This window comes from Hyunsoonleella aquatilis (assembly GCF_014270105.1).
In the GTDB taxonomy this organism is placed as follows: Bacteria; Bacteroidota; Bacteroidia; order Flavobacteriales; family Flavobacteriaceae; genus Jejuia; species Jejuia aquatilis.
The window spans coordinates 1-115343 of record NZ_JACNMF010000006.1 but is presented as its reverse complement, the minus strand read 5'-3'; the positions used below and the strand labels follow the sequence as shown (position 1 = coordinate 115343).

Annotated in this window: 104 protein-coding genes and 1 tRNA gene (1 of these 105 running past the window's edge); 49 read left to right on the top strand and 56 right to left on the bottom strand. The window is 37.7% G+C overall.

Annotation, left to right across the window (positions count from 1 at the left end; all coding sequences use genetic code 11):
* From H7U19_RS15815 to H7U19_RS15760, 13 genes are all read right to left on the bottom strand, one after another.
* Window positions 1–267: the 5' portion of a lipocalin-like domain-containing protein gene (locus H7U19_RS15815; protein ID WP_186563846.1), read on the bottom strand. Its footprint begins 147 nt before the window's first position; the window shows 267 of its 414 coding nt (coding positions 1–267); the start codon lies at window positions 265–267; the stop codon falls past the left edge of the window.
* Window positions 268–604: 337 nt separating this feature from the next.
* On the bottom strand, window positions 605–754 hold the full coding sequence (locus H7U19_RS15810; RefSeq protein ID WP_186563845.1) for a hypothetical protein: 150 nt from the start codon (window positions 752–754) through the stop codon (window positions 605–607).
* A gap of 134 nt (window positions 755–888) precedes the next feature.
* Window positions 889–3291, bottom strand: coding sequence for a glycoside hydrolase family 31 protein (locus H7U19_RS15805; protein ID WP_186563844.1), 2403 nt, complete (start codon window positions 3289–3291; stop codon window positions 889–891).
* A 154-nt stretch (window positions 3292–3445) separates the two neighbouring features.
* The gene (locus H7U19_RS17010; protein ID WP_281386212.1) at window positions 3446–3580 is read right to left on the bottom strand and encodes a hypothetical protein; all 135 of its coding nucleotides are present in this window, start codon (window positions 3578–3580) and stop codon (window positions 3446–3448) included.
* 33 nt (window positions 3581–3613) lie between these two features.
* Window positions 3614–5524, bottom strand: coding sequence for a 1,4-alpha-glucan branching protein GlgB (gene glgB, locus H7U19_RS15800; RefSeq protein ID WP_186563843.1), 1911 nt, complete (start codon window positions 5522–5524; stop codon window positions 3614–3616).
* Window positions 5525–5530: 6 nt separating this feature from the next.
* Window positions 5531–7156, bottom strand: a complete 1626-nt coding sequence (locus tag H7U19_RS15795; protein ID WP_186563842.1) for a trehalose synthase — start codon at window positions 7154–7156, stop codon at window positions 5531–5533.
* Window positions 7157–7159: 3 nt separating this feature from the next.
* The gene (locus tag H7U19_RS15790) at window positions 7160–9100 is read right to left on the bottom strand and encodes an alpha-1,4-glucan--maltose-1-phosphate maltosyltransferase (protein ID WP_186563841.1); all 1941 of its coding nucleotides are present in this window, start codon (window positions 9098–9100) and stop codon (window positions 7160–7162) included.
* 40 nt (window positions 9101–9140) lie between these two features.
* On the bottom strand, window positions 9141–10409 hold the full coding sequence (locus H7U19_RS15785; RefSeq protein WP_186563840.1) for a glucose-1-phosphate adenylyltransferase: 1269 nt from the start codon (window positions 10407–10409) through the stop codon (window positions 9141–9143).
* Window positions 10410–10443: 34 nt separating this feature from the next.
* On the bottom strand, window positions 10444–11646 hold the full coding sequence (gene glgA, locus H7U19_RS15780) for a glycogen synthase (protein WP_186563839.1): 1203 nt from the start codon (window positions 11644–11646) through the stop codon (window positions 10444–10446).
* A gap of 542 nt (window positions 11647–12188) precedes the next feature.
* The gene (locus H7U19_RS15775; RefSeq protein WP_186563838.1) at window positions 12189–12956 is read right to left on the bottom strand and encodes a hypothetical protein; all 768 of its coding nucleotides are present in this window, start codon (window positions 12954–12956) and stop codon (window positions 12189–12191) included.
* Window positions 12957–13301: 345 nt separating this feature from the next.
* On the bottom strand, window positions 13302–15755 hold the full coding sequence (locus H7U19_RS15770; RefSeq protein ID WP_186563837.1) for a T9SS type A sorting domain-containing protein: 2454 nt from the start codon (window positions 15753–15755) through the stop codon (window positions 13302–13304).
* Window positions 15756–15839: 84 nt separating this feature from the next.
* On the bottom strand, window positions 15840–17579 hold the full coding sequence (locus tag H7U19_RS15765) for a sensor histidine kinase (RefSeq protein WP_186563836.1): 1740 nt from the start codon (window positions 17577–17579) through the stop codon (window positions 15840–15842).
* 58 nt (window positions 17580–17637) lie between these two features.
* Window positions 17638–18288: a response regulator gene (locus tag H7U19_RS15760; protein WP_186563835.1), complete on the bottom strand. Its 651-nt coding sequence runs from the start codon at window positions 18286–18288 to the stop codon at window positions 17638–17640.
* Between the two features lie 213 nt (window positions 18289–18501).
* Here H7U19_RS15760 and H7U19_RS15750 point away from each other — a divergent pair, with 213 nt between their 5' ends.
* The 3 genes from H7U19_RS15750 to H7U19_RS15740 are packed head-to-tail and all read left to right on the top strand — an operon-like array spanning window position 18502 to window position 22693.
* Complete coding sequence (locus tag H7U19_RS15750) at window positions 18502–20898, top strand: TonB-dependent receptor (RefSeq protein WP_186563834.1); 2397 nt, start codon at window positions 18502–18504, stop codon at window positions 20896–20898.
* A gap of 16 nt (window positions 20899–20914) precedes the next feature.
* On the top strand, window positions 20915–21919 hold the full coding sequence (locus H7U19_RS15745) for a sensor histidine kinase (RefSeq protein ID WP_186563833.1): 1005 nt from the start codon (window positions 20915–20917) through the stop codon (window positions 21917–21919).
* Window positions 21920–21928: 9 nt separating this feature from the next.
* The gene (locus H7U19_RS15740; RefSeq protein ID WP_186563832.1) at window positions 21929–22693 is read left to right on the top strand and encodes a LytR/AlgR family response regulator transcription factor; all 765 of its coding nucleotides are present in this window, start codon (window positions 21929–21931) and stop codon (window positions 22691–22693) included.
* A 192-nt stretch (window positions 22694–22885) separates the two neighbouring features.
* On the opposite strand, the gene lepA is transcribed toward H7U19_RS15740, so the two are convergent.
* The 6 genes from lepA to H7U19_RS15710 all read right to left on the bottom strand — a co-directional run bounded on the left by lepA (window position 22886) and on the right by H7U19_RS15710 (window position 28813).
* A complete protein-coding gene (gene lepA, locus H7U19_RS15735) occupies window positions 22886–24682 on the bottom strand; it encodes a translation elongation factor 4 (protein WP_186563831.1) in 1797 nt (598 codons plus the stop codon).
* Window positions 24683–24863: 181 nt separating this feature from the next.
* Window positions 24864–25070, bottom strand: coding sequence for a hypothetical protein (locus tag H7U19_RS15730; protein ID WP_186563830.1), 207 nt, complete (start codon window positions 25068–25070; stop codon window positions 24864–24866).
* Window positions 25067–26461, bottom strand: a complete 1395-nt coding sequence (locus tag H7U19_RS15725) for a radical SAM protein (protein ID WP_186563829.1) — start codon at window positions 26459–26461, stop codon at window positions 25067–25069. Before H7U19_RS15725 ends, H7U19_RS15730 begins: the two co-directional genes overlap by 4 nt.
* A 221-nt stretch (window positions 26462–26682) precedes the next feature.
* Complete coding sequence (locus tag H7U19_RS15720) at window positions 26683–27312, bottom strand: hypothetical protein (protein WP_186563828.1); 630 nt, start codon at window positions 27310–27312, stop codon at window positions 26683–26685.
* Window positions 27313–27421: 109 nt separating this feature from the next.
* The gene (locus H7U19_RS15715; protein WP_186563827.1) at window positions 27422–28063 is read right to left on the bottom strand and encodes a DUF2441 domain-containing protein; all 642 of its coding nucleotides are present in this window, start codon (window positions 28061–28063) and stop codon (window positions 27422–27424) included.
* 3 nt (window positions 28064–28066) lie between these two features.
* Entirely contained in the window at window positions 28067–28813 is a 747-nt protein-coding gene (locus tag H7U19_RS15710; RefSeq protein ID WP_186563826.1) for a prolipoprotein diacylglyceryl transferase, read from the bottom strand.
* Between the two features lie 59 nt (window positions 28814–28872).
* Between H7U19_RS15710 and H7U19_RS15705 the strand changes: the two genes are divergently transcribed.
* The 4 genes from H7U19_RS15705 (at window position 28873) to H7U19_RS15690 (ending at window position 32660) form a co-directional block, all read left to right on the top strand.
* The gene (locus tag H7U19_RS15705; protein WP_186563825.1) at window positions 28873–30000 is read left to right on the top strand and encodes a T9SS type A sorting domain-containing protein; all 1128 of its coding nucleotides are present in this window, start codon (window positions 28873–28875) and stop codon (window positions 29998–30000) included.
* A 32-nt stretch (window positions 30001–30032) separates the two neighbouring features.
* Window positions 30033–31028 carry a tRNA dihydrouridine synthase DusB gene (dusB, locus tag H7U19_RS15700; RefSeq protein ID WP_186563824.1) on the top strand — a complete coding sequence of 332 codons (996 nt, stop codon included), beginning with the start codon at window positions 30033–30035 and terminating at the stop codon, window positions 31026–31028.
* Window positions 31029–31177: 149 nt separating this feature from the next.
* On the top strand, window positions 31178–31456 hold the full coding sequence (locus tag H7U19_RS15695) for an Rdx family protein (protein WP_186563823.1): 279 nt from the start codon (window positions 31178–31180) through the stop codon (window positions 31454–31456).
* Between the two features lie 76 nt (window positions 31457–31532).
* Window positions 31533–32660: a C1 family peptidase gene (locus tag H7U19_RS15690; RefSeq protein WP_186563822.1), complete on the top strand. Its 1128-nt coding sequence runs from the start codon at window positions 31533–31535 to the stop codon at window positions 32658–32660.
* A gap of 161 nt (window positions 32661–32821) precedes the next feature.
* On the opposite strand, the gene H7U19_RS15685 is transcribed toward H7U19_RS15690, so the two are convergent.
* The gene (locus H7U19_RS15685; RefSeq protein ID WP_186563821.1) at window positions 32822–34027 is read right to left on the bottom strand and encodes an ABC transporter permease; all 1206 of its coding nucleotides are present in this window, start codon (window positions 34025–34027) and stop codon (window positions 32822–32824) included.
* Window positions 34028–34094: 67 nt separating this feature from the next.
* Window positions 34095–34490: a 30S ribosome-binding factor RbfA gene (rbfA, locus tag H7U19_RS15680; protein ID WP_186563820.1), complete on the bottom strand. Its 396-nt coding sequence runs from the start codon at window positions 34488–34490 to the stop codon at window positions 34095–34097.
* A gap of 69 nt (window positions 34491–34559) precedes the next feature.
* Between rbfA and mce the strand changes: the two genes are divergently transcribed.
* Window positions 34560–34964 carry a methylmalonyl-CoA epimerase gene (gene mce, locus H7U19_RS15675; protein ID WP_186563819.1) on the top strand — a complete coding sequence of 135 codons (405 nt, stop codon included), beginning with the start codon at window positions 34560–34562 and terminating at the stop codon, window positions 34962–34964.
* Between the two features lie 77 nt (window positions 34965–35041).
* A tRNA-Ile gene (locus tag H7U19_RS15670) sits at window positions 35042–35115 on the top strand.
* A gap of 124 nt (window positions 35116–35239) precedes the next feature.
* Here H7U19_RS15670 and H7U19_RS15665 read toward each other — a convergent pair.
* The gene (locus H7U19_RS15665) at window positions 35240–37825 is read right to left on the bottom strand and encodes a GmrSD restriction endonuclease domain-containing protein (RefSeq protein WP_186563898.1); all 2586 of its coding nucleotides are present in this window, start codon (window positions 37823–37825) and stop codon (window positions 35240–35242) included.
* Window positions 37826–38156: 331 nt separating this feature from the next.
* On the opposite strand from H7U19_RS15665, the gene H7U19_RS15660 reads away from it, so the two are divergent.
* Window positions 38157–39185, top strand: coding sequence for a DNA cytosine methyltransferase (locus tag H7U19_RS15660; RefSeq protein WP_186563818.1), 1029 nt, complete (start codon window positions 38157–38159; stop codon window positions 39183–39185).
* 3 nt (window positions 39186–39188) lie between these two features.
* Window positions 39189–39944, top strand: a complete 756-nt coding sequence (locus tag H7U19_RS15655) for a hypothetical protein (protein ID WP_186563817.1) — start codon at window positions 39189–39191, stop codon at window positions 39942–39944.
* Window positions 39945–40442: 498 nt separating this feature from the next.
* Here H7U19_RS15655 and H7U19_RS15650 read toward each other — a convergent pair whose 3' ends face one another.
* Window positions 40443–41030 (bottom strand): riboflavin synthase, encoded by a 588-nt coding sequence (locus tag H7U19_RS15650; RefSeq protein WP_186563816.1) that lies wholly within the window; start codon window positions 41028–41030, stop codon window positions 40443–40445.
* Window positions 41031–41094: 64 nt separating this feature from the next.
* Here H7U19_RS15650 and pdxA point away from each other — a divergent pair, with 64 nt between their 5' ends.
* From pdxA to H7U19_RS15610, 8 genes are all read left to right on the top strand, one after another.
* Entirely contained in the window at window positions 41095–42153 is a 1059-nt protein-coding gene (gene pdxA / locus H7U19_RS15645) for a 4-hydroxythreonine-4-phosphate dehydrogenase PdxA (protein WP_186563897.1), read from the top strand.
* A 60-nt stretch (window positions 42154–42213) separates the two neighbouring features.
* Window positions 42214–42753, top strand: coding sequence for a YceD family protein (locus H7U19_RS15640; protein ID WP_186563815.1), 540 nt, complete (start codon window positions 42214–42216; stop codon window positions 42751–42753).
* A gap of 8 nt (window positions 42754–42761) precedes the next feature.
* On the top strand, window positions 42762–42962 hold the full coding sequence (rpmF, locus tag H7U19_RS15635; protein WP_186563814.1) for a 50S ribosomal protein L32: 201 nt from the start codon (window positions 42762–42764) through the stop codon (window positions 42960–42962).
* Between the two features lie 176 nt (window positions 42963–43138).
* Complete coding sequence (locus H7U19_RS15630; protein WP_186563813.1) at window positions 43139–44134, top strand: beta-ketoacyl-ACP synthase III; 996 nt, start codon at window positions 43139–43141, stop codon at window positions 44132–44134.
* A 30-nt stretch (window positions 44135–44164) separates the two neighbouring features.
* Window positions 44165–44653, top strand: coding sequence for an acetyl-CoA carboxylase biotin carboxyl carrier protein (accB, locus tag H7U19_RS15625; RefSeq protein ID WP_186563812.1), 489 nt, complete (start codon window positions 44165–44167; stop codon window positions 44651–44653).
* A gap of 85 nt (window positions 44654–44738) precedes the next feature.
* The gene (accC, locus tag H7U19_RS15620; protein ID WP_186563811.1) at window positions 44739–46091 is read left to right on the top strand and encodes an acetyl-CoA carboxylase biotin carboxylase subunit; all 1353 of its coding nucleotides are present in this window, start codon (window positions 44739–44741) and stop codon (window positions 46089–46091) included.
* A gap of 97 nt (window positions 46092–46188) precedes the next feature.
* Window positions 46189–47301, top strand: coding sequence for an NAD(P)/FAD-dependent oxidoreductase (locus H7U19_RS15615; protein ID WP_186563810.1), 1113 nt, complete (start codon window positions 46189–46191; stop codon window positions 47299–47301).
* Window positions 47302–47313: 12 nt separating this feature from the next.
* Entirely contained in the window at window positions 47314–47763 is a 450-nt protein-coding gene (locus H7U19_RS15610; RefSeq protein ID WP_186563809.1) for a 3-oxoacyl-ACP synthase, read from the top strand.
* Here H7U19_RS15610 and H7U19_RS15605 read toward each other — a convergent pair.
* The 7 genes from H7U19_RS15605 to H7U19_RS15575 form a co-directional block, all read right to left on the bottom strand.
* Window positions 47758–48678, bottom strand: coding sequence for an ABC transporter ATP-binding protein (locus tag H7U19_RS15605; protein WP_186563808.1), 921 nt, complete (start codon window positions 48676–48678; stop codon window positions 47758–47760). The genes H7U19_RS15610 and H7U19_RS15605 overlap by 6 nt on opposite strands.
* A gap of 22 nt (window positions 48679–48700) precedes the next feature.
* Window positions 48701–50785 carry an HAD family hydrolase gene (locus H7U19_RS15600; protein WP_186563807.1) on the bottom strand — a complete coding sequence of 695 codons (2085 nt, stop codon included), beginning with the start codon at window positions 50783–50785 and terminating at the stop codon, window positions 48701–48703.
* Between the two features lie 139 nt (window positions 50786–50924).
* Complete coding sequence (locus H7U19_RS15595; protein WP_186563806.1) at window positions 50925–51740, bottom strand: glycosyltransferase family 32 protein; 816 nt, start codon at window positions 51738–51740, stop codon at window positions 50925–50927.
* 170 nt (window positions 51741–51910) lie between these two features.
* Window positions 51911–52900: an aspartate-semialdehyde dehydrogenase gene (locus tag H7U19_RS15590; protein WP_186563805.1), complete on the bottom strand. Its 990-nt coding sequence runs from the start codon at window positions 52898–52900 to the stop codon at window positions 51911–51913.
* A gap of 143 nt (window positions 52901–53043) precedes the next feature.
* On the bottom strand, window positions 53044–53445 hold the full coding sequence (gene mscL / locus H7U19_RS15585; RefSeq protein WP_186563804.1) for a large-conductance mechanosensitive channel protein MscL: 402 nt from the start codon (window positions 53443–53445) through the stop codon (window positions 53044–53046).
* Between the two features lie 302 nt (window positions 53446–53747).
* Window positions 53748–54881 (bottom strand): ATP-binding protein, encoded by a 1134-nt coding sequence (locus tag H7U19_RS15580; RefSeq protein ID WP_186563896.1) that lies wholly within the window; start codon window positions 54879–54881, stop codon window positions 53748–53750.
* Between the two features lie 37 nt (window positions 54882–54918).
* On the bottom strand, window positions 54919–55671 hold the full coding sequence (locus H7U19_RS15575) for an SDR family NAD(P)-dependent oxidoreductase (protein ID WP_186563803.1): 753 nt from the start codon (window positions 55669–55671) through the stop codon (window positions 54919–54921).
* A 249-nt stretch (window positions 55672–55920) separates the two neighbouring features.
* Here H7U19_RS15575 and H7U19_RS15570 point away from each other — a divergent pair, with 249 nt between their 5' ends.
* The 11 genes from H7U19_RS15570 to H7U19_RS15520 all read left to right on the top strand — a co-directional run bounded on the left by H7U19_RS15570 (window position 55921) and on the right by H7U19_RS15520 (window position 68324).
* Complete coding sequence (locus H7U19_RS15570; protein WP_186563895.1) at window positions 55921–56922, top strand: AAA family ATPase; 1002 nt, start codon at window positions 55921–55923, stop codon at window positions 56920–56922.
* A gap of 111 nt (window positions 56923–57033) precedes the next feature.
* Window positions 57034–57900, top strand: coding sequence for a DUF58 domain-containing protein (locus tag H7U19_RS15565; protein ID WP_186563802.1), 867 nt, complete (start codon window positions 57034–57036; stop codon window positions 57898–57900).
* Between the two features lie 35 nt (window positions 57901–57935).
* Window positions 57936–59570, top strand: a complete 1635-nt coding sequence (locus H7U19_RS15560; protein ID WP_246454831.1) for a BatD family protein — start codon at window positions 57936–57938, stop codon at window positions 59568–59570.
* Window positions 59571–60578 carry a vWA domain-containing protein gene (locus H7U19_RS15555; protein WP_186563800.1) on the top strand — a complete coding sequence of 336 codons (1008 nt, stop codon included), beginning with the start codon at window positions 59571–59573 and terminating at the stop codon, window positions 60576–60578.
* A gap of 55 nt (window positions 60579–60633) precedes the next feature.
* The gene (locus tag H7U19_RS15550) at window positions 60634–61677 is read left to right on the top strand and encodes a vWA domain-containing protein (protein WP_186563799.1); all 1044 of its coding nucleotides are present in this window, start codon (window positions 60634–60636) and stop codon (window positions 61675–61677) included.
* Between the two features lie 272 nt (window positions 61678–61949).
* Window positions 61950–62900 (top strand): tetratricopeptide repeat protein, encoded by a 951-nt coding sequence (locus H7U19_RS15545; RefSeq protein WP_186563798.1) that lies wholly within the window; start codon window positions 61950–61952, stop codon window positions 62898–62900.
* 62 nt (window positions 62901–62962) lie between these two features.
* Window positions 62963–64735: a BatD family protein gene (locus tag H7U19_RS15540; RefSeq protein WP_186563797.1), complete on the top strand. Its 1773-nt coding sequence runs from the start codon at window positions 62963–62965 to the stop codon at window positions 64733–64735.
* Between the two features lie 2 nt (window positions 64736–64737).
* Window positions 64738–65499 (top strand): tetratricopeptide repeat protein, encoded by a 762-nt coding sequence (locus H7U19_RS15535; protein WP_186563796.1) that lies wholly within the window; start codon window positions 64738–64740, stop codon window positions 65497–65499.
* Window positions 65500–65550: 51 nt separating this feature from the next.
* Window positions 65551–65856, top strand: a complete 306-nt coding sequence (locus H7U19_RS15530) for a hypothetical protein (RefSeq protein ID WP_186563795.1) — start codon at window positions 65551–65553, stop codon at window positions 65854–65856.
* A gap of 96 nt (window positions 65857–65952) precedes the next feature.
* Complete coding sequence (locus H7U19_RS15525; RefSeq protein WP_186563794.1) at window positions 65953–67533, top strand: SulP family inorganic anion transporter; 1581 nt, start codon at window positions 65953–65955, stop codon at window positions 67531–67533.
* Window positions 67534–67694: 161 nt separating this feature from the next.
* The gene (locus tag H7U19_RS15520) at window positions 67695–68324 is read left to right on the top strand and encodes a carbonic anhydrase family protein (protein ID WP_186563793.1); all 630 of its coding nucleotides are present in this window, start codon (window positions 67695–67697) and stop codon (window positions 68322–68324) included.
* A 31-nt stretch (window positions 68325–68355) separates the two neighbouring features.
* On the opposite strand, the gene H7U19_RS15515 is transcribed toward H7U19_RS15520, so the two are convergent.
* Window positions 68356–68874: a CvpA family protein gene (locus H7U19_RS15515; RefSeq protein WP_186563792.1), complete on the bottom strand. Its 519-nt coding sequence runs from the start codon at window positions 68872–68874 to the stop codon at window positions 68356–68358.
* 101 nt (window positions 68875–68975) lie between these two features.
* On the opposite strand from H7U19_RS15515, the gene H7U19_RS15510 reads away from it, so the two are divergent.
* From H7U19_RS15510 to pheS, 3 genes are all read left to right on the top strand, one after another.
* Window positions 68976–69332: a hypothetical protein gene (locus H7U19_RS15510; RefSeq protein WP_186563791.1), complete on the top strand. Its 357-nt coding sequence runs from the start codon at window positions 68976–68978 to the stop codon at window positions 69330–69332.
* Between the two features lie 93 nt (window positions 69333–69425).
* A complete protein-coding gene (locus tag H7U19_RS15505; RefSeq protein WP_186563790.1) occupies window positions 69426–69863 on the top strand; it encodes a lipocalin-like domain-containing protein in 438 nt (145 codons plus the stop codon).
* A gap of 88 nt (window positions 69864–69951) precedes the next feature.
* Window positions 69952–70971, top strand: coding sequence for a phenylalanine--tRNA ligase subunit alpha (gene pheS / locus H7U19_RS15500; protein WP_186563789.1), 1020 nt, complete (start codon window positions 69952–69954; stop codon window positions 70969–70971).
* Window positions 70972–70989: 18 nt separating this feature from the next.
* Here the strand turns inward: pheS and H7U19_RS15495 are convergent, their stop codons facing one another.
* From H7U19_RS15495 to H7U19_RS15485, 3 genes are read right to left on the bottom strand one after another with little or no spacing between them, the layout of a single operon-like run.
* A complete protein-coding gene (locus tag H7U19_RS15495; RefSeq protein WP_186563788.1) occupies window positions 70990–71538 on the bottom strand; it encodes a hypothetical protein in 549 nt (182 codons plus the stop codon).
* Between the two features lie 12 nt (window positions 71539–71550).
* Window positions 71551–71994: a pyridoxamine 5'-phosphate oxidase family protein gene (locus tag H7U19_RS15490; protein WP_186563787.1), complete on the bottom strand. Its 444-nt coding sequence runs from the start codon at window positions 71992–71994 to the stop codon at window positions 71551–71553.
* On the bottom strand, window positions 71987–72703 hold the full coding sequence (locus H7U19_RS15485) for a hypothetical protein (protein ID WP_186563786.1): 717 nt from the start codon (window positions 72701–72703) through the stop codon (window positions 71987–71989). The genes H7U19_RS15490 and H7U19_RS15485 overlap by 8 nt, the downstream gene beginning before the upstream one ends.
* A gap of 79 nt (window positions 72704–72782) precedes the next feature.
* On the opposite strand from H7U19_RS15485, the gene H7U19_RS15480 reads away from it, so the two are divergent.
* Entirely contained in the window at window positions 72783–73178 is a 396-nt protein-coding gene (locus H7U19_RS15480) for a hypothetical protein (RefSeq protein WP_186563894.1), read from the top strand.
* A gap of 239 nt (window positions 73179–73417) precedes the next feature.
* On the opposite strand, the gene H7U19_RS15475 is transcribed toward H7U19_RS15480, so the two are convergent.
* Complete coding sequence (locus H7U19_RS15475) at window positions 73418–73780, bottom strand: endonuclease domain-containing protein (protein ID WP_186563785.1); 363 nt, start codon at window positions 73778–73780, stop codon at window positions 73418–73420.
* A gap of 184 nt (window positions 73781–73964) precedes the next feature.
* Window positions 73965–74966 (bottom strand): NAD(P)H-dependent glycerol-3-phosphate dehydrogenase, encoded by a 1002-nt coding sequence (locus H7U19_RS15470; RefSeq protein ID WP_186563784.1) that lies wholly within the window; start codon window positions 74964–74966, stop codon window positions 73965–73967.
* 128 nt (window positions 74967–75094) lie between these two features.
* Between H7U19_RS15470 and H7U19_RS15465 the strand changes: the two genes are divergently transcribed.
* Window positions 75095–76048, top strand: a complete 954-nt coding sequence (locus tag H7U19_RS15465; protein WP_186563783.1) for a nicotinic acid mononucleotide adenyltransferase — start codon at window positions 75095–75097, stop codon at window positions 76046–76048.
* 275 nt (window positions 76049–76323) lie between these two features.
* The gene (lysM, locus tag H7U19_RS15460; RefSeq protein ID WP_186563782.1) at window positions 76324–76809 is read left to right on the top strand and encodes a peptidoglycan-binding protein LysM; all 486 of its coding nucleotides are present in this window, start codon (window positions 76324–76326) and stop codon (window positions 76807–76809) included.
* 138 nt (window positions 76810–76947) lie between these two features.
* Here the strand turns inward: lysM and H7U19_RS15455 are convergent, their stop codons facing one another.
* The 4 genes from H7U19_RS15455 to H7U19_RS15440 form a co-directional block, all read right to left on the bottom strand.
* Entirely contained in the window at window positions 76948–77781 is an 834-nt protein-coding gene (locus tag H7U19_RS15455; RefSeq protein WP_246454830.1) for a 3'(2'),5'-bisphosphate nucleotidase CysQ family protein, read from the bottom strand.
* Complete coding sequence (locus H7U19_RS15450) at window positions 77778–78764, bottom strand: ecdysteroid 22-kinase family protein (protein ID WP_246454829.1); 987 nt, start codon at window positions 78762–78764, stop codon at window positions 77778–77780. The genes H7U19_RS15455 and H7U19_RS15450 overlap by 4 nt, the downstream gene beginning before the upstream one ends.
* Window positions 78765–78797: 33 nt before the next feature.
* The gene (locus H7U19_RS15445) at window positions 78798–79379 is read right to left on the bottom strand and encodes a tetratricopeptide repeat protein (RefSeq protein WP_186563780.1); all 582 of its coding nucleotides are present in this window, start codon (window positions 79377–79379) and stop codon (window positions 78798–78800) included.
* A gap of 642 nt (window positions 79380–80021) precedes the next feature.
* Complete coding sequence (locus H7U19_RS15440; RefSeq protein ID WP_186563779.1) at window positions 80022–80453, bottom strand: tellurite resistance TerB family protein; 432 nt, start codon at window positions 80451–80453, stop codon at window positions 80022–80024.
* 595 nt (window positions 80454–81048) lie between these two features.
* On the opposite strand from H7U19_RS15440, the gene H7U19_RS15435 reads away from it, so the two are divergent.
* Window positions 81049–82086 carry a hypothetical protein gene (locus tag H7U19_RS15435; protein ID WP_186563778.1) on the top strand — a complete coding sequence of 346 codons (1038 nt, stop codon included), beginning with the start codon at window positions 81049–81051 and terminating at the stop codon, window positions 82084–82086.
* A 180-nt stretch (window positions 82087–82266) separates the two neighbouring features.
* Here H7U19_RS15435 and H7U19_RS15430 read toward each other — a convergent pair whose 3' ends face one another.
* The 3 genes from H7U19_RS15430 to H7U19_RS15420 all read right to left on the bottom strand — a co-directional run bounded on the left by H7U19_RS15430 (window position 82267) and on the right by H7U19_RS15420 (window position 89370).
* Window positions 82267–83028, bottom strand: coding sequence for an ankyrin repeat domain-containing protein (locus H7U19_RS15430; RefSeq protein WP_222597454.1), 762 nt, complete (start codon window positions 83026–83028; stop codon window positions 82267–82269).
* Entirely contained in the window at window positions 83018–83683 is a 666-nt protein-coding gene (locus tag H7U19_RS15425; protein ID WP_186563777.1) for a hypothetical protein, read from the bottom strand. Before H7U19_RS15425 ends, H7U19_RS15430 begins: the two co-directional genes overlap by 11 nt.
* Before the next feature lie 116 nt (window positions 83684–83799).
* On the bottom strand, window positions 83800–89370 hold the full coding sequence (locus H7U19_RS15420) for an Ig-like domain-containing alpha-2-macroglobulin family protein (RefSeq protein ID WP_186563776.1): 5571 nt from the start codon (window positions 89368–89370) through the stop codon (window positions 83800–83802).
* A gap of 247 nt (window positions 89371–89617) precedes the next feature.
* Here H7U19_RS15420 and H7U19_RS15415 point away from each other — a divergent pair, with 247 nt between their 5' ends.
* The gene (locus tag H7U19_RS15415; protein ID WP_186563775.1) at window positions 89618–90121 is read left to right on the top strand and encodes a CAP domain-containing protein; all 504 of its coding nucleotides are present in this window, start codon (window positions 89618–89620) and stop codon (window positions 90119–90121) included.
* A 27-nt stretch (window positions 90122–90148) separates the two neighbouring features.
* Here H7U19_RS15415 and H7U19_RS15410 read toward each other — a convergent pair whose 3' ends face one another.
* From H7U19_RS15410 to H7U19_RS15385, 6 genes are all read right to left on the bottom strand, one after another.
* A complete protein-coding gene (locus H7U19_RS15410) occupies window positions 90149–90874 on the bottom strand; it encodes a DUF6090 family protein (RefSeq protein WP_186563774.1) in 726 nt (241 codons plus the stop codon).
* The gene (locus tag H7U19_RS15405; protein WP_186563773.1) at window positions 90871–91638 is read right to left on the bottom strand and encodes a DUF6090 family protein; all 768 of its coding nucleotides are present in this window, start codon (window positions 91636–91638) and stop codon (window positions 90871–90873) included. The genes H7U19_RS15410 and H7U19_RS15405 overlap by 4 nt, the downstream gene beginning before the upstream one ends.
* 9 nt (window positions 91639–91647) lie before the next feature.
* The gene (locus tag H7U19_RS15400) at window positions 91648–92409 is read right to left on the bottom strand and encodes a DUF6090 family protein (RefSeq protein WP_186563772.1); all 762 of its coding nucleotides are present in this window, start codon (window positions 92407–92409) and stop codon (window positions 91648–91650) included.
* A gap of 4 nt (window positions 92410–92413) precedes the next feature.
* The gene (locus H7U19_RS15395; RefSeq protein ID WP_186563771.1) at window positions 92414–93724 is read right to left on the bottom strand and encodes a DUF6090 family protein; all 1311 of its coding nucleotides are present in this window, start codon (window positions 93722–93724) and stop codon (window positions 92414–92416) included.
* A 12-nt stretch (window positions 93725–93736) separates the two neighbouring features.
* Window positions 93737–94459 (bottom strand): DUF6090 family protein, encoded by a 723-nt coding sequence (locus tag H7U19_RS15390; RefSeq protein ID WP_186563770.1) that lies wholly within the window; start codon window positions 94457–94459, stop codon window positions 93737–93739.
* A gap of 83 nt (window positions 94460–94542) precedes the next feature.
* A complete protein-coding gene (locus H7U19_RS15385; protein WP_186563769.1) occupies window positions 94543–95592 on the bottom strand; it encodes an isoaspartyl peptidase/L-asparaginase family protein in 1050 nt (349 codons plus the stop codon).
* A 122-nt stretch (window positions 95593–95714) separates the two neighbouring features.
* Between H7U19_RS15385 and amaB the strand changes: the two genes are divergently transcribed.
* The 3 genes from amaB (at window position 95715) to H7U19_RS15370 (ending at window position 99996) form a co-directional block, all read left to right on the top strand.
* Window positions 95715–97268 carry an L-piperidine-6-carboxylate dehydrogenase gene (gene amaB / locus H7U19_RS15380; RefSeq protein WP_186563768.1) on the top strand — a complete coding sequence of 518 codons (1554 nt, stop codon included), beginning with the start codon at window positions 95715–95717 and terminating at the stop codon, window positions 97266–97268.
* Between the two features lie 463 nt (window positions 97269–97731).
* Entirely contained in the window at window positions 97732–99189 is a 1458-nt protein-coding gene (locus H7U19_RS15375) for a sensor histidine kinase (RefSeq protein WP_186563767.1), read from the top strand.
* 24 nt (window positions 99190–99213) lie between these two features.
* Window positions 99214–99996 (top strand): enoyl-CoA hydratase/isomerase family protein, encoded by a 783-nt coding sequence (locus tag H7U19_RS15370; protein ID WP_186563766.1) that lies wholly within the window; start codon window positions 99214–99216, stop codon window positions 99994–99996.
* A gap of 12 nt (window positions 99997–100008) precedes the next feature.
* On the opposite strand, the gene H7U19_RS15365 is transcribed toward H7U19_RS15370, so the two are convergent.
* Window positions 100009–101502: a YfcC family protein gene (locus H7U19_RS15365; protein ID WP_186563765.1), complete on the bottom strand. Its 1494-nt coding sequence runs from the start codon at window positions 101500–101502 to the stop codon at window positions 100009–100011.
* A 197-nt stretch (window positions 101503–101699) separates the two neighbouring features.
* On the opposite strand from H7U19_RS15365, the gene H7U19_RS15360 reads away from it, so the two are divergent.
* Window positions 101700–102773, top strand: a complete 1074-nt coding sequence (locus tag H7U19_RS15360) for a PA0069 family radical SAM protein (RefSeq protein WP_186563891.1) — start codon at window positions 101700–101702, stop codon at window positions 102771–102773.
* 59 nt (window positions 102774–102832) lie between these two features.
* Here H7U19_RS15360 and H7U19_RS15355 read toward each other — a convergent pair whose 3' ends face one another.
* Together H7U19_RS15355 and H7U19_RS15350 are read right to left on the bottom strand one after the other, a co-directional pair.
* On the bottom strand, window positions 102833–103441 hold the full coding sequence (locus tag H7U19_RS15355) for a hypothetical protein (RefSeq protein ID WP_186563764.1): 609 nt from the start codon (window positions 103439–103441) through the stop codon (window positions 102833–102835).
* Window positions 103442–104074: 633 nt separating this feature from the next.
* Window positions 104075–104482, bottom strand: coding sequence for a hypothetical protein (locus H7U19_RS15350; protein ID WP_186563763.1), 408 nt, complete (start codon window positions 104480–104482; stop codon window positions 104075–104077).
* A 64-nt stretch (window positions 104483–104546) separates the two neighbouring features.
* Between H7U19_RS15350 and H7U19_RS15345 the strand changes: the two genes are divergently transcribed.
* Both H7U19_RS15345 and H7U19_RS15340 read left to right on the top strand, forming a co-directional pair.
* On the top strand, window positions 104547–105422 hold the full coding sequence (locus tag H7U19_RS15345; protein WP_186563762.1) for an AraC family transcriptional regulator: 876 nt from the start codon (window positions 104547–104549) through the stop codon (window positions 105420–105422).
* Window positions 105423–105438: 16 nt separating this feature from the next.
* On the top strand, window positions 105439–105609 hold the full coding sequence (locus H7U19_RS15340) for a hypothetical protein (protein ID WP_186563761.1): 171 nt from the start codon (window positions 105439–105441) through the stop codon (window positions 105607–105609).
* A 544-nt stretch (window positions 105610–106153) separates the two neighbouring features.
* Here H7U19_RS15340 and H7U19_RS15335 read toward each other — a convergent pair.
* The 4 genes from H7U19_RS15335 to purN all read right to left on the bottom strand — a co-directional run bounded on the left by H7U19_RS15335 (window position 106154) and on the right by purN (window position 110388).
* Window positions 106154–108052 carry an amidophosphoribosyltransferase gene (locus H7U19_RS15335; protein WP_186563760.1) on the bottom strand — a complete coding sequence of 633 codons (1899 nt, stop codon included), beginning with the start codon at window positions 108050–108052 and terminating at the stop codon, window positions 106154–106156.
* A 48-nt stretch (window positions 108053–108100) separates the two neighbouring features.
* A complete protein-coding gene (locus H7U19_RS15330) occupies window positions 108101–109027 on the bottom strand; it encodes a PfkB family carbohydrate kinase (RefSeq protein ID WP_186563759.1) in 927 nt (308 codons plus the stop codon).
* Window positions 109028–109117: 90 nt separating this feature from the next.
* The gene (locus tag H7U19_RS15325) at window positions 109118–109759 is read right to left on the bottom strand and encodes a ribonuclease H1 domain-containing protein (protein WP_186563758.1); all 642 of its coding nucleotides are present in this window, start codon (window positions 109757–109759) and stop codon (window positions 109118–109120) included.
* A gap of 41 nt (window positions 109760–109800) precedes the next feature.
* Window positions 109801–110388: a phosphoribosylglycinamide formyltransferase gene (gene purN, locus H7U19_RS15320; RefSeq protein ID WP_186563757.1), complete on the bottom strand. Its 588-nt coding sequence runs from the start codon at window positions 110386–110388 to the stop codon at window positions 109801–109803.
* Between the two features lie 346 nt (window positions 110389–110734).
* Here purN and H7U19_RS15315 point away from each other — a divergent pair, with 346 nt between their 5' ends.
* From H7U19_RS15315 to pyk, 5 genes are all read left to right on the top strand, one after another.
* Window positions 110735–110968 carry an acyl carrier protein gene (locus H7U19_RS15315; RefSeq protein WP_009778413.1) on the top strand — a complete coding sequence of 78 codons (234 nt, stop codon included), beginning with the start codon at window positions 110735–110737 and terminating at the stop codon, window positions 110966–110968.
* Window positions 110969–110980: 12 nt separating this feature from the next.
* Window positions 110981–112231, top strand: a complete 1251-nt coding sequence (fabF, locus tag H7U19_RS15310; RefSeq protein WP_186563756.1) for a beta-ketoacyl-ACP synthase II — start codon at window positions 110981–110983, stop codon at window positions 112229–112231.
* 94 nt (window positions 112232–112325) lie between these two features.
* On the top strand, window positions 112326–113066 hold the full coding sequence (rnc, locus tag H7U19_RS15305) for a ribonuclease III (RefSeq protein ID WP_186563755.1): 741 nt from the start codon (window positions 112326–112328) through the stop codon (window positions 113064–113066).
* Window positions 113067–113178: 112 nt separating this feature from the next.
* Window positions 113179–113664 (top strand): IPExxxVDY family protein, encoded by a 486-nt coding sequence (locus H7U19_RS15300; RefSeq protein ID WP_186563754.1) that lies wholly within the window; start codon window positions 113179–113181, stop codon window positions 113662–113664.
* Entirely contained in the window at window positions 113664–115106 is a 1443-nt protein-coding gene (pyk, locus tag H7U19_RS15295; protein ID WP_186563753.1) for a pyruvate kinase, read from the top strand. Before H7U19_RS15300 ends, pyk begins: the two co-directional genes overlap by 1 nt.
* Window positions 115107–115343: the final 237 nt, after the last annotated feature.

The following is a 115343-nucleotide window of genomic DNA, read 5'->3' as shown; positions in this document are numbered from 1 at the left end:
CCATATACCTAATTTTTCAATATCTAATTCACAAGGTCCATCTCTCTCAGTAAAATATATTGATTCTGTATAATTTCCATCTGATTTAAATATGAAATTACTTCGTTTGATACAATCATCTATATTGCGTTCATTCCCATCTAATAGGCTTTTGGAGAGTGTCCATGACCCTATTATAAAAGAATCATCTGTTTGAACCGCAGAATCATCATCACTTCTACATGATGTTAATGCTATTATTGTTAAAGATAAAAGTAATCTCTTCATTTTGATAATATAATCATAGATTCATGAATATAAAGATAATTATTATTTAAGATGATCCTTGAATTAGTCATACTATTAAGTTGTTCAGCTATAGATGAAAGCAGGTAATTTCAATATTTTAGGCTTGATATGAATAGATTTTAATCGAAATTTTCTACAAACTCAATCCAAAACATAAACAATTTTACCATTTTTCATTGTTAACAACCTCCTTCTAAATAGTCAAAAAACAATTCCCTAATAACTAATTTAATTTTGAAAATTTGCCTGCGCTTATAAGTGTAACATGACAACCAATACTAAGTGCATTTTCGTAACCGGCGGGGTTACATCTTCACTAGGAAAAGGGATAATCGTCTTTCAACATTGCAATCCCTGCCTCTGTTCCAATATGAGTAAATCCGACGGCTTTCGTTTTTAGGACATATTCTTTTAGTGTGCCATCAATCGGAACGCCCTTAAATTTCATATGTTTGGTTGTTTCCATTTTATGTTGAGCAAAGCCTGTCAGCACAATTAATGAAAGAACAAGTGTGTTTTTAAATACATTTTGCTAATGAAAGGTAATAAAAAACCCCACTTTTTGTAAAGCGGGGTCTGTATATAAAGCGTAAATTAATACTATCCTACGATATGTAACTCCGTAAATTCCTTGGTTAAGGTCAAGGTGTTATCGCCGTTGATTTTCAAATCTTTTAATAGGATATCCACGTTGTCTACCTGTACCTTTTTGATCTTAAATGGTAACCCATGTAAGTTTAATTTGAAGGTCTTATAAGTGGTTACAAACTTACCAGTTTTGTGTTGCTGTATAATCAATTCTTTCTTCTTTCCAAGTAATTTAAAGCTTCTGTGGCTGTATCGGCCTTTGATGTAATCATAGCCATCGGTAGCATCCTCATACACTTCTGAAGTTTCCTTGCCTAATTTGTAATATACGTCCAATAACAGTTCGTCAATCACCTTTTCACCAACATATTGCTGAATTGGGTATTTAGGGATGATAGAACCTTCTTTTACGAAAATTGGCATACTGTCCAAATCGGCATCTACCCATTGCTCAGAACCACCTTCAACAATCTCGTCATTCCAGAAATTGTACCAATTACCTCTTGGGATATACATACGCCTTCCCTTTTGGTTTGGTGCATTGATAGGGCAGGCCAAAATCTTTTCACCAAAGATAAACTCATCATTTCTGTAATGTGTTTGCGGGTCGTCTTGATCGTAAAGCACCAAAGATTTTAAGATTGGAATACCTTCTTCCACATACCTCCAAAACGCGGTATATAAGTAAGGTAATAATTGATATCTAATCTCGATAAACTTTCGAACTACATCCGTAATGGTATCACCGAATGCCCAAGGTTCTTGGTCTCCATGGTCACCAGAGGAGTGCGTTCTACAGAATGGGTGGAAAATACCCAATTGGATCCAACGGGCATACAATTCGCCGTTAGGTTGCTCTGCAAATCCACCAATATCGGACCCCACAAACGAGAATCCTGACATACACATACGCTGTGCCTGAAGGTTTGCAATATTCAAGTGGTCCCAGGTGGCAATGTTATCACCGGTCCAACTTGAGGTATAACGTTGTGTACCAGAATAGGCGGCACGAGTAATTACAAACGGACGTTTTGGATATGAAAACTTCTTTAAGCCCTGATAAGTAGCGCGTGCCATTTGCATCCCATAAACGTTGTGCGCCTTTCTGTGGCTACAAGGGTTGCCGTCGTAATCATGTCGAACATCATTTGGGAAGGTTTTTCCGGGAACATCCATAACTGCTGGCTCGTTCATATCGTTCCAAACACCTTTTACCCCGATATCTTCAATCAATTCCTTGAACAAGTCAGACCACCACTCCCTAACTTCCGGTCTTGTAAAATCTGGGAAGTAACATTCCCCAGGCCACACTTTACCTTTCATGTAAGGACCATCAGCTCGCTTACAGAAGTAGTCGTTTTCAAGGCCTTCCTTAAATACCGAATAATCCATATCTATTTTGATACCAGGATCTATGATAACAATGGTCTTGAAGCCATCATCGGCCAATTCCTTAACCATGCGTTTTGGGTCGGGGAAATATTCTTTACTCCAGGTAAAACACCTAAAGCCCTCCATGTAATCGATGTCCAAATAGATTGCATCACATGGAATTTCCAATTCCCTAAACTTTGCGGTGATTTCCTTTACGTTGGATTCTGGATAGTAACTCCATTTACATTGATGGTACCCCAGCGCCCAAAGTGCGGGCATTTCATGAGGTTTGCCGGTTAAATCGGTGTAGTTCGCAACGACTTCGGACATATCTGGTCCGTAAATGAAATAATAGTTCATCTCACCACCATGCGCCCAAAAACTCGTAATATTTCTGCGCTCGTTACAGAAATCAAAAAACGAACGGAAGGTGTTATCAAAGAAAATACCGTAGGCTTTTTTGTGATGAAGCCCAGTATAAAAAGGAATCGCTTTATAAATCGGGTCGGTTTCCCTGCCATAGGCATAAGAATCCGTCACCCAGTTTTCAAAACGCTTACCTTTCAGGTTATTATCTACTGGTTTATCACCTAATCCGTAATAGCTTTCCCCCGGTTGAGCCGTTTTAGACATTTTTACAACATCCCCACCAAATTCGTAGCTTTCTTCCCAGTGGAAACCAAGCTCATCTTCACAGATTAAAGTTTTATCTTTTGCATCGTAGATGGAAGCTCTTAGGTCAGTTTTTGAGATATTGCAAATTAATTTTGCAGTGGTGATGACATAATAATCCTCATCTTCGGTAACTTCAAGGTGGTTGTAACCTCTACTGGCGTATTTGGTAATGGCGTAAGAAAAGTCATTTTCAAAAATCCCCGTGGTGGTAAATCTAAAGCGAAGGATACTGTCCCTGCGGACTGTCACCTGAAGCACAACACCGTTTTCAGCGGTGAATGAGAGCACGTTAAGATTCTTTTCGTACTTAACTATTTTAGAAGGAAATAAGTTCCCTTTATATTCTAATTCTGTATTTAATATCATGTAAAATGGTATTAATATTAATCCACGAAAGTACTAAATTTTAAATGCTTGTATTGTTTCTTTTTATCAAAAAAACAGTTAATTAGTTGGATAAAATACAATTTAAAGGGGGTATAATTAATGATTTTTAAAGAAAGGACGAAACAACGGGAATTCAATAACTTTGAGCGGAAGCCAAAAACGACAAAACGCCCAAATATTTGTCAAAAGGTTTGGCATTAAACGAGTTAAGACTACCGAAGGATACAATTCCAAATGAAAACTCAAAAATCCCCCTAATTATGTTCATTTGGGAAATTTTTGAGCTTATTTTTTACTTGTTTTACGACTTAAACTCAAACACGGTTATCGCCAGAGGTGGCAAGGTAATTTCAGCAGAATAGTCCTTTCCATTCCAGGCATCTTTTTTAATAGTGATTTGCCTTGAATTTGAAATACCGCTACCACCAAATTCTTTGGCATCACTGTTAAAAACTTCCTTCAGCTTTCCTTTGGAAGGCACCCCAATCTTGTAGTTTTTCCTAACTGCTGGGGTTAAATTACAAACCACAACCACGTTTTCCTCTTCTTTATAGCCTTTTCGGATATATGAAATCACACAGTTCTCATAGTCGTCATAACTGATCCATTCAAACCCTTCATGGCTAAATCCTTTTTCATAGAGCGCTGGTGTGGATTTGTATAGCTTGTTCAAGTTCTTAAAATAATTTTGAACATCTTGATGCGGTTTGAAATCCAACAGGTTCCAATCTAAACTTTCTTGGAAATCCCATTCGTTGTATTGACCGAATTCGCCTCCCATGAACAATAATTTGGTGCCGGGGTGCGTGAACATGTAGCCATAAAGCAATCTTAGGTTGGCAAAACGTTGCCACTCGTCGCCTGGCATTCTGCCTAAAATAGAGTTTTTGCCATACACCACCTCATCGTGCGATAATGGCAACATAAAATTCTCGGTGAATGCATAGGCCAAACTGAAAGTGATTTCATTATGATGGTACTTTCTGTACACTGGATCTTTTGCGAAATATTCCAAAGTGTCGTGCATCCATCCCATCATCCATTTCATGCCAAATCCAAGTCCTCCTAAAAATGTGGGTTTAGAAACCATTGGGAAAGCTGTGGATTCTTCCGCAATTGTCTGTACATCGGGGAAAGAGGCATATACTTCTTCATTCAATTGCTTTAGGAAGTCGATCACTGCAAGATTTTCGCGTCCGCCGTAAATATTGGGTTCCCATTCGCCATCTTCTCTGGAGTAATCCAAAAACAACATCGATGCAACGGCATCAACTCTTAAACCGTCGGCATGGTACTGATCCAGCCAGAAAATAGCATTACTAATAAGGAAAGAACGCACTTCATTACGCTCGTAATTAAAAATTAAACTCTTCCAATCTTGATGGTAGCCTTTGCGTTTATCCGGATGTTCGTATAAATGAGATCCATCGAAGAAACCTAGCCCATGCGCGTCTTCAGGGAAATGTGATGGCACCCAATCCAAAATAATTCCAATACCAGCCTGATGTAATTTGTCCACCAAATATTTGAATTCTTCCGGATAACCAAAACGCGAGGTTGGAGCAAAATATCCTGTTAATTGGTATCCCCATGAAGGGTCATAAGGATATTCCATAATTGGCATTAATTCTACATGGGTAAAATTCATGTCCTGAACATATTTTACCAAATCATCTGCAAGCTCGAAATAGGACATAAAACGATCTTCTTCAATGTTTCTTTTCCAAGAACCCAAATGCACCTCGTAAACAGAATAGGGCGCATCAATTGCATTATTCTTTTTACGGGTTTTCATCCAGTTTTTGTCCTTCCACTTATAATCATCATCCCATACTATCGATGCAGTTCTGGGAGGGTGCTCATATCGTCTAGCGTAAGGGTCTGCTTTTTCCGTTTTAATGTCATTGTTATGACTTTGGATTTTATATTTATAAGTAGCTCCTTTTCCAATAAGAGGAATAAAACCTTCCCAGATACCACTGGAGTCCCAGCGAACGTTCAATTGGTGCTCGCCTTCCATCCAATAATTAAAATCGCCAATTACAGATACTTGTTTTGCGCTTGGTGCCCAAACCGCAAAATAAACGCCATCAATACCGTCAACGGTAACGAGGTGGGAACCAAATTTTTCATAGAGCCTAAAATGCTTCCCGGCCTTAAACAGGTTAATATCAAATTCTGTAAATAAACTGTACGGTTTAACGTGTGCCATGGTTTGTTAGTTATTTATAATATTAGAAATTCCCTTAAGGGGAATAATTGCCCACTGCGGGCGCGAATTAAGTTCATAACCCAATTCGTAAACGGCCTTTTCCAGCAAGGCATATTTCAATAAAAAAATACGTTCCTGACTGTAGCCTATATTTAAGTTAGCATCTCTTATATCTGTAATGTAGGTGCCCAAAAATAATCCAATTATATAGTCGTACAAGGTTTCGCCAGCGGAAAAAATTGCTTCGTTGTTCTTTTGGTTATTTAAGTGGTTGAAAATAGTGGTATAAATAGCATAATGAAAACTTCGGAATAGGCCTGCTACGTCCTTTAACGGGGGTTGTTTTACCTTTCTGTCCCTGATTGTGCTTTCGGGTTCACCTTCAAAATCTAAAATGTAAAAATCATTGTCTTTAACTAAAATTTGACCAAGGTGGTAATCTCCATGAATACGAATGCGCTGACCTTTCAATTGTGTCCAATCAAAATTCACAAAACGTTTTCTAATAAGGTTCTTCTTGTCAAGAAACTCTCGTGCCATGTCTCTAGCTAAACCTTCAAGTTTATCCAGGTTATTTTCAACAGTATTCAATCGGTTTTGAAATTGATACAACAGGCGATTTTTCAGCCAAACTTCATAATCTCCGTTATAATGCGTTGGCGTAAAAGCAGTTTCTTCAAACTCTGAGCCGAGTGCGATGTGCATTTCGGCAGTACGCTTGGCCAAGGTTTGCACCTTTTTTAAAACATCCAAGCCTACCCAATCTATCAATACTGCAGGGAGATCTTCTATCCCTAGCTTCAAAAACGGCTTTGTTTTAGGAATGGCCGAGGCATTAATACCTTTATCATCGAACGCCTTAAAAATTCTTTTGAATTCTTTTAACATGTAATCCCATGCATCCCCTTCATTAGGAATCATTTCCTGCATGAGTCCAATGGTAATTAGTTCTTTCTCGGAATCTAAAATATTGATGCTTCCCAAATAAGGTGGCGTGTTTTTAAACTCCCTTTTTTCCGAAAGGTATCGGCTCATTTCGTAATCAGGATTCTTATCAGCATAAATCCTTCTGAAGAACTTTAACACACAGGTATCATTATAGATAATTGAGGTGTTGCTTTGCTCTAGGCCCATAAACCGTGAGGTTTTATAGGCTGTATCCTGAAAACGTGCACTTTTATGGTACTGTACTTTGGTACGGTCGATTGGTTCGGCAGTCATAATGCGTTCAAAAACCAATTTTCTAAAGGCTTCAAGATTAATGGCATCAATGATATGCCCATCCTTACCGCCGATAGAAATAGGCAGTATCCTGTCTTTTTCAGCAAAGGAATCGTCCGTTACAAAAGCAATTGGCAGGAAGTAGTGCTGGTAAAAGGCTTCAACAAAATTCACCTCTAGAATTAACCCATAATAGACTTCTTCGTTCTGCTGAATCCTAAAATATTCAGAAAGTTCGATGTATTTAAGCATACTGGCCTTGCCCCCGTACCAGCGTTGTTGTTGGATATACCCTTCTAAAACATCTGATAAAAACACCGATATGAAATTTGTGTCGTCCAGAAGTTGTTCCCAGACCACATCAAAAACCAAAGGAGGTTTTAGTTTTGCTTTCGAAGAGGTTTCAAGCATATACTACTTGTTTATTTGAAATATATGGAATGGCAATGTAGGGTGAAGCTCTACAAAATTCCATTCGTTGTGCCAGTTGTATCGGCTATCGGTTATTAAATCGTGCATTTCGATATTATGACCAGCCTGCACACCAAGTTCTTGAAGAGGCAATTGCACTGTGCCCTGCTGAGAATTGTGGGCATCTAGGCTAATAATCACAAAAATGTGGTTGGTTTTGGCATCGTTCCACTTGTAGTAGGCCATTAAATTATCGTTATCTACATAGCAGAATTTAATATTATTGGTCTGTTGCAACGCTTCATTTAAGTGCCTGATGTAGTTGATTTTGGCAATTACCGTGGTCAATTTATTTTGAATGTTCCAATCGTAATGGGCTATTTGGAATTTTTCGGAATTTAAATATTCCTCTTTTCCCAAAAGGGAATCAGATAGCATATACTCAAAAACAGGTCCATAAATACCAATAGAAGAACTTAAGGTCCCGGCCAACGCATAGCGCTGCATATGTTTGGATTCACCTGTACTTTGCAAATGGAACGGGTTGATATCTGGAGTATTTGGCCAAAAATTGGGTTGCATATACTCACGCAATTCCGTTTTGGTCAATTCCTCAATATATTCGGTCAATTCGTGTTTAGTGTTTCTCCAAGTGAAATAAGTATAAGATTGCGTATAGCCTTGTTTTGCCAATTGCTGCATCACTTTTGGAGCCGTAAATGCTTCGGCCAAAAAGATAACGTTGGGATGTTTCAATTTCACTTGGGTAATGATCCAATTCCAAAAGTGAAACGGCTTGGTATGCGGGTTATCCACCCTGAAAATTTCAATACCGCAATCAATCCAATGTAGCAAAATGTCCAAACACTCGTGCCATAGGTTTTGATAATCTTCTGTTTCCCAATAAATCGGTAATATATCCTGATATTTTTTAGGCGGGTTTTCCGCATACTGAACGGTCCCATCAGGTCGCCATTTAAACCATGAAGGATGTTCTTTCACCCATGGATGATCGGGTGCTGCTTGCAGGGCATAGTCCATGGCTATTTCCAGATTGTTGTCCTTTGCTCTTTGGACCAGGGATTTGAAATCCTCTAAAGATCCCAGTTTTGGATGGATATCCTTGTGTCCACCATATTTAGAACCCACACCCCAAGTGGAGCCGACATCATCTGGTTTTGCATCGGTTGTATTGTTTTTACCTTTTCGGTTAACTTCTCCGATGGGGTGAATTGGCGGCAGATATACCACATCAAACCCCATGTTCTTAATACGGGGCAATAGGCGTTCGCAGTCTTTAAAAGTACCGTGAACCCCTTCCTTTTCGGAGGCCGAACGCGGAAAGAATTCGTACCATGTACTAAAACGTGCTTTTTTCCTGTCTACATATGCATCATACCCCTTTGAGGTGGCTTCTAAAAGTTTTACAGGGTTATCATAAAATAATTTATATAATCTTTCGGAAGTTGCTTCATTCAACGCTTCACCGTATTTGTCTTCATTGGTGAAAATGGCCCGTAATTCCTTTAGATATGCTTTATCTTCAGCAGAAGCTACTTTGTCGATGATGTCTTTTACATAATCGGCACCTTCCAATAATTCGGAACGTACATATTGTCCGTCATCAATTTTTCTGATGATCCCATGCCTCCAATTTAAAGCGTAGTCTACCCAAGCTTCAACTTTATAGCTGTAAAACCCCTGTTTTTTGACAGTAAAAGCCCCCTGCCATTCATTGTTGAAATCGAGGGTCATTCTAGTTTCGCGCCACTTTTTCTCGTTTTCGTGCTTATAATAAATGGTCGCCCCTAAAACATCGTGGCCGTCAGCTAGGATATGTGCTCTAACATTTACAATTTCGTTTACAACTCTTTTGATGTAAAACTCACCACAGTTTACACTTGGTGATATATGGTCAATTACAACACGTCTTTGGTCTTGCATAGTTTTGGTCAATAGTGATATAAAAGTTATTTGAAAATTTTTATTCTATGATTGTATTTTTTGGAATTGTTGCATCTTTTTTAACAACTACAACACCGTCCTTAATACAGTAGGTATCTGTTTCAATGTCCTCAAGATGCTTGCCACCGATAATCCTAACGTCATCCCCAATGCGGCAGTTTTTATCTAAGATAGCATTTTTAATAACGCAGCGTTCACCGATACCCATTAGAATTTCTATGTTATTAGCCTCCATTTCTTCAAGGGTTTCGTAAAAGTCGTTACCCATCATATAAGTATTAGTGACTGTGGTTTCTTTTCCTATCCTTGACCGAATGCCAATAACCGATTTTTCAATTTTCGAAGCGGCTATAATACAACCTTCAGAGATAACAGCGGCATCCAAAACGGTTCCGGCAATCTTTGTGGTGGGCAGCATTCTGGCATGCGTGTAAATCCTTCTGTTATTGTCGTAAAGATCAAATTTAGGGATTGCATCGGTTAGCCCTAAATTAGCTTCAAAAAAAGATTCTACGGTTCCTATGTCAGTCCAGTAGCCTTCATATTGATAGCTTAAGGTTTTGTGCGAATCAATAGACTGCGGAATGATTTCTTTGCCAAAGTCCATCGTGTCCTTGTTTTCCATTAACTTAACCAATAAATCTTTATTGAAGATATAAATACCCATTGAAGCCAAATAATGGCGCTCTTGAGCCTTCATGTCGGCACTTACTTCTGATGTCCATTCTGGCAATAAACTGGCGTCAGGCTTTTCAATAAAGGAGGTAATAGTATTTTCGTTGTCTGCCTTTAGGATCCCAAAACCGGTGGCGTCCTTAGCATTAACGGGAATTGTTGCAATGGAAATTTCTGCGCCAGCCTCCTCATGGGCTTCAATCATTTTATCATAATCCATTTGATACAATTGGTCACCAGACAAAATTAGGGCGTATTCAAAATCATTACCTAAAAAATGTGGCATACATTGTCTTACCGCATCGGCAGTTCCTTGAAACCATGTTTTGTTTTCCGGTGTTTGCTCAGCGGCCAAAACATCTACAAATGCACTGCTAAAAAAACTAAACTGATACGTGTTTTTAACATGCTTATTTAAACCTGCGGAGTTAAATTGAGTTAAAACAAAAATGCGTTTAATATCAGCATTTATGCAATTTGAGATAGGGATGTCCACCAACCTGTATTTTCCTGCAATCGGAACTGCCGGTTTAGAACGTTTTTCGGTTAACGGATACAATCTGGAGCCCTGACCGCCACCTAATATAATGGCTAAAACTTTATTGTTAATCATATTTTAGTTGTTTTTATTTAGTTGAATGTTTAGTTTAAATCAATGATTTATATAGTTCTGCTGTTTGTTTGGCAATCGCTATCCAATCAAAGTAATCTTCCACGCGTTTCCTGCCTTTTTTGGCCATCGATGCTTTTAAGGCCTCGTCATTGATGACTTTATTAACCCCATCAGCCAAGTCCCGTGCAAATTTGTCCGGATCGATAGGTTCAAAAGGCGCAACTTTTTGCTGTTCTAACGGAATCAACAGACCTGTTTCACCATGAACGACTACTTCTTTTATGCCACCTACAGCACTGGCTACAACAGCCGTATTACAGGCCATGGCTTCAATGTTGATAATGCCAAAAGGCTCATAAATGGATGGGCAACAAAATACATCGGCATGGGAATACAATTGGATAATTTCATCTTTGGTGACCATTTTATCGATCCAAATAACGTTATCCCTCGTTTTTTTCACCACATTTACCGCATCTTCCATTTCTTGCCCAATTTCCTTAGTGTCTGGAGCGCCGGCACAAAGTACGATTTGCGTGTCTGGGTCAATATATTTTATCGCATTTACTAAATGAATAATCCCTTTTTGACGTGTAATTCTCCCCACGAAAAGCACATAAGGCTTGTTTTTATCAACACCGTAGGCATCTAAAGTCGAGGTCTCAGAAGTTTGAACGTACTGTTGCAAGTTGATCCCGTTGTAAATGACTTTGACTTTACTTTCATCCACATCAAAATGCTTAATCACATCTTCTTTGGTTTCTTCTGAAACTGCAATTAGGGCATCCGCCATTTCAATCGCTGTTTTTTCTACCCAGGCAGAGGCATCGTAACCTCGGCCCAATTGCTCCCGTTTCCATGGGCGCAATGGTTCTAATGAATGTGTTGTGATAACCAATGGGGTCCCATAGCAAAGTTTGGAAATGATGCCGGCAAAATGCGAGTACCATGTGTGGCAATGCACAACATCGGCATCTACGGCATCGGCATTCATATGCAGCGCCGTGCTTAAGGTTTTAAATACCGATTTTAGTTTGTCGTCACTATCCGCAAAAACCCCGTCTTCAAAGGGAAAGCCTTTTACACTCAAACTACCATTTTTTGTGTCCTGATCGCCGAAGCATCTTACGTCCAGATCCATTAATTTGGAAAGCTCATCGGCCAGATATTCAACATGTACCCCTGCTCCCCCATAAACATATGGCGGAAATTCCCTAGTGTAAAAAAGTGCTTTCATAAAGTTTAGTGTCAGTTTTTAGTCTAATTCTCATCAAAAGAAAGGAATTTAAGCAACGCGACATCCTTTTCTCGATGCTACTTTTAATAATTATGAATATGATTTTAGAACGTTGTAATTGTTTGACATATAATAGAATACAGTCTAAACAAATGTTAAATTGTTAATAACAATTTTTAATTTTAAGACTATTGCCTACCTACAAAAAATAGTTGAAACTTATAGTGTTTTTGGGGTTTTGACAAAAATGAGACTTTCATGTAAAAGTCTCAGTTCTAAATTTACAAAATTAATTATTAACAATTTTGGAGCTACGAAATTTTTATGGAAAAAAAGGTGTTTTGAAAAGAAAAGGAAATTTTCAATAAAAAAAAATGCCAATCCGATGGAGTTGTTAAAGAATTTTGACGATTTCTTGGAAATGCATAAATAAAATGGAAAAGCGGGCTTGTTTGTCATAAAAGTAGATATCGAAACAAAAAGCCCTCGCAAATCAAGAAGCTCGGGCTTTTATTTCCTTTTCTATATATCCACTTGTTACCTTATAAATTTATAAGCAGGGCAAATAATAAGAGATTGTTTTGCATAATAGTACCCCAAGTTCTATTGATTTCTGATTTGGCACCACCGCCATCAGGCTCTTGAGTCTGTCTTGTATGTGAAACAAGATGCGTTTGAATTTTCAAAGTTAAAGTAGAGCTCAAAATAATAGCAAAACCAACCACTAATGCTGCGGTGAGCAATGTAATATCATACTTGAACCCGTTGTCAAAGTCTTCCGTGCCAAAGGCATATGCGAACATGAGGCCGTAAAAGAGATAAACCTGACTAAACATGGTAAGTGGCGAAAACATCAGTACTCTCAACGAAGGCTCCAAAAGTGTCCGTGTAAGGTTGTCTGTACTTGTGCCTAATAAGGCTAGACCTACGGCTCCGTAAAGGAATGATTTACCCATTGTGGCGAGTCGAATAAAATACGCGGCATGAAGGCAATAGAGGAATTGGTTTACGCCAAATTGGTTATCTCCAAATCCAATTCCTGCTCCGATGGCAATCATAGTCGCAGCAAGTACATAGGCTCCGTCGGGGTCATGGGGCTCCAAGGCATAGGATTCCCTGAAATCATCTGAAATGCCCATTAATGCCTCAGGAGCATCTTCGGCAATCTCTAAGGCAGTTGGAACAATTTCAAATGTATGCTCTGTGGCATCGGCAATCAATTTAAACATGTTGTTCTCCTGGGAAAACATGCTGTTGGAAAGAAGAAAGAGCAGTAAAATGCAAACGAAGTTAAGGTGTCTTGTTTTCATAATATATAGTTTGAATTGGTTACGGTTTCTAACTTAAGAAGATTGAAAAAAGCAGAAAGTTGAGGTATGGACAGTTTAAATATACAATAAAAAATCGAATAATATATTGGTTTATAGTGTCTTATGGTAAAATTAAGTTGAAATGTTGTCATAATATTTTATCTTGAATTGACGGCACAGAGTTTTGTAAAGCAAGCGTTCCATATACTAAAGTTGAGATAATCTAAGGTAAAGGAGGCTCCATCTTCAGTTGAAACCTCCTTTTTCAAGATACCTGTTAAATCAATTTAAAACATACATCTTGATTTGGTTGGTTACCCCAAAAGGGCTGATTAATAGCATTGTTTATATTTTTATTAATTTTCGAGAAATTGTCTTATTATCTTGGGTAGCACCTTTGGCTACATATAATCCATTTGGTAATGATTTTACTGAGATGGTGTATCCATTTGTGCTGAGTAATTTTCTTCCATTTAGATCAAATATTTCGGTTTTTAAAATACTTTTATTCGAAAAACTTACGGTGTCCAATGCAGGATTTGGGAAAAGCACAATAGGATTAATGTTCGATTGGTATTGCTTGACATCTAATAGTAAGTTTGAAATATCGATTGCGGTTTTAATAAGCATCCCATAGTTGGTAAACAAAACCATAAATGCTTCCGTACTACTGTACTGCTTTATTTCGGCTTTCCTAATTGAAAAGTCTTCAGGGAGGTTGCTGGTGTCCCAAGATGTGTCGGTCAAATCACGTTCTTCCGAATTAAGTCTTTTGGTTATGGGATCGATATTTTTCAAATACAAATATTTTGTCGCAAAATGATTAAACCTGGGATCACTATTAAATTGCTCGAGCCCTATAATAATAGCTGCAATAAATTTGGTGGCTTCATCATCCGTTAAAACCAGTTCTGTAACTGTTTCAATATCTTCATTATTGCCATTATTGTTGCTGTCAAAGGTTTTAGTTTCAGTAAATGCACCTCCATCACTATCATCCTCTTTAATATCTAGATCGGTTTCTTGTGCTGGTGCAAATAACGATGCAATTGTTACCAAATCATCTAATACAAAAGAAAATACAACGGGGTCAAAACGAGGAAAAACATCATGTATCCTATCCCAATTATTTACGGCGGGTTGGTTCGGTTCCCAGCTTTCTTGGGTTCGTTTTAAATTTCCAGAATTATCGGTTTTGAGGGCAACAGCATGTGTTTTGTTTGTACTGGAGTTTTCAGAAGAACCAAAAATTATGTTCTTAGAAAGGTCCCTATCATTCGTAAATATTTCCTCGGGTGCGGTACAAGTTCCTGTTGCAGTATTACAACGGGTTTTATAAACGCGATAATTAAAGGAAGCATCAAAACCTTTGTGTATCAAATTAATGAAACCGTCGTTCGAATCAGCGACGGTTGATTTTTTAGTCACTATCGCCAGGTAATCAGATATGCCATGAGCATAGGGCACCAAGGTATTATTTTCATCAATAAACACCCAACCTGCATTGTTTTCAACTATAAAGTAGTTATTATCGCCAATTATGCTGTAGGTAAAGTTACCAGCAGAAGGCGTTAATGTTGAGGGTGCCGAAAATGTTCCATTAAAGGTAGTAGGATTAATTTCAGAAATATGAACATCATTTGTTCTGGTAAATCCAATATCAAAGTTCCCTGAGGGTTTTTTACGTATTGAAAAATCCGCAACCGTATTAGAACCGGTGGCCACTGGAGCATTTAAATAATTAATGTTTAAAGTAGAACAATTTTCAGGTGAAGGGGTAAACTCAACCAACTTACCTATATCGGGGATACTTGAAAAAATTTGTGGCGCAACATAGATTTTTCCAGTCGCATCAAAAGTTGTTGCGGTAAAAACATTTTCATTAAGGCAGTTGGCATCGTTGTCTCTGTAATTTGTCCATGTAGACGTGCTTAAATTGGCCAAAGTTATTCCAAAATAATATGAGTTTGCTAGAGAGGTTTGTAAAAGCAGTTCGCCTGATGTTTCGTTTAATGAAATATCGAAAATATTATAGGGAAAGGCATTTACGGGATCATTTTCCTGATATGTGTTCCACACTCCGGAATCGCTAAGTGTATTCAAACCGGAATATCCGCCAATATATAGCAAATCGGTGGTACTCATAAATAGCGAAGTGAGGTTGTTTGAAACTACGTCGGAGTTTGATGGCGTAAAATTTGTCCAAGTATCTGTGCCTTTATCCAGTTCCCAAAGGCCTTTACTGCTTGTGGCAAAAAATGCTTTGGTGCCGGCACTGTTTTCAACAACATCTTGAGGTCTAAACGTAGTTGTGTTTTCATTTTGAAAAACACTATTATCAAAAATTTGATAGCCAAAAGCATCTTCCTTAAAAATGTAAAGAGTACCATCTTTGGCATAAGCCACTTTTAAATAACGAAACTGCGAAGTGCTTTCGCCAATGGTTAAATCGGAGGTGTCGTATGTATAAACAGACAATGTGCTCCCATTATAAATGGCGATTCCATTTTTGATAGTCATGGCTATATCGTTGCTAGTTGGATCCAGGGCAATATCTTTTACATTGGTTATTGCAGGAACTTGACTGGTCAAATTCAACATATCGGTGACCATATTGCTACTGGTGTTGTATTTTATATAACCTATGTCGGTAGCTATATGCAACTCGTTGGCGTTAATGTCGTCTGGTATAATTTTGCTGATCTCGCTTGGCTTTGTAAATAGGTGCCAGCCGTCGGTTTGGGCGTTTAGTTTGAAAAGGCAAACTAACACCATCAGAATTACTAATTGTGTTTTCATTAGGGTATGCTTTAAATTGATTAGTGTAAAACTAGGCTAAAACCACCATCAGACGCAATACCAGAGTTCAGGTAGATTTTTAAATTATTTAGATATTGAAATAAGAATTGATGCGCCTTTTTGTGGAGAAGTATCGATAGAAATTGAACCTCCTATTTGTTGAATTCTAGATTGCATATTTTTTAAGCCCAAACCATTTTTAGTATTCGCTAAATCAAAACCATTGCCATCGTCTTCTATAGATATGGTAGAGCTATCATCATGCCCCATAAGTTGTACATCCACTTGTTTTGCGTTGGCATGCTTTAAAATATTATTAAATGCTTCTTGAATAACTCTATATAATTGAATCGAGGTTTCTTCGTCTAAAGTTTCTGGAAATTGAAAGCTGTTAAAATTAACTTGTAGCGATGTTTGATCTGTAAGTGTTTTTGAAAGGTCTTCCACCGCATTTTTAAACCCCACGATTTTTAAATCCGATGGCGAAATTTCATGGGATAAATTTCTAACATCATTACAAATGGCATCAATGGTTTCGGTAACTTTTTCATCATTAAACTTATCGGAAACAAAACGTTTCAAAACACTAAGCTTGCTTCCTATGTTATCGTGCAATTCCTTGCCTATGCGCTTTCTTTCTTCGTCCTCGCCTTTTATAAACGCAGTTAAGTTTTTACGTTCCTCAATAACTATTTTTTCAGAAAGCACATTACGTTCGTCATATATGTCCTTCACCATAAATACCACTGTAAGTGTTAGGAATAGTATTTCTAAAAACGAAGTGTAAAAAAGCACTGGTAAATCGTAAAAATAGGTGTCGATTAAACCATAGCTGTGGTATAGAATGCTGGCAAATGTTCCAAAAATCATAAAAATATAGGCGAGCGCAAAAAGGGATGTGCGCTTATTGTTCTTTCTGTAATACACCGTTATTTGCACAATTATGATACTGATGAGAATGATAAAAAACCCATACCAGATTTTCATAAATACGGCAACTGCATTTTCAAAAATATGTGTAAAAATAAAGTGTATCGATAGCCTTAATGCTATTACGATACCTAAAAAAAACTCAATACCTTTTTTTAATTTGGGTGTATAAGTTTTGGTCTCCAATATTTTTTGCGAAAACAATGCAAAAAGGATTAAGGAAACTTCGCTAAATACTACATAATTGGCATATTTATTTACGGTACTGTTTTCATCTAAAAACACCTGTGAAAATACTCCAATGTAGGCACTGATAAACAGGCCCAAAGAAACTATATAGGCAGCATAAATGACATAAATACTATTCCTTAGAAAGAAAAAGATAAACAGACTGAAAACGAAGGACAAGAGGCTCACCCCAAAATAGCCCCCAATCAGTAACTGCTGCTTAAAATTTTGTTTTGCAAAGGTGTTTTCACTTTTTAAGCACACCGAAGTGGCCAATGGTTTACCTTCCTCTTTTTTCAATTTTAGTTGGTAAGCCCCTATTTCTTTTGGGTTGAGCCGAATGGGGAACGTAAACAACCTATGCGAAACTGCCTTACTGGAAATAGGGTGCTCAATGCCGGTCGTAGAAAGCGGGATTAAACCACCTTTTTCATTTTTGCTCAAAACTATTTCTTTAATGTACACATAACTCAACTGTAACATGACGGTTCTATCCGCGTCAGTCTCATTTTTTAGTACGAAATCAATAGTGTTGAAGGTGTTGTTGAAACTGAAATAAAAGTAGTTCCTAGTGTCTGGTTTCTGATGACTTTCGTCTTGATTAATTACCGAAAACTGCTTTAGGTTGATGGTCTTGAAGTTTGAGTCTAACACAAGGGTATCCATCTGCGCTTGCGTGCTGAGACAAGAGCCTAAACAAGCTATGAGGAAAAAAAGAATACTGTTATGAAAGCAACTTTTTTTCATTTACAAGTTTTACAAGGTCAATGGAATTATGGATATTTAATTTCTTGAAGATATTTTTTTTGTGGGTTTCTACAGTATAGGCACTAATAAATAACTTTTCTGCTATTTCGGGAACATTTAGGCCTTCAATAAGTTCTGCAATAATTTCCTTTTCCCTTCGGGTGATATTTATTTTTTGAATGAAGCCATCGGTTTCGTCGATTGTCTTTTTTACCCCTTTCCCAAGGTAAAATTTGCCATTTTCAAAAACCGAATCAAAGGCATTTAAAAGGTCATTAGAAGTACAATTTTTCAGCAAAAATCCATCCGCTTTTAGCTGTTGCACTTTTTTTACGATACTTTCCTTATTGTACATGGTGAGTATAATCACCTTTAACTTTGGAAACAAAATCTTGAGCTCCCTTAAAATATCAATACCGTTTTTATTGGGAAGATTTAGGTCTAATAAAATAGCATCGGGATTATGCTTTTTTACTTCAGGAATGACTTTATTTCCGTCTGAAATATAGCCCTTAACCTGATAATCAGGCTGGTTTTCAAAAATAGAAAGCAGGCCATCAACAACAATTTGATGGTCTTCGCAAATAAGGATGTGTTTTGGTCGGCCCTCCATGCAAGCAATATACATAAAGAAAGATACAAAAAAGATTAATCGTTCAACTTCAAAACGGCCATAAACGCTTGTTGCGGAATTTCAACATTACCTACTTGGCGCATTAGTTTTTAAACTCATCAACAAAAAAACAGTCTTTAACCTGTTTTAACCCCGATTCGTCAGAAACTGTTTCCAAAACCAAGCTTATGCGCATAAATTTATTCCATCAATCAATAACGAGCAGTTATGAATGTATTAATCAAAATTATCATAGTATTCCTATTAGGCTTAATTTCATTGCGCGCTCAAAACCAGGTTTCAGGAACAATAATAGATGAAAACAAACAACCTTTAGAGTTCGCTGAAATAACGTTACTTACTAATCAATCTTCGATTGTTACGGGTGTTATAACGGACAAAAAGGGCATGTTTAAATTCAATGCCAATCGAGGAAATTACACCTTGCAAGTTACCTATGTTGGGCAAATACTTTATTCCAAGCAGATTACTGTAGCAGAGGAACCTATTAACTTGGGTGTTATAGGTGTTGAAAGTTCTCGGGAATTGGGTGAAGTTGTTGTTGAAGCAAAAAAGAAGCTAATTCAACAAAAAATAGACCGCCTAGTTTTTAATGTTGAAAATTCATCAAAAGCTTCTCAGGGGGATGCTTTAGAAGTTTTAAAGGTTACTCCGGCGATACATGTACAAAACAATAGAATTACTATGATAGGGAAAAGTAGTCTTCAGGTAATGGTTAACGATAAAATCGTACAATTATCAGACGAAGATCTTTCCGAATTTTTAAAATCAATAGCATCAGAGGACATAAAAAGAATAGAAGTTATTACAACGCCCCCGGCAAAATATGAAGCATTGGGCAATAGCGGGTTGGTTAATATTATTTTAAAACAAGCCAAGAAGGATTCGTGGAATGCCCAGTTAAAATCTGCTTACAGACAGCAGCGCTATTCTACGGGATCTTTGGGAGGGAATTTTAATTTTAACAAAAATAAGTTTAGTGTAGCAACGTCATTTAATTATAACAACGGAACTTATTATCAAGAACAAGACGATTACGCCTATTTTCCGGATGGACTTTGGTACACGTCTTCTCCTTTTAAAGCAGATATTAAGAGGCTCAATGGAAGAATAGATATAAATTACCAAATCACCTCTAAATGGGCAATGGGCGGCCAGTATTTATACAATAACACAAATTTTGGTGTAACAGATGCTCCTTTTACTCCTGTTTTTGATTACAATACCAATGAAACTTTAAGATCACTCCAATCTGACGGAACAATGGATTTAAGACCAGAAATTCATTCCTTAAACTATAACAATGAGGTTGCCATAGATACTTTAGGGCGAAAAATAATTTTTAATTTAGATTACTTCGCATATAAAAACCTAGACACCAAAACCTATGATGGGGTTTCAATTATAAAAAACCCATTTTCAGAACAATTTTATAGAGGCACAAACACAAATAAACAAGATGTAACAAATGTATCTGTTAAATTAGATATAGAATATCCTTTAGACAGGATAGATTTAAGTTTTGGAGGGAAAATATCAAACACAAACTCATTAAATGATATTTTGTTTTTTAACAGTGGATTGGTTAACGCTCCAGTTACAAATTTGCCCTTATCTGAAAATGATTTTCAGTATAAAGAAAACATTCAAGCATTGTATATTTCTGCTAATAAAAATCTAAGTGATAAGTGGAGTGTGAAATTTGGGTTAAGAATGGAAGCGACTCAAACAAATTCTAAATCCATTAATTTAAATCCATCAGTTAAAAATAATTACACAAAGTTGTTTCCAACGTTTTATTTGTCATATAACGCAACAGAAAACTCAATGTTTTCATTTAATTATAGCAAGCGTATTGATAGACCAGGTTTTTTTGAGTTGAATCCAAATTTATATTTTGTTAACCCGTTTCAAACCATCGAAGGAAATGCTTTTTTACAACCAGCCTTCATAGATAATTTTGAATTAATAAATACTCATAAAAACTTCATAACAAAACTATACTATAGCTACGAAGATAATTTGTTTTCACAAGTGCCATTAGCAGATACTTCTACAAATATTATTCGTTTTACCAATGAAAATTTTATAAATACAAATCGAATTGGCTTTTCAGAAAACTACACATTCAATAAAATTAAATGGTGGAGCAGTAATAATAGTTTCGATGTAAATTATTCCAAATCAGAATTTAATTTAGAAGAGCAACAAGAGGATCAAAAAGGAGTAAATGCAACCATTTCAACCTATAATGATTTTAATGTGAATACTGATAAAACGTTACTATTAGGAGTCTATTTTTGGTATAGCTTTCCTGGTGTAAATGGTGTTTTTAACACGAAATCAGCCAGTTCGTTATCTTTATCCCTGCAATATTTAATGTTGAAAAAGGATTTAAATATATCCTTGAGAGGAAATGATATTTTTAAAAGTTCTGTAGAAAGAAATGAAAGTAGAGTTAATGGCGTATTTCAAACAGCAAGATATTATTATGACAGCAGATGGTTTCAACTATCTGTGAGCTACAAATTTGGCAATAAAAACATTAATGCTAAAAGACATCAAACTGGAAACACAGAAGAGAAAGGGCGCACGGGAAACTAGAGGTAAACACTAACTAATGGTAACTAAATTTAATACATCAGATAGAATCTTATTGGTAATTTACTATTCGGTATTCGTCCTTTTAATGACAGTTACATACCATTCTAAAAATGACTTGTACAGCGTTTTTATAGCTGATACTTTTTCATCTATATTCATTTCGTTAATTATTATTGTTGTTTTCTTTAATGTGCTGATTCCAAAGTATTTATTTAAGAAAAGATACTTTTATTTTATTGTCTTTGGAGTTTTAATATTGTCCTTTTTTGGGGCCTTACTTGAAACTATCGTTTTTTTTGCACAAGGTTACAGTTGGAGCGAACTCCCAAAATGGCACAAGCTTGCTATTCTAGGAATTTCGACAGCTTCAGACAATACAGGGTTTCTTTTCGGATTACTTTTAACCAAAAAATTCTATGAAAACCAAACATTGTTATTAACTGTTGAAAAACAACAAAAAGAAAACGAGCTAAAATCACTACGTTCTCAAATAGACCCGCATTTTTTGTTTAATAACCTAAATACCTTAGACTGTTTAATTGATGGTAACCCAGATAAAGCAAAAGAATACACTAACAGATTATCTTTAATTTACCGTTATTTAATTAAAACAAAAGATGCCGAGGTTATGGAACTAGCTGAGGAAATTGAATTAGCAGAAAACTACATTTTTTTAATCAAAACGCGCTTTGAAAATGATTACGATTTTAAGGTTGATGTTAATACTACTATTGAAGACAAATTTATTCCCACAGGAGCCATACAAACCCTTTTAGAAAATGTGGTAAAACATAATAAACCTCGAAATAACGAAGCAATTAAAGCTACTATTTTAGTAGAAGACAATGCGCTAAAAGTTATAAATACAAAATCGAGTATCCCTTCTAAAAACGAATCTTTTGGAACAGGATTAGATAATTTAAAAGCAAGGTATCAATTACTATCGGACAAAAAAATTGTTATTATAAACACAGATAAAAAATATACTATTTCCATTCCAATTATTAAACTTATTGAATAATTTTCAGGCATGAAAATTTTAATTTTAGAAGACGAAATACCTGCATACAAGAAATTAGTTTCTTTTGTAAATGATTATTTTGAAGAAGAAGTTTCTCACGACTGGGCGCGATCAAATAATGAAGGTATGGAATTACTTCTCAAAAATAAATACGATTTTATTTTATCAGACATTCAATTGTTAGATGGTTTGTCATTCGATTTGTACAATGAAATTTTCATAGAATCTCCCATTATATTCTGTTCTGCACACGACGAGTATTTATTTCAAGCCTTTAACACCAATGGTATCGCCTATATCTTAAAACCCTATACACAATCCGATTTTAAAAAAGCCATTGAGAAATACCAATCGTTATTTCAAAAAGGAAATTATAACAAGTTAAATCAGCAAACCATTGCCGAACTCAAATCGGCTTTAAGAGCAGAGCACAACAATTACAAAAAACGTTTTGTCATCAAAAAAGCAAAAGGTATTCAGTTGTTAAATGTGTCAGACATCAATCTTATTGAGGCTTCGGGAGATTTTTGTATTGCTACAGATAACAAAGGAAAACGTCATAGTATATCGCAAAATCTAGGTGCCATTCATCAACAATTGCACCCCACAAAGTTCTTTAAAATTAACCGTAGCGAGATTATAAATATCGATTATATCGAAAACATAGAAAGCCATTTTAAGAACAGGTTGCTTATCCAAATGACGCATGTAAGAGAAAAAGTAATGACGAGCTCCTCCACCACATCAGATTTCAGAAAGTGGTTAGAACAATAAGTTTTTGAGCGTTACCACAAGGGTCGAGCTTTCTATTAGGCTGGCCTTCTTGTAGTTTTTTTAAGGCGTCATTGCGAGGAGCAAAGCAACTTGGCAATCTTATAAATGATTTTTATTATCAAATTTAGCTTTTCAAAAGCCTTAAAACGTATGCCACTACAATCCCTAGTAACAATGCGCTAAAGTCTGTGCTTAATCATTCAACTTCAGAACCGCCATAAATGCTTGTTGCGGAATTTCAACATTACCTACTTGGCGCATGCGTTTTTTACCTTTTTTCTGCTTTTCTAAAAGTTTACGTTTACGCGAAATATCGCCACCGTAACATTTTGCAGTTACGTCTTTTCGGAGGGCTTTTACAGTTTCCCTCGAAATAATTTTGGCACCAATAGCCGCTTGAATTGGAATGTCAAACTGCTGACGCGGAATCAGTTCTTTTAATTTCTCACACATCTTTTTACCAATGGTTTGGGCGTTTTCTGCATGTATCAAGGCCGAAAGTGCATCAACTGGTTGCGCATTCAGTAAGATATCCAATCGTACTAATTTTGAAGGCTTCATACCAATGGGGTGGTAGTCAAAAGACGCATAGCCTTTTGATACTGTTTTGAGCCTATCATAAAAATCAAAAACAATTTCTGCCAAAGGCATTTCAAATGTCAGTTCAACCCGCTCGGTGGTCAAATACGTTTGATTGGTGATAATACCGCGCTTTTCGATACACAGTGACATCACGTTGCCCACAAAATCAGCTTTTGTAATAATGGTAGCCTTGATATAAGGTTCTTCCACACGGTTTAAAGTAGAAGGATCGGGCAAATCAGACGGGTTGTTTACAATAATTATCTCGTCGGGTTCTTTATTTGTAAATGCATGATAGGACACGTTGGGCACTGTGGTAATTACCGTCATATCAAATTCGCGTTCCAAGCGTTCCTGGATAATTTCCATGTGGAGCATCCCTAGAAACCCACATCGGAAACCAAAACCTAATGCTGCTGAACTTTCAGGTTGAAACACCAAAGAGGCATCATTCAGTTGCAGTTTTTCCATGGATGCACGAAGTTCTTCATAATCCTCGGTGTCCACGGGATATATCCCGGCAAATACCATAGGTTTCACATCTTCAAACCCTTCAACAATGTTTTGAGTTGGTTTAGCAAAATCTGTAATGGTATCCCCAACTTTTACTTCCTTGGCCGTTTTTATACCTGTAATCAAATAGCCAACATCACCAGCTTTTATGCTTTGTTTGGCGACTTGATTCAGCTTTAAAGTACCCACTTCATCGGCGTAATAATCTTTGCCTGTGGCGACAAATTTAATATGTTGCCCTTTCTTGATTTCACCATTAAATACCCTAAAATAGGTTTCAATCCCGCGGAAGGTGTTGTAAACAGAATCAAAAATCAAGGCTTGCAATGGTGCATTTGGGTCACCCTTTGGTGCTGGAATGCGCTCAATAATAGCGGACAGAACGTTGTCCACACCAAAGCCGGTTTTACCGCTGGCATGAATCACTTCTTTAGGGTCACAACCCAATAAATCCACAATATCATCTGTCACTTCTTCTGGGTTGGCGCTTGGCAAATCCACTTTATTTAAAACTGGAATAATTTCCAAATCGTTTTCCAAAGCCAGATATAAATTGGAAATGGTTTGTGCTTGAATGCTTTGCGCCGCATCTACAATCAACAAAGCACCTTCGCAAGCGGCAATAGATCGGGACACTTCATAAGAGAAATCCACATGACCAGGGGTATCGATGAGGTTTAAAATATATTTTTCGCCTTGATACTCGTAGTCCATTTGAATGGCGTGCGATTTGATGGTAATCCCACGTTCGCGCTCCAAATCCATATTGTCCAATAACTGGTCCTGCTTTTCACGTGCCGTTACCGAACCTGTATAATCCAACAAACGGTCGGCCAACGTACTTTTCCCATGATCAATATGCGCGATAATGCAAAAGTTCCTAATGTGCTTCATAAATCAATTCACCTAAAAAAAGATGTTGCAAATATAGTTGTTTTTTGGTCAGATGTCGTGCCAGACCTCACAGGTTTTCGAAACCTGTGAGGTCTTTTAGAAACAAGAAAATTTCAAGTATTTTTTATTTCCCTGAATTGTTTTGAATGCCAAAATACGGGAATGGCTTTCGGATTAAATTTTAAAACCCAACAGCCAAAGCACCACAAATCCCCAAACTGATTATACAGTAAACGGCGGCAATAATAAAAAGTACCTTGGCCGCCTTTTTGTTGGTCTTTCGAACCAGCAGGCCAATGATGGTCAATATTATTGCTGGGCCAAACATGATGGCCAAGACTAAATATAACAGGGCATCGTAGTTTGCTTCCATTAATAATGAGTTCATAAAATATTCGATCTAAGTGTGTCCAGTTGTTTTTTCTTGTCATCCCGATACAACAAATTCATCGTTTCAAACGGAATGATTTTATTGTCTTTATCCACAATATGCACGCAGGATTTTTTGATGGCGCGCACGTCAAAGTTGTAAGCGTCAATAAATTGCATGATAATAATACGAAATAAATTGTCATATCCCAGATTTGGTGCATCAATATTTGGCAAGCAACACATGATACTTTTTAGGTTTTCTTCGGCCACTTCCACCGAATTTCCCGTACTGAACAGTTCAATCATTTTGCCGTGCAACTGCTCATCCTGCTCATAAATAATGGTGTTCTTACTGTTGTCCAGCAAATCGTTGGGGTTGACGTAGCGTGTCAAGGGAAACACTTCATCATCCAATTTCAGGGCATAGCCCATCACTAGGGCATCGGGATTGCATGGCACGGGCAATAAATCGTCCGAAGTAAAAATATCGGTCTGCTCCATAATATTTCGGCGCACTTCCGTTAGGGTCATTCGGTCTGTTTCGGGATTAAAATTATCCAATCGTCCCGCAATTTGCGTGGGTTGAAACGTCACCCCGCGCACACATTTTTGTTGCAGTGCAAAATCAATAATTTTCCCAATTTCATCATCATTCAAACCCTTTTGAAGCGTTACCACCAAAGTCGTCGATAAATTCAAAACATTCAAATGTTCCAAAGCCTGCTGGCGAATATCCCATAAATCCGCTCCACGCAATTCTTGAAGCACTTCATTTTCAAACGAATCAAACTGCAAATAAATTTCAAAATCAGGGGCATAGGTTTTTAGCCGTTCCGCAAAAGCGAAATCCTTGGCAATTTTTATCCCATTGGTATTCAGCATCAAATGCCGAATCGGCAAAGATTTTGCATAATCCAAAATGGCCCAAAACTGCGGATGAATCGTAGGTTCCCCACCCGAAATCTGGACCACATCGGGTTCCTTTTCGTTTCGGACTACAGCATCCAACATGGCTTTCACTTCCTCCAAATTTCGGTGCCGACCGTATGTGGGCGACGACCCCGCATAACAGGTGGGGCAGGTCAAATTACAACGATCCGTCACCTCCACCACCGTGAGGCACGAATGCTGTTCGTGGTCTGGGCACAACCCACAATCGTACGGGCACCCATAATGCGTTTTCGTGTTAAAGGTATATGGCGTCTCACTCGGCTTATTGTAATTCCTAATGTTTTTGTAGTAGTCTATGTCGTCGGCAATCAACACCTTCGAATTCCCATGCTCAGTGCATCGCTTAAGCATATACACCTTCCCGTTTTCAAACACAATTTTCGCATCCACACGCTGTAAACACTCAGGGCACAAGCTCAGGGTAAAATCGTAATACGTATATTTTCTCGTTGGCATTTTTAAATATTTTTGGGCGTTACCCTCGATGTCACATTCGTCCGAAACATATAAAATCCATCCTCGGGGCGGGCTTTCCGCTATATCTTTTTAATGCGTCATTGCGAGGCGTTTACGCCGTGGCAATCTTTTAAATAATCAGCCTAAAATCAAAATTAGGTTTTTTAATAGCCTTAAAAAGGATGCCGCTGCAATCCCTAACGCGGGTGAGTTTGCTGGCTTCATAGCTTCTCCATCTGTTTTAACACTTTATCAAGTCGTTTTACTTGTGATTCTTTTTCACATTCCACTTTGCGTTCAGTGATGATCCTTTGGTAAATCTCTTTATTATGTTTGCTTATCGAAACAGCCGCCTTCTCCATATACTGAGGCAATTGTTTTATGGGGCAGTTCCATAACAGGTCAGTCAACAAGTTTTCAACTTTATCTTGATACTCCGGATAGGTGTTGAGTTTTGCAAATATCTGAACGCCAGCATCCACCGTTATCACCGAACCTTTATTTACCGTATCAGAAATCAAATCTATAGATTCAAATAATTCCTTGGGTTTTAAATCAGCGATTGTGGATAGCGCAATCATACCTCCCCAAACCAATCTATTGTTTTTGCTACCCAACAACCCCAAAAACTCCGAATAATAATCCGCAATCAAGGCAGGTTTTATATAAGCGGTTTCATAAAGTGTTTTTATGCAATCCGCCTGTATTTTTTTGCCCTTGTTTTCCAGATTCTCAACCAGCTCTCTAATGGCATCGTTATTTTCGGTTGTTGCAATGTCTTTGGCTAGGGCGATATTGGTGTCATTCCCTTTTTGGCCTTGTGATGAGGAAAGTTGATTTATAACATTCATAATTTTTTACTTTTAATAGGTCGATACTTTTTAAAGTTTTCTTTAAAAGGCAAAGGAACGCAGGTGTGTTTGCTAGCTTTGTTCAGCGATTACCTTTTGTAAGTATAGTTTATTTAAAATCTAAGATTGTTTTTTCTGCTACGACATTTACAAAACCTTCAAATAGACACTCATCTTCAACTTTATTAATTCCTGTTTTAGCTGTCCAATACTTAAAGGCTTGCTCTCTGATAAAATCGAATGAATTTGTAGATAAGTTTAAATATTGTTGACTTGCTTGATGGACTTTACCTGAAACATTGATTTCAAATATTTTTCCTTTTTGTCCTAAAGCATTCCACCAATAATCTACAGCAGTTTGATCATCAGGAATAATCCATAAGCACTTAATTCGTGAAGGATAATTCGGAAAAAACTCCTGTCTAACTTCTTCAAACAATTGTTCTCTTGAGAACTTAATGTAATGACTTAAGGTATTTGTTAAATGTCTAATAGCTTCGTCCCTGTCATATGAAAAATGCTTTTCTAAATAAGGGTTTTTAAGATTGGTCATTGTAAATTCAGTCATTTTGTCTGATAAAAAATAGGAATTAACCATTTCTCCAGTTATTGGAGATTTATAGTTGTGCCCAAATTTGTCAAAATAACCGTTAAAACCATTTTTTTCTTTTCCGATGAAGACCGTTTTACCTATTTCCAATAAATGACCTCGATGTATGTGATAATATTTTTTATTTTCTACAATTTCCAATTTCTATATTCTAAAGCTTTTAATTGAAATTATTATCGTCCTCCAATAATACCCCCAACAAACTACACATAAAATTTGAATCGTACTTAATCCAAAAACAAAAAACACATTTGGTTTTAAAAATTCAATACAAAATCGAAATCCGAAGTAGAGAATCATAAACCACTTAAAGAGATCGCCGTTTTTTAAAGTTGCTTTGTTTTGTAATTGTTTCAAACCAAAAAACAAGAGCACCAAAAACACCAATTCGTAAAGCGACGTTGGGTGGCGCAACAGGCCATCTCCCAAATCCATACCGGTGAAAAATGAAGTTTCCTTGCCATAAGTAAACTCATTGGTACCTGACAAAAAACAACCAATGCGCCCAATAAAAATCCCCAAAATAATAGGGAACGTAAACAAATCCCCCGAGGATTGGGTTTCCCCTATATATTTCTTCATCAGTTCCACACCCAAAAGCCCACCAAACAAACCGCCCATGATGGTTTTGGTATTCAACAATTGAATCAAATTTTCCTGTGAAACCGGAAAAACGGGATTCTCTAAAAACCCCACAACCCGCGACCCGATTAAAGCCCCCAAAGCGGCCCCAAGGATGATGGACAAGCGGTTATTTGAAGAAATACGGTCGCTACTTTTTCGCCTTAAAACTACATAGTAGCGAAAGGCCACAAAAAAGGCCAGATATTCCAGTATCAAATGTACATTAATGGTGTAGCCAAAAAGTTGGGGCTCAAAGGGGATGTCCAAATCGTAAAATTTTCTAAATATACCTGTTTTGTCCTACTTTTGTTAAATATCCATAAGGTATGAGGCATTTTGTATTGGTTGTTATTGTTGTTTACGGACTGAATCCCATATTCGGGCAGACCATAGAGGTGTCTCAGAAATTCAAATTGCCCAATACTTTGAGTGAGTCTTCGGGAGCCATCTTTTTTAATGATAAATTGATTACCATTACCGATTCGGGTGGGGAAAACAAGCTGTATGAGCTAGACACCATTTCAGGAACTATTACCAGAACGGTTACGGTCGTCAATGCCACGAATACCGATTGGGAAGCTTTGACGCAGGACGACACATCAATTTTCATTGGCGATATTGGTAACAATAGTGGTGACCGAACCGACTTAAAGGTTCATAAAATCAGTAAAGTAGATTATCTCAATTCTACCGATATTATCGCTGAAACGATTGACTTCAGTTACGCCGACCAATCCGATTTTACGGCAAATTTAAATAATACCGAATGGGATGCGGAGGCTTTAGTATCTAACAGTGATACGCATTTAATACTGTTCACAAAAGATTGGGTTAATAACATTACAAAAGGCTATCTCATTCCAAAAACGCCGGGGACATTTGCCGTAAATCCGTTAAATTCCACTTTGGAAAGTGATGGCCTTATTACAGGAGGGTTTTTTAATGATACCTCGGGGAAATTGTATTTAGTGGGCTATTCCAATCTTTTGGTGCCCTTTATTTGGACAAGCGAGAGTTTTAACGGGAACGATGTGTTTTCAGGAACTAATACAAAATCAGCATTGGATGTTGGGCAGGAACAAATTGAGGGTATTGCCTTCGTTAGCGCCAATCGGTATTTAATGACTTCGGAATCTTTTTCCGTCACTCGTTTGGGAATTACCTTTTCTGATGATGCCAAGCTAATGGCGTTTTCAATAGACGAGGGCGCGCTTAGTAATTCCAATTTTGAAAACAACGAAAGCATCAAACTTTTTCCAAATCCGGTAGTTGAGGTTTTGTATGTAAATGGAGAAGGCATAGTCTCTGTGGAACTTTTCGATACAAAGTCGGTATTGCTGTCTAAAGGCAACCAAGCACAAATAGATATGAGCAATATGGCTTCGGGCGTTTATTTGGTGAAGATCAATTTTATGAACCAAAGCTCCATTGTGAAACGAGTTGTAAAACGATAAAATTCACTTATTTTTGCGCAAAATTTATACACGTGGTCAAAATAGACAACATAGAACTCTCTGATTTTCCGTTGCTTTTAGCGCCAATGGAAGATGTGAGCGACCCACCGTTCCGAGCCTTGTGCAAGGAGCAGGGGGCCGATGTGGTCTATACCGAATTTGTGTCCAGTGAAGGGTTGATACGAAATGCGGCCAAAAGTGTGATGAAACTGGACATTTATGAAAAGGAGCGTCCTGTGGGTATTCAGGTTTTTGGGGCGAATTTAGACAGTATGCTCCAAACGATTGATATCGTTGAAAAATCCAACCCGGATATTATTGATATCAACTTTGGTTGTCCGGTGAAAAAGGTGGTTAGCAAAGGTGCTGGAGCCGGTATTTTAAAGGACATCTGTTTGATGGAAAAACTGACGGCCGAAATGGTGAAGCGTACCCATTTGCCCATTACGGTAAAAACCCGTTTGGGATGGGACCACGATTCCATAAAAATTGTTGAGGTGGCCGAACGCTTGCAGGATGTGGGTTGCAAAGCCATTGCCATCCATGGCCGTACTCGCGCTCAAATGTATAAAGGTAATGCAGATTGGAAACCGATTGCGGCGGTAAAAAATAATCCGCGAATGCATATTCCTGTATTTGGAAACGGGGACGTGGATACCCCCGAGCGTGCGATAGAAATGCGTGATAGTTACGGTTTGGACGGTGCGATGATCGGTCGTGCTAGTATAGGAAACCCTTGGTTTTTTAAACAGGTAAAACATTATTTTGAAACAGGTGAACATTTGCCTCCAATTTCTTTAGAAGAACGTGTGGAAGCAGCACGACGCCACTTACAAATGTCTATTGATTGGAAAGGCGAAAAACTTGGGGTATTTGAAACCCGTCGTCATTATACCAACTACTTTAAAGGCATTCCGCATTTTAAGGACTATCGCATGAAAATGGTGACGAGTGACCACTCCGAGGATGTTTTTGCTACGTTTGATGAGGTTTTGGAGCGATTTGCGGGATATGAGTTTACGAGCTAAGAACCACCTGAAAAACGTTCTGTCATTCCTGCGAAGGCAGTAATCCACCTCTCTTAGTAACGATTTTAGATTCCTGCCTTCGCAGGAATGACAACACCGTGTAATTTTTTTTGTTCCTTTAGCATAGCTTTTAAAACCCAGATTGATTAATGGAAAATAGAATCAAAATTATCTACTGCACCCAATGCCGATGGATGTTACGCGCCACTTGGATGTCCCAAGAACTGTTAACTACTTTTGCTGATGAAATCGATGAATTGACATTGGTTCCTTGCTCTGGAGGCATTTTTGAGGTTTATGCCAATGATGAAAAAATCTGGTCGCGGAAAGACATGAATGGTTTTCCTGAAATTACCGAACTGAAACGACAAGTTAGGGATGTGATTGCGCCAGATAAGGATTTAGGCCATATTGATCGAAAAAAATAATCAATATTGGTCGTTGTTTTAAGCAGAATCATTTCTATACCTTAGCCATACTATTTATCTAAAAGTATCACTCGCTATGTTTAAATTCATTTTTTCACTACTCACAGTTTCACTTTCATTTACATGTCTTAAAGCGCAAGAGCCCTATCAGTTTACCGAAGTTATTGATTTAGAAGCAACGCCTGTCATTAGTCAAGGTCGCACTGGGACATGTTGGAGCTTTTCAAGCACGTCGTTTTTAGAATCTGAAATTATTAGACTTACAGGACAGCAAATTGACTTATCTGAAATGTACACGGTACGCAATACTTATCCCAAAAAGGCAGATAATTTTGTGATGCGCCAAGGGAAAGCGCAATTTAGTGAAGGTGGTTTAGCACACGATGTACTTAATTCTGTAGCAGAATACGGCTTGGTGCCGAATACTGCATTTAGTGGTTTATTTGGAGGCGAAACCTATCATAATCATGCTGAATTAGTCGCAGTTTTAAGAGGAATGGTAGAAACCTATGTAGATAATCCAGGAAAAAAGTTAAGCAAAAAATGGAAACCAGCCATAGATGCTGTGCTTTCGACATATATTGGCGAAAACCCAAAGACATTTAAGTATGATGGCAAAACCTATACACCGCAGTCGTTTTTAGAAATGACAAAAATTAATCCGTCAGATTATGTAAGTATCACATCGTTTACACATGCGCCATTTTATTCAAAATTTATTTTAAACGTTCCAGATAATTGGAGCTATGGCAGTTTTTATAATGTGAATTTGGATGAGATGATGCAAACTATAGACAATGCTCTGGAAAATGGATTTACAGTAGAGTTAGACTGCGATGTGAGTGAACGAACATTTTCCTCCGAAAGCGGTGTGGCAATAATTCCAGAATCAACAGAAAACAACGAAAAAGCCTTAGAGGCCATTTATCCTGAAAAACAAATTACGCAACAATACCGTCAGGACGAATTTGAAAACTTCACCACTACCGACGATCATTTAATGCACATTACGGGCATATTAAAAGACCAAAATGGGACTAAATATTACAAGGTAAAAAACAGTTGGGGAACAGATGTCAATAGAAATGCCAATGGTGGTTATGTATATTTTAGCGGAAGCTACATGCGTTTGAAAGCTATCAGTATTACCGTGCATAAAGATGCTATTACCAACGTATTGGCAAATAAACTAGGCGTTGATTAAGAAAAAACCAATGTAAATATTACCCGCGAGAGGGATTGAGGCATGCTTAGACTGCGTTCAGCGGGGGGTCTGTTGAATTCCCTCTTCCGATAGCTATCGGGAGAAAGCGATTGCCGAAAGCCGGTTGCCATTTTTTTGGAAATGGCAACTCGCCCAAGACATCAATACCCAGTAACCAACTTCTCCGTAATTTTCGTAGCACTTATTTTAGAAGATAAAATGCCCAACACCGAAATGGTAAGGAACACGATGACAAAGTTTTCCAGTTTTATACTGACAGGATAGGCCAAGGTTGGCGTGATGGGAACAAGTCCGAAAGTTTGTTGAAGCAACACCACCAAAAACCCTAAAAGCAGACCAACTACACAACCTATAAGCGTAATTGCCGAGCCCTGTATAAAAAAAATCTTTCGCATATTTTTTATGGGTACGCCCAAATTGAAAAGTGTGTTGAGCGACGGTTTTTTTTCGAGAATCATCATGATGATGGAACCAACAACGTTAAATATCAATAAAGCCGAAACGAGGGTAAGCAAAAGATAAATCAACAGATTTTCACTGTTTAGCATTTTATATAGGGCATCATTGAGTTGGACACGGTTTTTTAGTGCTACGTTATTCCCAAAAATAGTTTGGATTTGTGTTTTTACTGCAGTTTCGTCCGCCCCTTCTTTAAGTTTGAATTCAATGGCCGAAATTTGATTCGGTTGATAACTTAACAACCGTCTTGCCAAACTAATGGACGCATACACATAGTTATCGTTTAATTTTTCATTGATATCGAAGATGCCCACATTGATGGCGCGAACCGTATTAAAGGCACTTTTAATGGATTCGATTTGGCCCGTTCCTGGCTTTGGCACATAGAGATTTACGGCCTTTCCATAGTCAAGTACCCCGAAAGACAGGTTTTGGGATACGCCCCACCCGGCTACAATCTGATTGGTTTTTTGCTCTAACCAACTGCCATAGGAAATTACGGAATCGATAGGGTTTACCTTGTTATAATTAGCGTCTACGCCCCTGATACTGGCCAGATAGTTTTTACCGTCTGCGAGCACGACAACCCGTTCTTCAATCACCTCGGAATATAGGGAAATATCTTCAAGCGCATCGAGCTGTTTCCGTTGGGTGGAGCTCAATACGAAAGACTTCCCGATTGTTGTTTCGGCTTTTAAATCGGGATCAACAATAGTGGAAAATTGCAAGGTAAAATCCTTTAATCCTGCAAACCCAGACAGCACCACAAACAAGGATGCCGCGCCTAAAACCACGCCAATAAGGGCGATAATGGTGATAAAATTAATAGCATTATTACTGCTCTTGGAGCGCAGGTAACGTTTAGCTATATAAAACGGAACATTCAATACTATTGTCTAATAAAAAAGATAATTAAAAACTATAACGTAATTATTGAAGGTTTTTTTAAACCGACTAAGACTTTTTTCTTTTATCCAGTAAATCGGGATTATCAAGAGGGTTGTCCTTTCCTTTTAAGGATTGTTCGATACGGTCAATATATTCCAAAGAATCGTCAATGAAGAATTCCAATTGGGGCATGCGCCTTAACTGGTTCTTGGTGCGTTGCGCCAATTCATGCCGAATAAGCGGGGTATTGCTTCTAATGCCTTCAACAAGTTCCTTCCCTTTATCGTTCGGAAAAATACTCAGGTATATTTTGGCCACCGACAAATCTACGGTCACCTTTACTTTTGAAACCGAAATAATCACCCCGTGCATGCCACCATCCGTTGCCGAGCGTTGTAAAATATCGGCCAAATCACGTTGCAATACCGAACCTATTTTTTTCTGTCTTTGCGTTTCTTCCATAGAAATATTGATACACCTTTGATGCAAAAATAGTGCATATTTTGTATCTTTCTTTAAAAGTAACAGGGAATGAACAAAATAGAACATATTGGGATAGCGGTAAAGAGCTTAAAAGACTCAAACGCCTTATTTAAAAAGCTTTTTGGCAAACCACATTATAAAGTGGAGGAAGTACAAAGTGAGGGCGTATGCACCTCTTTTTTTAAGGTTGGCGAGAACAAAATAGAATTGCTGGAAGCCACAAAAGAAGATAGCCCTATTGCCAAGTTTATTGAAAAAAAAGGAGAGGGCATCCATCATATTGCATTTGATGTGGACGATATTGAAGCAGAGATAAAACGATTGACCGAAGAAGGATTTAAAGTATTGAATGAAACCCCCAAAAAAGGGGCGGATAACAAGTTGGTGGCGTTCCTACACCCCAAGTCTTCCAATGGCGTGTTGATTGAGTTGTGCCAAGAGATAAAGCGGTAAATTCTCTTGTAGGATTTTAAAATATATAGTAATATTGCACACTCTTTATTTAAGAGAATTGCAATTAATTTGCAATGGGTCCTATAACTCAGTTGGTTAGAGTATCTGACTCATAATCAGAAAGTCCCTGGTTCGAGCCCAGGTGGGACCACTAACCAACCCTTTGGTTTCCAAGGGGTTGGTCTCTTAAAACGCTTTTAGTATATTTTATTGAGTATCAATTCAGTTTTTAAGCTTTTTTGAAGCTTAACTCTTATTTGCTCTTACTTTTTTCATTAAAGCTTACTGCCTTTTTCTCTATTTTCAATCTTATGTGCAATACCTAAATTTTCGATTTCATCTTTTCCTTGAAGTGATATAGGGACTTTATGGTCGACTTCGATCTCGTCCCATATATACATTGTGGCTCCGCTAATAGAAGATTTACCACCTTGTTCATCCAACAATGATTTTTTTTCATCCATTGTAAGTTTTCTTTTTCTAGTTGAAATAGGACTGTAGTTTTTAATGAAGAACTTAGAGTCCTCAGCAAACTTGTCTACCAAATTATAATCGAGATCTTTGGAAAAATTCAAATGACTTTTATTGTAAAACTTAATCATTTTAACAAGATCTTTTTTCATGTCGTTTCTTTTAAATTTAACTAATTGAAAATTTGATTTTGAAATTAAGATCCAGATTAAATAGAAGTTTTTTAGTTTTCTAGAATTGCCATCAACAACAATCTTATCCAATTCAGTTTTTAAAAAATCGGCTAAAGATTCATTTTCTTGTGGATTCCGGTCAATTAAGATAGTTTTTAAATTTTTGATTTTAGACTTGACATTTTTTATAGAACCCAAAAATTCCTTTTTCACCTTTTCGTCTTTTGAGGTTTCAAGTAAAAGTTTGTTTATTCTACTTTTTGTTTTAATTCTAGCATTAATTTTAGATGTAATTGTCTTCTCAAGATCAATGTTATCACGTTGATATACATCAATAACATCACCAAGATTACCTTTAGCCATTTCCACATAACAAAAGGAAGTAATTAGTTCTTCGTTTTCCATCCTATCTCTATCACTTTTTTTTGTGATTGTTTTTATGTGAAACCACGGATATAATTCGTTTTTTAATGTTTTTATATTTGAAATGATTTCCTTGTCAACCCAAGAATTCCACATTTCAAAAGAATTTTGTTTTATAGGATATGGTTTATCGTTTAGTCTTATGAATAAATCAATTGGATCAAAAGAAGGATTTTTATAAGAGTCAATTTCAACAATATAAAGTTGAAAATCATATAATTTATCTTGCATTTTATCAGTAAGATTTTCAAAGCTCAATCCATTCAATTCAGACAATATCCTGAGGTCTTTTAATTTGAATTTGTTGTCCTTTGAGTAAATTTTCTTATCGTTTTGATCTGTATACGATTCCCCAATAAAACTCAATAAAGTTAGCAGTCTTTGTTGACCGTCAACTACCTCATAAACATCATCTAAACGTTTAAAAATAAAGATAGGGGGTAGCTTTATGTTAAGTAAAATACTCTCAATTATTGATGATTTTTTCTGTTGATTAATGACTTCAATCCTCTGGTATGAAGGTCTTACTAGAAACTTTCTTCTATTCATTTTTCTAACCACATCTTCAATCGACATATTAGAGGGTTCAGGTTTAGATAAACCGAGATTATTCAACTCTTCAAGTTTAGTCTTAGGAGTTCTATGCGAAAGCCCTTTTTTTACTTTGTCAAACTTTGAATTAGTTGAAATATATGATGATAAGTCAACATCAAAAATATTTTCTAAAAAGGTTTGCACTATTAAATATCGGTTAAAAATATTCTCTCTTCTTGTACTATATTCTGTTGAAAAATAATTAATATTCTCATCAATAAATAAAGAGGACTTTTCTATCAAATCATTTTTAAACTTAACATTAACCCCCTCTATTTCTAGAATACCAATTCCCCACAACAATGTCCTTAATCCAAGGTGATTAACTTTCCGTTCATTTTTTTTAGATTTTTTGATGACTTTGGATAAAAACTCCAGTTTATCTCTAAACCCAATAAAAACCTTTTCATCAGATTTGTCTTTATTTGTTATATAAAACTCATAAAGTTTCTCTACGATCTTTGAGACACCACCTTTTGAAAATTGTTCAATTGGATATTTCGGTAAAACCAACTCTACCCTAACTTGATTCATAATTTTCGCCACGGTGTGTTTTTTATAAATAACGTCTGAACCAGTAAATAGGGTACTTTGGAATAACTGGTGGGTATTTTGATTATTAAGCTTCTTTTTGAAAAAATTAGTTAGCTCATCTTTGTCATACCTAGCATCATCAACCTCTTCTCTTTTCAGAGGCGTGATTCCAGAGTTGTATCTAAGAAAAATCTCTTTTTTTATTCTGTCTTGAAGATCAATTTTAAGGGGAGGATGATTTACAATTTGAAAGTTAATGATTCTAATTTTACACTCTAAAAACCGTTCTAGAAGATCGTTTGACTTCTTACCAAGGGAGTTATACTTCAGATTTTTTAGTTGTGTGAGTACCGTTAATCCATTAAGCTTTAAAGAAAACTCATTTTCCATGAACCTAAAGATTGTTTCGTACCGTTGTCTTCCATCAATTATTTCAATACCGTCTTCATTTTCGAAAAAGATTAGAGGAGGAAGTTCTGTTCCTAAAAAAATACTTTCTATAAAATGAGTAGCCTTACTCTCATCCCAAACATAATTTCTTTGATAATATGGGCTATAGTCAGTTTTATTCTTCATCCTAGGAGTAAACAAACCGTCAATACTTTTTTGTGATGTCTCTATTTTAATATGCTCCTTAAAAATCTTTTCAAAAATTCCTTGTTCCATTGGATAAATTATTTAACCCCAAATTTAAAAAAATAGTAATAAAAGGTACAAAATCTTACTTGTTTAGAAAAAATATAGTACCCTTAAGCTTACATATAGTCAATACCCTTGATTATCAGCAAACTTCGTTATTAAATGGTAAAGAAATATTGAATCAGTTGTTCCGAACCGTGGTGGCCCAACTTAGAAGCCCAAGATATTTTTTAGTTTGGAATTTTTTTATGACATCCATTGCACCCTGTTTAAAAAAAGTGTAAAACCATCTAGTATAAATCGAATATTTTCTTAAAGACTCCCTATCTTGTCCGAGTAAATTTTGGCAATAAACAGCATGCAATTAGTAGAAAATCTGAAAGAGATTAAAACCGAATCTTTTAAAATTAACGTCCCTTTCCCATCATCGGAATCCACAACATTTGAGTTCATCGACCTTTTTGCCGGTATAGGTGGCTTTCGATTGGCCTTGCAAAATGTAGGGGGTAAATGTGTATTTACAAGTGAATGGAACAAAGAGGCCAAGGTTACCTATGCTGACAATTTTGGCGATGTCCCTTTTGGCGATATTACTGATGAATCCATAAAGCAGTTTATTCCTGAAAAATTTGATGTGCTTTGCGCCGGTTTCCCTTGTCAGGCTTTCTCGATTGCGGGCTACAGAAAGGGCTTTTCTGATACTCGAGGCACTTTGTTTTTTGATGTGGAACAGATTATAGAAACCCACAGACCAAAAGCGTTGTTTTTGGAAAACGTTAAAAATCTGGTGTCGCATGACAAAGGGAAAACCTTCAAAGTCATTTTAGAGATTTTGGAGAAAAAACTTGGGTATAAGGTGTATTATGAGGTGCTAAATTCTATGACCCATGCCAATATCCCCCAGAACAGGGAGCGAATATTTGTCGTGGCTTTTGACCCGAAACAAGTTACAAATTATAGAGACTTTGATTTTCCAGGCAAAGTGCCATTGACCAAAACCATTCACGACCTTTTGGAAAGCGACAAAAAGGACGAGAAATATTACTATTCGCCTGATCACAAATATTACCCGGAATTGGTGAAAACCATGACTAATCCGAATACGATGTATCAATGGCGAAGGGTATATGTGCGCGAAAACAAAAGCAATGTGTGCCCAACCTTAACGGCCAATATGGGTACTGGTGGGCACAATGTGCCTTTAATTAAAGACGATTTCGGTATCCGAAAGCTTACTCCTAAAGAGTGCTTTGCGTTTCAAGGGTATCCAATGGACAGATACATTTTGCCAAACATTGCGAATAGCAAACTGTATATGCAAGCGGGTAATTCGGTCACTATGCCTTTGGTGGAAAGGATTGCAAATCAAATAGTAAAAGTGCTTTAAATCGTGAGGCCATTATCATTCAACGCCCCCAACGGGTATTTCATTAATTCTAAACGGCCATTTAGCGGAAACCCCTTAAATGAAATCGACATAAAAAAGGCCTTTGATTTTGCTTATGAAATGTGTTTCGGAAGCGGGTTTCATCGAGGCCACAGGTCTGGCGGTCAGTCCAACAGGCGCAATGGCGAGAAATTTTCAAATACTTTTCAGGGAAAATTGGCTGAGATAGCTTTGTTTCAGTTTTTCACGTCAAGTGGCTTGGAATGCTCCCCAGTAGATTTTAGGATTATGGGACAAAATCTTTGGGACGATTCTGATTTTGTGGTGAATGGAAAGCATATCAATGTAAAATCGGCCGCTTTTTTTTCCAACTTGTTGTTGCTTGAAGAAAAAGATTGGAATCACAAAGGGCATTACCTTCCCAACTTAGAAAGCGGTAATACCTATCGATATGATTTTTTCGTATTTATCAGAATAAAGCCGGACATCAAAAATATCCTTAGGAAAAACAGGCTGTTCTATTCGGATAAAGTTGGAAAAGATGAATTATTTGGATTGATTACCGCTGAAGATTGGTTTTATGACATCCCTGGATTTATAACCCATGCGATATTTCTTCAAGAAATTATTTCCAAAAAACAGATACTTCCTCAAAGCGCACTTCTAAACGGAAAAACTAAAATGGATGCTTCTAACTATTATATCCAGACTGGGGATTTAAATGGAATAAGTGAAATTATTTCTTCAAATTTGGCATAAATAAGCCTACATATAGCGCTTGTTTTCGCCCTAAAGAAAGTCTTCCAAATTATTAACTTTACATTTGTTAATAATTTATTGGCATTAACCCGCGTGTAGTCTAAACTTTTTTATATTTGTGCTGTAATCATGTTAAAATAAAGGGATTAATTTAGCCAGGATTATACTTTTAAATGGTTTTTAACGTTTGCTAGAATAGCAATTGCAATCAAGAAACGTGCATTTCATCGATAATATTTAACGCTTTATGGATGTTTTTTTGGTATATTTCTTTTGCTAAGACCCTTTTTTTGTTACATTTGCGTCCCAATGATGATACAAAATAAAAGAATATTTGCCTCAATCTTATTTGTATTAATAAGCATTGTATGCGTAGCCCAAGGGCCTCCGCCACCTGCACCGCCCCCGCCACCCGGTTTCCCAATCGATGGTGGTGTTCTTGTTGGGATATTCGTTGCTTTGTTTTATGGTGGTAAAAAAATGTTGAAAAAGTAGACGCTATCGTGTTGCCATTAGTTTGGTCACATATTTCCCCAAAACATCAAATTCTAAATTAACCATAGTGCCTATTTCGAAGGTATTGAAGTTGGTATGCTCATAAGTATAGGGAATTATGGCCACGCTAAAGCTGTTTCTTCCTGAATTCACAACGGTCAAACTCGTACCGTTAACAGTAATTGAGCCTTTTTCTATGGTAACATTGTTTAGTGAAGGGTCATATTCAAATGTAAAAACCCAACTGCCATCGGCGTTTTCTACATTGGTACATGTTGCCGTTTGGTCAACGTGTCCTTGAACGATATGGCCATCAAGCCTATCGCCTAATTTCATCGCGCGTTCAAGGTTTACCCTATCCCCTGATTTTAAACTCCCCAGATTGGACTTGTCCAAGGTTTCTTTAATCGCTGTAACCGTGTAGATGTCTTTATTTATATCTACTACTGTAAGGCATACCCCATTGTGCGCCACACTTTGGTCGATTTTCAATTCATCGGTAATATTACTTTTGATATAGATATGTAGATTGTCCAGTTCCTTTTTTATATCAGTAACAGTACCTAAAGCCTCAATAATTCCAGTAAACATTTTAATCTGTGTTTAATTGGTTAAATTTGCACATCAAAATTACGAACAAAAGCTAGGATTCTTAATAATGAAAGAAGAAAAAATTGTTGTAGGTATTTCTGTTGGTGATCTGAACGGAATTGGAGGAGAAATCATTCTAAAAACTTTTGAGGATTCCAGGATTTTTGAGTTCTGTACGCCCGTAGTTTTTGCTTCCATTAAGGTGATGGATTTCTTGAAGAAACACTTTGATTCCGCAGTGAACTTCAATAGCATTCATAAGATGGAGCAGGCAGTTGATGACAAATTAAACGTTTTTAACTGTTGGAAGGAAGGGGTATCCATTGAGTTTGGAAAAGAGGATGAAAAAATAGGTGAATTTGCCTTCAAATCATTAGAAGCAGCCACAAAAGCCCTGAAAAACGAAACCATTGATATTTTATTGACTGCACCGATTAACAAGAAAAATATTCAATCCCAAGCATTTACCTTTCCCGGTCATACGGACTATTTGGCACAAGAGTTGGGCGGACAAAGTCTAATGTTTATGGTGACCGATACATTGAAAGTCGGTTTGTTGACGGACCATGTTCCGGTGAAGGATGTATCTACGCACATATCGCCAGAATTGATTATCCAGAAAATTAATACAGTTTACGATACTCTTCAAAAGGATTTTGGTATCGGAAAGCCTAAAATTGCTGTCCTTGGCATCAATCCGCACACAGGAGACAATGGTGTGATTGGCAACGAGGACGACGACGTAATGCGACCAACCCTGAAAAAAATAAAGGAAGACGGCAAATTGGTGTTTGGCCCTTATGCGGCGGATAGTTTTTTTGGCTCCGACAATTATAAAAACTTTGATGCGATTATCGCTTCCTATCACGATCAAGGGCTCATACCGTTTAAAACCTTGTCCTTTGGTCAGGGCGTAAATTACACGGCCGGACTCAAACAGATAAGAACTTCTCCAGACCATGGAACCGCTTACGAAATTGCTGGAAAGGGCTTGGCAGACGCTGGGTCTTTTAAAGAAGCGCTGTTTATGGGGATACATATTTTTAGAAACAGACTTGATTTTGAGAAACTTACAGCCAACATATTAAAAAAAGCACCAAGAAAAGTAGGGGCAAAAAAATAAAAATAACTGTCTGGGCTATAATAAAAATTTTTATATTTGCAGGCTCAAAAAGTTGTGGTAATGAAGCCGATTAAAGCGTATTCGATTCCTTTTAAGGGATTAAAGATTGGAAAACACGACTTTGAGTACGGAATAGACAAGACGTTCTTTGATTATTTTGAGTATGATGATTTTAATGATGTAACTGTTAAAGTCAATGTTGAATTGGATAAGAAAACAACATTGCTAGAGTTACATTTTAAGATTTCGGGTTTTGTAAATGTGAATTGCGATTTAACCAATGAGCCTTATAATCAAGATATTGAAAATGAATTTGATTTGGTGGTGAAGTTTGGCCAGGATTTCAATGATGAAAATATTGATATCCTCATTATTCCACATGGTGAACACGAAGTGAATATTCAGCAATACATTTACGAGTTGATTATTTTGGCCGTACCCTTAAAACGGATTCATCCAGGAATTGAGGACGGCACTTTAAAATCGGACATACTGAACAAATTAGAGGAACTAAGTCCTGGCGAAAAAAATGAAAAAACAGTTGACGAAACTGACCCAAGATGGGATACTTTGAAAAAATTATTAACGGACAATAAATAACATATAAAATGGCACATCCTAAAAGAAAAATCTCTAAAACGAGAAGGGATAAAAGAAGAACGCACTATAAAGCAACTGCGCCAACTATTGCAACTTGCCCAACTACGGGAGAGGCTCATTTATACCACAGAGCGCACTGGCATGAAGGTAAATTATACTACAGAGGGCAGGTGCTTATCGACAATTCAGAAGAAGAAAATTTAGCATAGTTAATATGCATGCATCATAATTAAACGCTCACTTGTGGGCGTTTTTTTTGTTTTGCGCTTTTCTGGGTTAAAAATCGATCGAATTTGAATATATTTATCCAAAATTTCATATTTTACATCAAATTTGGATGATTTCTGTTCATTTTAGGCGTTTTTTATTCAATTAACTACACGGTATGAGTAAAATCTCAGCAGCGATAACTGCCGTCGGGGGCTATGTTCCTGACTATGTATTGACCAATCAAATGCTTGAAAACATGGTTGATACCAATGACGAATGGATTACGACAAGAACTGGAATCAAGGAACGTCGGATTCTAAAAGACGAAGGCAAAGGAACTTCTTACTTGGCTATAAAGGCCGCAAAAGACCTCATTAATAAAAAGGGGTTGGACCCAAAGGATATAGAATTGGTGATTGTAGCTACTGCAACACCAGATATGAAGGCGGCCTCAACGGCCTCTTTCACTGCCGCGGGAATCGGCGCGGTTAATGCCTTTTCGTTTGACATGGACGCGGCATGTTCTAGTTTTTTATATGGCATGTCTGTGGCGGCTTCCTACATAGAGTCTGGACGTTACAAAAACGTGCTTTTAATTGGAGCCGATAAAATGTCTTCCATCATTAATTACAAAGACAGAGCTACGTGCATTATTTTCGGTGATGGAGCTGGAGCCGTGCTTTTTGAGCCGAATACAGAAAATCTTGGTCTTCAGGATGAATATTTGAGAAGTGATGGTACTGGAAGGGAGTTTTTACAGGCTACCTATGGAGGGTCATCATATCCCTTGACCCCTGAAGCTATGGAAAAAGGAGGCCAGTATGCTTTCCAAGAGGGGCGAACGGTTTTTAAAAATGCTGTGTTTAATATGGCAGATTCTACTGTAAAAATTTTAGAGCGCAATAACCTCACACGGGATACCGTAAATTGGCTCGCGGCCCATCAGGCCAATAAGCGCATAATTGATGCCACAGCACAGCGGATAGATTTAGAGGAAGAAAAGGTGATGGTAAATATCCACAAATACGGAAATACAACATCAGCCACCTTACCTTTGCTTTTGTATGACTATGAATCGCAATTAAAAAAAGGCGATAATATGATCTTTGCCGCCTTTGGGGGCGGATTTAATTGGGGTGCCATCTATTTAAAATGGGCCTATAATTCTTAAAGACTAACCATTAAAACTAATAGCTAAATTATGGATTTAAAAGAGATTCAAAACTTAATCAGGTTTGTTGCCAAATCGGGAGCAAGCGAGGTTAAATTGGAAATGGAAGACGTAAAAATCACCATTAAAACAAGTTCGGATCAAGATGCGCCAGCAGTGCAATATGCTCCTGTTGCGGCACCACAAATCCCTCAGGCAGTTGCTCCGCCAGCTGAAGCGGCTCAAGCAAAACCCGCAGCAGAGGCGCCTGCAGCCGAGGCTAAAGATGACGACTCTAAGTACATCACTATAAAATCCCCAATGATAGGTACATTCTATAGAAAGCCATCCCCGGACAAACCACTTTTTGTTGAGGTAGGACAGACCATTGCCGAGGGTGATGTGTTGTGTATCATTGAGGCCATGAAACTTTTCAATGAAATAGAATCCGAAGTTTCAGGAAAGGTTGTTAAGATATTAGTGGACGATTCTTCTCCTGTTGAATTTGACCAACCGCTATTTTTAGTAGATCCATCATAACCATTGAAAATTCCAATCCACAAATCCCAAAACCCAATTCTTGGAATTTGGAGCTTGGAAATTGAAATTTTTAATTAGAAAAGTTATGTTTAAAAAAATATTGATTGCCAATAGAGGTGAAATAGCCTTGCGCGTTATTAGAACCTGTAAAGAAATGGGGATAAAGACCGTTGCGGTCTATTCCACGGCTGATGCGGAAAGTTTACACGTAAAATTTGCCGATGAGGCTGTGTGTATTGGCCCTCCACCAAGCGCGGATTCTTATTTAAAAATGGCTAATGTCATTTCTGCTGCTGAAATTACCAATGCCGATGCCATACATCCGGGTTACGGATTCCTTTCTGAAAATGCGAAATTTTCCAAAATATGTGAAGAGCACGGTATCAAATTTATTGGAGCCTCTGCGGAAATGATCGACAGAATGGGGGATAAAGCCAATGCCAAAGCCACGATGAAAGCGGCGGGGGTACCTTGCGTTCCTGGAAGTGATGGTGTTATTGAGAGTTTTGAGGAGTGTAAAAAATTGGCCAAAGAAACAGGTTATCCCGTAATGCTGAAGGCCAGTGCCGGAGGAGGAGGAAAAGGGATGCGTGGCGTTTGGTCCGAAGACAAGTTGAAAGATGCTTGGGATTCTGCAAGGCAGGAAAGTAAAGCTGCTTTTGGGAATGACGATATGTACATGGAAAAACTGATTGAAGAACCAAGACATATTGAAATCCAAGTAGTTGGTGATTCCCGTGGTAAAGCTTGCCACCTATCCGAAAGAGATTGTTCCGTACAACGACGCCACCAAAAATTGACCGAGGAAACGCCGTCTCCATTTATGACCGATGCCCTCCGTAAAAAAATGGGTGAAGCTGCCGTTAAAGCCGCCGAATATATTAAATATGAAGGTGCTGGAACCGTTGAGTTTTTGGTGGACAAACACCGAAATTTCTACTTTATGGAAATGAATACCCGTATTCAAGTGGAGCATCCTATAACGGAGCAGGTGATTGATTTTGATTTGATAAGAGAACAAATTTTAGTAGCCGCCGGTGTGCCAATATCGGGTAAAAACTACACACCAAATTTACATTCGATAGAGTGTAGAATTAATGCCGAGGATCCGTTTAATAATTTTAGGCCATCCCCAGGAATGATTACCACATTACACGCCCCGGGAGGGCACGGTATTCGTCTGGACACTCACGTGTATGCCGGATATTCAATTCCGCCAAACTACGACTCCATGATTGCAAAATTGATTACTACGGCACAAACCCGCGAGGAAGCTATTAGTAAAATGAAGCGTGCGCTTGATGAATTTGTGATTGAAGGTATTAAAACCACAATTCCATTCCATAGACAATTGATGGATCATCCCGATTACGTTGCCGGGAATTACACCACGAAGTTTATGGAAGACTTCAAAATGCAAAAGCCAGCTGAAGATTAAACTACTGAGACTCCGAAATAATTTTCGGAGTTTTTTATTTCTATTTGGTCAAATTTGAAAGCCACGAAATCGATCAGGAAAATACTACCTTAGCAATATGCATCTATCCTATTGGGAAATAAAATCGTGGTTCTCCAATGTTGATTTCTGTATCGTTGGAAGTGGCATTGTCGGATTAAATTGTGCTTTGGTACTGCAGCAAAGGTATCCCAAATCTAAAATCCTAATTCTTGAAAAGGGGATGTTGCCCCAGGGCGCAAGTACCAAAAATGCGGGTTTCGCCTGTTTTGGTAGTTTAAGTGAAATTCTAGAAGACTTAAAAACACACTCAGAGCAGGAAGTGGTTCAAATCTTAAAAAAACGGGTTGATGGCCTTCAATTACTTCGCCATACTTTAGGTGATAAAGCTTTGGACTATCGGCAAAATGGAGGTTACGAACTTTTTTTGGATACCCATGCAGATTTGTTTGAAAGCTATTTGGCACAAATAGATAGTACAAATAAAATGCTACTTCCGGTTTTTAAGGGTAAAGTGTTTTCTGTAATTGAAAATATATTTGGCTTTGACAATGTGGGCTCGCAATACATATACAATGCATTTGAGGCCCAAATCGATACGGGCAAAATGATGGAGGCGCTGCTGAACAAGGTACAATCCAAAGGTATTAAAATACTTAACAATGTTGAGGTTAGAGCCTTTTTGGAGGGCAATGACGCCATAAAACTTCAAATTAATGATTTTGAATTCGTTTGTGGCAAACTTTTGATAGCTACTAATGGTTTTGCATCGCAACTCCTAGATGAAAACGTCAACCCTGCCAGAGCGCAAGTACTGATCACTAAAGCCATCCAAAACCTAGAAATTAAAGGCACATTTCATTTGGATAAAGGCTATTATTACTTTCGAAATATAGACAACAGAATATTATTTGGTGGAGGTCGAAATCTTGATTTTGAAGGTGAAAGTACTACTGATTTTGGACAAACTAATTTAATTCAAGAACAATTGGAGCACCTTTTAAAAACTGTTATTCTGCCTAAGACCAATTTCGAAATCGAACATCGCTGGTCCGGTATTATGGGTGTTGGCAATCAAAAGAAACCTATAGTGAAACAGATTTCAAATCACGTATATTGTGGCGTGCGCCTCGGAGGCATGGGCGTTGCCATTGGAAGTTTGGTAGGAAAAGAATTGGCGGATTTAATTTAGATGAATGCCCAAATGAACATAAAAAAACAACTCTACCAACAATGCGAAGCCTTTATCGAAAACCGTTTGCAAACGGTTCAAAAAAGTATTGAGGAAATACAAAATGCATTGTTATCAGAAACTAAAAGTTCAGCAGGTGACAAACATGAAACAGGTCGTGCCATGATGCAACTGGAACGGGAAAAAGCTGGACAACAACTGGCGGAAATTCAAAAAACTAAAAACACTCTTTCCAAAATAAATCTAGATAATCCTTCCGGCACTATTAGCCTTGGAAGTCTTGTATATACTTCAATCCATAATTATTTTATCTCGATAAGTGCCGGTGAATTAATGGTTGAAACCCAAACCTTTTACGCCATTTCTCCCAATACACCCATAGCTAAGCTACTTATTGGGAAAACCATAGGGGATAGGGTTACTTTTAGAGGGCAGGAGTTTAAGGTTCAAATGGTATTATAAAGCATTTGCCTTAATCCCTAAATAAATATTTTCTTTAGATGTAATAGCTGTAGGGTGCTCAAAAAATACCGATTTCCCATCTAACACTGCTTCGACTAAATAATAAGAACCTTTATAATAGGATTGCACCACCGATGCCTTCAGCTTGGATTTTTCAACAATTTCAAGCTGGTTGGCATAAACTAGTTGCCCATTTATTTCGTTGAATTCACCAAAAAAAGAAGCAACAAGTTGATGATTAGGATTCCCATAAAGGTCTTTTGGAGTGCCATGGCCCAAAATTTTCGCTTCGTGCAAAACAATCATTCGGTCTGAAAAAGAAAGCACATCGTCTTTATCATGCGTTGCCACAACACATGTGATATTTTTATCCTTTAAATATTTGAAGAGACTGTGGCGCAGAGATTGTTTTTTAAAGTTGTCTATGTGGCTAAATGGCTCATCCAGCAATAGTATTTCAGGTTGTTTAGCCATCGCTCGTGCCAAGGCTACCCGCTGTTTCTGTCCGCCACTTAACTCTTTTACCTTTACGTTTGCCACGGAAGTTAGTTCTACAACTTCCAGCAACTCTTTAATCCGTTCCTGCTTTTCCTCAGGATAAAAATTGGACAGAAACTCACCTATGTTTTCAGAAACGGTTGTAAATGGCATTAAATCAAATTCCTGTGCTACATATTTCATGTATTCGGGACCAATAATCAAGTTGAATTTTGGACCTAAAATAGGTTGCTTTTTCCAAAACAGTTTACCTTCATTCAAATCATAGGTACCATACAAAAGTTTCAAAAGGGTACTTTTCCCCGAACCGCTTTCGCCAATAATGGAAAAGTGCTCGCCTTGCTTCACTTCAAATGAAACCTTTTTTAGGACATATTGCGTTTTATACTTGAAAGAAATGTTTTGCGCTTTAAGCATAGAGCAATTGGGAATTCAAAAACTATTGTGTTTTATCTGTTCTAAAATAATTGGATTTCAATAAAAATGAGTGCCTCAGCATCGAGTACCTTACAAATTTATTGAACTTATAATAAAGGTAAATGAAGTAAACTGGTGTGAAAAAAGCCAAAACTTTGTTTTTCGAATAGAGTACTGGTTTTAGCTTTACCACATATCTAAACAGCACTTCCGGCTTCATTATAAAGGTTTTTAGGTAACCCAGAACTCCTGAGCCTTTTTCTTTTTTGTACTCCAGGCCAACCTTATTTGTTCCAATATTTTGAAAGAATCCGCTGTTAAGTTCCTGAACAAATTTTAACTTTCTGGAATTGACAAAAAGTCCAGTTTTTAATGCCAATTCACTCAGTGTTTTTTGCACCATGTTTTGGTTATAACAAATTGGACTTAATCGTTTTATCATTTCCAAGTGAATCTCAAACATCTGTTGTTGATGTTGCTCAATATAGGTGTCGTAAAGCCATTTTTCCTGTGGGTTGTGTTTTTCTAAAACAAAACCATTTTCTTCACTGGTATAGCCTAGAGCACTGCCGTGGTTTGCAGCCGAAAACTGTTCATAGAATTGGGTATTGGCCATCAACAAGTGGTCGTTGTAATCCGTATATGGTAGCAATGAAAACAATAATCCTGAACGTTTCGTTGCTTCCTGTAAATTATAAATATCACGGATACCCAAATAGTAACCGGTAACGGGAATGTCTTCGTTCAAAAACCCAAAAATAGATTCCTGCATGGTGCCACCCCAGCCAATATCTACCAAATGGATGCCTTCTTTTTTGTAATCCGTACCAAAGGAATTCATATAGGCTTCAAAATTAGTTTTGTTGGAAGTTCTATGATTTTTATAAAAGTTTTTAAAAGATGAGTTGGCCAGTAGATTTTGAAATAATTCCGAATCAAAAAAGCCCTCCAAAACCGCTGAGCTATCTGCATTTAATTCCTTCGCTATGGTTACTTTATCAGGTTCCGGACAGCTAAAAAAGGACAAAAAGTCCTCCAAGCTCACGGCAGGGTATTTTTCTTTTAAGTATTTAAATTCCTCTTTCTCCAGTTCTTTCAGGTTAATCTGCATGGATGCCTGTCTGGATATTTTGAGGTAATGTGTTTTAATAGCTAGTGTATCATCCAATTGATGATGCGCTTGATAGGCATCGAACAACTTTTTCAAGTACATACCTTCCCGTGAGAGAAAAAAGAGGTTTTTTACATTATTACGCTTGCATTTGTCATATAGACGCTCCGTAAAAAAATGATAGAAAAGAATGTATTCCACAAAAGGCATTACCGAGCTTTTGGTACATTCGGAATGAATATCCTCAATTGTGTTTTTAAAGGCTCTAAAATCGTTGCCAAAATTATTAAGCTTGTTACGCCTTAAATGTTTCCCATGAGGCAATTGAAACGCATGCAGTCCGTGCTTTTTGGAATTTTCATAATCGCTCACTTTGTTGTCGCCTATCATCATTACCTCCTCTGGTTGAAGCGAAAGTTTGGTTAAAAGCGGTTCAAAAATAGAGCCATTTGCTTTACTCAACTCCATATCAGCGGAGCTAAAAACACCATCAAAAATTTCTAAAATGCCGTGATGGAGAAGTAAGCTATCAAATAGGGATTTTGAGCCATAAAAATCCGAAACCAGATATACTCTGCCTCCACTAGCTTTGAAGTCTTTCAACAATTGAACCACACCATCATTGAGGTACTGCACTTGAGTTTCTGCTTTCAAATCAGCCTTTTCAAAAACTTCGAAGAATTCTGATTTTGAATAGACCTGCAACATGTTTTGATTGACCAACCTACGATAAATTTCTTCTTTAAGAACGGCATATGGTACCTCTAGCACATCGGTCTTAAACTTTTCAGAGAGGTACTTGTTTGAAGAAGTTCTAACGAAATAAACTTCATCAATAGAAGCTATCAAACCACATTCCTTAATCAAAAACTTGGCCCAAAGCCTTAGGGCATAATTGGGGTGCACCGTTCTATGGATGATGGTGTCATAGTAGTCGGTAAATATGGTCTTGAGGGTTTTGGTTTTAAGGGATTTTTTTAGGGCAGTTAGACTCATGGTTTGTCTTTTTTATTCCCAATAACCTTACTGGGAAAATCTGAAATCAAATGTTGCGAAATGCGGATAAAGCCTATAAATTGGTATTTACAATTTGGGTTAAAATGCTAACCACTTCAAAAATAAGTAAAATGGAAGATTATGAAGGATAATGTTCTAAATGATTTTGAGCTACGGCAGTTTTGTTTGGCTCCAAATTCACACCTTTAATCAATTTCCGTATACCAGTATACCGAATAATTTTTTCCGCATTATCATCACCAATTAACCTTTCCAATGACAAACGCAGTTTGTTGAGATTGGAAAGCCAGGCACTGTCAAAGTGATGCACGGTATAGGTGTTTTCTGTTTTTGAAATTTTTTTCGTCTTAAAATCCTTTGGGCTGAAATATCCTGAGGGAAGCAATAAAAATTTATTTTGGTCTTCTATCAACTCCGAAATGTTATGGGCTTGGGTGTCGCTAAGCCGGTATATACTCCTGGTTTTCTCAATCTGCTTTTCAATAATGGCCGGTAATATAATGGTGTCTTGGGAGCCATCATCTCGAATAAAAGGGCGATCGGCATAATAGCCTAAACAGTCCATGGTCCATTTTTGATGTTTTTCAGTACCGATTATAGCTGCTTCCATATATCCATCAAACTGGTTTCCCATGAAATAAGGCAGATGGAGAAGATCATCAAAAGACTTTAATACTTGAACATCGGTGTCCAAATAAATGCCTCCATAATGGTAGAGCGCATACAACCGTATATAATCGGCCGCAAAAGCGTATTTTTTTGCATCAAAAGCCTGTTGGGTCCAAATCGTGGAAGTGATATCAAAACGATTAGTATCCCACAACATAAATTCGTAATCAGGAAGTTTGGTCTTCCAACTTCTAATGCAGTTCTCTACCAATTCTGGGTATGGGTCACCGCTTAACCAACAAAAATGAATTATTTTAGGTATCATGGTTTTAATTTGGGGTTAAGCAAAACTAATATATACTTAAGGTGAATTAGAAATTATTAGGACGACAATGCCCTTTTAATCGTTAAAATACCCTTTGAGTGCCTATAAATCATAAAAAAACTCCTTCCAAAACAGGAAGGAGTTTTAAATTAACACTCTTAAAATCTAATTTACACTAAATTATTTTCAACTAGATATTCAGCAATTTGAATGGTATTTGTTGCCGCGCCTTTGCGTAAATTATCAGCAACAATCCACATGTTTAACGTATTAGGCTGTGTTTCATCTCTACGGATACGGCCTACGAAAACCTCGTCTTTATCGTGGGCAAAAATAGGCATTGGGTAGCTATTATTGGCCGTGTCATCCTGCACCACAACACCGGGGGTGGCACTTAATAATTGGCGTACTTCAGCTAAATCAAAATCGTTTTCAAACTCCACATTTACTGATTCCGAATGTCCTCCTGCCGTTGGGATTCTTACCGCAGTGGCTGATACGGAAAATGTTCGGTCGTTCATAATTTTTTGCGGTTCTCTGGCCAATTTCATTTCTTCTTTGGTATAACCGTTGTCTTCAAACACATCACAATGTGGTAACGCATTGCGTCCGATAGGGTATGGATAGGCCATTTCACCCTCTACTCCTGCAATTTCATTTTCCAACTGACGTACCGCTTTTACCCCAGTACCTGAAACGGATTGATAGGTTGAAACCACAACACGCTTCATTTTATATTTTTTGTGCAATGGGTTTAAGGCCATCACCAATTGAATAGTGGAGCAATTTGGGTTTGCAATAATCTTATCTTCCTTAGTCAATTCTTGTGCATTAATCTCTGGCACTACTAATTTTTTAGTGGGATCCATACGCCATGCTGAGGAATTGTCGACAACAGTGGTGCCGACCTCGGCAAATTTTGGGGCCCACTCCAAGGAAGTGCCTCCGCCAGCGGAGAATAAAGCAATATCTGGTTGCATGGAAACTGCTGTTTCCAAACCAACTACGCTATAATCCTTTCCGTTATAAGAAATAGTTTTGCCTACCGAGCGCTCAGACGCTACAGGGATTAATTCTGTAACGGGAAAATTGCGTTCGGCAAGTACTCTTAACATCACTTCCCCTACCATTCCAGTGGCACCAACTACAGCTACTTTCATCTGTATATTTTTACGTTTTTAAATAATTTGCGTGTGCAAAACTAAGTATTAATTCCAATTATAAAATTAAAAAAAGCCCACATTTCTGAGAAGTGTGGGCTTTTTAACAACATATAACAGCCTGTTATTTAATTAACAATTTGTTATTTTTTTAAGGCGTCTCTGATTTCCATCAATAGTTCTTCCTGAGTTGGTCCTGCTGGCGGTTCTGGAGCAGGCTCCTCTTCTTTCTTCATTTTGTTAACACCTTTTACCACTAGGAACATCACAAATGCCACAATAATAAAGTCAATTACGTTGGTAATAAATGTACCGTATTCTAAAAACACTTCTCCTACCATTTCGCCTGCGTCGTTTAATGTACCGTCTTTTAATTTATATCTTAATGCTTTAAAATCCGAATCGAATATCAGACCAATTAACGGCGATACAATTCCTCCGGTAAATGAGGATACCACTTCTTTAAAGGCAGCACCCATAACGAAACCAACTGCAATGTCCACAAGGTTGCCCTTCATTGCAAACTCTTTGAATTCTTTTAACATAATTTTTAAAATTTCTAGTTAGTGAGTGGCTAAAATACTGAAAAAACCTAATATTCTGACAGGTAATATCTATCAATGAATTTCAAACCCTAAGATTTAAAATGGATTATCTTCAGATTTGTAACCAGAAATATTTAGAAATTGAGATATTCTTTATTGTGGAAAATAAAAAAACCTTGACTCTGTTTTCGATTTGGAGCACAAGGTTTAATTAAAATGATTAATAGCGGTGCGAAACTACGGTTTTTCCGTAAAACCCAAAAATTTTAATGTTAATTTATGGTTAACTTTATTAACAAATGTTAATTATACTTCACCTTCCTCAGGATGCGTATCGTTTCCTTGTATATGGCATAAATATCCTTGCTATAGGATTTTAAGTAAGGTTTGGCTTCGATCAATTTGTCCAATGCCTCATGAAAAAGATTGAGATAACAAATCAAATAGGCAGATGGCAGATTTTTTAGGTCCAAAGTTTCATTTTCCGTTAGGGCCAGTCCTTTTTTTAGTTTTTCCAGGAGCGCATTATTGCTATTATAAATATGATGTAGTGTTTTTTTATTGAATTGTGGAGGTTCAAAAAGTAATTTGGTTTCAATATTATAATGGGCATTGTCCTGAAAATGAATGATGGTTTCCTCCAAAGGATAATATTTAAAACTTTTTTGAAAACCTAGGTTGACGTATTCGATAATTTGGAAGGTGTCATCGGTAATTGTGATGGCCACTTCGTCCAATGCTGAAAAAAATAGGCGTACCTGCTCGTTGATGAGTTCAATGTCCACCCTGGAATAAAACACTTCCTTTTTTACTGTTTTTTTCTGCCCCGCCCAGCACACCACAAAATATTCTTTAAACACCTTGTATTGCGCATTGAAATCCTTTCGTTTGTCCATAAAATCAATGACGCCGTCCAAAGTGTGTTCAATATTGTTTTGGGCATTTTTTTCAATAGCCTCCACAATTTTGGAATTCACATCTTTGATATCGCTTTCAAAAACCTTGGGCATACTGATGCTACCATCCCTAAAAAACACGGAGCCACCGTAGTATTTCCAGATGTTTTTCCGTAATGCGGTCAATTTTCCAATAGGCCTTATGGTTACCAATCCTACTACTTTATCATCGGGCAAATGCGGAAACGGGATATTTTCATATTGCACTATGGGCGGATTGGTCAAATAGGCATTGATGAGGTTTTGAATTTTACTGTCGTCAAAAAAATCAACGCCTATAATGTTGTTGTCTGCGTCGTCCACCCCGATGACGATATAAGAATTGTTTTTGGGATTACTGTTAGAAAGTGCACAAATATGCTTTAAAAACTTAGCCTTACCTTCCTTTTGCCCAATATCGATTTTTCGCTTTTTGTCATAAAAGCTGTTCTCGTCGTTGTGGGCCAAAAGGTGTTTAATAAGTAGGCGTTTGTTGATCATATCTGTCATTCCTGCGAAGGCAGGAATCTTATTTAGTTTAGATTTCCTTTTTCACTGTGACGGAGTTCGCCTGCGCCGTACAAAACATCAAAACATCAGCAATATTTACATGCGGCGGTCTGGATATAGCAAAGTAAATCACCTCGGCAACATCCTTAGCTTGTAATGCCTTAAAACCTGTATAGACGGAATCGGCTTGCTTACCACCCTTAAAACGCACTTTAGAAAACTCGGTCTCTACTAAACCAGGGTTTACAGCACCCACTTTTATACCAAACGGATTCAAGTCAACCCGCATGCCTTCCGTAATCGCCAAAACAGCGTGCTTACTTCCACAATACACATTTCCCTTAGGGTATACCTCTTTTCCTGCAGAGGAACCAATATTAATGATATGCCCAGATTTCCGTGCCGTCATTTGGGGGATAATCGCTTTGCTAACATACAGCAAGCCTTTCACATTGATATCCATCATGGCGTCCCAGTCGTCCAAATTGCCTTTATGAATGGGGTCTAATCCATGGGCATTGCCTGCATTATTAATTAAAATGTCGATTTGCTTAAAATCTTCAGGTAAACCATTTATTGTCTTTAAAACGGCGGGTCTGTCACGTACATCAAAATTTAGAATATGCACATCCGTCAATCGGGCTAGGGCTTCCTTTATAGTTTCCAGTCTATGTAAGCGCCTTCCGCAGAGAATCAGTCTAATGCCTTGTTTGGCAAATTCATAGGCCGTTGCCTCTCCAATACCACTGGTGGCTCCGGTTATTAATGCTGTTTTTTTCATGAGGAAAATTTCCTTTAAAAATACCCAAAACATGGTTAAAACAGTTTTCCTAATGAAATAAATAATCAATAGTTATCCACCATTTTAGTGCGTTTAAGATAATCTTATGATAATTATAGGTTAAAGTCAGGCATCATCTAACATTGCCAATTTTTTTAACCAATCTTTAACAGGTTTCAAATAAAAATTTTAACAATTTGCATTGCTCAAAATAGGACGCTATATTCGGGCGATAAAAACTTAAGAATGATGGAAGAAACGAGTACAATTGATATTAAGTCGATAAACGAGAAAATTGAAAAGGAGAGTGCTTTTATTGATTTGCTTACCTTGGAGATGAATAAAGTTATTGTGGGTCAAAAGCACATGGTGGAGCGGTTGCTCATAGGGCTTTTGGGTCAGGGGCATATCCTATTGGAGGGCGTGCCAGGGTTGGCAAAAACCTTAGCCATTAACACCTTGGCTCAGGCGGTAGACGGCAGTTTTAGTAGAATCCAGTTTACTCCGGACTTATTGCCGGCCGACGTTACGGGTACCTTGATTTATAATATGAAGGTAAACGACTTTTCTATAAAGAAAGGCCCCATTTTTGCCAATTTCGTTTTGGCAGATGAAATTAATAGGGCGCCGGCAAAAGTACAATCGGCGTTACTTGAAGCCATGCAGGAAAAGCAGGTGACCATTGGTGATGACACCTTTGTTTTAGACAAACCTTTTTTGGTAATGGCTACTCAAAACCCTGTGGAACAGGAAGGAACATACCCCTTGCCAGAAGCACAGGTGGACCGTTTTATGCTGAAAACGGTAATTGATTACCCAAAATTGGATGAGGAACAACTCATCATTCGTGCGAACTTAAAAGGTGCCTTTGAAAAAGTAAACCCTGTGGTTTCGTTAAAGCAAATCTTAACAGCGCAAGAAGCAGTTAGGGGTGTTTACATGGATGAAAAAATCGAAAAATACATTCTGGATATCATTTTCGCTACCCGATATCCTGAAAAATATAGGCTCACCAGTTTAAAACCTTTAATCTCATTTGGAGCTTCGCCACGTGGAAGTATCAACTTGGCAACTGCCGCTAAGTGTTATGCCTTTATAAAACGTAGAGGCTACGTGGTACCAGAAGATGTTCGTGCCGTAGTTCATGATGTGTTGCGCCATAGAATTGGGATCACTTATGAAGCCGAAGCCGAAAACATCACCTCTGAAGACATCATCAACAAGATTGTAAACGAAATCGAAGTTCCCTAATTGGTTGGCAGTATTCAGTGGTCAGTCGGCAGTCAACTGTTGAACTGATAACGCGCACTGAATACCTCATAAAGACTGCTTACTGCATACTGATGACTGCAAACTGAAAAGATGGACACAAAGGAATTACTAAAAAAAGTACGTAAAATAGAGATTAAGACACGTCGGTTGTCTGATCATATCTTTGGAGGCGAATACCATTCTACCTTCAAAGGGCGCGGTATGACTTTTAGTGAAGTGCGGCAGTATCAATTTGGGGATGATGTGCGGAATATCGATTGGAATGTGACGGCCAGATACAATGAGCCTTTTGTAAAAGTTTTTGAAGAAGAGAGGGAACTCACCATGATGCTTATGGTGGATATTTCGGGTTCGGAATTATTTGGAACGGACGAACAATTCAAGAATGAAGTCGTTACCGAAATTGCGGCAACACTGGCTTTTTCGGCTACCCAAAACAACGACAAAATAGGTCTTATTTTATTTTCGGATCAAGTGGAATTGTATATTCCACCAAAAAAGGGACGTTCGCACGTATTACGGATTATTAGGGAGTTAATTGAATTTGAACCTGAAAGCAAACAAACCAATTTGGCGGAAGCTCTAAAGTTTATGCAAAACGTCATGAAGAAAAAAGCAATTGTTTTTGTGCTTTCCGATTTCATCGCAGACGACTACGAGCAAACTATGAAAATTGCATCCAATAAACACGACGTTACAGGAATCAGGGTATATGATAAACGTGAGGAAGAAATTCCAAATTTGGGTGTAGTGCAAATGCTAGATGTTGAAACTGGAGAACTGATGCTGGTGAATACGAGTTCAAAAACAGTACGTAACAACTATGCAAAGTTTTATAGAAATAAAGTAAGGTATTATCAGGAAACCTTTTCACGCTCTGGTGCAGGAGTTATCAATTGCCGGGTGGACGAAAGCTATGTAAAGAAGTTGTTGGGGTATTTTAAACGAAGAGGATAAGGGAGGCGCGATTTATGATTTACGATTTACGATTTATGAAAATTAAAAGTTCCGTCTTCGGTCTTCCGACTTCGGTCATTTTTTCCTGTTTCTTATCTCTTTTTTCTCTTGTCTCCTTTTCGCAAGTAACATCTTCAATCGATACCAACTCCATCAAAATAGGCGAGCAAATCACTTATAGAATTGAAGTAGAAACCGATACCACAAGTCTGGTCGTATTTCCCGAAGGGCAAACCTTTATGCCGGTTGAAATGGTGGAATCCTATCCAGTGGATACCACCAAGAATAAAGATAAATTCAACCTGATTAAAAAATACGGACTTACGCAATTTGATTCGGGAACCTATATAATTCCAAAACAGAAAGTCCTAATTAACAGTAAAACGGTTTTTACCGATTCCTTAATGGTTGAGGTCAATACCATTGAAGTTGATACCACAAAACAGAAGCTTTACGACATCAAACCCATTATTGAAGTCAAGAAAAGTGGGGGCAATTGGTGGAAATATCTGTTAATTGGTATTTTGGCGATAGGGATTATAGCGGCCATTCTTTGGTGGTTTATTTGGAGGCAAAAGCCATTGACCGAGGAGGAAAAAATAGCACTGTTGCCACCTTATGACAGAGCAAAATTAGCACTTAAAAAACTGGACGAAAGCCATTATTTGGAACACGAACAATTAAAGGACTACTATTCTGAATTGACCCTCATCATCCGAAAGTATTTAGACGAAAAAGTATATGACCATGCGCTGGAAAGCACAACGGATGAATTAATTAGAAGATTGAGATTGCTTAAAGACGGCAATCAAATCGATTTAAGTGCTGAAACGATCAAAAATTTGGAAAGTATTTTGAAGCGTGCCGATTTGGTGAAATTTGCAAAGTCGGCTCCAGACATCGCTTTGGCCGAAATGGACAGAAATACCATCGATGCCGAAATCGATCATGTTAAAGAAATACTGCCCGAGCCTACGGAAGAGGAGAAATTACTGGATGAAGCATATCGCGAGGAGCAGGAGCGTAAAAAGAAACGTAAAAAAGTATGGCTCACCGTCGGAATAAGTATTTTTCTCCTTTTGATGACGATCACTGGGTTTTCCGTAAAATATGGCTTCGACTTTGTAAAAGATACTATCATTGGTCATGAAAGCAAAGAACTTTTGGAGGGCGAATGGGTTACCAGTCAATATGGAGCGCCACCCATTACGATCACAACGCCAAAGGTACTTAAACGCACACCTGCGCCAATTCCTGAAGAAGTCAAACAAAAAGTGGAAATTAGCATGTTCGCCTATGGAAGTTTGCTGGATAAGTTTAGCGTTGTTGTGGCGACCACAAAAATTAAAGGACAGGCCAAAGTGGATTTGGAACAGGTTTCTGATCAGGCTATCAAATTGATGGAATCCCAAGGCGTTGAAAATATTTTGGTAAAAACAGACGAGTTTGAGACCCCAAACGGAGGAAAGGGTTTAAAAATTCATGGTTCCGGTAGTTTTCCATCTTTAATCAATGATGAAAAGGAGTCGGGTAACTACGTGATAATAATTTTTAATGCTAAAAACGTTATTCAGCAAGTGATGCTCACGAGAAAGGCCGATGATAGTTATGCTGAACAGATGATAGAACGCATTTTAAATTCTATTGAAGTACAAAATGAAGCGCAATAAATGTTAGAAGGTATTCAGTTTTTAAATAAAGAATTGTTTTGGTTGCTTTTGCTTTTGCCGATAGCCATAGCATGGTATGTCTTCAAGTATAAAAAACAAACGGCCGAGCTGAAGATTTCCAGTTTAAAAGGCTTCAAGGTGACTAATTCCTGGTTGCCTAAACTGAAGCATATACTGTTTGTGTTTCGACTTTTGGCTTTAACCCTGTTAATAATGGCCATAGCGAGACCTCAATCGGTGGATGTGTCAACCAAAACCAAAACTACAAGAGGAATTGACATTGTTATGGCTATTGACGTGTCTGCAAGCATGCTTGCTAAAGATTTAAAGCCAAACAGACTGGAAGCACTAAAAGAAGTGGCAGCCGAATTTATCTTGGGGCGTCCTAACGATAGAATCGGTCTTGTAGAATATGCTGGGGAAAGCTATACTAAAACTCCGATTACAAGTGACAAATCCATCGTGTTACGCTCTTTAAGCGATATAAAATACAACACTATTATTGAAGGCGGTACTGCAATTGGCATGGGATTAGCCACTGCGGTTAACCGTATAAAAGATAGCAAGGCCAAAAGTAAAGTGATTATTTTATTGACCGATGGGGTGAACAACACCGGCTTTATCGATCCACGGACAGCCAGTGAACTGGCCGTGGAATATGGTATAAAAACCTACACTATTGGGTTGGGCAGTAATGGGATGGCACTGTCGCCTATTGCAATTGATAGTAGAACCGGGCGTTTGCAATATGGTCGGGTTCAAGTTGAAATTGATGAGGACCTTTTAAAAGAAATTGCTGAGGCTACTGGCGGAAAATATTTTAGGGCCACCAACAATAAAAAACTAGAGGAAATTTATTCAGAAATCAATAAACTGGAAAAAACAGAAATAGAGGAATTTAAATTTTATAATTACGATGAAAAATTCCGTCCGCTAGTGTGGTTGGCCGGTATTTTTTTGCTTTTGGAATTGTTGTTGCGATTTACAATTTTCAGAAGTTTTGTTTAATAGAATTAATAAAAATGAAGTGCTGCCACTGCGCACCGCGACTGAAAACTGAGACATGTATCAATTAGAAGAGCAAATATGGTTTTGGACACTGGGAATTATCCCGGTAATTGTGCTGTTCTTTTTATTGCTTCAGCTTTGGAAAAGAAAAGCTCAGAAGAAGTTTGCCGACTCTGGCTTGCTTAAAAGATTAAGCCCAGACCGTTCGTTTTTCAAGTCATTTTTGAAGATCGCAGTGTTATGTTTAGCTTTTTTGTGCCTGAGCATTGCTCTTGTGAATCCAAAAATTGGAACAAAACTCGAAACTGTAAAACGTGAAGGCGTAGATATCGTTTTTGCCGTAGACGTATCGAAAAGTATGTTGGCCGAGGACATTGCCCCAAACCGTTTAGAAAAGGCCAAACAGCTTGTTACTCAAATTATCAATAATTTGGCCAGCGACCGTGTTGGTATTATTGCCTATGCCGGAAGGGCCTATCCACAGTTGCCCATTACAACTGATTACGCCTCGGCAAAAATGTTTTTGGGCAATATGGATACCGATATGTTGCCTTCAAGTGGTACCGCAATCGGTGGCGCGATTGAACTAGCCCAGACATACTTTGATAACGAAGAGCAAACGAATCGGGTATTGATTATCGTATCTGACGGTGAAGACCATTTTGGCGATGCCGCCATTCGCTCGGCAGAGGAAGCCAGTGAGCAAAAAGGCATTAAAATTTTCACCATTGGTGTGGGTGAGGAAAAGGGTAAACCTATTCCGATAAAACGAAACGGCGTGGTGGTCAGCTATAAAAAAGACGCTCAGGGCGAAACGGTGATTACCCGTTTGAATGCTGAAAATTTGGAAGGTATCGCATCAAGTGCAGACGGGTTGTATATCAATGGAAAGAACACGGATAAGGTGGTTGAAAGCATCCGGGAGATTTTGAACAAAATGGATAAAACTGAATTTGAGGCCAAGGAATTTTCGGATTTCAAAGACCAATTCCAATGGTTTCTGGGCTTTGCCATTTTCTTTTTATTTGTGGATGTTTTCCTTTTGGAGCGCAAAACTGCTTGGCTAAAGAAGCTGAATTTGTTCAATGAGAATTTTTAAATAGTATTAAGTAGTATTGCTAATTGATAAGAAGTGCCTTTTGGTTTGAAAAGGTTGGCAGATAAGTGCGTTAGGGATTGAACGGCATGTTTGAAATCCCCGATCCCGATAGCTATCGGGAGAGGGATTGAGTAGTGAAAGCCCGACCGTAGTGATCCTGCAAGGTTTTGAAAACCTTGTAGGTATGAACGAAGGGAACGCCTAAATTTATATTTTTTTTAACGCCATTAAAAACAGGGTTTTATAATTTCGGAATAAGGAATTTTAGTAAAATGAAACGGTTAATTTTAATTATCATATTGTGTTTATCCTGTGTCGTTTATTCACAAGAGGACAAGGAGTTACAATTGGCTCAAAAGAGGGCTAACAACTATGTTTATGAGGGCAACGATTTGGCGGACGAAGATTTTGTTGCGGCCGAAATGGCCTATAGAAAAGCACTTTCAAGCCAATCGGATAACATTGCTGGACTTTATAATTTGGGGAATTCTTATTACAATAATGGTAATCTGGATGAGGCTTTATATCGCCACCAGCAAACTGCAAAATTGTCTACTTCTAAAAGTGAAAGACATAAGGCATTTCACAATATGGGCAATATCTTTATGAAGAATGAGCAGTGCAAACTGGCTGTTGAAGCCTACAAAAATGCGCTGAGAAACAACCCTTCGGATGATGAGACCCGCTATAATTTGGTCTTAGCTCAAAAATGTGCCGAGGAGCAGAAAAACGACGACAAGCAGGATAAGAATCAGGACCAGGAGAATAACGAAAAGCAAGATCAGAATCAGGACAACCAACAAGAACAAAACAAAGAAAACGAAGAAAACGAGGACCAACAAAACGAGGATAAAAAAGAGGACGAGCAAAACAAGGAGAATCAAAACGAAGACGAATCCAACAAAGATAAAGGTGAAAAAGAGGGCGAAGACGGCAAGAATGATGAAGAGAAAAATTCTGATGAAGATAAAGAGGATAAGTCTGAAGGTGATGAAAATGATAAAAACAATGAAGAGGATGAAGAGCGAAAGAAGGACGGAAATTTTGACAATGAAGGTGATGACAGCCAAGGAAAACGCGGACAACAACAATTATCGCCACAACAAATTAGAAGTCTTTTAGAGGCAATGAACAATCAAGAGAAAAAGGTTCAGGAAAAAGTAAAAGAAGAAAAAATGAAAGAGGCCAAAGGCCAACGTGTCTATTCAGAAAAGGATTGGTAGAAAGTTAGAAGCTTGGGGTTAGAAGCGCGAAGTACCATGAGCAGTAGTATAGAAAAGAAAAAATGAAACTTATAAAGTTACTCTACATATCAATTTTTATCCTTTTGGCCCAAGGTGTTGCCGCACAGGTGGACTTTGAGGCGAAGCTCAGCAAGAAAAAACTGGGCATCAACGAACGGCTTCAGATAAATTTTGAAATGAATAAGGATGGAGACAACTTTAGCCCCCCAAGTTTTTCGGGCTTTACCGTGGTTGGAGGGCCGAGCCAGTCTGTTAGTAATTCATGGGTGAATGGCAAGCACACCTACAAAAAAACATATACTTATTTTTTAGCACCAAAAAAAAGAGGGACTTTTACCATCGGGCAGGCTACGATTGTTATTGAGGGCGAAACCTACAAAACCACGCCTGTAAAAGTTGAAATTACGGCAGCCGTTGACAAACCTAAAGACCCTAACGACCCCGATTATGTTGCATCCGAAAGCATCCATTTAGTAGCTGAGGTTTCAAAAGCTAATCCTTATTTAAACGAAGCTATCACGGTGGTTTATAAGCTGTACGTGGCGCCAGGTACTGGAGTGAGCAATTGGCGGGAAATGGATATCCCGAGATATGATGATTTTTGGAGCCAAAGTATTGACACCAAAGGACAACGCGTGCAAAATGGCACGTATAATGGTGAAGATTATCGATTTTTAGTTTTGAGAAAAACAGTGTTGTATCCACAACGAACAGGGAAATTAAATATTGAACCGCTCAGTTTGGATGTATCTGTACAAGTGCCCACCAACAAGCGCGACATTTTTGGAAGCCGATTAATGACCCGGGTAAACAAAACAGTATCCGCAGGTAATAGAACCATTGATGTTAAACCATTACCCGAAAAAGGGAAACCTGCCGATTTCACAGGTGCTGTTGGCGATTTTAGCTTTAAGGTGTCCACGACAAAGAATGAATTGAACGCCACTGAATCCCTGCAGGCCAAGGTTGAGGTAAGGGGCAAGGGCAATTTAAAGTTGTTTAAACTGCCAAAGATTTCGCTTCCTAGCTCATTGGAGGTTTATGAACCAGAGCATAGTGAAAATGTGAGCACCAACTCCAGAGGGATGCAGGGCAGTATTTCCGATAGTTATACAGTTGTCCCCCAATATAAAGGTAAGTATCCTATCCCGAGTATTTCATTTTCCTATTTCGATTTAAAGACAGAAAGCTATAAGCGCATCTCTTCGGATGAAATCATTATTGATGTTTTAGAGGGACCAACCGCTTCTACTTCGACATCGAATACTTCAGGGGCTAGTACTACCAAACAACCCGTTTTGAATACGAGCAATCAATTTGCATTTATCAAGACAAAAACGGATTTCACTTCTGTTAATAACACCTATTTCTTTAAGTCTAAGATATTTTGGAGCGCACTTTTATTGCCGTTTTTAGCAATTCCGTTGGCAATTGTCATCAGACGGAAAAAGGCTTACAGGGATGCAGATGTGGTTGGAAATAGGATACGCCAGGCTGATAAATTGGCCAGAAAGTATCTTAAGGGCGCCAAAAAGCAATTGGGTAAAAAGGAGGCATTTTATGAGGCATTGGAGAAGGCATTGCATAATTATTTGAAAGCCAAACTTCGTATTGAAACCAGCGAATTGAGCAAGGAAAGAATCCAAAACCTGCTGAATGAGCGAGGAGTTGAGGCGGATGTTGTGGGTGATTTTATTGCCATTTTTGAAAATTGCGAACTGGCGCGATACACACCTATCACCAACGTTACCATGCAAGAGGATTACGACAAGGCGGCAAAAACAATTTCATTAATCGATAAACAGGCGAGATAGGTATGAAACACGTTTTTTGCATTTGTTTTATATTGTTTAGTTGTTGGGTCTTAGGAGCACAGAACCAGCAACTATTTGAGGACGCCAATAGGCTTTATAACGAAGGTAAATATGCCGAAGCTATTGACAAATACATGGCCATTCTTGAGACGGAACACCACTCACCGGAATTGTATTTTAATTTGGCAAATGCCCACTATAAATTGAATAATGTGGCGCCAAGTGTTTTCTATTATGAAAAAGCTTTACAATTGGCTCCGAAGGATGAGGACATCAAAAACAATTTAGGTTTTGCTCAAAATATGACCATTGATGCAATTGATAATGTGCCGGAGGTTGGGTTTTCAAAGCTCATTAAAAATTTGACGAATACGTTCAGTTTTGATACGTGGGCAATCTTGGCCGTCCTCATGGTATGCCTTTATGTGATTTTATTCTTAATTTATTACTTCTCGCATTCATCATTGAAAAAGCGCATTACTTTTATCGCCAGTAATATCTGTTTATTGGCCATGTGTATTGCATTGGCATTCGCCTTTAATAAATATGAAATAGACAAAAAAGATAACCCCGCTATTGTTTTTGCTCAGGAAACCAAGGTAAAAACAGAACCCAATAATCGTAGTGAGGAAGCCTTTAGGTTGCACGAGGGCACGAAGGTTCAAATTTTGGATACTGTAAACAACTGGAAACAGATACAGCTAACGGACGGGAAAACGGGGTGGATTCCCGCCGAAGATATAAGAATGTTAACGAAGAATTAACCCACATTGCCCCGAAAAGCTTATATTTGAGCGTACCAACACAAAATCTATATGCTTAATCGTATTACTGCCATTGTGCTTTCGGCACTATTCCTTTTGTTCCTAACCGCGCCCACGGTCATCATGATGATTGATGAAACGGCGGATGTGTCTGCGTTTTATGCAGCCAGTGAGGAAGAGGAAAAAAAAGGGCAAGAAAAGGATGTTGATAAAATACTGGTATTGAATCCATTTTTAAATGGGGAATACGATTTTGATTTAGGTGATAAAGACAACAATTCGCAGTATTTTCTAAAGCGCTATTGGAGGCCTTACATAAACATCATTTCCCCACCTCCGGAAAGCTTCACACTTTAATTTAGATTTAGCTTTACGGATTTCTTGATATCTCCGACAACATTATTTTAACTAATAGCTTTTAAAAAAGATTTTGAAAGCACAATTCATTTTAGAATGTTTAAAACTCTTAAGAATGACTTGCCAGCAAGTATAGTCGTATTTTTTGTGGCATTGCCCTTGTGTTTGGGTATTGCTCTTGCCAGTGGGGCGCCCTTGTTTTCAGGCCTGATTGCTGGGATTGTCGGTGGTATTATAGTAGGTAGCCTAAGTGGCTCCAAGATTGGGGTAAGTGGGCCGGCGGCCGGATTGGCAGCCATTGTATTAACCGCCATTGGTACGTTAGGAGGTTATCAAAACTTTTTGGTTGCTGTAGTATTGGGTGGTGTGATTCAGTTGATATTCGGATTTTTAAAGGCGGGTATTATCGGCTATTATTTTCCGTCTTCCGTGATAAAAGGGATGCTAACAGGTATTGGTGTCATCATCATTTTAAAACAAATTCCGCATTTTTTTGGTTACGATGCTGATCCCACAGGTGATTTTGCATTTTTCCAAGTCGATAGCGAAAACACATTTTCAGACCTGATCAAAACCCTAAATTATATTACACCTGGTTCAGCCGTTATTGGAATAGTTAGTTTAGGAATTCTCATTTTATGGGAAAGGGTGCTCACCAAGAAGGCCAAAATATTTCAGTTGGTTCAAGGCCCGCTTGTGGCAGTAATCGTAGGTATTATTTTCTATACATTAACAAAAGGACACAATACGCTTGCTATCAATAGTTCTCATTTGGTAAGTGTGCCAGTTCCGGAAGACGCATCCTCTTTTTTAGCGCAATTTAGCTTTCCTAATTTTAATATCATCTGGACTGGTGAGGTTTGGGTCGTTGCATTTACTATTGCCTTGGTTGCAAGTTTGGAAACCCTACTTTGTGTTGAGGCTACCGATAAGTTGGATCCGCATAAAAACGTAACACCCACTAATAGGGAACTTTTGGCCCAGGGCACCGGTAATATTATTTCGGGTATGATTGGTGGTCTGCCAATCACACAAGTAATTGTACGTAGTTCCGCTAATATTCAATCAGGAGGTGTATCCAAGATGTCAGCCATTATCCATGGTTTCTTTCTTTTGATTTCCATCATATTGATTCCTAATTTGCTGAATATGATTCCACTTTCCGTTTTAGCAGCCGTTTTATTGGTTGTAGGCTATAAATTGGCGAAGCCCATGTTGTTCAAAAAAATGTATAATTTAGGTTGGAAGCAGTTTATTCCATTTATTGTCACTATTGTGGGAATTGTGTTCGTGGATTTATTGTACGGCATTGGGCTCGGGCTGGGTGTAGGGATTATTGTCATTTTGATTAAGAGCTTTCAGAATTCGCATTTTCTACACAAGGAAGGCGAGGATGTAGATGACGGTAAGATAAAAATGACACTGGCGGAAGAGGTTACCTTTTTTAATAAAGGTGCTATTTTGAAGGAATTGGATCGATTGCCGCCAGATTCATTTTTGGAACTGGATGTCACAAAAACACGTTATTTGGATAATGATATCATAGAAATTCTTGAAGATTTTGCCGTGAAGGCGAAAGAACGAAATATTGATATCAAATTGGTTTCGGAACGAGGGACTATCGATAATCCCGAAAGTTATATTGAATTTTTCAAATTAGATAAAATTACCAGATAGTTTAGATTTTGAATCGGCAACCAAGGGATCTGATGGAACTTGATCTTGATATTACTCTGGATTTTGTGCCAAACAAGCATGTATTTGATACATTTAAGGGTTGTTTAGCATGGATAAAGGTCAAGGTAAAAGACGAATATTAATTAAGATAAAATAGAACAATGAAAAATATAGCAATAACAAAGGACATTCAAAGTAGTTTAACCCCCGCAGATGTATTGAATGATTTATTGGAAGGCAACAAAAGATTTGTAGAGAATGATATGCAGGAAATTGATCACTCAGCCTTGGTATCACAAACCGTAAGCGGGCAGTACCCTAAGGCAGTTGTGCTATCGTGTATTGATTCTAGAGTGCCTGTTGAAACGGTCATGGATCAAGCCATTGGTGATATTTTTGTAGCCCGTGTAGCAGGGAATTTTGAAAACACCGATATTTTGGGGAGCATGGAATATTCCTGTAAAGTGGCTGGTAGTAAGTTGGTAATGGTTTTGGGACATGAAAGTTGTGGTGCCGTAAAAGCGGCTTGTGATAGGGTGGAGTTAGGAAATATTACCCCGCTATTGTATAACATTCTACCTGCGGTAAAGCAAAGCGAAGAAGAGGTGGATGGCACTCATGATTCCACTAACAAAACTTTTGTTGCAAAAACGGTCGAAAATAATGTGAAACTTACCATAGAGCGCATTCGGGAACGCAGTGCTATTTTAAGGCAAATGGAGCTGGACGGCGAGATTAAAATTGTTGGAGGTGTTTATATGCTGTCTTCGGGAAAGGTTGAAATGATATAAAACACGGAAAGTCGCCCATTGGCGACTTTTTTTATGCACTTTGAGTTTTTTCGGAATTTTTCGTTTTGTCGGTCTTAATTAGATTTGGGAACAGCATCGGTGCGAGGGATTTCACCGGTTCGTATAATACGGAATCTTTCAGATCATCTTCACTAGCAAATGGAATCGTGTTGTTTAAATTAGCAAAAACCATTAGGACAACACTCAAAATAACCCCAATTTTCAGACCTCCAAAAATAGCACCAAGTAGTCGGTTTAAAATTCCCAAGGCCGCAAAGTTGGCTAATTTTGTCAAAGCCTTTCCAGCCATGGCAATGGCTATAACAATTACTATAAAGGTAATCGCAAATGCGATAATATTGATATACTTTTCGTCCCAGGACACTTTTTCCATCAAAAAATCTGATGCAAAATAGTTAAAGTGAATAGCACCGTAAACCCCGGCTACCAAAGCCACCAAAGAGGCCACTTCTACAAAAAGCCCTTTAGAAAACCCCCGTATTACACCGAAAAGAATCAGGGCGCCTAAGATAATATCGATAACTGCCATGGTTGTTTCGTTTTTGTAAATATAGACAAATTCTAACCTTGTCATTTAAAACGCAAAAAAGTCGATAAACGTTTACTAACTTTGAACTTTGAACTGAAAGTATGTCCAGAGACGAAAAATTAAAAGAACGTTGGGAATTGCTGGTAAATAAGTTGTCCAATCAATTTGCCGATGGTGATATCTTGGATTTAGACGCCATAATTTACCTCATTGGCGTTCAAGAGTTGGGACAACTTAACAGAGCCTTTAAAAAGGATCAAAAAATCGATTTAATGCATATTGCCATCTGCAAGTTGTTGTCGCCTTACGGTTATTACGAGTTGGATTTTGTGGATGACGATGGGTGGCCCCATTATAGGCCTTTAGAGGCTTTACCATTTTTAAAAGCGGGCGAGCAATCTGTTTTGATGAAAGAGGCTATCGTCAATTACTTTTTGGAAACGGAATTTATTGATTAATTATCTGTTTTGTAGCTATTTATAATATTTAATCGTTTTTTTCTTCAGAATTTAACGTTATATTTAAGCAACAATAATTCTAAACAAAAAATCATGAAAAAACTATTCTTAATTTTTAGTGTACTGGCGTTGACTTTTTCCTCTTGTGGTGAGGATGATGGTGGCGGCGGTGGCGATACATCAGGTGGCAGCGATCCTCTTGTTGGAACTTGGAAGCTTATATCGGGTTCTATTAACGGAAGTTTAGTAGTATTGGATGCCTGCCAAAAGATGGAAACCATCATTGTAAGTTCAAACGGTACCTTCACTTCGGAATCTTTTGATGACAATGGCTCTGGAGGTTGTGATTCTGATGGGGTTGACAACGGTAGATGGGAAAATGTTGGCGGAGGTTCTTATAAGATTACATCTGAAATAGGAACTCCGGATGAAGACGAATTTACGGCACCATTTGCCTTTAGTGGTAATACTTTTTCCGTAACTGTAATGGATGATGGTGATACTGTTGTTCAAGTTTTCCAAAAGCAGTAAAAAATTCTCTAAAAACGGAACTCCTTCAGCTTGAGGGAGTTTTTTTATGTCTAAATTTTACTAAATTTGCCATCACTTTCAGACTATCATGATAGATAAAATCCAGGAATTAATAGCCGAAGCCGAAACCTTTAAAGCCCAAACCAAAGAAGAGGTTGAAGCGTTCAGAATAAAATATTTGGGCTCCAAAGGCCTGCTAAAGGAGTTTTATGGTGAGTTGAAAAATGTGGCAAACGACCAGAAACGGGAGTTCGGACAAATTATTAACAAACTGAAAATCACTGCCGAAGAAAGGGTAAATACCCTAAAAGCCGAATTGGAAAGCAAGGAAGAAGTCAAAGGTATTTACGGCGACCTGTCCCGACCGGGGCAACCCATCGACATTGGCGCACGCCACCCTATTTCGATAGTCAAAAATCAAATTATTGACATATTTTCTAGAATTGGTTTTAATGTTAGCGAGGGCCCAGAAATTGAGGATGACTGGCATAATTTTACGGCCTTAAACTTGCCCGAGCATCACCCAGCTCGCGATATGCAAGACACTTTTTTTATCCAAACGAATCCCGATATTTTGTTGCGTACGCACACCAGTTCGGTACAGGTACGCTATATGGAGAATAACAAACCGCCAATCAGGACTATTTCCCCAGGGCGCGTGTATCGAAACGAAGCCATTTCGGCGCGATCGCACTGTTTTTTCCATCAAGTGGAAGGCCTATATATTGATAAGGACGTCAGTTTTGCCGATTTAAAACAAACCTTGCAACACTTCACCACCGAAATGTTTGGGAAAAGTAAAATACGTTTGCGCCCAAGTTACTTTCCATTTACAGAACCAAGTGCTGAGGTGGATGTATATTGGGGCTTAGAAACCGAAACGGATTATAAAATGACCAAAGGCACAGGTTGGCTGGAAATTATGGGCTGTGGTATGGTGGATCCCAACGTTTTGGAAAACTGTGGTATAGATTCAAAGGAATACTCAGGTTTTGCCTTTGGAATGGGGATTGACCGTATTGCTTTGTTATTACATCAAATTAGTGATATTCGCCTGTTGAGTGAAAACGATGTGCGGTTTTTGGAGCAGTTTAAGAGTGCCTTATAGAGTATTTATTTGTAGGTTTTAAGCGACTCCATTCACACTGAATTCCAGAAGTTTTATTTTACTGATGTTAATGAGGACTTGGAAAAAACAATTTCCTCCATCATCCACTGAAACGTAGTCTTCTTTCCAATATTCAAAGCCTTCAGTTCCGCAAAAGAAGTTGATGTGAAGTATTTTGTCTCCAGTTGGAGAAGTGGCAATAATATATTGCCTACGATACTCCTCTAGAATGATAGAAAACTGTCTCTCGTAGAATTGACGATCAGGAAATTTCTCCTTGAGGTAATCGCTTCTTATTTTCCCTTCTTCGTTAAACTTTTTAATTTCTTGATTCAAAAGTTGTTCTGCGATTTTTAAGTCTTCATTCGTTAGCTCAGACTTGATCGAGTTCTCAGGGAAAATCCAGTGATAGCTAGAATTATATTCAAATACACAAAATCTAGTTGAATCAAGGTTAATGGATAATAGATTTTCGTTTTCACCAGGGGGTAGTTTTCTTTCCTTTTTCGCACAATTCAAGAAAAAGCATGAAAAGAATAAAAGTGATATTATGATATAATTTTTCAATTGACAATTTTTTTAAAACCCATAAACCCGTTTAGCACTCTCAATCTGTTCTGCCTCCGTAGTTTCAGGATACAACATATACTTCGGGGCAATAATAGGTTTTGAACTGGTAATGTCGATTTTGATAATTTCTGAAAAGGGAAATTTCCCTTCGGTTAGTTTTAAAAGCTCGGTTTCCATGGCTAAAAAACCACTATCTCCTTTTATTAGAATTGAGGCTCTCCCCTTTAGTTGAAACCCTTTTTGCACCAAAATATCGATAAAACTTACACACACATTGGGGTTTTGTTTGATGTTTCTAACAGATTGAGGCGAGGCAATATGGGCAATAATGATAGCATCCCCAAAATAAGCGAATATTTCTTTCGGTGAAACATTTGGGATATTATCCGCGGAAGAGGTGGCCAACCAACACAATACACTTTGGTGGATATACTTTTTTATGTCATCATTCATAAACCAAATCCGTAAACAGTTTTTCGTTAAAACCCTGCTTTACTACCACATTTTTCGGCCCGAACTTACTACGGTCGAAAGAGAGTAGAATATCCCCAGTTTTTTGGTAATTATCCCAAGGATGGATAAACTTGGGTTCCGGATCCTCAAAATTTTTGAAAAAAGCCCATTGTTTAATCAGGTGATCGGTCTGGTCAACATAAACATAGTATTTATTGTCTGGCGTAACACCCACTTCGCTAAAGGTGAGTTGCAGTACGTCAGCCATATTTCCCTTTTCCAGTTTTTCAGTTTTAATATGTTTCAACGTAACCCCCGGATCCTGCAGTTTCCAGGGCATCACCAACCAATACGAATCGTTGATCCACCAGTTTTTGCCTTTTTTAAGCCATTTTTTAGCTGAACGCTCATCAAGTAATTTATCTTTTTCAAAAACCTTTCCTTCAAGTGTATTGATATTGATCAAAATCACTATCGAATCCTTTGGGCTTTCCACCCTAACATTACCGTTCCATTTATCCCAAAACAAGATGCGTTTTCCGAAATCCCATTTTATAAATCGGGTGTTATTGTAATTTTCCATGCCGCCCATGGCATCAACAACTTTGTTGGCTATTGTTATTGCTTTTTCATCTGATTGTTGTGCTGATATGCTCAAACAAAATAACAGGGTAAAAATGGTGTTTTTTAAAAGAGACATTGATTTCATAATCATAGTATTTACTGGTCTGTGAAGTTACATAAAACTTGATTAAATGGTTATTTTTGCAACCCAAAATAGTGTTAAAGTGAAGAAAGATATTGAAGTGCCAAAAGTAGAAGGCGTATACATGGCCATGGTTAATGAATATAATGATATTTATAAAACGGAAGACTGGAATGCCTACATCATAAACGATAAAGATGTAGAACTAGAAATGGTGATTATTGTTTCAGAAGGCTACTCCGAAACTAAAAAGACCGCAACATTTAGGAAGCGAATTGACAAATTACCTTCAAAAAGTTATGCCAAAGTTGAACTCATGCAGGAAGATTTATTTGCATTGAATAATAGCTTTAAAGTGTCTTTTTTTGAGGGAAACCAGATGTTTGATAAAACTTATGTTTTTAGAAAGAACACGATTAACAATAAAGCATTACAACCTATCCCATTGATGGACGTAAAAGGTGTTTTGGTGAAGTAGTTTGTTGGCGGATTAGTACATTAGTCCTGCCTTATGGATATGTAGGGATTAAACTCGTTACCACCGTTCTCAATACTAGCTGTTTGTGCGACCCTTCCTTGGGGTGTCGCTGGGTATTAAAAAAGTGGAAGATATTGGTTAGAAGTGCCTGTATAGTTTGAAATACATAAGTAAAATAACTCTCCTCCTTTAAAAGGAGGAGTGGCTTTATCCCATTGAGGGGATAAAGACGAGGTGGTTTATTTATCTTTAAAACAAAGCGATATCTCATTAAGTACAGTAGGCAAATTCTCAAAAACGGATTTGTTTTCAAACCTAATTACTTTAAACCCTAGTTCCTCTAAACGGAGAGTTCGTTCGAGGTCATAATTGGCTTGTGCAAAATCAAAATGTACGGCACCATCTAATTCAATGATGAGTTTTTCACTTGGACAATAAAAATCTACGATGAAGTGCTTAATACTATGTTGTCTTCTAAATTTTCGCCCATTTAATTGTTTTCTTTGAAGTGATTTCCATAACGCGGCTTCTGCCGAGGTTAAACTCTTTCGTAATTCCTTTCTGCGTTCTTCCAGATATTTATGGTTATGGATTTTTGTCATAAAAGATTGTGCTTTAACCCTTCCGAATTTAATTCTATTGAGAAGAATTAAATCCACCTTCCCTTAAAAAGGGAAGGAATTGGTTGGCTGTAAAGGTATTTATGGATTGAATTCATTAATGCAACTACAAAAAACAAAAAAAATCCCAAAATAACCCTGATAGTTATCGGGATAGAGGAGGCCTCTAATCCAACTTCTCAGTTAACCGTTGAAACACTTTTTTAGGGTTTTTGTTTTCGTAAAGTATCTCATAAACTGCATCGATGATGGGGGTATCCGCCTTTTTCTCATTTTTTTCATTTATCAGATACGCACTTTTTGTGGCATAATAACCCTCAGCTACCATACTCATTTCCATTTGTGCAGACTTTACGGTGTAGCCTTTTCCGATCATATTGCCAAACATGCGGTTTCTGGAAAACGTGGAATAACCCGTTACCAATAAATCGCCCAAGTATGCAGAATTATTGATGTTACGTTTCATTTTATGTACCTTTTTGATATAGCGTTTCATCTCACGAATGGCATTGCTCATCAAAATACTTTGGAAATTGTCCCCATAACCTAAACCGTGGGCGATTCCGGCAGCAATAGCGTAAATATTTTTCAGCATTACGCCGTACTCCACGCCAATCACATCGTCACTTATTTTCGTTTTGATGTAATCGCTGGAAAGGCTATCGGCAATGTGCTGCGCCTTTTTGGCATCCCAACAGGAAATGGTAAGATAGGACAGGCGCTCCAAAGCTACCTCCTCGGCATGGCAAGGACCCGCAATAACAGCGATGCTATCAAACGGGACTTTGTAATGCTCGTTGAAATGTTCACCAACCAGCAAGCCTGTTTCAGGAACAATGCCTTTGACTGCGGACACAACGGTTTTAATTGAAATATCCACCGATAATTTTTCCAGTTCACTATGCATAAATGCCGAAGGAATCACAAAAATCAAAATATCGGCCCATTCAGCCATTTCGTTAATATCGTTGCTCAATTTCAACTGCTCCAAATGAAACTCCACCGAGCTTAGATAATTTGGGTTGTGCTGTTCTCTTAGCAGATGCTCTTTGGTGTAAACGCTTCGCATGTACCAGCCCACTTCATCCAAATTCTCACAGAGCATTTTCACGATGGCCGTAGCCCAACTGCCTGCTCCAAAAACCGCGTACTTTAAAGGGTTGTTCATAGAATTCTCAACTGAGTTATGTTCAAAAATAAGGAATTTAAAGAAGACTTTTGAACTATAGAAATTATAAAAACGGTTTTTGGCACGCGTTTTGAAATTAACTAATTGAAATCAAAAAAAGACGAATTATGAGGACTGTAAAATTATTTTTAAGCACTGTTTTGGCATCCCTAATGTTGACTTCCTGTTATACTGAAGTGGTGGTAGATGATTTTGACAACGGCGCACCGGGTATTTCGATACATCAACTATTGAACTCCCACGAATTGTGGTATGTGGATATTAACCAAACGGTAGGATACGGAGAGACGCCCTTTCTACAAAAGGCATTTACGATTTCTTTTAGAAACGGGGTGATTTACGCCAACAATAATTTGGTGGGCATTGGTAGTAGTGGCAACGGTTTTGGGATTGATGTGGCCGAATACGATGCCTATAATATGATTCTGGACGTGAACCACGATTTGGATGGGTTTCATACGTTTGATGTGTTTCAAGTGGATGGCAATACGATTGAATTGTACAATCCAAATAACGATACCTCCTACTTTTTGGAGGGGTATCAGCGTAACAATTTCGACTATGATTTTGTGTTTTATGACAACATCCATTATTTCCTTCAGGAATATGAAGCTTGGGAAAAAACATATACCAGTGAAATGGGTGTTTTGAATGAATTTGATAATGAAAATTATGTGCAGTTTTTGGCCGGTGGCGATGATTCTACCTTTAGAAGTTCACAGGATTTGAGCGGTACAAGTGTAAATAACTTGCAGTGGGATTTTATAGGCTATTATGGCGTGGGTGATGTTCCAAATAATTTTTACTTGAAAACTTTAACATTAGATTATGATTCGTTGGACAATGAATTCTTTGAATTGAGCGTTATTGATGACGGAACCATAGAGTTGTTCCACCCTTCCTCTGAAACAATTTATGAATTTAAAGGAAGAGGTTATATCCAGTATTTAAAGATTGGCAATGTAAAAGGAAAAACTGCGGCTACTAAAACAGAGAAGAAACGTAAGTTTAAAAAAGAAAGAAAAGACAACCCTAGGGAGAATACAAGGGTAAACACATAAAAATTTTGGTTGGTTATTTAGTTTAGAAACCGTTTAAAGCAACTTGCTTTGGGCGGTTTCTTTTTTAATGAAACTAAGCTTTGAGAAGCCTTTAGGGCGCACTCAAAGGTTCAAGTTGTCCCGATAGCTATCGGGATAATCCCGCCCCCAAGGCGGGATTTTCGATCAAAATTGTGACCCTTACTAAATTTCTGTGTCTAAAAAATGTGTAGCTCTAGGCGAACACATTCTGTAATAGATTAAATATAGTATTAACCCTAAAAAACAGACTAAAAATGGGATTATTTTCATTCATTAAAAACGCGGGTGCCAAAGTATTCGGAATTGGAAAGACGGATGCAGAAGAAGCTGCGGAAGCTGCTGCCAAAGAATTAAAAATGGAGCAATTGGCGGCCCAAAAATTAGAAGAAACCATTAACGACTTGCAATTACAGGTAGAAAACCTAAATGTATTTATCGATGATGAAACTGCTACAGTAAGTGGTATGGCATACGACCAAGCTACTAAGGAAAAAGTAGTTTTAGTGGTCGGGAATTCAAACGGTATCGCAATGGTAGATGACCAAATGACGGTTGAAAATGTTGAGCCGGAAGCCCAATTCCACACTGTAGTAAGCGGTGATACCTTGGGAAAAATAGCAAAAAAATACTATGGCAATGCCATGAAATATCCAGTAATATTTGAAGCGAACAAGCCAATGCTTACCGATCCTGATAAAATTTATCCGGGACAAGTATTGCGCATTCCTGCCTTAGACTAAACAGCGTCCTACAAAATTATGTTGGGTTACTCCCAAGATATTGACTAATTCAATACATTGAATGTGAAACCCCGTCAAAAGTTCTTTTGATGGGGTTTGCTTTTCAGCACAGCGTAATGCAAATCCCTTTTTTTCTTGTTATTCCGTATTTAAGTTGGAATAGTAAACTCCTTCATCATTCATAAAAGCGCCATTTTTTTTATTTAAATCTATTGGTTCGCCATTAAAAGCTGTTGCTGGTAAACCCAGTTCGTTATAGATACAAACTGTAGCCGCATAATCCCAAATGCTTCCGCCACCTTTATCCTTTTTCGGAAGTTTTAAAAAGCACGCGGGACCGTTATCCAAAACTGAAATGGCACACATTACTGCACCTTTTCCAGATAGTTCGGTAATGCCTTTTAGCCCCAAATTGGCTTTATGTTTATTTAGAATGCCTTGAATTTTATTAGCCTGAGGCGTATCTTCTAATTTTTTATCGGTTGTGTAAGTTAAATAGTCGTTGGTCTTTTTAGCCCACCAAGGTTTTAGGTTTTTGAAAGCACCTTTACCTTGAATAGCATGATATAAGGTTTGGGTACTTGGATTAAAAACAACACCGATTACAGGTGTTCCATCTTTGGAAATTAAAGCAATCGCAACCGAAAATCCGGGTTGTTTATTGATAAATGCCAGTGTGCCATCCATAGGATCAATACTCCAAAAAAAATCCTTTTCAAACCGGCTACCGTCGTCTTTTGTTTCTTCAGATAATAGACCAATGTCAAATGCTTTACAAGTAGGGTTTAAATGTGACAAAATGATGCTCTCACATTCCCGATCCACTTTTGTCACGACTTCGGAAGCGTAGTTAGACCCACCTTCTTTTGTCTCTACAACAATATCCTCCTTCATATATTTTTGAATTATTTTCCCAGCTGAAAGTGCCGCTTCAATGGCTATGTTTGCTAAATGTTGTAAATCCATCATCATAGATTTTTAATGACTTCCGAAGTGATACGTTCGCTATAACTATTAATTTTCCAATGGCCGGGACTCCAGCCTTTTAAAAACCGATGAAAATCTGCCCAGGCCACACGGTATAACAATCGCCATTCGTTTTCCAGTGCTTCATTTTTTTCACTTAAAGCCATATGCAAATGTGAAAAATAGGTGTCTAGTATTTTCAGTTCCAAACGTTCGCAATCACTTTCATTGAGACAACTGCCAACAAAATAGGCTACATCTTTCATACCACATCCACCACCAACATATTGAAAATCTACCCCAGCTACTTCTCCGTTTTCAGAAAAACAAAAGTTGGCCAATTTGGCATCGCCGTGAACAACTGTTTTGAATGTGCAACTATTCAACTTTTTATCGATTGAGGTCGCGGCATTTTTTAATTCGATGTCCTCCAAAACCTCCAATTCTTGAGGTCTTGTGTCCAAATGCCAATAGGTGCCAACATCCCAAAGTTTGTTGGGTTCCTTGCCCAAATAACTCGCATGAAATTGTGCCAACCATTCTAAACACGTATCTATATTTTGCCAATTCACATTGTGCTTTCGTAATTGAAAACCTGCATTGTCCAAATCTTCAAGGACTATAAGCACTTCATCATCCTTACTTTCAATAGCAAAACATTTTGGTAAACGTGCCATACTATTTTTGCTATACTGCTTATACCAATCGGCTTCTACTTCGTAGGATTTCAACTTTCGTTGATGCCCAATATTGGTATGCCAGCCTCTAGGGTGATTGTTGTTTCGAGGTAGTTGCACATGTTTTACAACAGCACTTTCTAAATCGGTGTTTTGTAATGCAACACGAATAATTTTACCATAACCACTCCATAGCTCTTGAATCACTTCTTTTTCAACTAAGGAAGATGCTCCTGTACTTTGTAAAATGATGGATTTGAAATGGTTGTTCATATGGGTGGTAAAGGTAGAAAATAAAATATGCGCTAGCATTATTACTAGCGCATATAAAAAGCGATATTGATATCACAACAAATTGTTCAATCGATTTTGAAACCAGTTGACTTTGGGCTTTTCAGCCTCTTTTTTGGTTACTGCCTCATCCTTTCGATTTTTGTTGTTTTGCATTTTTGCTTTTTTGTCCACACGTTTTATCACTTCATCTGCGAAATAAATAAAGTCGTTGTTCAATGCAAATAGTTTAGCATCCTGCAATACTTCAGCAGCTCGTTTAAAATCCTTTTGAGCTTCAAACAAGTAAGCTTGGTTCAAAAGTATTCCGGCTTTATCGATACCTTTTATTGTCATCGCAAAGTCTATCAATTTCTGAGCTTCCTCAAAATCGCCATTGTTTATCAATAGGCGAATAAAATCAGGGTAGATTGCCGGAATATCCATATTACTGGCCATAGCCCTTTCATAGTATGTTTTTGCTGTGGCTTTGTCTCCAAGTTGTTCGTCATATACTCTCGCCATGAGGCAAAGCGCCATTACGCTATTTGGATCGTACGCCAAAGCATAGTTCAATGCTTCCACGGCCTTTTCCAATTCGTAAGGGTAGGCCTCAATGGCCCTCAACAAGTATATATTGTGCAAATTAGCTTCCATAACCTCCTTTCTTTTTGATACATAATTAATTAACTGGTGCACAAATAATTTGTGAACCCTAAAACAGATTCAGATTTATAATCACCAAAAAGTGGGAATAAAAAAATCCGAAACAGTTTGTATTGCTTCGGATTTTTTTCTGGAAAGTAATTTACCTACTTAAAGCAGGTAGGCAGAAAAAACCGAAGCCTGAGCCATAACTCTGGGTTACAACTCCAATCCTGAAATGCTATATAATGCTTCAACATGGCTTATAATTTTTAATTATTTTTTCTTACAGTCGTTCATTCAAAACTGCGGTGCAAATATAAAGTGAAATATTTTAAACTTCCAAATAAAATTTCAATTTAATTTATTGAAAATCAGTTATTTAAGTTAAAATTTAAACATAAAAATGGCCGTCCGTTTTTCAACGGATACTTACGCTAAATAGCAAAAGTTTGTCTCCCAGTTGCTTACGTTTCAAGGCCTAGTATTTTAGTTTTTAAATTTCGTTATCAAATTTTCAAAATATTTTTTACGTTTTCCTCGATACCTCTCCCTCGGGGAGGTCGAAACTGCTTATGGCCAGTTTCGGGTGAGGCCATAAAAAAAAAGCGTCCAACATTGGACGCTTTTAAATTATATTGAATATCTAAATTTTTATCTATTCATATTCTTTATTTGGTCCACAAAATCATCCAAATCAGCACCATGACTTACCAAAGTCAGTGCCTTATCGATGATATATTTTACGTTTACCGCATGAAACCCGAGTCCAACTGCAATTTTTTTCAACAATAACATCTCCGGATCTCCAGTAATGGTATCCACATGAATCATGCGCACTAAATCGTAAAGACGTTCCAAACGCAGGTCGTAGGACACCGGCGGATTTATCGGGTGCGAATTATAATTCTTTAGTATGGATTTATAATCACCCTCCCCAATTTCCAATCTCTGAGCCAATCGATCCAAAAAGGCCTTTTCATCATCAGTGATTACACCATCGGCCATAGCCACGCGAACAATCGCCGCAAAATGGCTTTCGTTACGCTTTTTAAATCCACTATCGAACAAATCTGAAAACGACATAATATGCTTCTTTTTTAGTGATGCAAACCTACATCTTTTTTTTAAGATTAGAAATTGAAATCTTCATTTTTTGGGCGTTACCTACTACCGATAGTTATCGGAAGGGTCTGGCTTTCGGGAGTGGCTCCCTCCTGTCTAGGAGCCTCAATCCCGATGGCTATCGGGACCTCAATCCCTAGTACACTTATCCATCAACTTGGACTTAAAACTAAATTTCGAAGTTTTTTTGGAATTAACAGATTAAAACTGTAACAAAGCAACCATAAAAATTACATACAAATAAACTTACATCAATCAACATAAAATCATGCAATTAGTTTTATCAAAAACTACAACAACAACAATTCTGCTATTTTTTTTATGCCTCTTAACTGTAGAGGCGCAATTAGGCTTTTGTAATGGAAATTCGGGCGATCCTATTTTTACAGAAGATTTTGGCAGTGGGGTTGGTAATGTGAAGCTTCCATTCGGAACAACCACGTACAGGTTTACAGCAAACAGGCCAAAAGATGGTAGTTATGTGGTTTCAAACACGCATAGACATTTTAATTGGTATAAACTTCGGGATCATACATCTGGAGATAAAAACGGAAGAATGCTTATTGTCAATGCTGGTTATGAACCAGGAGAATTTTTTAGAGTACCAGTTTCTGGGCTTTGTGAAAATACATCCTATGAATTTTCATCATGGATAGTTAATCTAACTAGAGAGTATACAAAAGCATGTGGTCGCGGTATTCCCATTGATGTTACTTTTGAAATATGGAATAAATCAAATAAAACGCTACTTGCCAGTGGAAGCACAGGAGCAATATACGGAGGCAACAAGCCAACATGGAGGCAATATGCACTAGTATTTCAAACTAGGCCTAATGAAACATCAGTCATTTTAAAAATTCGAAATAACGGAAAAGGTGGTTGCGGTAACGATTTAGCACTAGATGATATTGAGTTTAAACCATGCGGAGATAACGTAGTAATTGAAGATAAAAACAACAAAAAGCGTATTTCTGTTAACAAAAGTTATTTGCCATTTTCAACCACTTTAACGTTAAAGCCAGATTACACTGTTTTTTCCGATCACTTTTACCAATGGCAAACAAGTAAAGATGGCAAAAATTGGGAAGATATTCCGGGTGCCAGGAAGGAGACTTATAAAGTGCCTGCTACAAGCTCTAAAGTTTTTTACAGGGCAAAAGTTGCCGAAAACTCCCAAAATCTAAATAATGCTTTGTGTTATTCGTATTCAGATTTTTATGAAATAAGTATTTCAAAAGAAAAGCCTATAGTATTAAAAAGACCTGGGGTTAAAAAAACAACCAACTTAGTAAAAAAGGGATTAGCAGGAGTAAATATTTTCTTAGAAGAGCCAAAAATAACCCGTATGTATATTGATAGAAAAAGGCTTGCTAAAACCTACAAAGACGTTATTATTGTAAAAAACGGATGTAAAATTATTACAGACAAAGTATGGATAGATGGCGCCGTAGGCAAGTATGTTCAAACCACAGAAAAGGTTATAAAAAAAGGACACGCCCTAGGCGAAACGGTTATAAACGAAACCTTATATTACAAAGCTGCCTATGGTTATAATTGTTTAAAAAGAACGTACACGGTTAAATCAAAACTTTAGGTTTTTTTGGCGTTCCCCGCAAGGGGTCGGGCTTTCACTAGTCGCTCCTCCTTAGGTCGGGAGCTCCAACATGCCGTTCAATCCCTAACGCGGGTGTGTTTGCCAAAGTAATTCCAAAATTCAGGGACTACTATTTTTTTGGAGTTTGTTTAACGTCTGTTAGCGACTGATAATCAATTTTTAGTTCTGGCTTAAATAATCATTTGGAATATTTGGAATTTCGTAATCCATGCCGAATGCTCTTCTCATCAGTTCCTTCACGACACCATTTATTATGTGTTCGTTTCTATGCATTTGAGGCAAAAGTCCAAACATCGCGTAGCTAATAGGATTGATGCACGGGATAAACGTTTCCCACGGAAAACCCTTACCCCAAATTAAACCTTGCACATTGTATTTTAGATCAGTGCCATTCTCAAGCAATAGGTGCATCATTTCTTTGGAGTTATTCATATTTTGATTAACTGTATGAAATATGGGGGTTTGGCCTCCAAAACCGTTTTCATCTACTCCTGATTTGATATCGACATCCATTCCCGAATCTAGTAACACTTGAGCACAGTGAATGTGATTAAATTCAGCGCAGACATGAAGCAAGGAGGCTCTTTCTAATGAGGTATATGCACACTTCATTGTAATTCTCTGTTTGACCAATTCAGGGTTCTTTTGAATTTGTCGACTTAATCCGCTTGAATCATCCAGAAGAACGCACAATAGGGATTGATTTTCAAATTCGAGCCCATAATCCACAAAAAGACGGACACAATCCCTAAACCTGGAAGTTCGGGTATACATGCTGGTGAGAAGTTCAAAAAGAGTTTTGCCCTCATATTTGGCATTAGGGTTTAAGCCCTTTTTAAAACAGTTCTTGATTCCATCTACTGAATGGAGCTCAATGTAGTGCCCCATTTCCTTTAACAAATCCATTTCTTTATTCATCATAAGCTTTTTTGATCCATTTCATCATAGGCTTAACCCAGTCATCGTAGGGTTTGAATAGAAATGAATGATCTATACCCATATTAAGTCTTATTTCATCAAAGCTCGAAGCTGGGGATAATTCTTCAAATAGTACAGAGCATGATCCTTTTGCATCAGAACTCTCGTAGATGGAAAGGAATCTTCCTTTGAACTGTCTGTTGTATTTCCTGAAGCGATCAACAGCAGAGTCACTACAAAGTCCAATTAACACATAATTTACAGATGGATTGTTCACTTGCAAAGAAGCCTCTACTGTCATGTATGCTCCCAGCGAAGCACCAACCACTGTTATCTTTTCGGGTAAGATTCCCATATTGAGAAGAGAGTCTACTTGAACAAATATTTTTTGGCCATATCCTTCAATCGTGGAATCCTTGGGCCTTACTTCACTTATGATATTTGTTCGGTAATTACTCAGGCTATCAAGAATCGCCAGGTATTCGTATGATCCAAAATATTCACTTACAGCAGGAATTCCTTGTGCTTGAACCACTCCACCATGAAGATAGAAAAGATAGCTATCAGCTGAATTTTGAATATTTACCAATGTGTCCTGAGCTTGCAATTTAGAGCTAATTACAATAATCAATAATGATAAAATTCGTATTTTTTTCATCCTAATTAAGGTCGGATATTTGTCGCTAATGTTGGCACGGATATGCGCCCTTTCAATGGCTTACGTTAGACATTAAACGAAATTCGTATTTTTTTCTGACAAAGTCAAATGTGTCATTACTGCCTAACAGTTACCCACCGCCCTTTAGTCCTCACCAAAAACTCATCATCATACATCGCTTCCGATTGAATACCGGGCAAATAATAGGTGCCTAAATAAGCCGCATTCAGCATCACGTTAAAGGTTTTGGTACCGTGTTTTCCTTTTTCTGGCAAATCAAAATAGAAATACACACGGTCATCGCGAATATCGCTATGTCTAGCCTGACTGGTTGTGGAATTTCCAAAAGCTGTAAAACGTGTATTGACAATTTCCCAGCCCGAAGGGAATATTTCGGTTAGTGCTACATCCTTTACGGCATTGTCTTTAAGGTTGCTTACACTCACCGTTGCCACAAAGTCCTGACCTTGATGCAAATTGGAAACATCGATAGTATTCCCTCTCAAATCCTTATAGCGCACGGATACGCTTAACCCACGTTGCTCGACTAATTCCTGGCCCAAAGGTAATTTCCCCGAATTCAAAATGCGAATATAAACTACATTGTCTTTGGTATTGTTCACCAAAAAACTATTGGTGCCGTCCTTAATATTAAGTGGCCGTTGCGCAATTGCATTTTTAGTAGTTATAGTTTCAGTTTTTCCATTGATGCTGTAATTGATATTTAAGGATTTGCCTCCATTGGCCGTTACCATTTTGGCCATCGCCAATAGGCTATAAGCGGTTGTCTGAGTACTCATCCAGCGGTTACTCGATAAATCCTTGGCAATGGTTTCTGCCAATACTCTGGTTTTAGGATTGTTGGTCAACACCATAGTTTCTAAAGCCATAGCACGGTTTCTATCTACAGAACCATAAGTATAATAGTTATAACGTAACGATTTAAACTCAATATTAGCCGACTGGGATAGTTCCTCGCTGGCTTCTTTTTGTCCTGCCAAAGCATAAGCGGCCGCCAAGCGCCATTTGGCCTCATTGGAGATTTCGCTGAATTCACGCAAGCGGTTCATACTTGCCAAATCTGGACTGCCAGCTAAAGCTAGTGTGTATAGTCTGTAAGCCTGTGCCAAGTCAGAATTATAACGTCTATAACTTGGGCGCCAATTTCTAGCCGCCTGTTTTTGATATTTCAACCAATTGCTTTTAAAAGTTAATGGCAATACGTAGCCTTTCTTTTCGGCTTCAATCATAAAATGACCTGCATAACTTGTACCCCAATCGTTGGCACTATTTTCACCCATCCAATAACTCAAACCGCCATGTGGTCTCTGGAAATGCCCTAAACGTTTGATGCCTTTTTCAACATTATCACGAATTTTTTGTTTCTTTTCAAAAGTCAAATCAAAAATGTCTTCTAAAAATAACTGTGGAAATACACTTGATGTGGTTTGTTCCACACAGCCATGTGGATAACGGATTAAGTATTCCAAACGTCTTGTAAAATCCATTGGAGGCAAGGTGGAAAACTCCACCGTTGCCGAATTTGTCCCTGCTACACCAAAGGTTGAAAAGTTTAAGATTTCAGAGGCATTTGTAGTCAAGGTTTTGTCAATGGATTTGGAGGTAATCGGATTGGTGTTCACCACATCCAACTCTACTTTATAGCTCGATTTTTCACCATGTCCGGTCGCAATCACTTCAACAGTATTGATGCCTTTGGCTTTACTCACATCCAATTCAAAATACGTCATCCGCTCGTCGGGTTTTGCAAAACTTAAGGTCTTTTTGGCATCGCCAACAATTGAAATACCATCACTTAGTTTCAAACTGATATTGACGTTTTTCACTTTAGGTTCCATTGCAAAAACCGTTACGGGCAGGGTTACTTTTTCACCGGGGCTTAACTTTCGAGGTAAAGTAGCCAATACCATCAACGGTTTCTTAACAGGAACGGTTTTATCAGTGCTTCCATAAGTTTCATTATCATTATTTCCAGCCACAACCATTGTTCTCACTGAACCTATATAATTTGGTAATTTTATTTGATGTGTTTTTGTTTTTCCAGCATCTAATTTAAACGGGCCCAAATATGATACCACAGGCTTAAAACGATTCGCTTTTTTGTTTTTCCCACCTGTAGCGCTACCATCACCACCAATGGCAAACACCTGATCAATACTACCAGAATACGCCCCAATAACATCATCAAACACATCCCAAGTTTTTACGCCCAAAGCTTCTCGTTTGTAAAATTCATTCCACGCATTCGGGGTTTTAAATCGGGTTAAATCCAATAAACCTTCCTCGACCATAGCAATTGTATAAGTCATAGGTTTATTATCTTTTTCAGATATTTTTACTTCAAAGGTTTGTTCTGGTTTTAGTTTATCGGGCATCCGTAATTCTGGATGCAATTTGGTTTTTGGATTTTCCACCATTATCGGAATCACGCCATATAGCCTGATTGGTAAATCGTTTGCCGTAATAGCATGAGGTTGTAATAACGAAATATTCACGAACACATTAGGTGCCATTTCCTCAGTAATTGGCACATCAACAACGGTTTCGCCTTTACTTGTTTTTACCCATTTATAATCCAGAACTTCAGTGCCGTTTTCAATGCTCACTAAGGCACGACCTTCGCTTCCGGAAGCAAACGTCACTTTAGCGGTTTCGCCCACATTATAATTTTCTTTGTCTGCTGAAAACACCAACATTTTCGCGGCTTCTTTATCACTGGAAGGTGCTTTTTGCCACCAGTTTTTATAGAAATACGCCGTTCTTCCTGTGGCATGTCCACTTTCAGAATCAAGGACTCTGATGAGGTAACGACCACGGTCTTCATCTGGAATATTTATGGTGAAATTCGCTTTACCATTGGCATCGGTATTGACTTTCATAGATTTAAAAGGGCGATGATAACTACTGGATACATAGTTTGCCAAATCATCATAGGAGGAGTTCCACCACCAGCGCCATTCCACTTTATAAATTTTAACTTGAAGGTTATTACGCTTTACAGGTTTGCCGTTTTCATCAACCACAACTATATCAAACGTCTGATTTTCATCTGTAAAAAACGAACCATAAGCATTTCCTTTAGGAGAACGCAAGCCCACAAATGAACTGTAAGGCGCATATTTTTTAGTAAACGCATCCATCGAGAAATCACCCCCATTTTCAAAAGCACGCACTAAAAATTGCACATTTAGCATACCTGGAGCATTTTTCCCAATATTCAGTTTTTTGTTGATGTTAGCTAAACCTTCTTCATTTACTTTGCCTTCAAACACATTAATTTCTTCGGTTTGAAATTTTCGGGTTGGGTCATTAAAGGAGTAGTTTTTATAATTTTCAAAAGCGGTGTAAGAGGCACTGAATTTTGCTTTTACTTCAGCTTTTAAGTTTTTTCCAGGTGCTCCATGAAGCCATTTTACATCCAAATCGCCTTTAAGAGGCTTTTTGCTAGAAAGTATATCATCATCAAAATCAATTTTAATTTTTAGTCGATTAGGCTTTACCGTTTCAATTTTAAGCGTCTTATTAAAAGTAGCACCACCAACCGAAACTTTAGCATTGTAATTACCCGTTTTATCTTCGGTAGAAGTCGGAACCGTAAACTTGTAAAAATTATTGAGGTTATCTGACGTTACATTTTTATATACTAGTTTGCCATTAGGGTCTGTAATCTCCAATTTTATAGGATGACGTTTAGGTAACGGATTCGCATTGTCATTCAACATAAAGGTCAAGTGCAAAGTATCTCCCGGTCGCCAAACGCCTCGTTCGCCGTATAAATACCCTTTAAGTCCGCGCTGTAAACGATGTCCTGAAACATCAAACTTGCTCAATGACAAAGAGTTACCATCTTGAAGTTTTACGTAAGTTGTATTGTTTCCTTTTGAAACGATAGCAAAATTAGCATGCTTATCGGCATCAATTGTGGTTAAGCCTTCTGCATCCGTAGTTTTAGTAGCTAATTCCTGTTGCTGAAAATTGTACAGCGATACTTTGGCATTCGCTTCAGGTTCAGTATTTATTATATTCGTCACCGCAAAATAATAGGAGTTATTGGCACCTCGTTTTGCAATAACACCCAAGTTTGAAGCCAATAAATTCTGCGATACAATTTTACGTTCGTTATAATACGCATCGTGACAAGGGTTTTGTTCCTCGCGCCAATTGTATCGGTAATTTTTGTAACGATACAGCAGATTGTCCCAATACATTTCTTCACGTAAATTTTCGTCTTCTGATGCTAAATCATCAAATTCTTCATCATAATACACGCCTTCGTAATAGTTGTCATAGTCATCATTTTCTGAATTTGATGCGCCAGCATTGGCTTCACAATTGTATAAAGAATAGCGACGTTCGTAACTTAATTCAACGCGATAAATTGCGCCAGCATCGGCTTTAAAAAACTTTGATAAATCGATACTGTAGGCTTTCCATTTCCCTGTGTTTTCAGAAGGGGTTTGCAGTTGTATCGTTTGTTTTGCAATACGACGTCCAACCTTTTTAATATCGTATCGGTTATTGCTATTTAAATTATTGTCTTGTAAAAACTGAAGGACATTGTCTTCAAAAATTTTAATCACGCGTACATCAACAGCACTTAAATTCACCGCTTCAAAATTGAATTTTAATTCTTGGGAATTTGGTAAAATGGTGCCGTTGCTAATTAATCGTACTTGTGGTTTTAAATCTTCAAAAGCGATAGTTTCAGAAAATGGTTTTTTCAATTTATAACCATCAGTGTTTTTTATGCCTTGAAACACATCCACCTGAATATTGCCAACCAGTTTACTTACTGGATATACTTTTAGTACATTACCTTCAACTATATATCGTGGGTTTTTAACCTTTTGAATAGAGACTAAACCCTCAAAATTCTGTTGTTTTTTTAAAGGGTCTGAAAAGTTAATGGATAAAAATTGTTCAGGGGATTGTGTAACTTCAGTATCCACAATTGTGAAGTTGTTTTTCCCGGGAATTAAGACGGTATTTTCACCTTTATTCTCAGCTTTAATGGCTTTTCCATTCCATTTTACAAGAATTTTGCTGTCATCAACTAACCTATTAATACTATCAATTTTAAACTCGAAATGTTTGGAACTTTTATTCAATTCATTAAAAACAATTGCTAAATTTTTTCCGTTTTGAGAGGCTTCAACTAAAGTTTTGGCGTCTTCAACAGTAATAATATCTGCAGATTTTATAACACCTTCTAGATATTGCCACTCTTTGCTGTATGATTGTAAACTCCTCGTAACCACATTAAAACTAGGGGTTATGGTTTTAAACTGAAAGGTGTAATTTTCAAAACCATTCGGCATATTTTTATAAATGTCTTTTAGTTTTACGGTAACCGTATATTCGGTATTTGGTTCTAAATATTCATCGGGTGTAAATAGTAGCGTGTGTTTATTGGCAACCTTTAACACACCTTCAACATGTGGTTTTATAACGATTATATTATCGGTTATTTCGGCACCCATTTCCCAACCTTCAACTTCGTTGGCCAAATTAATTTGAATAGGATTTGCTACCGAAGTCATTCCCGAAGTCGTGTAACTCACATAATCTCGGAATTTGAAAATATTATCGGTTTCTACAGCTTTCTTTTTACAAGATGTTGCTAGTCCAATTACGATTGCAACGGCAAGGAGTTTTTTGAATGACATGAAGGTGATATTTAAATGAACAAATTACTTAAAAAACGAAAGCGTAGGTAGAATCTCGTTAATTTAATTACGTTGGGATTTTGGAGTTTAGTTTTTAGCAGATGTTAAATTAGTCTTAAGGTTTTAGTTGAAGCGTAAAAACACCGATGAATGGCATGTTTATGTGTTCAATGGACGATTTTCTAAAATTTATCCATCCCTAAAACGTTGATACTCGTATATTTCAGTACCCATATCTACTTGTATTATGAAAACACTTCATTTAAAAACCTACGCAATTCTATGCTGTTTTATTTTGATGGTAGCTTTTACATCTTGTTCTAAAGACGATGTTTCAGAAGAAGATGTTGAATTATCAGAAACACTTTCAATGGTGGATGAAATTTTACAGATTGTAAATGCACACAGAGCCAGTATTGGAAAAGTTCCTTTGGAATTTAACACCTTGGCCAATGATTTAGCTTACGAACATACTTTATACATGATTGAACAACGCGATATTAGTCATGATGATTTTGATAAACGTTCGGATAGATTATTCGCGGAAGCAAACGCTTCAAGAACTGGTGAAAATGTGGCCTATGGGCAACGAAATGCAGAAGCCGTAATGGAAGCTTGGTTAAACAGTTCAGGACACCGCAGAAATATTGAAGGTGATTTTACGCATATTGGTATTGCGGTTGTAAAGAATGGCAATGGAACTTATTACTACACGCAGCTTTTCTTTAAGAAGAGAAATGCAAATACCTGATTTTTGCGGATTTTCTAAAGAATTTGATCATTTTTTTAACTCATTTTCAATAAGTTGAATCACCTCATTAATTTGTTGAATTCCAGCACTCCGCCTTATTTTCATCCAGTTTTGTAGAACGATTGATGACGACAAATAGCCTTTGAAGGTGTCATCGTTGTAAAGTGCTTCCAAATTGATAGGCTGAGCACTATAATTTCTAACATTTTCTTCCCAAAAGACTTTGTCGTTAACATAAGATGATTTATCACTTCGAAAGTCATCAATGGCATAAATTAAATCCTCTACGAAATAAAAATATTGGAAATCGTATAGTTTCGTGATGGCATTGCGTAATTCCTTATTTTGGATAATATCCACACCTTTTGATTTTAAATTTTCATACCCAGCTGTAATTGGTCTAAATGTGCCGAAGCTACCTAAAAGCGCATAAGACTTTTTTAAAGAATCCGATAGAGGTGTTTTGTTTTTTAGATGTTCCAAAACTTTTTTATTGGCCATTGATGAATTGTCGGTTTCATCAATTTTTGTATTTAAATTAATGATATCTTGATTGAGGTTATTTTGAATTTCTTTTAATATTTCAATTTCAACTTTACGTTCTTTTTGATATTCATTCCAATTATTAATCTGAAGCGCAATCAAAATCCCAATCACCACGAGCACAATTTCACCAATGGCATAAAGCAGATATTTTGAAAACTTATTTTCAGAAAGGAGTTTTTGGCGGATATTACGGAAGAATTTAATCATTTATATTGTTCTAGTTCTGAATTAATTATTTCAATAATCGATTCTGCTATCCTAATCAAACTTTTGGTTTCCTGTATATTGTCAAGAGTTAATAATTCAAGCTGATATAAAAGATTTTCAAATTCTCTATTATTCAAAAGTCCCATATAATCATTTAAAATAGCCGAATCTCTGTTGCGTATTTTTATAGGTAAGATAGTTGTAGTTCTAGTAATAGACGAAATGTTAACATATTGCCTTATGATTGGGATGTAAAAATTATATGTTATTAACTTGGAATCAATTTCACCTTCAGTCATATCCTCAATTTCCGAGGGCCAAGAAAAAAGTAGGGTTTTTAAGGCTTCGTTTTTTAAAATATTAATTTTTCCGGAGTTAAAAAGCATCATTAGCGAACTAGACTTCCCATTAAATGTTGGACATATAAATGTTGTAGCCAACAGCGTATCTATTTTGCGCTCATTATTAAAGTCGCCTTTGGTCTTTAAATCCGTTAGTGAATAATTTGCAAATAGGATACTATCTCTATTTATATTCATTCCCTGGAACTCACGAATAGTTTGTTGAAAATCTACCTTTAAGTTCTCCAATAATTTTATCTCTTCAAACCGCTCTAACCTACGCTCATTCGTATTATTTATTTGAAGTGCGATTAATATTCCTATCACCACCAGCACAATTTCGCCAATGGCATAAAGCAGGTACTTTGAAAACTTGTTTTCGGAGAGTAGTTTTTGGCGGATTTTACGGAAAAATTTAATCATTTATTGTTATTAAACTTTTTTGGGTGATTTCATTTTGTTAAGAATTTCAAGAATATTTTCGGAGTGATTAAGCATTCTTTTTAAAATATGATAACAATTTCCTATCATCATGTTTTGGTTCTGTAAGGCATTCTTTGCCAGGGGTGATTGCATAATGCGTTGATAGTCTGAATACGGAATATCCTTTGCGGTTGAACCAGAGTAGATACTGTTGTATATGGTTCCGGGTTCTACGGTTTTTCGAAATTCCCAACTTGAACCGTCATGGAATGTGTAAATTCCAGCTTTGTTATACAATTGTAGAGACTCAATTTCTTGTTGTAGTTTTGTGAATTCTTGTAGTAATAATTTATAATTAAGTAAGCTTAAATTACCACTAGATTCCGCCTCATTATAAGCAGTCATATTAGGAATAAATGTTTCGTAAGTAAAAAAAGAACGAGCTAGGGTTCTTAATGAATCTACAGAAACCGTTTGATTCGTTTGAGAGATTAAGTTAAAGTAATTATCCATTGTGTTTAACTGTTTTTCGGATAGCAACAAAATGGTTTTAATTTCTGTCGTATTGAATTCAAAATCTTCAATAAGTGAGGATATTAAGCTGTCTCTTTTGTTAAGAAGTTTTCTTTCTTCGTTTAAATTATTAATCTGGAGCGCAATCAAAATCCCAATCACCACTAGCACAATCTCGCCAATGGCATAAAGCAGATACTTTGAAAACTTGTTTTCAGAAAGGAGTTTTTGACGAATTTTTCTAAAGAATTTAATCATAAGCCTAACGAAACTTTATAGTTTTTACATGAATAGTCATGCCTTTAGGGCCTTGAAAGACTATTGCCAAGGGCACCTGAATCATACTTTTATCTGCTGTTTCAAATTCATTTAGATTGAATGTATAGGTTTGCCACTGATCCGTTAAGGTTACTAAAGCTCGTTTCTCAGAACCATCTGGTGGGTCAATTATATCTTTCATTGTAACCTCAAAAGTCTCGCCTCCAGTTTCGCCTTTCATCTCTAATGTTAGTGTGCTGTATTTAGAAAAATCTAAATAGGAAATTCTTCCGTTTAATGCATCAATATTGATTAGGGTTGCAAACCAATCTAATGTATTATCGGGATAATGAAATGAGGCATAACCATTTTCGCTAGTTACATTATTTGTAATAGGAGCTGACGAAGCATAATCATAGTTAAAACCTGAGATTAATTTACCGTCTACTAACATGGATAAAACAGCAGGATTAGTAGGTATTGCATTTCTGTTTTCAAAATTTGCTTTAGTGACAGCATCAAAATACCTTTGATTATTAGATACCATATTTACAATACCATCTCCAAGTTGTATAAGAGCGTCATATAACTTAATAATTTTATCCGCTTCAAATTTAGCGTTGGGGTAGTAGAGGTTTTTTGATAATTGATTATTTGCAATCCTTTCATAATTGGGGTACAATTCTTCAAAAGAAGCATTGCTAAATGACCATGGATTGGAAAAAAGGTTCGCATAATTGTTCCTAAAAGTTTTATCCCATTCCTGATAAAGTTCATTTATGTTGTCGTTATGTTTTAATTCAGTACGCTGAAGGTTTTTATTTACCGCGTAATAAGCGTTAATCATTTTTATAATATCGGTTGCTTGTAGGTTGCTGAAATTTTCCGATCTTTTTAAAGATTCAATGACACTTAAGTCGGGCTCATGTTGAATGGTAGCTATGACTTCCTTAAAGGACAGGGAAAAAAAGTTAGCTTGCTCTTGCGAGATTTTTTTTAAATTATAAACTGCAACACCGTCTTTTTCTGCGAAATAAAATTTCGCGATTGAATCTGCTTGTAAGCCTGCTCTTTCTCGTGCAAATTTCAATAATTTTAAGGCATTGATGTCAGATTCAATATTAGAGGCTAATACCTTTAGGGTCTGACTCAGTTTTTTTTCTTGAAGGCGATTTTGGTTCCAGTTGTTTACCTGCAATGCAATCAAAATCCCAATCACCACGAGCACAATTTCGCCAATAGCGTATAACAGATACTTTGAAAACTTATTTTCAGAGAGGAGTTTTTGGCGTATTTTTCTAAAGAATTTTATCATAGTGTATCACCTTTATTCATTCAGATATTCGTCAATCATCCCTAATAATATTTGTATATTTTTTATGCTCCTGGGATAAATATCGCCTTGGTTGGCACGTAATGTTATCAATCTGTAATTAACAATATTTTGGTAATAGCTATCGTTCCAGATTTGATCTATATTATTGGGAACTGCATAATCCCAAAATGCCAATTGATTAAAGTTTTTAAGATAATAAGGTCTGTTGACTTGGTTAATGCTTTGTTCGTTGGTTAGTAAGCCTCGAATTTGTAAATAATCTCGTTCAAAAACTTGAATGAGCTGAAGTCGCAGTGCTTCATTTTTAATTTTGTCGTATCCAAAAGACTTTAGGTCTTCATAGTATGCAGAATTTATATTTACAAATCGCATTCCGTATATGTTTCCAAAAAGTGGGTTATAATAGGCGTCTGGTTTTGTTCTTGGAGATTTTAACAAGCTATCTAATAAAGAAGCCTTTTCAATGGCTTCGACATCTCTTGTATAAAGACTGTCTATAAAATGTAAATCGGTTTTCAGTCCTTTTTTAACCTGCCGGAGCTTTGCGTGTTCTCGTTGGTCGGATAAGCGGTTTTCATTCCAATCGGCTACTGCCAAGGCTAATAAGATACCAATAATTACCAGCATTATTTCGCCTATGGCATAAAGTAAATATTTCCTGAAGCTATTTTGAGAAAGGAGTTTTTGGCGTATGCGCCTAAAGAATTTTATCATTAGGAAAGCTTAAAAGCTAGCTAAGTTAAAAGTGTAGAGAGGGTTGGCTAATTAATAAGTACTAAATATATTAAATTGTTACGTCACTTGCCGAACATCGCGATATTTAATTCACCCTTGTCGTTCATACTAGCGCGAAACATGCTTTTGGTGTTAAACTCCGTTACCGTCATGCCGTTTTTATCAATAGCAATGATGCCCCCACCTCCGGCACCATCACCAATTTTAGGTAATTTATTCTGAATAACCTCTTTTGAAGCTTCGGCCAGCGATAAGCCTTTGTATTCCATTAATGCGGAAATATCGTGGGCCACCATCCCACGGATAAAATACTCGCCCCAACCCGTACAGGATACAGCGCAGGTTTTGTTGTTGGCGTATGTTCCTGCTCCGATAATCGGCGAATCCCCGATTCGTCCCCAACGTTTGTTGGTCATGCCTCCGGTTGAGGTTCCGGAGGCTAAATTCCCATGTTTGTCCAATGCGACGCAACCTACGGTTCCAAATTTTGAATCTTTTATATCGGTATCGTAAAAGGAAACTTCATTGTTTTTTTCCAAAGCTTTTATATACTCTAAGGATTTTCGGCTTTTTTCAGTGTAAAAATATGAGGGTTCCACAATAGCCAATCCTTGCTCCTGTGCAAAGGTTTCCGCTCCATCTCTGGCCAGCATTACATGGGGTGAATGTTCCATGACGGCACGCGCCAAATTAATCGGGTTTTTAACGGTTTTGGTGCCTGCAGAAGCCCCAGCGTTCAACATTTTACCATCCATAATTGAGGCATCATGTTCACAGGTCCCAGTATTTGTCAAAACAGCACCCCGTCCTGCATTGAATAATGGGGAATCCTCCAAAATATTGATGGCCTGTTGCACTGCATCCAAACTAGTGCCTCCGTTTTTTAAAATACTGTGTCCAGCCCGAATGGCTTTCTCTAATATTTGCCGATATTGTATTTGTTTGGCATCAGACATGTTTTTTTGTTGAATATTGCCTGCGCCTCCATGAATTACTATGGCAAATGATGCTTTTTTGGTTGTATTTTGAGTGTGTTCTTCAATTTTCTTTGGGCTTTCTTTACAAGAATAACAAATGATAATAGCACTTAGAATATAAAGGATGTTTTTCATTGCTGTTGATATGGATTTGCCTCTAAAGGTAATCAATTTTAATATTGATAAAATTTAACAAAACAGACTTTAAATTAGTATATTCGCAAATAATTTAGATATATCTGTAAAATCAATAATATATGAGTGTAATTGCGACTGATTTCGGTATAGATCAAGCATTAAAAACTTTAGGGGTATTAGCTGTAAACGAAGGCACTTCCACGGGAAGTTTTCATTTTGCAAATGGCAAGATATTGGAAAGTTATTCCCCTGTGGACGGCCAATTAATTGCCAAAGTGGAAACCACAACAAAAGCCGACTACGAAACAGCCATGAAAGTTGCCGTCAAAGCTTTTAAAACCTGGCGACTAAAACCCGCCCCTCAACGTGGCGAAATTGTCCGTCAGTTTGGTGAAAAACTGCGTGAAAAGAAAGAAGCCTTGGGTAAATTGGTGTCCTACGAAATGGGTAAAAGCTATCAAGAAGGACTTGGCGAAGTTCAGGAAATGATTGATATCTGTGATTTTGCGGTGGGCTTATCAAGACAATTGCACGGACTTACCATGCATTCCGAACGCCCCGGACACCGCATGTACGAGCAGTATCATCCGCTTGGCGTTGTCGGCATTATTTCAGCCTTTAATTTCCCAGTTGCCGTGTGGTCTTGGAATACTGCGCTGGCTTGGATTTGCGGTGACGTTTGTGTTTGGAAACCTTCTGAAAAAACACCGATTTGTGGCGTTGCCTGTCAAAATATTATAGCCGAAGTACTAAAAGAAAATAATTTGCCTGAAGGGATTTCATGTTTAATCAACGGCGATTATAAAGTAGGTGAATTTATGACAAAAGACACGCGAATCCCCTTGATTTCTGCTACTGGTTCCACTCGAATGGGTAAAATTGTAGCGCAAGAAGTGGCAGGACGTTTAGGAAAATCGCTTTTAGAGTTAGGGGGGAATAATGCCATCATCGTAACGCCTGAGGCCGATATAAAAATGACCGTAATTGGAGCTGTTTTTGGGGCAGTGGGAACTGCCGGCCAACGTTGTACGTCTACCCGACGATTAATTATTCATGAGTCTATTTATGATAAAGTAAGAAACGCAATTGTGGATGCCTATGGTCAATTAAAAATTGGAAATCCACTTGATGAGAACAACCATGTGGGGCCCTTGATTGACACCGATGCAGTAAAAATGTACAAAGACGCTCTAAAAAAAGTAGTAGAAGAAGGGGGAAATATAATAGTTGAGGGCGGTGTATTATCTGGTGAGGGCTACGAAAGCGGTTGCTATGTAAAACCGGCCATTGCCGAAGCCCAACCTCATTTTGAAATTGTACAACACGAAACTTTTGCACCTGTTTTATACCTTTTGAAATATTCTGGTGATGTGGAAAATGCTATCGAGATTCAGAATAATGTAACCCAAGGATTGTCTTCAGCTATAATGACCAATAATTTGAGAGAGGCAGAACGTTTTCTATCCCATGCTGGTTCAGATTGCGGTATTGCCAATGTAAATATTGGCACTTCTGGGGCAGAAATTGGAGGCGCATTTGGAGGTGAAAAAGAAACAGGCGGAGGCCGAGAGTCAGGCTCCGATGCTTGGAAAATCTACATGCGCCGTCAAACAAATACGATTAATTATACAACTGAATTACCCTTGGCGCAAGGGATTAAGTTCGATCTGTAAATAAAGAACCTTGCTCTAGTTTGGATATACGGGCAAGGTTTGAACATTAATAAATGGTTGGTAGCACTACAAACATGTAAAATATTTTAATACCTGTTTAGCACAATCGAATTAAGTGTTTTCTGTTTTGACAATTCAACCTCTGATTTCCATTAGCCGATTATTTCACATTATTGGATGGATTTTATTTATTAATAATTTAGGCGTTACCCCAGAGTACTCAAGGGTCGGGCTTTACTCATTGGTTTATTTTTCAAATTAATGAAATCGTGAATATAGATACTTCACTATTCAATTCCTGTCCCGAAACCTCCTGATTGGGGATTTCAAATATTTAGCCTGCACTAAGCGCAGTCGAAGTGTTCAATCCCTAATGCAACCTATCCGGTAGCTTTTTGGTTTTCCAAAACCAAGGGCATATTTTGGTTTGATTATTGCTATATTTAGTCCATTGAAACCATAGATGAAACTAAGAACCCCATCCTTACGTACCCGTATTTTTATCGTTATGATTCTGCTTGTGGTACTCGCTTCGGTACTTATCGCCGCAGTGGCCATTTATCAGTATAATGAAGAAACTACCGATTATCATACACAACGGTTACAACGAAAAGAGGACAATATAAAAACCCATTTGCGCAGGGTGTTGAACGGCAGACAGAACACTTGGGAAGTAAAAACAAGGAATATCCCCCTAATTTTTAAGGATCAAATCAGCAATATTGCCGACATCCATAAGCTGCAAATCAATTTATATGATTTGGAAGGTAATTTGTTGATTACCTCAAAAGCCGACCTAAAACCGAACGAAGCCGACAAGTGTATTGAAACAGAAATACTAAATACTATTTCTAATAGGCCCTCCCATCGCTTTGTGGATAAAATTGAGGAAAACGGTGAAGCCTATCAATCCTCCTATACATATTTGTACGATAACCGGTCTAAACCTCTTGCAATTTTAAACCTGCCTTATTTAGAAAAAGATGATTTTCTGGCACGGGAGCTGAGTGAGTTTTTAGGGCGTTTGGGCTATGCATACTTGTTTATATTGGGTGCCGCAATCGCTATTGCCTTTTTCCTATCCAGTTATATTACCAAATCCTTGAAGACCATTAGTGATAAAATCAATGCTACTAGGTTGGAAAAGCGGAATGAAAAAATCGTTATTGACGATACCAGCGAAGAGATTTCAACGCTAGTCAATTCCTATAATTCAATGATTGACGAATTGGAGGAAAGTGCAGTAAAACTGGCGACGAGCGAACGCGAACAGGCCTGGCGTGAAATGGCAAAACAGGTGGCGCACGAGATTAAAAATCCTTTGACCCCGATGCGCTTAACGGTACAAAATTTCCAAAGGAAGTTTAACCCAGATGATGAAAATATCACCACAAAGGTTGATGAATACAGTAAAACCCTAATTCAGCAGATTGATACAATGAGCTCGATTGCCTCGGCATTTTCAAACTTTGCTAAAATGCCGGCACAGAAAAACGAAACCCTAAATGTGGTGAACATTGTAAAGCTGGCACTGGAAATTTTCAACGAGGATTATATCGTATTCACTTCGGATAAAAAAGAGATAATTGCTAAATTTGATAGGACACAATTAATCCGTGTGGTAACCAATTTGGTGAAGAATGGCATCCAGGCTACAACAGATGATAAAACACCCCAAATTGTGGTGCACGTTAGCGAAAAGGACACCGATGTGCATATCACGGTTGCGGACAATGGTACAGGAGTTTCAGAGGAGAATAAAAGTAAGGTTTTCGAACCCAAGTTTACTACAAAAACCAGTGGGATGGGCTTAGGTTTGGCTATGGTCAAAAACATAGTAGAAACGTATAATGGCACTATTTCTTTTGAGTCTGAAAAAGGTAAGGGTACTGTGTTTAAAGTTGTGTTTCCAAAAGGATAAGTACTAGTTTCATATATTCAAATTATGGGTTATAATAATATTTTAGTTCAATCGGAAGACGGTATTGCAACAATAACCATCAATCGACCTAAAAAGTTGAATGCGTTAAATCAAGAAACAATTCAAGAGTTACATGAGGCATTTAATGTTACAGATGAAGATAAAGACACAAAAGTTATAATTGTGACTGGAAGTGGAGAAAAGGCTTTTGTTGCGGGTGCCGACATTAGTGAATTCGCCGATTTCAACGTAGAAGAAGGCACGCATTTAGCGACCAATGGTCAAAAAATACTTTTTGATTTTGTGGAGAATTTATCCACCCCGGTTATCGCAGCCGTCAACGGTTTTGCATTAGGCGGCGGATTGGAACTTGCCATGGCATGCCATTTTAGAGTAGCCAGTGATAATGCCAAAATGGGCTTGCCCGAAGTGTCTTTGGGGCTTATTCCGGGTTATGGGGGTACGCAACGGTTGCCTCAACTTGTAGGCAAAGGGCGCGCAATGGAACTGATTATGACGGGTAGTATGATTGATGCCAACCAGGCTTTAAATTATGGTCTTGTCAACCATGTGACGTCTCAGGAAGAATTGTTGCCGCTGTGTCATAAAATAGCACTTAAAATTCTGCAAAATTCACCCGTAGCTATTGGAGCTGCGGTTAGGGCAATTAATGCCAGCACTAAAAAAGGCGTTAATGGTTTTCAAACTGAAATTACCGAATTTGGTAACTGTTTTGGTACCGAAGATTTTGAAGAGGGTACTACCGCATTTTTAGAAAAACGGAAGGCTGATTTCCCTGGGCGATAATTGTTTGATTCCCTAATACACCAAAAACGTCAGCCAAGCCATTGTGACTAGAGTCAAGATAATAAACAAGGGCAAAATAAATTTCAACCATTTATCAAATCCAATGTTGACGATGGCCAAGGCAGCTAAAATTAATCCGGTAGGGTTAATTAAGAAAAACAGCCCCATGCCGTAATTGTAGGCATCTACAATGATTTCTCTACCAATATTTACGGTTTCAGCCAAAGGCGACATAATGGGCATGGTCAACACCGCCATACCGGATGATGAAGGCATAAAAAAGGATAACCCGCTATAAATAAACAACATAACATTGGCAAAAACGCCTTTATGCATCCCTTCGGTTATGGTGCTGGCATGGAATAAAATAGTATCGCTAATAAGGCCGTCTTCCATTAAAATAGTGATGCCTCGGGCTATGCCCACGATAAAAGCTACGCTCAACAAATCCGCAGCCCCTTTAACAAAGGTTTCAATAAAGATACGTTCCTTGATTTGGCCTATAAACCCAATGAGGATAGCGCCTATCAAAAATACGGTGGTCATTTCCACAAACCACCAATCGAGAAAAGATACACCCACGATCATAATGATAAAACAAAGTGAAAACACCATAGTAATTAACCTTAACCTATTGGTGAATACTACATCCTTGCCATTCGTTTTCATTCCAAAAAGGGCTTCAATTTCTTCTTTTTGCGAATAAACAAAGGATTTAGAAGGGTCTGCTTTGACCTTTTTGGCATATCTCAAAATGTAAAAAATAGTGATGGCAACACAGATAATCAGCATAATTAATCTGTTTTGAAGCCCACTGGTCCAACTGATTCCAGCGGCATCCGAAGCAATTATCGTTGAAAATGGATTTATAGTGGAACACATAGTCCCGATTGCAGAACCTAGAAAAACGCAAGCCAAGCCAGTAAGTGCATCATACCTAGCAGCAAGAAATACGGGAATCAAAATGGGATAAAACGCCATGGTTTCTTCAGCTAGACCAAATGTAGTGCCCCCTGCCGCTATTAGAGTAGTAACCAAAATTATTAAAATAAACTCCCTGCCTTTTAAGGTTTTGGCCATCCACGAAATTCCTGCATCAAATGCTCCCGTTGCATTCATTATGCCAATCAGCCCACCAATGATAAGTATCAAAAATATAATATCCGCGGCCGCGATAATGCCTTTGACGGGAGATTTGGCCAGCTCTGCCCATCCCTGCGGATTGGGAGGCAGTTCCTTGTAAGTGTTGGGGATACCAATGGGTTTATAAATATCGCCATTGGTAAATTTTTCAATGGGAATGTTTACTCCAAGGGAATCCAAAATGTTCTGGGTAGCTGGTAAGATCTTGGTTTTATCCAAACTTTTTATCTGAAGCGCATTTCTAGAGACATCATAACCCAAGCTATCGTATTTTCCAGAAGGCACTAACCAAGTCAATACAGCTACGAAAACAGCAATTAAAATAAGAATGGTTTGTGCTGATGGGAACTTTAGTTTTTTCATATGAAATTTGGCCTGTTTTCTAGACAATTCATTTGCTGGGCGATAGTGAAAAGCTAAGTTAATTGATTTTTTTGCAAAGCCAGCTTGGGTTCACCTGATTTGTTGATAACCTGTCTCTGTTTTAACAATTTTGAATGTGATTTATGAGTAATTTTAAAGAGTCAGGTGTCCCCATTTACACTTTAAATTTTAGTTTTATGAACCCCAAGTCTGTTATAAAAGGACGTGGCGCACAGCTTAACGTCCCAAATCGTTTTTTCGAAATACACCACGAAATGCGCGACGATTTTCTTGAATTTTGCCAAAAAGAAGGCGAGGTGGCCGACAAAAACAAAACGAAGTATTTAGAAGTATTTCCGAAAACTATCGTCAACAAAGTAGAAAGTCCAGATGTTGGGATGCGGTATTCCATGAACCCCTACCAAGGTTGTGAACACGGCTGTATTTATTGCTACGCCCGAAACACTCACGAATATTGGGGCTATAGTCCTGGGTTGGATTTTGAACGTCGTATTTTAGTAAAAAAAGATGCGCCAAAATTACTGGAGCAACTGCTAAAAAAGAAAAGTTGGAAGGCTCAAACCATTGTGCTGTCAGGGAATACGGATTGTTATCAGCCTGCAGAACAAAAATTCAAAATCACCAGACAATGTTTGGAAATATTTTTAAAATACAGGCATCCCGTTGGAATTATAACAAAAAATACTAGAATTTTGGAGGATTTGGATGTTTTGATGGCACTGGCAGAAGACAATTTAGTGGGTGTAAACATTTCTATTACTTCCCTTTCAGAAGATACTAGGCGTATTTTGGAGCCAAGAACAGCAACAATAAAAAAGCGCCTGGAAACCGTAAATTTGCTAAGCAACAAAGGTATTCCGGTTAATGTAATGATTGCCCCAATTATACCGTCAATCAATAGCCATGAAATTTTATCTATAGCAAAGGCAGCTTCAGATAACGGAGCAGTATCCATTGGTCATACCGTTGTAAGGTTGAACGGTGCGATTGGCCAAATATTTACAGATTGGATCAAAAAAACCATGCCGGATAGAGCCGATAAGGTACTGCACCAAATTGAAGATTGCCACGGGGGTACGTTGAATGATTCCCGATATGGCACAAGAATGCACGGCGAAGGCAAAATTGCCGAGCAAATCAATAAAATGATGGCACTGGCGAAAATCAAGTACTTTAAGGATAAAGGTATGCCACGATTGAATGGAGAGTTGCACGACTCCTTTAAGGACGGACAACTAAAACTGTTTTAAGGTTATAAAAAAAGCGGGCAATCGCCCGCTCTTCATCATAAATTCATTGAGATAATTGACTAAATATACTCTACAAATGTTCTTCCTTTGGATTTATAGACTATCTTGTAATTTCCTTCTTCTAAGCCTGTTAGCTTGTAAATTCTTTCAATTACTTTGGTGTTTTCAATAGTTTCGGCATATACCAGTTCTTCTGTTGAGCCGAAATCACTGTTTTCAAAATAAATCTTTATTGAAAGAGGAGATCTATCCAAGGCTAACTTGGTAACAAAAACCTTATCACTCTTTATGCGGGTTACAGGCTTATAAAAAGTCTGGATCATACTTTTGTCAAATGATACGTCAAGGCCCTTTACAGTTAAAGGAATGACATTGATTTCTACATCTTTATCCAGTTCTACAATGTAACTTCCGTTTGGGAGTTTGGTGAAATCGAACCCCTTAGTATAGTTTCCAGATTTCTGAATCGACTCTTTATACAGAATGACACCATTTTGATCCTTAATAGTAAAAAGGTTACCTTCCTTAACGTTAGTTAAAGTAAGAACAATTCTATCGTCCTCATTAGTTGAGGCGTAGAATAAGGACTCGTTTGCGTATCCAATAACCGTGGCAAATAGAGCTACCATTAAGAATACTTTTTTTGAATGTTTAATCACGTTTTTCATAATTTGGGTTTTTAACGTTGAACACTTCAAAAGTAAGATGATCCTTTGGGGTGTAAAACATTGATATTGATATATTTATATGTAAAATTACCCGTTAAATTTGTGTTAGTTTTAGGTTAAGTTAATATGGTATATTGTAGGGTTAATATGATATAATTGTAATAGTTGATGGCTTTTCAGGAGTTGGGCTTAATTTCCTTAATGAAATTTTAACAATGCATGTGCAGAAAACAAAGATTAATAAAACCTGGTGAGCATTTTAAACAAAAAATTATAAGGAAGTTCAAGTAATTTTGGGGCGCCAAGTATTATTTAGAGAACACTTTGCACGACTAAAATACTTTACCCAGGCAAATTTTGCTTATTTTAAGCGCAACATCCTATCGAAAACTTTCGGGACGAATTTGAAAGAGTTTTATCAAAATCCCTAAAGGCTAAAGCACTCTTTAAAAATGAGGCATAAAAAAAGTGGGCCACCACAGCCCACTTTCAACCAACTAAACTAAATAAGACATTAAAATTAATTATTAATGTATACTGTAATTCTCTTCTTGAGAATAATAAACTATTTTAAAGTTTCCTTTTCTGGAGCGTTTGTAAATACGCTCCAAGTGTTAGGTACTCTATATGCTTTCAAAGAATACTAATCCCTAAGCGTCCAAAAACGCTGTTGTATCCTTCATAGTATACTCCGTCTTTCTCGATCGATTCCTTATAAAGTATAGAACCATTAGAATCTTTATTAGAAAGGAGTTTACCTTGTTTTACGTTTGAAAGAACGAAAGCTACTTTTTTTGCATCTTTTAAAATGATTTTATCAGTGTCATAAACGTAACCCATAACCGTAGCCACAGTTGCTAAAATCAGGATTACTTTTTTTGACTTGATAAATACGTTCTTCATGATTTGGGATTTGTCACGCTTTACTCTGCAAAGATATGGGCCAAATAGGTGCTGGAAAACATCAATTTTGGCATATTTATATGCTATTTTAACTGTTAAATCAATGTTAATAAACCGTGAAGTTAATTTAGCATACATTTGTGATAATTAAGAATATAATGTATGCATAATAAATGGTAAATTTGTTTTAAAATTGCTGCCCATGATTAATAAGAAACCTACATTTAAAAAGCTTTCCCCTTCCTTTGGCAATAGTATATTGGTGAATCAGCACACGGATAAACAGGACAGAAACGAAATGTTTTGGCACTTTCATCCTGAATTGGAACTTATATATGTAAACCAAGGCCAAGGGAAAACGCATATAGGCAATCATTTATCCTATTTTAACAATAGTCAGTTGATTTTGATCGGGTCAAATTTACCCCACAATGGTTTTACGGATAGATTGACAGCGGAAGGCATTGAGACTACCGTTCAGTTCAAACCTGACTTTTTAGGCAAGGACTTCTTTGAAAGTGTACAAGAGGCTGGTGCCATAATTTCGTTGTTTGAAAAGGCAAAAAAAGGCATCAAGTTTAATAGAACTGCCAAGAATACCGTCGGGCCTAAGATTGAAAAATTAAATGATTATGACGGTTTTGAAAGAATTTTAAAACTACTTGAGATTTTGCAATATCTGGCCATAACAGATGACTATACCATTTTGAATGCCGAAGGCTTGGTTTTTGAGACAGAGCCACAGGATACTGACAAGATCAAAACTATTTATAAATACGTAAACGCCAATTTTCAGGAACATATTGCTTTGGAGGAAATTGCAGATAAGGTAAGTATGACCGTACCTGCATTTTGCCGTTATTTCAAGAAAACTACTGGAAAGACATTTACCCAATTGGTTAACGAATACCGAGTGGTGCATGCTACAAAGCTACTCAACGAAAGTAATATGAGTATAGCAGACATTTGTTACGAGTGCGGGTTCAATAACTTTTCGCATTTCAACAAACAGTTTAATGAGATTATTGGTAAAAGTGCCTCCAATTACCGTAAGGAGATAAAGCATATTATTCAGTAGTAAAAGTACGAGTTGTATGGACAAAATTGACAAAACCATTGCGTATTACAATACTAAAATCGATGGCATTTTGGAATTTATAAATTCCAACGATAATTTAACTGTGGAACAAGTCATAGAAAAAGGAGAAGAATTATCCATTTTGGAATACAAGCTAACAGCGTTGGAAGTGGCAAAGGAAAATTGAGGAACCGCAGATTATAACTCATTGAGGAACTGTTTCATTTTATGAGGCAGTTTTTTATTGGAATAATTTTGAGAGCATATTATCTAGGGAGAATAATCTTTATAAAATGAAAAAGGTGGACGAGATGTCCACCTTTTTGCCCCAAATCTACCATAAACTTAACCTACTTATGTTATGGTGGTTCAAAGATAGAAGGGTAGTAGAGATTGTTAAAATATTTTGGCTAAAGTGCTAGATAAATTGGCTTAACCGAGGTAATGCTAGAAAATACGGTTAAACTGCACGGTACGGGGATTTCCAGAAGAAAGCTGAAATTAAATTGAAAGCGGTATAAATAAAAAAAGGCGAACAGATGTTCACCTTTTTTTGCCCCAAATCTACCATGAACTTAACCTACTTATGTTATGGTGAGACCAATTTATATCTATTTAAGATAACCAGAATATTTATTAGATGAATAGCGTATTTATCGGATAAAATACATTTTTTATGGTTGAAGTCGCATTTTTAGCAGTTAAAGCGTTGAATTTTATCGATTTGCTAATTAATAGGCACGTTCGTTATTTCCTTCATAAAAATTAATAAACGCACGATTCACAACACGGTTGCCACCGTCGGTAGGATAGTCACCAGTAAAATACCAGTCGCCCAAGTGCTCCGGACAGGCCTTGTGTAAATTCGCAACCGGCTGAAAAAGAATCTTTACTTCGGCATTAACGGTGCCGTCACTTAGCAATTCCGATATTTTATTCGAAATTTCATCGTCAGTGAAAGGCGCATACACTTCCTTTACAAAGTTTTGAACATTCTTGTCCTCCAAATTTTCCTGGGCCTTACATTTTTTATAAACCTCCTCAATAATATTGTAGATACCCCTTTCTTTTAAAAGCGCAAGGGTTGCCCTAAAAGCCACCAAGTCTTCCAATTTAGCCATATCGATACCATAGCAATCCGGATAGCGAATTTGTGGAGCTGAAGAGACAACCACAATACGTTTAGGATTTAAGCGGTCCAGCATTTTTAGGATACTTTTTTTCAAAGTGGTTCCCCGTACGATACTGTCGTCAATAATCACCAAGTTATCGTTAGGTTTAATAACGCCGTAAGTAACATCATAAACATGAGCTACCAAATCATCCCGACTGCTATCTTCGGTAATAAAAGTTCTTAGCTTTACGTCTTTTATGGCAATCTTCTCTACACGGATCCGCTCAGAAAGGATTTGAGTTACTTTTTCGGAAGAAATACTTCGTTTGCCTTTTAATATATATGAGGTTTTCTCTTTGTTCAATTCCGATTCCGCCGTTTCAATCATACCAAAAAAGGAAGTCTCAGCAGTGTTTGGAATATACGAAAACACAGAGTTTTTAAGATCATTGTCAATGGCTTCCAAAACCTTTGGCATTAATAATTTGCCCAACATTTTTCGTTCTTGGTAAATTTCGGCATCGCTTCCTCTGGAAAAATAGATGCGCTCAAATGAACAGGCCTTCCTTTCCAAAGGCTCTAAAATTTGTTTTATCGAAAATTCACCGGACTTTTTAGTGATAATCGCATGCCCTGGAGGAAGTTCGTTTACGTCATCAAACTTTACATTGAAAACAGTTTGAATAACTGGTCGCTCGGATGCCACAACAATGATTTCGTCGTCCGTGTAATAATAACAAGGCCTGATGCCTGCAGGGTCTCTTAATACAAAGGAATCGCCATGCCCAATTAGTCCGGCCATAGCATAGCCCCCATCCCAGTTTTTTGCCGCGCGCTTTAGTATTTTGCCCACTTTAAGCCGTTCGGCAATTAGCGGGGAAGCTTCCTGTTTGTTGTAACCTTCCTTTTTGAGGTCCTTATAGATTTTGCTGACAGCATCATCTAGAAAATGCCCGATTTTTTCCATTACAGTAATGGTGTCCGTATATTCCTTTGGATGCTGGCCCAATTCAATTAAATTTTGGAAAAGCTCCTTAACATTGGTCATATTAAAGTTTCCCGCCATAATCAGGTTTCGGTGCATCCAGTTGTTCTGTCTTAAAAATGGATGTACGCTCTCCACACTATTTTTTCCAAACGTACCGTAGCGCACATGACCTAAAAGCAGCTCACCAATGTAGGGGATATTTCTTTTTTGAAGCGCAACATCATCATGATATTCAGGGTGCTCCTTAAAGGCTGTGTTCACCCTTTCATTTATTTGGTCAAAAATATCCTGAATCGGCTGTTGAGCAACAGACCTAATCCGGCTAATATAACGTTGCCCAGGTTTAACATCCAGTTTAATACTGGCAAACCCAGCACCGTCCTGCCCACGATTGTGCTGTTTTTCCATCATGAGGTACATTTTGTTTACCCCATAAAATGCACTGCCGTATTTTTCCTTGTAATACTCCAAAGGTTTTAACAACCTTATCATTGCAATGCCGCATTCGTGTTTAATGGCGTCACTCATATCAATAATTATATCAAATAAAAACGCACTCGTTTAGAGTGCGATACATTATGTTAATTCAATTTCAAACTGCGTCAGTTGTTTAAACTGCAATAATCGTTTTTCCACCTCTCGGGGGGTTAAATTTTGCATCCGCTCGGTGCCAAATTTTTCAACACAGAACGATGCCAATGTTGAACCAAGAATGACTGCGTTTTTCATGTTGTCAAATGAATAGTCATTGGTTTTGGCCAAATATCCCGCAAATCCACCGGCAAATGTATCTCCAGCCCCAGTAGGGTCAAATACTTCTTCTAGCGGTAATGCCGGGGCATAAAATACTTCACCATTGTGAAATAACAATGCGCCGTGCTCACCTTTTTTTATCACTACATATTTTGGGCCCATTTCATGAATTTTTCTTGCGGCAACCACTAGCGAGTACTCCCCAGTTAGCTGACGGGCTTCTTCATCATTAATGGTAATAACGTCAATTCGTTTTATTACATTGATTAAATCGTCCCAAGCATTGTCCATCCAAAAATTCATGGTATCCAAAATTGTCAACTTTGGCCTTTTCTTCATTTGGTCCAATATACTGCTTTGGACGAGTGGATGCAGGTTTCCTAACATCACTACTTCGGCATCCTTGTAGTCTTCTGGAACAACAGGTTTAAAATCGGCAAGTGTATTTAGCTCCGTTATTAGAGTGTCCCTTGTATTCATGTCATTATGATACCGACCACTCCAAAAAAATGTTTTGCCCTCCTTCACGATTTCGATTCCCGAGATATCAAGGTTTTTATTCGATAACAGGTCTAAATATTCCTGTGGGAAATCGCCACCAACCACAGATACCAAAGTGGCATCCACATTAAAATTTGAAGCAGAAAGGCCAATAAAGGTTGCAGCACCACCAAGGATTTTATCGGTTTTACCGAATGGCGTTTCAATAGCATCAAATGCTACGGTGCCAACAATTACTAATTTGCCCATGAAGAGGAATCCTGATTTTTTGCAAATATAAGTTATTTAAATGCTTAAACCATATTATTTTTTGAACAGAGATGGGCACTAAAACTAACGCTATTTTCGCCCAAAATCAGCAGGGATCTCACCCCAAGCTTTGGTTTCCCATTTAACGATTGTAGTGGTGTAAGTATTGTTTTTGAGCCAATCTACAGCTCGGTCCACCAACTCAAAAACAGGCTTGTTCTTTTCGCTTCTTGCCAGCTTGGTATTGCATTTTTTCTTTTTTACCCAACTTATTGCAGTCCTGGAATCTGTGTAAACAATACGATCACTTTTCTTTTTTTTCAATAGGGCAAGGGCGTGAACGATGGCTAAAAACTCGCCAATATTATTAGTGCCTTCCTCAAATGGGCCTTGGATAAACAGTTGCTTTTTGGTTTTAGTGTCCACACCGCGGTATTCCATTTTGCCTGGGTTTCCCGAAGACGCGGCATCCACTGCAATGGAATTGTAATTGGGTTGGCCAATTTTTTTCAATTGTTCTTCTGAAAGTTCACTCTTAAAGGTTTTGTTTTTTCCAATGTAATCTTTGTAGTTACCTTTCAGAGCTTTTTTGGCAGCTTCAAATGTAGCAAAGGATTTATAGACAGCACCCTCAAAATTTGTGACTTGGGCTTTGCAGTCCTCCCAGGTTTCAAAAACCCCGGTGTGGTGGCCTTTCCAAACAGTGTAGTATTTCTTTTTTTTCTTGCTCATTTTGATGGTGGCTGAGGTTCTCGAAGCCACAATTATTTTTCTTAAGATGGCACTTCGAGAGCCTCAGCGCCCAAAAGCCGAGCAACCACCTTAGGAAAGTGTGCCATCTCCAACTCATGAATCTTTTCAGCAACATCTTCAGCTGTATCATCTTTAGAAACATTACATTTCGCCTGAAAAATAATTGCGCCCTCGTCATAATTTTCATTTACGTAATGAATAGTGATGCCCGTTTCAGTTTCGCCATTGGCGACAACGGCCTCGTGGACGTGCATCCCGTACATTCCCTTTCCTCCAAACTTGGGCAATAATGCGGGATGTACATTGATCACTTTATTGGGAAACTCATTTAAAATAAACTCAGGAAACTTCCATAAAAAACCCGCCAAAACAATTAAATCTGGTTGGGATGCCTTTAAGATATTTAACACATCATCTGATTTTGAAAAGGCTATCCTGTTGAATGATAGTGCGCTAACTTTTAAATTTTTGGCACGTTCCAAAACTTTGGCACGGGGATTGTTGGTCAGTACTTGAATAACAGATGCATTATCGCTGTTGTGAAAAAACCTGATTAAATTTTCAGCATTAGTACCACTTCCGGACGCAAAAATTACAATACGTTTCATTTACAGACTATAGTGTTAAAGATTGTTCAAACAAAAAGAACTGGTTTGGGCTTTTTTATTGGCGCGAAAAATAGGGATTTTTTGCTCAATTGAAGACTTTTTTGAATTGCATAGTTTCGCTATGGAATGATAAAAAGGCAAAAAGTGGGTGAAAAAGAGCATTTTGGAGCCAATTAAAAAAAGTTTAAGCCAGTTCAGAGAATAATTATTAACAATTAGCTGGTAATTCATAATTACTTAATTCGAATTTTTCGTAAATTACGAACACATTTTTAACGTAAAAGCACGGATTAAAATAAAGTTTTTTATTTTTGCCAACTAATTAAACCATTAAAATTACAAGATTATGTCAGACATTGCATCAAGAGTTAAAGCGATTATTGTAGACAAGTTAGGAGTAGATGAAAACGAAGTAGTTGCTGAAGCTAGCTTCACTAACGATTTGGGAGCAGACTCTTTAGACACTGTAGAATTAATTATGGAGTTTGAGAAAGAATTCGATATTCAAATTCCGGATGATCAAGCTGAGAACATTGCTACAGTTGGTCAAGCTATCTCTTATATAGAAGAAGCAAAATAAGCATAACATTTTATGGAACTAAAGCGCGTTGTAGTCACAGGATTAGGAGCTTTAACCCCGATTGGCAATACCAAGGACGAATATTGGCAAGGCTTAATTGGTGGTAAAAGCGGTGCTGCGCCTATAACATATTATGACACCGAAAAATTCAAGACCAAATTCGCTTGCGAGGTCAAGAATTTTGATGCGACCGAGTTTATCGACAGAAAAGAAGCTCGCAAAATGGATAAGTTTGCGCAATATGCTATGGTAGCTTCGGACGAAGCTATTGCAGATGCCAAACTGGACGTTGATGCGGTAGATAAATTGCGCGTTGGTGTAATATGGGGAGCGGGTATTGGAGGCCTTGAAACCTTTCAGCAAGAAGTTTTGAACTTTGCTGGAGGCGATGGTACCCCGAGATTTAATCCTTTCTTTATTCCTAAAATGATTGCAGATATAGCACCTGCAAACATCTCCATAAAATATGGTTTTATGGGGCCTAATTATACCACGGTTTCTGCCTGTGCCTCTTCGGCAAATGCATTGTTCGATGCCTTGAACATGATACGTTTGGGTCATTGCGATGTGATTGTAACAGGAGGAAGTGAAGCAGCAGTAACCATTGCCGGTATGGGTGGTTTTAATGCCATGCATGCCCTGTCCACTAGAAATGAAAGCCCAGAAACGGCATCTCGTCCTTTTGACGCAACAAGGGATGGCTTTGTTTTGGGAGAAGGTGCTGGAGCACTTGTTCTAGAGGAGTACGAGCATGCCAAGGCAAGAGGGGCAAAAATATATGCCGAAGTAGCAGGGGGTGGTTTATCCTCTGACGCTTATCATATGACTGCACCTCATCCAGAGGGCATTGGTGTAGTTGAAGTCATGAAAAATTGTTTAGAGAACGCAGGTTTAAAACCTGAAGATGTAGATCATATAAACACACATGGCACTTCAACACCGTTAGGCGATGTAGCCGAGTTAAAGGCGATTTCCAAAGTGTTTGGGGACCATGCCAAAAACATCAATATAAATTCAACCAAATCAATGACCGGGCATCTTTTGGGAGCAGCCGGAGCTATTGAAGCTATTTCCAGTATTTTGGCAATAGAAAATGGGATTGTACCTCCAACAATTAATCATACAACCGTTGACGAGAATATCGATCCAGAGTTGAATTTAACATTGAACAAGGCACAAAAAAGAGATGTAAAGGTTGCCATGAGTAATACCTTCGGATTTGGCGGTCATAACGCCTGTGTAGTATTCAAGAAAACAGATTAAATCCCGAGTGCAATAAACCATAACGATAAATTAATTTTTACATATGAAACTTGGTTTATTACATCTGACATTAAGCTAAACTATTGCAAATCAGATGAAAAACATTCGTAACATATTAAATTCCCGTTCCAAGCGAAACGGGAATTTTTTTGTGCGATTAACTAAGATTTTAGGCTATAAACCCAAGAAGATAGAAATTTACCAGACGGCTTTTACCCACCGTTCTATGAACATAAGGGACAAAATGGGAAACGCCATCAATTATGAGCGCATGGAATTTCTCGGGGATGCCATGCTTAGTGCCGTTATAGCTTCACATTTATTTCAGGAAGTACCGGGGGGAGATGAGGGCTATTTGACTAAAATGCGCTCAAAAGTAGTTAGTCGCGAACACCTCAATGAACTGGGAAAAGAGCTCAATTTGATTGAACTCGTAGAAAGTAAAATTCCTGCCGGACAGTTTGGTGATAATATTCATGGCAATTTATTTGAAGCTTTGGTTGGAGCCATTTTTCTCGATAGAGGGTATAAGTACTGTGAAAAATTTATCTACAAGCGCATTATAGATCCCCATGTGGATATCGAACAATTGGAAGGTAAGGTCATCAGCTATAAGAGCTTATTGATTGAATGGTGCCAAAAGGAAAAAAAGTTGTTTGGATATAATGTTTATGAGGACACCGGAAATGATGACGTAAGACATTTTTCGGTAAAATTGTCCATAGACGACAAAATTGTTGCCAAAGCAAGAGCTACCTCCAAGAAAAAAGCAGAGGAAAAGGCATCAAAACGTGCATTTTTTGCGTTTCAAAGTAAAATGTCTAAAATGATATAAGCAAAAGGAACGCAACTATAACGTTTTAGTTCATTTTTCATATTAAGAAACGGTAAATCGGTTTACTTCTAAATAGAAATAGCACTATATTTACACGCGAATAAGTCAGGTTATGGCAGTACACAAACTTATTTTAGATGATATTTTTGAAGATATTTCGTGTACGTTGATTGCTTTGCACTGTACTATCGAAGACTATCGTTTGGCCTATCTTTTAAATAAAAATCTAAGTATTAATTTAACGAGAAAAGCCGAAGATTTAGATTTCAACAAAGGCATGAGCAAGTATTCCATTTACGAATGGGAGGATAAAAAGCAACTCATGACCTGGAATTTGGTTTCCAATATTTGTAAAACGGAAACCGAGGTAGAAATGGATTACCAAACCTTGTTTAATACGCAACAAAAAATCATCAAAACCTATCATTTGATTCCCGAATATAGGAAGGTGAATTATTTTTTGAAGATAGACAGTGAGTTTAACGGTAACAAGGAAAAGTATTTTATAAATAACCTTCTTAAGATTTCGCATATAGCCATGGCGTATGCTATTGATGTAAACCGATTGAAATCTAAGGAGAATTTAATTTTTGATTAATGGCGCAGACAAAAAAAACCAAAATAGTTGCAACATTAGGTCCAGCAACCAGTACGAAGGAAGTATTGAAGGGGATGCTGGACGAAGGTGCTAATGTATTCCGGATAAATTTTTCGCATGCCAATTACGAGGACGTTAAGGAGCGCATTGGCATGATTAGGGAGTTGAATGAGGAGTTCGGTTATAACGCCGCGATTTTAGCCGATTTACAGGGGCCAAAACTTCGCGTTGGTGTAATGAAGGAAGAAGTGATTGTAAATCCAGGTGATGAAATTATTTTTGCCACAGGAAAGCGTTTTGAAGGTACCAAGGAGCGCGTGTACATGACATACGATAATTTTCCGCAGGATGCAAAAGCAGGAGAGCGTATCCTATTAGATGATGGAAAATTGATTTTTGAAGTAGTGTCCACTGATAAAAAATCTGAGGTAAAAGCAAGAGTTATCCAAGGTGGCCCTTTAAAATCTAAGAAGGGAGTAAACCTTCCAAATACGGATATATCGCAGCCAGCACTGACAGAGAAGGATATTGAAGATGCTATTTTTGCAGTAAGTCAGGACGTGGATTGGATTGCATTGTCCTTTGTACGCCATGCGGAAGATTTGATGCAACTTCGCGATTTGATAAAGGAGCACAGCGATTATAAAATCCCGATTGTTGCAAAAATCGAAAAACCCGAAGCTGTTGAAAATATTGATAAAATCGTCACTCAATGTGACGGTATCATGGTAGCCCGGGGCGATTTGGGTGTTGAGGTACCTGCAGAAGAAGTGCCATTGATTCAAAAGCAGTTAGTACTACGAGCCAAAAAAGCAAGAATCCCTGTAATTATTGCCACACAGATGATGGAAACTATGATTTCCAGCTTAACTCCAACCCGAGCGGAGGTAAACGATGTGGCCAATTCCGTAATGGATGGCGCTGATGCCGTAATGCTCTCGGGGGAAACTTCGGTGGGGCAATATCCCGTACAGGTGATTCGGCAAATGAGTGATATCTTAAAAGGGGTGGAGAATTCCCCTTTGATAAAAGTACCAGAATTACCACCGCATATCCGAACCAATCGCTATATCACAAAATCAGTTTGCTATCATGCCGCGTTAATGGCAAACGAAATCAACGCAAAGGCTATTTCTACACTAACCAATAGTGGGTACACAGCTTTTCAAATTTCCGCTTGGAGACCCTCCTGTCATATTTTGGTCTTCACCTCAAACAAGCGGATTTTGACACGTTTAAGCCTCTTGTGGGGCGTACGTGCCTTTTTCTACGATAAATTTGTTAGTACTGATGAAACTATTGAGGATGTAAACTCCATTGCCTGTAAAAAGGGCTATTTAGATGTTGGCGATATGTTGGTAAGTTTGGCGGCAATGCCGATCCAAGCAAAAGGGATGGTGAATACGTTGAGGGTTACTGAGATTGAGACTTGTAGTTTCTAGTTTTGATCTTACTTTTTAAAGAGGATTATGCCAGAGCAGTAGTCGTTGAAAGATTATGATTAGGGCGTTCCCCTCGATGCCACCTTAGAGCGTTTTATGAAACCCCCGTCCTCGGGTCAGGCTTTCACTACTCAATCCCTCCTTCGTCGGGGATTTCAAACATGCCGTTCAATCCCTAACGCACAGGGTGTTTGCAAAGGTTTTGTGCTAAATTACAGCTTTTGTGTTTTTTGGGTA

Coding starts and splice junctions, on each gene's coding strand:
- H7U19_RS15810 (WP_186563845.1), bottom strand. CDS start 754: ATGGAAACAACCAAACATATGAAATTTAAGGGCGTTCCGATTGATGGC.
- H7U19_RS15805 (WP_186563844.1), bottom strand. CDS start 3,291: ATGATATTAAATACAGAATTAGAATATAAAGGGAACTTATTTCCTTCT.
- H7U19_RS17010 (WP_281386212.1), bottom strand. CDS start 3,580: ATGAACATAATTAGGGGGATTTTTGAGTTTTCATTTGGAATTGTATCC.
- glgB (WP_186563843.1), bottom strand. CDS start 5,524: ATGGCACACGTTAAACCGTACAGTTTATTTACAGAATTTGATATTAAC.
- H7U19_RS15795 (WP_186563842.1), bottom strand. CDS start 7,156: ATGCTTGAAACCTCTTCGAAAGCAAAACTAAAACCTCCTTTGGTTTTT.
- H7U19_RS15790 (WP_186563841.1), bottom strand. CDS start 9,100: ATGCAAGACCAAAGACGTGTTGTAATTGACCATATATCACCAAGTGTA.
- H7U19_RS15785 (WP_186563840.1), bottom strand. CDS start 10,409: ATGATTAACAATAAAGTTTTAGCCATTATATTAGGTGGCGGTCAGGGC.
- glgA (WP_186563839.1), bottom strand. CDS start 11,646: ATGAAAGCACTTTTTTACACTAGGGAATTTCCGCCATATGTTTATGGG.
- H7U19_RS15775 (WP_186563838.1), bottom strand. CDS start 12,956: ATGAAAACAAGACACCTTAACTTCGTTTGCATTTTACTGCTCTTTCTT.
- H7U19_RS15770 (WP_186563837.1), bottom strand. CDS start 15,755: ATGAAAACACAATTAGTAATTCTGATGGTGTTAGTTTGCCTTTTCAAA.
- H7U19_RS15765 (WP_186563836.1), bottom strand. CDS start 17,579: ATGGATACCCTTGTGTTAGACTCAAACTTCAAGACCATCAACCTAAAG.
- H7U19_RS15760 (WP_186563835.1), bottom strand. CDS start 18,288: ATGTATATTGCTTGCATGGAGGGCCGACCAAAACACATCCTTATTTGC.
- H7U19_RS15750 (WP_186563834.1), top strand. CDS start 18,502: ATGAATGTATTAATCAAAATTATCATAGTATTCCTATTAGGCTTAATT.
- H7U19_RS15745 (WP_186563833.1), top strand. CDS start 20,915: ATGGTAACTAAATTTAATACATCAGATAGAATCTTATTGGTAATTTAC.
- H7U19_RS15740 (WP_186563832.1), top strand. CDS start 21,929: ATGAAAATTTTAATTTTAGAAGACGAAATACCTGCATACAAGAAATTA.
- lepA (WP_186563831.1), bottom strand. CDS start 24,682: ATGAAGCACATTAGGAACTTTTGCATTATCGCGCATATTGATCATGGG.
- H7U19_RS15730 (WP_186563830.1), bottom strand. CDS start 25,070: ATGAACTCATTATTAATGGAAGCAAACTACGATGCCCTGTTATATTTA.
- H7U19_RS15725 (WP_186563829.1), bottom strand. CDS start 26,461: ATGCCAACGAGAAAATATACGTATTACGATTTTACCCTGAGCTTGTGC.
- H7U19_RS15720 (WP_186563828.1), bottom strand. CDS start 27,312: ATGAATGTTATAAATCAACTTTCCTCATCACAAGGCCAAAAAGGGAAT.
- H7U19_RS15705 (WP_186563825.1), top strand. CDS start 28,873: ATGAGGCATTTTGTATTGGTTGTTATTGTTGTTTACGGACTGAATCCC.
- H7U19_RS15695 (WP_186563823.1), top strand. CDS start 31,178: ATGGAAAATAGAATCAAAATTATCTACTGCACCCAATGCCGATGGATG.
- H7U19_RS15690 (WP_186563822.1), top strand. CDS start 31,533: ATGTTTAAATTCATTTTTTCACTACTCACAGTTTCACTTTCATTTACA.
- rbfA (WP_186563820.1), bottom strand. CDS start 34,490: ATGGAAGAAACGCAAAGACAGAAAAAAATAGGTTCGGTATTGCAACGT.
- mce (WP_186563819.1), top strand. CDS start 34,560: ATGAACAAAATAGAACATATTGGGATAGCGGTAAAGAGCTTAAAAGAC.
- H7U19_RS15665 (WP_186563898.1), bottom strand. CDS start 37,825: ATGGAACAAGGAATTTTTGAAAAGATTTTTAAGGAGCATATTAAAATA.
- H7U19_RS15660 (WP_186563818.1), top strand. CDS start 38,157: ATGCAATTAGTAGAAAATCTGAAAGAGATTAAAACCGAATCTTTTAAA.
- H7U19_RS15650 (WP_186563816.1), bottom strand. CDS start 41,030: ATGTTTACTGGAATTATTGAGGCTTTAGGTACTGTTACTGATATAAAA.
- H7U19_RS15640 (WP_186563815.1), top strand. CDS start 42,214: ATGAAGCCGATTAAAGCGTATTCGATTCCTTTTAAGGGATTAAAGATT.
- rpmF (WP_186563814.1), top strand. CDS start 42,762: ATGGCACATCCTAAAAGAAAAATCTCTAAAACGAGAAGGGATAAAAGA.
- H7U19_RS15630 (WP_186563813.1), top strand. CDS start 43,139: ATGAGTAAAATCTCAGCAGCGATAACTGCCGTCGGGGGCTATGTTCCT.
- accB (WP_186563812.1), top strand. CDS start 44,165: ATGGATTTAAAAGAGATTCAAAACTTAATCAGGTTTGTTGCCAAATCG.
- accC (WP_186563811.1), top strand. CDS start 44,739: ATGTTTAAAAAAATATTGATTGCCAATAGAGGTGAAATAGCCTTGCGC.
- H7U19_RS15615 (WP_186563810.1), top strand. CDS start 46,189: ATGCATCTATCCTATTGGGAAATAAAATCGTGGTTCTCCAATGTTGAT.
- H7U19_RS15610 (WP_186563809.1), top strand. CDS start 47,314: ATGAACATAAAAAAACAACTCTACCAACAATGCGAAGCCTTTATCGAA.
- H7U19_RS15605 (WP_186563808.1), bottom strand. CDS start 48,678: ATGCTTAAAGCGCAAAACATTTCTTTCAAGTATAAAACGCAATATGTC.
- H7U19_RS15600 (WP_186563807.1), bottom strand. CDS start 50,785: ATGAGTCTAACTGCCCTAAAAAAATCCCTTAAAACCAAAACCCTCAAG.
- H7U19_RS15595 (WP_186563806.1), bottom strand. CDS start 51,740: ATGATACCTAAAATAATTCATTTTTGTTGGTTAAGCGGTGACCCATAC.
- H7U19_RS15590 (WP_186563805.1), bottom strand. CDS start 52,900: ATGAAAGTAGCTGTAGTTGGTGCCACTGGAATGGTAGGGGAAGTGATG.
- mscL (WP_186563804.1), bottom strand. CDS start 53,445: ATGTTAAAAGAATTCAAAGAGTTTGCAATGAAGGGCAACCTTGTGGAC.
- H7U19_RS15580 (WP_186563896.1), bottom strand. CDS start 54,881: ATGATCAACAAACGCCTACTTATTAAACACCTTTTGGCCCACAACGAC.
- H7U19_RS15575 (WP_186563803.1), bottom strand. CDS start 55,671: ATGAAAAAAACAGCATTAATAACCGGAGCCACCAGTGGTATTGGAGAG.
- H7U19_RS15570 (WP_186563895.1), top strand. CDS start 55,921: ATGGAAGAAACGAGTACAATTGATATTAAGTCGATAAACGAGAAAATT.
- H7U19_RS15565 (WP_186563802.1), top strand. CDS start 57,034: ATGGACACAAAGGAATTACTAAAAAAAGTACGTAAAATAGAGATTAAG.
- H7U19_RS15560 (WP_246454831.1), top strand. CDS start 57,936: ATGAAAATTAAAAGTTCCGTCTTCGGTCTTCCGACTTCGGTCATTTTT.
- H7U19_RS15555 (WP_186563800.1), top strand. CDS start 59,571: ATGTTAGAAGGTATTCAGTTTTTAAATAAAGAATTGTTTTGGTTGCTT.
- H7U19_RS15550 (WP_186563799.1), top strand. CDS start 60,634: ATGTATCAATTAGAAGAGCAAATATGGTTTTGGACACTGGGAATTATC.
- H7U19_RS15545 (WP_186563798.1), top strand. CDS start 61,950: ATGAAACGGTTAATTTTAATTATCATATTGTGTTTATCCTGTGTCGTT.
- H7U19_RS15540 (WP_186563797.1), top strand. CDS start 62,963: ATGAAACTTATAAAGTTACTCTACATATCAATTTTTATCCTTTTGGCC.
- H7U19_RS15535 (WP_186563796.1), top strand. CDS start 64,738: ATGAAACACGTTTTTTGCATTTGTTTTATATTGTTTAGTTGTTGGGTC.
- H7U19_RS15530 (WP_186563795.1), top strand. CDS start 65,551: ATGCTTAATCGTATTACTGCCATTGTGCTTTCGGCACTATTCCTTTTG.
- H7U19_RS15525 (WP_186563794.1), top strand. CDS start 65,953: ATGTTTAAAACTCTTAAGAATGACTTGCCAGCAAGTATAGTCGTATTT.
- H7U19_RS15520 (WP_186563793.1), top strand. CDS start 67,695: ATGAAAAATATAGCAATAACAAAGGACATTCAAAGTAGTTTAACCCCC.
- H7U19_RS15515 (WP_186563792.1), bottom strand. CDS start 68,874: ATGGCAGTTATCGATATTATCTTAGGCGCCCTGATTCTTTTCGGTGTA.
- H7U19_RS15510 (WP_186563791.1), top strand. CDS start 68,976: ATGTCCAGAGACGAAAAATTAAAAGAACGTTGGGAATTGCTGGTAAAT.
- H7U19_RS15505 (WP_186563790.1), top strand. CDS start 69,426: ATGAAAAAACTATTCTTAATTTTTAGTGTACTGGCGTTGACTTTTTCC.
- pheS (WP_186563789.1), top strand. CDS start 69,952: ATGATAGATAAAATCCAGGAATTAATAGCCGAAGCCGAAACCTTTAAA.
- H7U19_RS15490 (WP_186563787.1), bottom strand. CDS start 71,994: ATGAATGATGACATAAAAAAGTATATCCACCAAAGTGTATTGTGTTGG.
- H7U19_RS15485 (WP_186563786.1), bottom strand. CDS start 72,703: ATGAAATCAATGTCTCTTTTAAAAAACACCATTTTTACCCTGTTATTT.
- H7U19_RS15475 (WP_186563785.1), bottom strand. CDS start 73,780: ATGACAAAAATCCATAACCATAAATATCTGGAAGAACGCAGAAAGGAA.
- H7U19_RS15470 (WP_186563784.1), bottom strand. CDS start 74,966: ATGAACAACCCTTTAAAGTACGCGGTTTTTGGAGCAGGCAGTTGGGCT.
- H7U19_RS15465 (WP_186563783.1), top strand. CDS start 75,095: ATGAGGACTGTAAAATTATTTTTAAGCACTGTTTTGGCATCCCTAATG.
- lysM (WP_186563782.1), top strand. CDS start 76,324: ATGGGATTATTTTCATTCATTAAAAACGCGGGTGCCAAAGTATTCGGA.
- H7U19_RS15455 (WP_246454830.1), bottom strand. CDS start 77,781: ATGATGATGGATTTACAACATTTAGCAAACATAGCCATTGAAGCGGCA.
- H7U19_RS15450 (WP_246454829.1), bottom strand. CDS start 78,764: ATGCTAGCGCATATTTTATTTTCTACCTTTACCACCCATATGAACAAC.
- H7U19_RS15445 (WP_186563780.1), bottom strand. CDS start 79,379: ATGGAAGCTAATTTGCACAATATATACTTGTTGAGGGCCATTGAGGCC.
- H7U19_RS15440 (WP_186563779.1), bottom strand. CDS start 80,453: ATGTCGTTTTCAGATTTGTTCGATAGTGGATTTAAAAAGCGTAACGAA.
- H7U19_RS15435 (WP_186563778.1), top strand. CDS start 81,049: ATGCTTATTGTCAATGCTGGTTATGAACCAGGAGAATTTTTTAGAGTA.
- H7U19_RS15430 (WP_222597454.1), bottom strand. CDS start 83,028: ATGATGAATAAAGAAATGGATTTGTTAAAGGAAATGGGGCACTACATT.
- H7U19_RS15425 (WP_186563777.1), bottom strand. CDS start 83,683: ATGAAAAAAATACGAATTTTATCATTATTGATTATTGTAATTAGCTCT.
- H7U19_RS15420 (WP_186563776.1), bottom strand. CDS start 89,370: ATGTCATTCAAAAAACTCCTTGCCGTTGCAATCGTAATTGGACTAGCA.
- H7U19_RS15415 (WP_186563775.1), top strand. CDS start 89,618: ATGAAAACACTTCATTTAAAAACCTACGCAATTCTATGCTGTTTTATT.
- H7U19_RS15410 (WP_186563774.1), bottom strand. CDS start 90,874: ATGATTAAATTCTTCCGTAATATCCGCCAAAAACTCCTTTCTGAAAAT.
- H7U19_RS15405 (WP_186563773.1), bottom strand. CDS start 91,638: ATGATTAAATTTTTCCGTAAAATCCGCCAAAAACTACTCTCCGAAAAC.
- H7U19_RS15400 (WP_186563772.1), bottom strand. CDS start 92,409: ATGATTAAATTCTTTAGAAAAATTCGTCAAAAACTCCTTTCTGAAAAC.
- H7U19_RS15395 (WP_186563771.1), bottom strand. CDS start 93,724: ATGATAAAATTCTTTAGAAAAATACGCCAAAAACTCCTCTCTGAAAAT.
- H7U19_RS15390 (WP_186563770.1), bottom strand. CDS start 94,459: ATGATAAAATTCTTTAGGCGCATACGCCAAAAACTCCTTTCTCAAAAT.
- H7U19_RS15385 (WP_186563769.1), bottom strand. CDS start 95,592: ATGAAAAACATCCTTTATATTCTAAGTGCTATTATCATTTGTTATTCT.
- amaB (WP_186563768.1), top strand. CDS start 95,715: ATGAGTGTAATTGCGACTGATTTCGGTATAGATCAAGCATTAAAAACT.
- H7U19_RS15375 (WP_186563767.1), top strand. CDS start 97,732: ATGAAACTAAGAACCCCATCCTTACGTACCCGTATTTTTATCGTTATG.
- H7U19_RS15370 (WP_186563766.1), top strand. CDS start 99,214: ATGGGTTATAATAATATTTTAGTTCAATCGGAAGACGGTATTGCAACA.
- H7U19_RS15365 (WP_186563765.1), bottom strand. CDS start 101,502: ATGAAAAAACTAAAGTTCCCATCAGCACAAACCATTCTTATTTTAATT.
- H7U19_RS15360 (WP_186563891.1), top strand. CDS start 101,700: ATGAACCCCAAGTCTGTTATAAAAGGACGTGGCGCACAGCTTAACGTC.
- H7U19_RS15355 (WP_186563764.1), bottom strand. CDS start 103,441: ATGAAAAACGTGATTAAACATTCAAAAAAAGTATTCTTAATGGTAGCT.
- H7U19_RS15350 (WP_186563763.1), bottom strand. CDS start 104,482: ATGTATGCTAAATTAACTTCACGGTTTATTAACATTGATTTAACAGTT.
- H7U19_RS15345 (WP_186563762.1), top strand. CDS start 104,547: ATGATTAATAAGAAACCTACATTTAAAAAGCTTTCCCCTTCCTTTGGC.
- H7U19_RS15340 (WP_186563761.1), top strand. CDS start 105,439: ATGGACAAAATTGACAAAACCATTGCGTATTACAATACTAAAATCGAT.
- H7U19_RS15335 (WP_186563760.1), bottom strand. CDS start 108,052: ATGAGTGACGCCATTAAACACGAATGCGGCATTGCAATGATAAGGTTG.
- H7U19_RS15330 (WP_186563759.1), bottom strand. CDS start 109,027: ATGGGCAAATTAGTAATTGTTGGCACCGTAGCATTTGATGCTATTGAA.
- H7U19_RS15325 (WP_186563758.1), bottom strand. CDS start 109,759: ATGAGCAAGAAAAAAAAGAAATACTACACTGTTTGGAAAGGCCACCAC.
- purN (WP_186563757.1), bottom strand. CDS start 110,388: ATGAAACGTATTGTAATTTTTGCGTCCGGAAGTGGTACTAATGCTGAA.
- H7U19_RS15315 (WP_009778413.1), top strand. CDS start 110,735: ATGTCAGACATTGCATCAAGAGTTAAAGCGATTATTGTAGACAAGTTA.
- fabF (WP_186563756.1), top strand. CDS start 110,981: ATGGAACTAAAGCGCGTTGTAGTCACAGGATTAGGAGCTTTAACCCCG.
- rnc (WP_186563755.1), top strand. CDS start 112,326: ATGAAAAACATTCGTAACATATTAAATTCCCGTTCCAAGCGAAACGGG.
- H7U19_RS15300 (WP_186563754.1), top strand. CDS start 113,179: ATGGCAGTACACAAACTTATTTTAGATGATATTTTTGAAGATATTTCG.
- pyk (WP_186563753.1), top strand. CDS start 113,664: ATGGCGCAGACAAAAAAAACCAAAATAGTTGCAACATTAGGTCCAGCA.